This is a genomic window from Spirillospora sp. NPDC048911 (assembly GCF_043198015.1).
Classification (GTDB): domain Bacteria; phylum Actinomycetota; class Actinomycetes; order Streptosporangiales; family Streptosporangiaceae; genus Spirillospora.
The window spans coordinates 602,810-715,826 of record NZ_JBICUD010000002.1 but is presented as its reverse complement, the minus strand read 5'-3'; the positions used below and the strand labels follow the sequence as shown (position 1 = coordinate 715,826).

Annotated in this window: 108 protein-coding genes and 1 pseudogene (2 of these 109 cut by a window edge); 39 read left to right on the top strand and 70 right to left on the bottom strand. The window is 71.4% G+C overall.

All coding sequences use genetic code 11. From position 1 onward, the window contains the following. From ACGFNU_RS10575 to ACGFNU_RS10560, 4 genes are all read right to left on the bottom strand, one after another. A protein-coding gene (locus ACGFNU_RS10575; RefSeq protein ID WP_392592152.1) for a glycoside hydrolase family 3 protein crosses the window boundary here: on the bottom strand, nt 1-407 show its start. Its footprint begins 1,054 nt before the window's first position; only the first 407 of its 1,461 coding nucleotides appear in the window; the start codon lies at nt 405-407; its stop codon lies off the left edge, out of view. Next, nucleotides 404-1,258 (bottom strand): carbohydrate ABC transporter permease, encoded by an 855-nt coding sequence (locus ACGFNU_RS10570; protein WP_392592150.1) that lies wholly within the window; start codon nt 1,256-1,258, stop codon nt 404-406. Before ACGFNU_RS10570 ends, ACGFNU_RS10575 begins: the two co-directional genes overlap by 4 nt. After that, a complete protein-coding gene (locus ACGFNU_RS10565; RefSeq protein ID WP_392592148.1) occupies nt 1,255-2,226 on the bottom strand; it encodes a carbohydrate ABC transporter permease in 972 nt (323 codons plus the stop codon). Before ACGFNU_RS10565 ends, ACGFNU_RS10570 begins: the two co-directional genes overlap by 4 nt. Nucleotides 2,227-2,407: 181 nt before the next feature. Continuing rightward, complete coding sequence (locus ACGFNU_RS10560; protein WP_392592146.1) at nt 2,408-3,679, bottom strand: extracellular solute-binding protein; 1,272 nt, start codon at nt 3,677-3,679, stop codon at nt 2,408-2,410. Between the two features lie 260 nt (nt 3,680-3,939). Between ACGFNU_RS10560 and ACGFNU_RS10555 the strand changes: the two genes are divergently transcribed. Beyond that, nucleotides 3,940-5,160 carry an ROK family protein gene (locus tag ACGFNU_RS10555; protein ID WP_392592144.1) on the top strand — a complete coding sequence of 407 codons (1,221 nt, stop codon included), beginning with the start codon at nt 3,940-3,942 and terminating at the stop codon, nt 5,158-5,160. A gap of 90 nt (nt 5,161-5,250) precedes the next feature. Here the strand turns inward: ACGFNU_RS10555 and ACGFNU_RS10550 are convergent, their stop codons facing one another. Beyond that, a complete protein-coding gene (locus tag ACGFNU_RS10550; protein ID WP_392592142.1) occupies nt 5,251-5,400 on the bottom strand; it encodes a hypothetical protein in 150 nt (49 codons plus the stop codon). A gap of 251 nt (nt 5,401-5,651) precedes the next feature. Here ACGFNU_RS10550 and ACGFNU_RS10545 point away from each other — a divergent pair, with 251 nt between their 5' ends. From ACGFNU_RS10545 to ACGFNU_RS10515, 7 genes and pseudogenes are all read left to right on the top strand, one after another. After that, nucleotides 5,652-6,116, top strand: a complete 465-nt coding sequence (locus ACGFNU_RS10545; RefSeq protein ID WP_392592140.1) for an RrF2 family transcriptional regulator — start codon at nt 5,652-5,654, stop codon at nt 6,114-6,116. A 36-nt stretch (nt 6,117-6,152) separates the two neighbouring features. Further along, nucleotides 6,153-6,947 carry a DNA-formamidopyrimidine glycosylase family protein gene (locus ACGFNU_RS10540; protein WP_392592138.1) on the top strand — a complete coding sequence of 265 codons (795 nt, stop codon included), beginning with the start codon at nt 6,153-6,155 and terminating at the stop codon, nt 6,945-6,947. Continuing rightward, entirely contained in the window at nt 6,947-7,237 is a 291-nt protein-coding gene (locus ACGFNU_RS10535) for a hypothetical protein (protein WP_392592136.1), read from the top strand. The genes ACGFNU_RS10540 and ACGFNU_RS10535 overlap by 1 nt, the downstream gene beginning before the upstream one ends. A gap of 90 nt (nt 7,238-7,327) precedes the next feature. Beyond that, nucleotides 7,328-8,458 carry a sensor histidine kinase gene (locus ACGFNU_RS10530; RefSeq protein ID WP_392592134.1) on the top strand — a complete coding sequence of 377 codons (1,131 nt, stop codon included), beginning with the start codon at nt 7,328-7,330 and terminating at the stop codon, nt 8,456-8,458. Then, the gene (locus ACGFNU_RS10525) at nt 8,455-9,156 is read left to right on the top strand and encodes a response regulator (RefSeq protein ID WP_392592132.1); all 702 of its coding nucleotides are present in this window, start codon (nt 8,455-8,457) and stop codon (nt 9,154-9,156) included. Before ACGFNU_RS10530 ends, ACGFNU_RS10525 begins: the two co-directional genes overlap by 4 nt. An 82-nt stretch (nt 9,157-9,238) precedes the next feature. After that, a pseudogene (locus tag ACGFNU_RS10520) lies at nt 9,239-10,136 on the top strand (ABC transporter ATP-binding protein). Beyond that, nucleotides 10,133-10,900: an ABC transporter permease subunit gene (locus ACGFNU_RS10515; protein ID WP_392592130.1), complete on the top strand. Its 768-nt coding sequence runs from the start codon at nt 10,133-10,135 to the stop codon at nt 10,898-10,900. Before ACGFNU_RS10520 ends, ACGFNU_RS10515 begins: the two are co-directional and overlap by 4 nt. 233 nt (nt 10,901-11,133) lie before the next feature. Here the strand turns inward: ACGFNU_RS10515 and ACGFNU_RS10510 are convergent, their stop codons facing one another. Then, nucleotides 11,134-11,997 carry an arylamine N-acetyltransferase gene (locus ACGFNU_RS10510; RefSeq protein WP_392592128.1) on the bottom strand — a complete coding sequence of 288 codons (864 nt, stop codon included), beginning with the start codon at nt 11,995-11,997 and terminating at the stop codon, nt 11,134-11,136. A 212-nt stretch (nt 11,998-12,209) separates the two neighbouring features. On the opposite strand from ACGFNU_RS10510, the gene ACGFNU_RS10505 reads away from it, so the two are divergent. After that, a complete protein-coding gene (locus ACGFNU_RS10505; RefSeq protein WP_392592126.1) occupies nt 12,210-13,109 on the top strand; it encodes a LysR substrate-binding domain-containing protein in 900 nt (299 codons plus the stop codon). On the opposite strand, the gene ACGFNU_RS10500 is transcribed toward ACGFNU_RS10505, so the two are convergent. Further along, nucleotides 13,106-13,537 (bottom strand): RidA family protein, encoded by a 432-nt coding sequence (locus tag ACGFNU_RS10500; RefSeq protein WP_392592124.1) that lies wholly within the window; start codon nt 13,535-13,537, stop codon nt 13,106-13,108. The two genes, ACGFNU_RS10505 and ACGFNU_RS10500, sit on opposite strands and share 4 nt — an antisense overlap. Nucleotides 13,538-13,706: 169 nt before the next feature. On the opposite strand from ACGFNU_RS10500, the gene ACGFNU_RS10495 reads away from it, so the two are divergent. Beyond that, nucleotides 13,707-14,870 (top strand): protein-L-isoaspartate(D-aspartate) O-methyltransferase, encoded by a 1,164-nt coding sequence (locus tag ACGFNU_RS10495; RefSeq protein ID WP_392592122.1) that lies wholly within the window; start codon nt 13,707-13,709, stop codon nt 14,868-14,870. Between the two features lie 63 nt (nt 14,871-14,933). Next, nucleotides 14,934-15,506, top strand: a complete 573-nt coding sequence (locus ACGFNU_RS10490; RefSeq protein WP_392592120.1) for an NADAR family protein — start codon at nt 14,934-14,936, stop codon at nt 15,504-15,506. A 13-nt stretch (nt 15,507-15,519) separates the two neighbouring features. Here ACGFNU_RS10490 and ACGFNU_RS10485 read toward each other — a convergent pair whose 3' ends face one another. The 4 genes from ACGFNU_RS10485 to ACGFNU_RS10470 all read right to left on the bottom strand — a co-directional run bounded on the left by ACGFNU_RS10485 (nt 15,520) and on the right by ACGFNU_RS10470 (nt 18,574). Next, complete coding sequence (locus ACGFNU_RS10485; protein WP_392592118.1) at nt 15,520-16,029, bottom strand: hypothetical protein; 510 nt, start codon at nt 16,027-16,029, stop codon at nt 15,520-15,522. Between the two features lie 107 nt (nt 16,030-16,136). Continuing rightward, the gene (locus tag ACGFNU_RS10480) at nt 16,137-16,604 is read right to left on the bottom strand and encodes a DNA starvation/stationary phase protection protein (RefSeq protein WP_392592117.1); all 468 of its coding nucleotides are present in this window, start codon (nt 16,602-16,604) and stop codon (nt 16,137-16,139) included. A 182-nt stretch (nt 16,605-16,786) separates the two neighbouring features. Then, complete coding sequence (locus tag ACGFNU_RS10475; RefSeq protein ID WP_392592115.1) at nt 16,787-17,143, bottom strand: helix-turn-helix domain-containing protein; 357 nt, start codon at nt 17,141-17,143, stop codon at nt 16,787-16,789. Between the two features lie 111 nt (nt 17,144-17,254). Continuing rightward, the gene (locus ACGFNU_RS10470) at nt 17,255-18,574 is read right to left on the bottom strand and encodes a CinA family nicotinamide mononucleotide deamidase-related protein (protein WP_392592113.1); all 1,320 of its coding nucleotides are present in this window, start codon (nt 18,572-18,574) and stop codon (nt 17,255-17,257) included. Between the two features lie 332 nt (nt 18,575-18,906). On the opposite strand from ACGFNU_RS10470, the gene ACGFNU_RS10465 reads away from it, so the two are divergent. Next, a complete protein-coding gene (locus tag ACGFNU_RS10465) occupies nt 18,907-19,449 on the top strand; it encodes a hypothetical protein (RefSeq protein ID WP_392592111.1) in 543 nt (180 codons plus the stop codon). 212 nt (nt 19,450-19,661) lie between these two features. Here ACGFNU_RS10465 and ACGFNU_RS10460 read toward each other — a convergent pair whose 3' ends face one another. The 11 genes from ACGFNU_RS10460 to ACGFNU_RS10410 form a co-directional block, all read right to left on the bottom strand. Next, entirely contained in the window at nt 19,662-20,174 is a 513-nt protein-coding gene (locus ACGFNU_RS10460; RefSeq protein WP_392592109.1) for a DUF1990 family protein, read from the bottom strand. Further along, a complete protein-coding gene (locus tag ACGFNU_RS10455; RefSeq protein WP_392592107.1) occupies nt 20,171-20,965 on the bottom strand; it encodes a YndJ family protein in 795 nt (264 codons plus the stop codon). The genes ACGFNU_RS10460 and ACGFNU_RS10455 overlap by 4 nt, the downstream gene beginning before the upstream one ends. A 70-nt stretch (nt 20,966-21,035) precedes the next feature. After that, the gene (gene pgsA / locus ACGFNU_RS10450) at nt 21,036-21,623 is read right to left on the bottom strand and encodes a CDP-diacylglycerol--glycerol-3-phosphate 3-phosphatidyltransferase (RefSeq protein WP_392592105.1); all 588 of its coding nucleotides are present in this window, start codon (nt 21,621-21,623) and stop codon (nt 21,036-21,038) included. Further along, nucleotides 21,620-23,029, bottom strand: coding sequence for a 30S ribosomal protein S12 methylthiotransferase RimO (rimO, locus tag ACGFNU_RS10445; protein WP_392592103.1), 1,410 nt, complete (start codon nt 23,027-23,029; stop codon nt 21,620-21,622). The genes pgsA and rimO overlap by 4 nt, the downstream gene beginning before the upstream one ends. 90 nt (nt 23,030-23,119) lie before the next feature. Further along, nucleotides 23,120-23,884 carry a helix-turn-helix domain-containing protein gene (locus tag ACGFNU_RS10440; protein ID WP_392592101.1) on the bottom strand — a complete coding sequence of 255 codons (765 nt, stop codon included), beginning with the start codon at nt 23,882-23,884 and terminating at the stop codon, nt 23,120-23,122. A gap of 328 nt (nt 23,885-24,212) precedes the next feature. Further along, nucleotides 24,213-26,795: a DNA translocase FtsK 4TM domain-containing protein gene (locus ACGFNU_RS10435; RefSeq protein WP_392592099.1), complete on the bottom strand. Its 2,583-nt coding sequence runs from the start codon at nt 26,793-26,795 to the stop codon at nt 24,213-24,215. A gap of 69 nt (nt 26,796-26,864) precedes the next feature. Further along, nucleotides 26,865-28,790 carry a protein kinase gene (locus ACGFNU_RS10430; RefSeq protein ID WP_392592097.1) on the bottom strand — a complete coding sequence of 642 codons (1,926 nt, stop codon included), beginning with the start codon at nt 28,788-28,790 and terminating at the stop codon, nt 26,865-26,867. 71 nt (nt 28,791-28,861) lie between these two features. After that, nucleotides 28,862-30,547, bottom strand: coding sequence for a ribonuclease J (locus ACGFNU_RS10425; protein WP_392592095.1), 1,686 nt, complete (start codon nt 30,545-30,547; stop codon nt 28,862-28,864). A 67-nt stretch (nt 30,548-30,614) separates the two neighbouring features. Then, a complete protein-coding gene (gene dapA / locus ACGFNU_RS10420; RefSeq protein ID WP_392592093.1) occupies nt 30,615-31,559 on the bottom strand; it encodes a 4-hydroxy-tetrahydrodipicolinate synthase in 945 nt (314 codons plus the stop codon). 348 nt (nt 31,560-31,907) lie between these two features. Beyond that, complete coding sequence (locus ACGFNU_RS10415) at nt 31,908-32,105, bottom strand: hypothetical protein (RefSeq protein ID WP_392592091.1); 198 nt, start codon at nt 32,103-32,105, stop codon at nt 31,908-31,910. 139 nt (nt 32,106-32,244) lie between these two features. Then, on the bottom strand, nt 32,245-33,282 hold the full coding sequence (locus ACGFNU_RS10410) for a hypothetical protein (RefSeq protein WP_392592090.1): 1,038 nt from the start codon (nt 33,280-33,282) through the stop codon (nt 32,245-32,247). 169 nt (nt 33,283-33,451) lie between these two features. Here ACGFNU_RS10410 and ACGFNU_RS10405 point away from each other — a divergent pair, with 169 nt between their 5' ends. Then, on the top strand, nt 33,452-34,396 hold the full coding sequence (locus ACGFNU_RS10405) for a hypothetical protein (RefSeq protein ID WP_392592088.1): 945 nt from the start codon (nt 33,452-33,454) through the stop codon (nt 34,394-34,396). Nucleotides 34,397-34,454: 58 nt separating this feature from the next. Here the strand turns inward: ACGFNU_RS10405 and ACGFNU_RS10400 are convergent, their stop codons facing one another. Together ACGFNU_RS10400 and ACGFNU_RS10395 are read right to left on the bottom strand one after the other, a co-directional pair. After that, nucleotides 34,455-35,480: a hypothetical protein gene (locus ACGFNU_RS10400; protein WP_392592087.1), complete on the bottom strand. Its 1,026-nt coding sequence runs from the start codon at nt 35,478-35,480 to the stop codon at nt 34,455-34,457. A 26-nt stretch (nt 35,481-35,506) separates the two neighbouring features. Beyond that, nucleotides 35,507-36,475, bottom strand: coding sequence for a DMT family transporter (locus ACGFNU_RS10395; protein ID WP_392592085.1), 969 nt, complete (start codon nt 36,473-36,475; stop codon nt 35,507-35,509). Here ACGFNU_RS10395 and ACGFNU_RS10390 point away from each other — a divergent pair. After that, nucleotides 36,474-37,865 (top strand): PLP-dependent aminotransferase family protein, encoded by a 1,392-nt coding sequence (locus ACGFNU_RS10390; RefSeq protein WP_392592083.1) that lies wholly within the window; start codon nt 36,474-36,476, stop codon nt 37,863-37,865. The two genes, ACGFNU_RS10395 and ACGFNU_RS10390, sit on opposite strands and share 2 nt — an antisense overlap. On the opposite strand, the gene ACGFNU_RS10385 is transcribed toward ACGFNU_RS10390, so the two are convergent. Next, nucleotides 37,847-38,140 (bottom strand): antibiotic biosynthesis monooxygenase, encoded by a 294-nt coding sequence (locus ACGFNU_RS10385; RefSeq protein ID WP_392592081.1) that lies wholly within the window; start codon nt 38,138-38,140, stop codon nt 37,847-37,849. The genes ACGFNU_RS10390 and ACGFNU_RS10385 overlap by 19 nt on opposite strands. Nucleotides 38,141-38,253: 113 nt before the next feature. On the opposite strand from ACGFNU_RS10385, the gene ACGFNU_RS10380 reads away from it, so the two are divergent. From ACGFNU_RS10380 to ACGFNU_RS10365, 4 genes are all read left to right on the top strand, one after another. Further along, the gene (locus ACGFNU_RS10380) at nt 38,254-38,796 is read left to right on the top strand and encodes a CGNR zinc finger domain-containing protein (protein ID WP_392592079.1); all 543 of its coding nucleotides are present in this window, start codon (nt 38,254-38,256) and stop codon (nt 38,794-38,796) included. Nucleotides 38,797-38,887: 91 nt separating this feature from the next. Continuing rightward, complete coding sequence (locus ACGFNU_RS10375; protein WP_392592077.1) at nt 38,888-39,430, top strand: GNAT family N-acetyltransferase; 543 nt, start codon at nt 38,888-38,890, stop codon at nt 39,428-39,430. A gap of 290 nt (nt 39,431-39,720) precedes the next feature. Next, entirely contained in the window at nt 39,721-41,346 is a 1,626-nt protein-coding gene (locus ACGFNU_RS10370) for an MFS transporter (RefSeq protein WP_392592076.1), read from the top strand. A 2-nt stretch (nt 41,347-41,348) separates the two neighbouring features. Beyond that, the gene (locus ACGFNU_RS10365; protein ID WP_392593492.1) at nt 41,349-42,215 is read left to right on the top strand and encodes a 1,4-dihydroxy-2-naphthoate polyprenyltransferase; all 867 of its coding nucleotides are present in this window, start codon (nt 41,349-41,351) and stop codon (nt 42,213-42,215) included. 1 nt (nt 42,216) lies between these two features. Here the strand turns inward: ACGFNU_RS10365 and ACGFNU_RS10360 are convergent, their stop codons facing one another. Further along, entirely contained in the window at nt 42,217-42,906 is a 690-nt protein-coding gene (locus ACGFNU_RS10360) for a uracil-DNA glycosylase (protein WP_392592074.1), read from the bottom strand. 112 nt (nt 42,907-43,018) lie between these two features. On the opposite strand from ACGFNU_RS10360, the gene modA reads away from it, so the two are divergent. Beyond that, on the top strand, nt 43,019-43,813 hold the full coding sequence (gene modA, locus ACGFNU_RS10355; protein ID WP_392592072.1) for a molybdate ABC transporter substrate-binding protein: 795 nt from the start codon (nt 43,019-43,021) through the stop codon (nt 43,811-43,813). Between the two features lie 48 nt (nt 43,814-43,861). Here the strand turns inward: modA and ACGFNU_RS10350 are convergent, their stop codons facing one another. The 21 genes from ACGFNU_RS10350 to rimP all read right to left on the bottom strand — a co-directional run bounded on the left by ACGFNU_RS10350 (nt 43,862) and on the right by rimP (nt 66,696). Further along, the gene (locus ACGFNU_RS10350) at nt 43,862-44,374 is read right to left on the bottom strand and encodes an SRPBCC family protein (RefSeq protein ID WP_392592070.1); all 513 of its coding nucleotides are present in this window, start codon (nt 44,372-44,374) and stop codon (nt 43,862-43,864) included. 130 nt (nt 44,375-44,504) lie between these two features. Then, nucleotides 44,505-45,566: an endolytic transglycosylase MltG gene (gene mltG / locus ACGFNU_RS10345; protein WP_392592068.1), complete on the bottom strand. Its 1,062-nt coding sequence runs from the start codon at nt 45,564-45,566 to the stop codon at nt 44,505-44,507. A 130-nt stretch (nt 45,567-45,696) separates the two neighbouring features. After that, nucleotides 45,697-45,912 (bottom strand): hypothetical protein, encoded by a 216-nt coding sequence (locus tag ACGFNU_RS10340; RefSeq protein ID WP_392592066.1) that lies wholly within the window; start codon nt 45,910-45,912, stop codon nt 45,697-45,699. 115 nt (nt 45,913-46,027) lie between these two features. Beyond that, complete coding sequence (locus ACGFNU_RS10335) at nt 46,028-49,153, bottom strand: S41 family peptidase (protein ID WP_392592064.1); 3,126 nt, start codon at nt 49,151-49,153, stop codon at nt 46,028-46,030. 103 nt (nt 49,154-49,256) lie between these two features. Continuing rightward, the gene (locus ACGFNU_RS10330; RefSeq protein ID WP_392592063.1) at nt 49,257-49,796 is read right to left on the bottom strand and encodes a transglutaminase family protein; all 540 of its coding nucleotides are present in this window, start codon (nt 49,794-49,796) and stop codon (nt 49,257-49,259) included. Then, on the bottom strand, nt 49,793-50,533 hold the full coding sequence (dapB, locus tag ACGFNU_RS10325) for a 4-hydroxy-tetrahydrodipicolinate reductase (RefSeq protein ID WP_392592061.1): 741 nt from the start codon (nt 50,531-50,533) through the stop codon (nt 49,793-49,795). The genes ACGFNU_RS10330 and dapB overlap by 4 nt, the downstream gene beginning before the upstream one ends. A gap of 99 nt (nt 50,534-50,632) precedes the next feature. Beyond that, nucleotides 50,633-51,259 carry an FMN-dependent NADH-azoreductase gene (locus ACGFNU_RS10320; RefSeq protein WP_392592059.1) on the bottom strand — a complete coding sequence of 209 codons (627 nt, stop codon included), beginning with the start codon at nt 51,257-51,259 and terminating at the stop codon, nt 50,633-50,635. Between the two features lie 75 nt (nt 51,260-51,334). Further along, a complete protein-coding gene (locus tag ACGFNU_RS10315; protein ID WP_392592057.1) occupies nt 51,335-51,718 on the bottom strand; it encodes a phage holin family protein in 384 nt (127 codons plus the stop codon). Nucleotides 51,719-51,772: 54 nt separating this feature from the next. Beyond that, on the bottom strand, nt 51,773-53,098 hold the full coding sequence (locus ACGFNU_RS10310) for a M16 family metallopeptidase (protein WP_392592055.1): 1,326 nt from the start codon (nt 53,096-53,098) through the stop codon (nt 51,773-51,775). A 100-nt stretch (nt 53,099-53,198) separates the two neighbouring features. Further along, nucleotides 53,199-55,559, bottom strand: coding sequence for a polyribonucleotide nucleotidyltransferase (locus tag ACGFNU_RS10305; RefSeq protein ID WP_392593490.1), 2,361 nt, complete (start codon nt 55,557-55,559; stop codon nt 53,199-53,201). A gap of 420 nt (nt 55,560-55,979) precedes the next feature. Continuing rightward, nucleotides 55,980-56,249: a 30S ribosomal protein S15 gene (gene rpsO / locus ACGFNU_RS10300; protein ID WP_151564710.1), complete on the bottom strand. Its 270-nt coding sequence runs from the start codon at nt 56,247-56,249 to the stop codon at nt 55,980-55,982. 215 nt (nt 56,250-56,464) lie between these two features. After that, a complete protein-coding gene (locus ACGFNU_RS10295) occupies nt 56,465-57,418 on the bottom strand; it encodes a bifunctional riboflavin kinase/FAD synthetase (protein ID WP_392593488.1) in 954 nt (317 codons plus the stop codon). A gap of 200 nt (nt 57,419-57,618) precedes the next feature. Then, nucleotides 57,619-58,290 (bottom strand): hemolysin III family protein, encoded by a 672-nt coding sequence (locus ACGFNU_RS10290; RefSeq protein WP_392592052.1) that lies wholly within the window; start codon nt 58,288-58,290, stop codon nt 57,619-57,621. 102 nt (nt 58,291-58,392) lie between these two features. Further along, a complete protein-coding gene (truB, locus tag ACGFNU_RS10285) occupies nt 58,393-59,259 on the bottom strand; it encodes a tRNA pseudouridine(55) synthase TruB (protein WP_392592051.1) in 867 nt (288 codons plus the stop codon). After that, on the bottom strand, nt 59,256-60,281 hold the full coding sequence (locus ACGFNU_RS10280) for a bifunctional oligoribonuclease/PAP phosphatase NrnA (protein WP_392592049.1): 1,026 nt from the start codon (nt 60,279-60,281) through the stop codon (nt 59,256-59,258). The genes truB and ACGFNU_RS10280 overlap by 4 nt, the downstream gene beginning before the upstream one ends. Beyond that, complete coding sequence (gene rbfA, locus ACGFNU_RS10275; protein WP_392592047.1) at nt 60,278-60,769, bottom strand: 30S ribosome-binding factor RbfA; 492 nt, start codon at nt 60,767-60,769, stop codon at nt 60,278-60,280. Before rbfA ends, ACGFNU_RS10280 begins: the two co-directional genes overlap by 4 nt. A gap of 53 nt (nt 60,770-60,822) precedes the next feature. Continuing rightward, nucleotides 60,823-61,119 carry a DUF503 domain-containing protein gene (locus ACGFNU_RS10270; RefSeq protein ID WP_392592045.1) on the bottom strand — a complete coding sequence of 99 codons (297 nt, stop codon included), beginning with the start codon at nt 61,117-61,119 and terminating at the stop codon, nt 60,823-60,825. A 236-nt stretch (nt 61,120-61,355) separates the two neighbouring features. After that, nucleotides 61,356-64,493, bottom strand: a complete 3,138-nt coding sequence (infB, locus tag ACGFNU_RS10265) for a translation initiation factor IF-2 (RefSeq protein ID WP_392592043.1) — start codon at nt 64,491-64,493, stop codon at nt 61,356-61,358. A gap of 110 nt (nt 64,494-64,603) precedes the next feature. Continuing rightward, nucleotides 64,604-64,876, bottom strand: a complete 273-nt coding sequence (locus ACGFNU_RS10260) for a YlxR family protein (RefSeq protein WP_392592041.1) — start codon at nt 64,874-64,876, stop codon at nt 64,604-64,606. Nucleotides 64,877-64,910: 34 nt separating this feature from the next. Next, the gene (nusA, locus tag ACGFNU_RS10255; RefSeq protein WP_392592039.1) at nt 64,911-66,011 is read right to left on the bottom strand and encodes a transcription termination factor NusA; all 1,101 of its coding nucleotides are present in this window, start codon (nt 66,009-66,011) and stop codon (nt 64,911-64,913) included. A gap of 13 nt (nt 66,012-66,024) precedes the next feature. Further along, complete coding sequence (gene rimP / locus ACGFNU_RS10250) at nt 66,025-66,696, bottom strand: ribosome maturation factor RimP (RefSeq protein ID WP_392592037.1); 672 nt, start codon at nt 66,694-66,696, stop codon at nt 66,025-66,027. A 169-nt stretch (nt 66,697-66,865) separates the two neighbouring features. On the opposite strand from rimP, the gene ACGFNU_RS10245 reads away from it, so the two are divergent. Together ACGFNU_RS10245 and ACGFNU_RS10240 are read left to right on the top strand one after the other, a co-directional pair. Continuing rightward, nucleotides 66,866-67,894 (top strand): ferritin-like domain-containing protein, encoded by a 1,029-nt coding sequence (locus ACGFNU_RS10245; protein ID WP_392592035.1) that lies wholly within the window; start codon nt 66,866-66,868, stop codon nt 67,892-67,894. A 42-nt stretch (nt 67,895-67,936) separates the two neighbouring features. After that, nucleotides 67,937-68,818, top strand: a complete 882-nt coding sequence (locus ACGFNU_RS10240; protein ID WP_392592034.1) for a hypothetical protein — start codon at nt 67,937-67,939, stop codon at nt 68,816-68,818. Between the two features lie 27 nt (nt 68,819-68,845). On the opposite strand, the gene ACGFNU_RS10235 is transcribed toward ACGFNU_RS10240, so the two are convergent. Beyond that, nucleotides 68,846-69,535 carry an HAD family hydrolase gene (locus ACGFNU_RS10235; protein WP_392592032.1) on the bottom strand — a complete coding sequence of 230 codons (690 nt, stop codon included), beginning with the start codon at nt 69,533-69,535 and terminating at the stop codon, nt 68,846-68,848. 284 nt (nt 69,536-69,819) lie between these two features. Between ACGFNU_RS10235 and ACGFNU_RS10230 the strand changes: the two genes are divergently transcribed. From ACGFNU_RS10230 to ACGFNU_RS10205, 6 genes are all read left to right on the top strand, one after another. Further along, on the top strand, nt 69,820-71,169 hold the full coding sequence (locus ACGFNU_RS10230; protein ID WP_392592030.1) for a hypothetical protein: 1,350 nt from the start codon (nt 69,820-69,822) through the stop codon (nt 71,167-71,169). Between the two features lie 113 nt (nt 71,170-71,282). Continuing rightward, nucleotides 71,283-71,543, top strand: a complete 261-nt coding sequence (locus tag ACGFNU_RS10225; protein ID WP_392592029.1) for a hypothetical protein — start codon at nt 71,283-71,285, stop codon at nt 71,541-71,543. Nucleotides 71,544-71,639: 96 nt separating this feature from the next. Next, nucleotides 71,640-72,782: a YbhN family protein gene (locus tag ACGFNU_RS10220; protein WP_392592027.1), complete on the top strand. Its 1,143-nt coding sequence runs from the start codon at nt 71,640-71,642 to the stop codon at nt 72,780-72,782. Between the two features lie 142 nt (nt 72,783-72,924). Continuing rightward, a complete protein-coding gene (locus ACGFNU_RS10215) occupies nt 72,925-73,992 on the top strand; it encodes an LLM class flavin-dependent oxidoreductase (RefSeq protein ID WP_392592026.1) in 1,068 nt (355 codons plus the stop codon). Further along, a complete protein-coding gene (locus ACGFNU_RS10210) occupies nt 73,989-75,068 on the top strand; it encodes a hypothetical protein (protein ID WP_392592024.1) in 1,080 nt (359 codons plus the stop codon). The genes ACGFNU_RS10215 and ACGFNU_RS10210 overlap by 4 nt, the downstream gene beginning before the upstream one ends. Before the next feature lie 15 nt (nt 75,069-75,083). Beyond that, nucleotides 75,084-76,703, top strand: coding sequence for an AMP-binding protein (locus tag ACGFNU_RS10205; RefSeq protein ID WP_392592023.1), 1,620 nt, complete (start codon nt 75,084-75,086; stop codon nt 76,701-76,703). Here the strand turns inward: ACGFNU_RS10205 and ACGFNU_RS10200 are convergent. Together ACGFNU_RS10200 and ACGFNU_RS10195 are read right to left on the bottom strand one after the other, a co-directional pair. Next, nucleotides 76,700-77,125: a Zn-ribbon domain-containing OB-fold protein gene (locus tag ACGFNU_RS10200; protein ID WP_392592021.1), complete on the bottom strand. Its 426-nt coding sequence runs from the start codon at nt 77,123-77,125 to the stop codon at nt 76,700-76,702. The two genes, ACGFNU_RS10205 and ACGFNU_RS10200, sit on opposite strands and share 4 nt — an antisense overlap. Next, nucleotides 77,122-78,297 carry an acetyl-CoA acetyltransferase gene (locus ACGFNU_RS10195; protein WP_392592019.1) on the bottom strand — a complete coding sequence of 392 codons (1,176 nt, stop codon included), beginning with the start codon at nt 78,295-78,297 and terminating at the stop codon, nt 77,122-77,124. Before ACGFNU_RS10195 ends, ACGFNU_RS10200 begins: the two co-directional genes overlap by 4 nt. 326 nt (nt 78,298-78,623) lie before the next feature. On the opposite strand from ACGFNU_RS10195, the gene ACGFNU_RS10190 reads away from it, so the two are divergent. Next, nucleotides 78,624-79,142 carry a flavin reductase family protein gene (locus ACGFNU_RS10190; protein ID WP_392593486.1) on the top strand — a complete coding sequence of 173 codons (519 nt, stop codon included), beginning with the start codon at nt 78,624-78,626 and terminating at the stop codon, nt 79,140-79,142. Between the two features lie 161 nt (nt 79,143-79,303). On the opposite strand, the gene ACGFNU_RS10185 is transcribed toward ACGFNU_RS10190, so the two are convergent. The 6 genes from ACGFNU_RS10185 to ACGFNU_RS10160 form a co-directional block, all read right to left on the bottom strand. After that, complete coding sequence (locus ACGFNU_RS10185; RefSeq protein WP_392593484.1) at nt 79,304-80,533, bottom strand: ROK family protein; 1,230 nt, start codon at nt 80,531-80,533, stop codon at nt 79,304-79,306. Further along, nucleotides 80,533-81,291, bottom strand: coding sequence for an ATP-binding cassette domain-containing protein (locus ACGFNU_RS10180; RefSeq protein ID WP_392592017.1), 759 nt, complete (start codon nt 81,289-81,291; stop codon nt 80,533-80,535). Before ACGFNU_RS10180 ends, ACGFNU_RS10185 begins: the two co-directional genes overlap by 1 nt. A gap of 154 nt (nt 81,292-81,445) precedes the next feature. Continuing rightward, entirely contained in the window at nt 81,446-82,693 is a 1,248-nt protein-coding gene (locus ACGFNU_RS10175) for a sugar ABC transporter permease (protein ID WP_392592015.1), read from the bottom strand. 68 nt (nt 82,694-82,761) lie between these two features. Beyond that, nucleotides 82,762-83,517: an ATP-binding cassette domain-containing protein gene (locus tag ACGFNU_RS10170; RefSeq protein WP_392593482.1), complete on the bottom strand. Its 756-nt coding sequence runs from the start codon at nt 83,515-83,517 to the stop codon at nt 82,762-82,764. A gap of 225 nt (nt 83,518-83,742) precedes the next feature. After that, the gene (locus tag ACGFNU_RS10165; protein WP_392592013.1) at nt 83,743-84,822 is read right to left on the bottom strand and encodes a substrate-binding domain-containing protein; all 1,080 of its coding nucleotides are present in this window, start codon (nt 84,820-84,822) and stop codon (nt 83,743-83,745) included. Between the two features lie 389 nt (nt 84,823-85,211). Continuing rightward, entirely contained in the window at nt 85,212-85,508 is a 297-nt protein-coding gene (locus ACGFNU_RS10160) for a hypothetical protein (protein ID WP_392592011.1), read from the bottom strand. Between the two features lie 203 nt (nt 85,509-85,711). Here ACGFNU_RS10160 and ACGFNU_RS10155 point away from each other — a divergent pair, with 203 nt between their 5' ends. After that, nucleotides 85,712-86,614 (top strand): hypothetical protein, encoded by a 903-nt coding sequence (locus ACGFNU_RS10155; protein WP_392592009.1) that lies wholly within the window; start codon nt 85,712-85,714, stop codon nt 86,612-86,614. Nucleotides 86,615-86,629: 15 nt separating this feature from the next. On the opposite strand, the gene ACGFNU_RS10150 is transcribed toward ACGFNU_RS10155, so the two are convergent. After that, a complete protein-coding gene (locus ACGFNU_RS10150) occupies nt 86,630-87,697 on the bottom strand; it encodes a zinc-binding dehydrogenase (RefSeq protein WP_392592007.1) in 1,068 nt (355 codons plus the stop codon). 138 nt (nt 87,698-87,835) lie between these two features. On the opposite strand from ACGFNU_RS10150, the gene ACGFNU_RS10145 reads away from it, so the two are divergent. Continuing rightward, complete coding sequence (locus ACGFNU_RS10145) at nt 87,836-90,370, top strand: M14 family zinc carboxypeptidase (RefSeq protein ID WP_392592005.1); 2,535 nt, start codon at nt 87,836-87,838, stop codon at nt 90,368-90,370. Between the two features lie 54 nt (nt 90,371-90,424). Here the strand turns inward: ACGFNU_RS10145 and ACGFNU_RS10140 are convergent, their stop codons facing one another. Next, nucleotides 90,425-91,096, bottom strand: coding sequence for a hypothetical protein (locus ACGFNU_RS10140; protein ID WP_392592003.1), 672 nt, complete (start codon nt 91,094-91,096; stop codon nt 90,425-90,427). A 186-nt stretch (nt 91,097-91,282) separates the two neighbouring features. On the opposite strand from ACGFNU_RS10140, the gene ACGFNU_RS10135 reads away from it, so the two are divergent. Next, a complete protein-coding gene (locus ACGFNU_RS10135; RefSeq protein WP_392592001.1) occupies nt 91,283-92,380 on the top strand; it encodes a hypothetical protein in 1,098 nt (365 codons plus the stop codon). Between the two features lie 227 nt (nt 92,381-92,607). Beyond that, nucleotides 92,608-94,068, top strand: a complete 1,461-nt coding sequence (locus tag ACGFNU_RS10130; protein WP_392591999.1) for a M14 family metallopeptidase — start codon at nt 92,608-92,610, stop codon at nt 94,066-94,068. A gap of 19 nt (nt 94,069-94,087) precedes the next feature. On the opposite strand, the gene ACGFNU_RS10125 is transcribed toward ACGFNU_RS10130, so the two are convergent. Both ACGFNU_RS10125 and glyA read right to left on the bottom strand, forming a co-directional pair. Next, nucleotides 94,088-94,687, bottom strand: a complete 600-nt coding sequence (locus ACGFNU_RS10125) for an HAD family hydrolase (protein ID WP_392591997.1) — start codon at nt 94,685-94,687, stop codon at nt 94,088-94,090. Between the two features lie 37 nt (nt 94,688-94,724). Then, a complete protein-coding gene (gene glyA / locus ACGFNU_RS10120; protein ID WP_392591995.1) occupies nt 94,725-96,008 on the bottom strand; it encodes a serine hydroxymethyltransferase in 1,284 nt (427 codons plus the stop codon). 184 nt (nt 96,009-96,192) lie between these two features. Between glyA and ACGFNU_RS10115 the strand changes: the two genes are divergently transcribed. After that, nucleotides 96,193-96,861, top strand: a complete 669-nt coding sequence (locus tag ACGFNU_RS10115) for a TetR/AcrR family transcriptional regulator (RefSeq protein ID WP_392591993.1) — start codon at nt 96,193-96,195, stop codon at nt 96,859-96,861. Here ACGFNU_RS10115 and ACGFNU_RS10110 read toward each other — a convergent pair. Both ACGFNU_RS10110 and ACGFNU_RS10105 read right to left on the bottom strand, forming a co-directional pair. Beyond that, nucleotides 96,858-97,877: a hypothetical protein gene (locus ACGFNU_RS10110; RefSeq protein WP_392591991.1), complete on the bottom strand. Its 1,020-nt coding sequence runs from the start codon at nt 97,875-97,877 to the stop codon at nt 96,858-96,860. The two genes, ACGFNU_RS10115 and ACGFNU_RS10110, sit on opposite strands and share 4 nt — an antisense overlap. Nucleotides 97,878-97,984: 107 nt before the next feature. Beyond that, the gene (locus ACGFNU_RS10105) at nt 97,985-100,108 is read right to left on the bottom strand and encodes an MMPL family transporter (protein WP_392591989.1); all 2,124 of its coding nucleotides are present in this window, start codon (nt 100,106-100,108) and stop codon (nt 97,985-97,987) included. 260 nt (nt 100,109-100,368) lie between these two features. Here ACGFNU_RS10105 and ACGFNU_RS10100 point away from each other — a divergent pair, with 260 nt between their 5' ends. Further along, on the top strand, nt 100,369-100,602 hold the full coding sequence (locus ACGFNU_RS10100; protein ID WP_392591987.1) for a hypothetical protein: 234 nt from the start codon (nt 100,369-100,371) through the stop codon (nt 100,600-100,602). Nucleotides 100,603-100,624: 22 nt separating this feature from the next. Here ACGFNU_RS10100 and ACGFNU_RS10095 read toward each other — a convergent pair whose 3' ends face one another. From ACGFNU_RS10095 to ACGFNU_RS10075, 5 genes are all read right to left on the bottom strand, one after another. Then, entirely contained in the window at nt 100,625-101,305 is a 681-nt protein-coding gene (locus ACGFNU_RS10095) for a response regulator (RefSeq protein ID WP_392593481.1), read from the bottom strand. 14 nt (nt 101,306-101,319) lie between these two features. Further along, nucleotides 101,320-102,462: a sensor histidine kinase gene (locus ACGFNU_RS10090; protein ID WP_392591985.1), complete on the bottom strand. Its 1,143-nt coding sequence runs from the start codon at nt 102,460-102,462 to the stop codon at nt 101,320-101,322. Nucleotides 102,463-102,488: 26 nt separating this feature from the next. Further along, nucleotides 102,489-103,595: an acetyl-CoA acetyltransferase gene (locus ACGFNU_RS10085; RefSeq protein WP_392593479.1), complete on the bottom strand. Its 1,107-nt coding sequence runs from the start codon at nt 103,593-103,595 to the stop codon at nt 102,489-102,491. Nucleotides 103,596-103,805: 210 nt separating this feature from the next. Then, nucleotides 103,806-104,105: a Dabb family protein gene (locus tag ACGFNU_RS10080; RefSeq protein WP_392591983.1), complete on the bottom strand. Its 300-nt coding sequence runs from the start codon at nt 104,103-104,105 to the stop codon at nt 103,806-103,808. A 20-nt stretch (nt 104,106-104,125) separates the two neighbouring features. Continuing rightward, a complete protein-coding gene (locus tag ACGFNU_RS10075; RefSeq protein WP_392591981.1) occupies nt 104,126-104,581 on the bottom strand; it encodes a flavodoxin family protein in 456 nt (151 codons plus the stop codon). Nucleotides 104,582-104,811: 230 nt separating this feature from the next. Between ACGFNU_RS10075 and ACGFNU_RS10070 the strand changes: the two genes are divergently transcribed. The 3 genes from ACGFNU_RS10070 to ACGFNU_RS10060 all read left to right on the top strand — a co-directional run bounded on the left by ACGFNU_RS10070 (nt 104,812) and on the right by ACGFNU_RS10060 (nt 109,181). Next, nucleotides 104,812-106,443: a bifunctional lysylphosphatidylglycerol flippase/synthetase MprF gene (locus ACGFNU_RS10070; protein ID WP_392591979.1), complete on the top strand. Its 1,632-nt coding sequence runs from the start codon at nt 104,812-104,814 to the stop codon at nt 106,441-106,443. 161 nt (nt 106,444-106,604) lie between these two features. Beyond that, the gene (locus ACGFNU_RS10065; RefSeq protein ID WP_392593477.1) at nt 106,605-107,663 is read left to right on the top strand and encodes an LLM class flavin-dependent oxidoreductase; all 1,059 of its coding nucleotides are present in this window, start codon (nt 106,605-106,607) and stop codon (nt 107,661-107,663) included. A 9-nt stretch (nt 107,664-107,672) separates the two neighbouring features. Next, nucleotides 107,673-109,181, top strand: coding sequence for an AMP-binding protein (locus ACGFNU_RS10060; protein WP_392591977.1), 1,509 nt, complete (start codon nt 107,673-107,675; stop codon nt 109,179-109,181). 5 nt (nt 109,182-109,186) lie between these two features. Here the strand turns inward: ACGFNU_RS10060 and ACGFNU_RS10055 are convergent, their stop codons facing one another. After that, nucleotides 109,187-110,098, bottom strand: coding sequence for a cyclase family protein (locus ACGFNU_RS10055; RefSeq protein WP_392591975.1), 912 nt, complete (start codon nt 110,096-110,098; stop codon nt 109,187-109,189). Between the two features lie 34 nt (nt 110,099-110,132). Between ACGFNU_RS10055 and ACGFNU_RS10050 the strand changes: the two genes are divergently transcribed. Next, nucleotides 110,133-111,305: a serine hydrolase domain-containing protein gene (locus ACGFNU_RS10050; RefSeq protein WP_392591973.1), complete on the top strand. Its 1,173-nt coding sequence runs from the start codon at nt 110,133-110,135 to the stop codon at nt 111,303-111,305. Nucleotides 111,306-111,307: 2 nt separating this feature from the next. Here the strand turns inward: ACGFNU_RS10050 and ACGFNU_RS10045 are convergent, their stop codons facing one another. Next, nucleotides 111,308-112,042, bottom strand: a complete 735-nt coding sequence (locus ACGFNU_RS10045) for an SDR family NAD(P)-dependent oxidoreductase (protein WP_392591971.1) — start codon at nt 112,040-112,042, stop codon at nt 111,308-111,310. A 17-nt stretch (nt 112,043-112,059) separates the two neighbouring features. Further along, a complete protein-coding gene (locus tag ACGFNU_RS10040) occupies nt 112,060-112,680 on the bottom strand; it encodes an isochorismatase family protein (RefSeq protein WP_392591969.1) in 621 nt (206 codons plus the stop codon). A gap of 60 nt (nt 112,681-112,740) precedes the next feature. On the opposite strand from ACGFNU_RS10040, the gene nfi reads away from it, so the two are divergent. Continuing rightward, nucleotides 112,741-113,017 carry the 5' end (the start) of a deoxyribonuclease V gene (gene nfi, locus ACGFNU_RS10035; protein WP_392591967.1) on the top strand. It continues 401 nt past the right edge of the window, so only the first 277 of its 678 coding nucleotides appear in the window; the start codon lies at nt 112,741-112,743; its stop codon lies beyond the right edge, outside the window.

The window sequence follows — 113,017 nt, the reverse complement described above, 5'->3', positions numbered from 1 at the left end:
GTGTTGACGTCCACGGAGGGCGCGAAGTTGAGGTTCACGCCGACCTCGGCGAGTTCGGCGCCCAGTGAGCGGTAGACCCGCCGGGTGAGCTCGGGGTCGTCGACCGCGCCGAGCGCCGCGTTGCCCGGGTACGGGGAGCCGGTCAGGTGCCCGCCGAGGCGGGTGACGTCGCCGCCTTCCTCGTCGATCGTGATGATCGGGTCGGCGGCCTTGCGCATCCGCGCGGTGAGCGCGGTGAGCGCCTCGGGGCTGGGCACGTTGCCGATCAGTGCGAAGAGGGTGACGCCGCCGAGACCCTTCTCCAGCTCGTCCAGCAGCCAGCGCGGCGCGCTCGCCCCCGGGAACGACGGGAGGAGGGTCCCGCGGGCCAGCCGCTCGATCGAGTCGTCGGTGGAGGCGGCGCTCATCCCTTCACCGCCCCGGCGGTCAGGCCGGACACCATGCGGCGCTGGACGGCGAGGAAGAAGATGATCACGGGAATGGTGAGCAGCGTGGACGCTGCCATGATGGGCCCCCAGGCGTTGCCGCTGCGGCCGAAGAAGAACTGCAGCATGATCGGCAAGGTGTACTTGTCTTGGTCGTCCAGGAACGTGAACGCGAAGATGAACTCGTTCCAGGCGGTGATGAAGGAGAAGATGCTGGTGGCCACCAGGCCCGGCGCGACCAGCGGCAGCAGCACCGTGAAGAACGTGCGGATCGGGCTCGCGCCGTCGATGGCGGCGGCCTCCTCCAGTTCCCTCGGCACGGCGGCGACGAAGCCGCGGAGCATCCAGATCGCGAACGGCACGGCGAAGCCGACGTAGACGATCACGAGTCCGGGCAGGCTGTTGAGCAGATCGAGCTTCTTGAGGTCCAGGAAGAGCGGGATGACCAGCGCCTCGCAGGGGACCATCTGCACGACCAGCAGCATGATCAGGAACGTGGTGCGGAACCGGAACCGGAAGCGCGCCACGGCGACGGCCGCCAGCAGCGCCAGCAGGCCGGAGATCACCACCGTGACGAGGGCCAGGATCGCGCTGTTGCGGAAGTAGACCCAGAAGGAGGTCTCGGCGATGCCGCCGTTCAGCACCAGGTCGAAGTGGTCGAGCGTCGGATGCGACGGCAGCGGCTTGGGCGTGCTGCTGAAGATCTCGTTGTTGGGCTTGAACGCGGTGGACGCCATCCAGAAGACGGGGAACACCGCCAGCACGAAGACGAGGATCCCGGCGGTGTTGAGCGCGCCCTTGCGCAGGATCCGGGCACGGCGCGGCTTGCTCATCTCGTCTCTCCCTGTCGGACCATGACCCGCACGTACAGGGCCGTGACGATGAGCAGGATCACCGTGAGCACCATCGCGATCGCCGAGCCCATGCCGAGCTTCGGGTTGAGCGAGCCGAACGCCTCGGAGTAGGCGTACAGCGAGAGGTTGAAGGAGTCACGGTTGGCCATCCCGGCCATCACGAACAGCTGGGTGAAGACCTTGAAGTCCCAGATGATCGACATCACCAGCAGGACCATGAAGATCGGCTTGAGGAGGGGGAAGGTGATGCTCCAGAACGAGCGCCACGGCCCCGACCCGTCCACCCGGGCCGCCTCGTACAGCTCGCCCGGCACGCTCTTCAGCCCCGCGAGCACCGACACCGCGATGAACGGGCAGGCCTGCCACACCACGCAGATCGTCAGCACGGTGTAGGTCGACAGCGGCGTGCTGAACCAGTTGTAGTCGTTCCAGCCGCCGCCGACGAGCCAGTCCGGCAGCAGGTCGAGGGTCCAGTTCACCAGGCCGCCGGTCGTGCCGAACAGCCAGGAGAAGATGATCGCCGCGGTCACCGGCGGGGTCGCCCACGCGACCATCACGCCGCCCGCGACGAAGCTCGACATGCGCTTGCCGAGCTGGTGCAGCAGCAGCCCGATCAGGGTGCCGACGACCAGCGTCAGCGACACGGCGACGACGGCGAACAGCACGGTGTGCTTCAGGGTCTGCCAGAAGAACGGATCGTCGAAGATCTTGTCGTAGTTCTCGGTGCCGACCTGTTCGGCGGGCTCGCCGCGGAGCTGGCGGTTGCCGACCTTCTGGAACGACATGATCCCGATCTGGATCATCGGCCAGAACATCAGGACGGCGATGACGGCCAGCGTCGGGGCGATCAGCAGGTACGGCCCGACGCGGGGCCGGCGGCGGCGGCCCGCCGTGCCGGAGACCTTGCGATCCGGGGTCTTCCGCACCGCTGGGGCGGTGTCGAGCATGGAGTTGGTCCGATCAGCCGGAGTTGGGCGGTTCAGCCGGGAAGCTGGGCTCGCCGGCCGGAGCCGGGAGCCCGGGGATCTGCGGGGTGCGGTCCCGCAGACCCCCGGAGGCGGCGCGACGGCGCGTCGAGCCCTACGGCACGTTGAGCCCTGTGACACGTCCTACGACGCGCGTTGAGCCCTACGACGCGTTGAGCAGGGTGTTGGCCTGCTCGTTGGCCTTCTTCAGCTCGCCGTCGGAGGACTTACCCTGCATGATGGCCTTGATCGCGTTCGGCAGGACCTTCTTGGCCTGCTCGAACTCGCCCCAGCCGGCGCTGATCGGCGGGAACTTGGTGTTGCCCGCGATGTCGGTGAAGATCGCCAGCTTCGGGTCGGTGAACTTCACGTCCGAGCGCATCGACGAGAAGCCGCTGTAGTCCGCCCAGCCCTGCGCGTTCTTGGCGTTGTTGAGCACGGTGATGTAGTCGAACGCCGCGTCCTTGGCCTTGCTGTCCTTCCAGACGGCCAGGTCCGAGCCGCCGGCCATGACGGGCGCGTTGCCACCGGTCTTGCTCGGAATCGGGAACACGGCCCACTTGCCGGCGTCCTTGTCGGAGATCTTCTTCATCTCCTTGAACGCCCAGCTGCCGTCGAAGTACATGCCGAGCTTGCCGAGCGCGAAGTCGCGCTGCGGGCCCTCGAGCTCGTTCTTGCCGACGTACTTGGCGGAGGCGACCTTGTCCTTGGTCAGCAGGCCGGTGTAGTAGTCGACGGCCTCCTTGACCTGCGGCTGGTCGAGCTTGCCGACGAACTTGTCGCCGTCCTTGACCGCCACGTCGCCGCCGTTGCCCCAGATGAAGCTGAGCAGCGCGTTGGTCTGGTCGCTCGCCACGCCGATGCCCGGGACCTTCTTCGAGTCCTGGATCTTCTTGGCGGCGGCGCTCAGGTCGGCCCACGTCTTGGGCTGCTGGATGCCCAGCTCGTCGAACCAGTCCTTGCGGAACCACACGCCGCGGACGCCGCCGTACCACGGCACGGCGTAGGTCTTGCCGTCGGCCGTGTCGTTCTCCAGCGCGGTCTTGTTGAGGGTCTTGCCGTCGGCCCACTTGCCGTACAGGTCGGTGATGTCGGCGAGGCTGCCCTGCGCGACGTGCGACTGGACGTCGGTGTTGCCGAGCTCGGTGACGTCGGGGCCCTCACCGCCGGCCGCGGCCTTCTGGAAGGTGGTGGCTACCTGCGGCCACGGCACGTACTTGATCACGACGTCCGTGCCCGGGTGCTTGGCCTTGAACTCGGTCTCGACGCCGTCGAGGAACTTGGTCTGCTCGGGGGTGCCGTCACCCATCATCCAGACCTTGAGCTGCGCCGGGTCCTTGGCCGCCCCGCCGTCGGCCTTGTCATCGCCGCCGCCGCAGGCCGTGGCGGCCAGGGCGATCGCGGCCGCTACGGCCGCAACCTTGGTGTACTTCACTGGGAATTTTCCTTTCCAGCATGGCATCGCCGTGAGTGCATCCCCGACGGTCGGGGCTATGAGACGGGCCCGGACCCTTTAGGGTCCAGCCATGCCCGTCTCTTCCTCGCACCGGCCGCGGGACGCCCTGCTCGCCAGTCGGCGCTCGATGTGCGCCCCATCACCCGGTCTGGGCGGCCGAGGCGCTTGCGCGTAAACTAACAAGAAACTTTCCTAAACAAAACCGCTTGTTAGCGGATTGAGACGTTGAGGGGTCCAGCATGCCCAGACGACCGGGGACGCCGCGGCTACTGCGGGAACTGAACGACCGCGCCGCGCTGGACCTGCTGGTCGGGCAGGGGCCGTTGACCCGCGCCCAGATCGGCGAGCACACCGGGCTCTCCAAGGTCACCGCCTCCCAGCTGCTCTCCCGGCTCGAGGAGCGCGGCCTCGTCGAGGTCGTCGGGGAGCAGGCGGGCGGCCGGGGACCCAACGCCGCGCTCTACGCGGTGGTGCCGTCCAGCGCGTACGTGGCGGGCCTGGAGGTGGGGCCGGACGGGGTCACCGCGGGCGTCGCCGACATCGCGGGGAACATCGCGGCCCAGGTCACCGTCGACCCGAACGGAGCCGACGACCCCGTCAAGACCGTCCACAACGCCGTCGCGAAGGCCTGCCGGTCGGCCAAGGTCGCCCTCTCCCGGCTGACCGCCTTCGTCATCGGCACCCCCGGCGTCGTCGACCCGCGCACCGGCGACGTGCAGTTCTCGTTCGACCTGCCGTCCTGGCACGAGGGGGTCCTCGCCGGGCTGAAGACCGACCTCCGGCGCCCGGTGGTCATCGAGAACGACGTGAACCTCGCGGCCATCGCCGAACGCGCGTACGGTGCCGCCCAGGGCGCCGAGGACTTCGCCCTCATGTGGCTCGACCGCGGCATGGGCCTGTCGGTGATGCTCGGCGGCCGGCTGCACCGCGGCCGGTCCGGGGGCGCGGGCGAGATCGGCTACCTGCCCGTGCCCGGCGCGCCCCTCCCGTCCGGCGACGTCCGCCGCGACCCGGCCGACGAGGGCTTCACCGAGTCGACCAGCTGGGGCATCCCGGCCCTCGCCGGCGGTTACGGCTCGCTGGTCGGCGCCGACGCCGTCCGCGGCCTGGCGCACGCGCACGGCTTCACCGAGCCCACCGCCGTCGAGTGCGTCCGGGCCGCCGCCCTCAACGAGGGACGCGGCGGATCCTTCCTGGACGAACTCGCCCACCGCATCTCCTACGGCGTCACCTCGGTCAACATCGTCCTCGATCCCGGCCTGGTCGTCCTGGCGGGCCAGCTCGGCCGCGCCGGCGGGCAGCCCCTGGCCACGCGCATCGCGCATGCCGTCAGCCGCATCAGCCCGACCACGCCCACCATCGCCGTGACCGGCGTCGAGGGCAACGCCGTCCTCCGGGGCGCCCTCCACGCCGCCCTGGAGCAGGCCCGCGACGAGGTCTTCTCCTCTCCCGAATCCTGAGAGATCCGGGAACGCGAAACGCCTCCGCGCTGTCGGCGCGGAGGCGTTGATGGTGCAGGTCAGGCGCTGGTACGGCGGACGGATCAGATGTCAGGCGGCCATGGAGCGGTCGCCGGCCTTGGCGGGCGTGTGGCGGCGCGCCTGGCGCCGAGGGTCCTGCAGGGCACGGTCCCGGACGGTCTGGCTGATGATCTGGCGCTTGCGCCGCTGCGCGGCCGCCGCTCGTGCCGTCGGTGTCATCGTCACTTCCCCGTTCCGCGGTGTGATCACCGCATCCCCGTGGCCCCCATTGACTCAATGGTCCTCAAAAAACAGGCGTCCCACCATCCACCACAGGGATGATTCGCGGTCAGACCTCATGGGGAGACGCATCCGTCCCAGGGGCCCGGGTGCTTGCGAAATCGGGCCGAAAGCGGTTCGGTGTGCATACCGGAGCGCCGGGAGGCCCCGGATAAGCCCAACCAGTCCGATCGGCAAGGGATAATACGTTCATGCGATTGTCCGCCCGGGTCGACTACGCGCTGCGTGCCGCCGCCGAGCTGGCGGTGGCCGGAAGTCATCCGGTGACCGCCGTCCAGCTCGCCGAGGCGCAGCAGATCCCGCCCAAGTTCCTCGAGAACATCCTCGGCCAGCTCCGCAGGTCCGGGCTCGTCCGGAGCCAGCGCGGCCCCGAGGGGGGCTACTGGCTGGCCAGGCCGGCCGAACAGATCTCCATGGCCGACATCATCCGCGCCATCGACGGCCCGCTGCTGGGCGTCCGTGGCGAACGCCCCGAGCACGTCGGGTACGAGGGGCCCGCGCGCTCGCTCCAGGAGGTGTGGATCGCGTTGCGCGCCAGCGAACGCGCCATCCTCGAACAGGTGTCGCTCGCGCACATCGCGACGGGCGAGCTCCCCGCACCCGTGAAGAAGCTCACCGAGGACCCCTCGGCCTGGGAAAGCCCCTCCTTGATCTGACAGTTTTCACAGGTTTGACAGGACGGGACAGTTGACGTGCCGGAAGGCGATGTCGTCTGGCTCACCGCCCGGCGCCTGGACGAGGCGCTCACCGGGCGGCCGCTGACGCGCTCCGACTTCCGGGTCCCCAAGCTCGCCACCACCGACCTGCGCGGCCGGCCCGTCATGGAGGTCCTCGCCCGCGGCAAGCATCTGCTCATCCGTGTCGGCGGCGGCCTGACCGTGCACAGCCACCTGCTCATGGAGGGCTCGTGGCGGATCCGCCGGCCGGGCGCCCCGCCGTCCGACCACCGCATCCGGGTCATCCTCGCCAACGCCGAATGGCAGGCGCTCGGCTACTCCCTCGGCGTCCTGGAGCTGCTCCGCACGTCCGACGAGGGACGGGCGGTGGGGCATCTCGGCCCCGACCTGCTCGGCCCGGACTGGAACCCTTCCGAGGCCGTGCGCCGCCTGGCCGAGGAGCCCGACCGGGCCATCGGCGAGGCGCTTCTCGACCAGACGCGGCTGGCCGGCATCGGCAACGTCTACAAGGCCGAGATCCTGTTCCTGCGCGGCGTCCACCCCTGGACCCCGATCCGCGACGTCACCGACCTGGCCGCGATGGCCGAGCTGGCGCACCGCCTCCTGGTCGCCAACAAGGAGCGGTACGGCCACATCACCACGGGCGACCTGCGGCGCGGCCACGAGCACTGGGTCTACGGCCGCGCGGGACGCCCCTGCCGCCGCTGCCGCACCCGGATCCAGCGGGCCGACCAGGCCTCCGACGTCGGCAACCGGGTCACCTACTGGTGTCCCCGCTGCCAGCCGGCCCCCGCCGCCCCGGAGGCCTGATGGACGACGACGAGACGTGGGCGTTGCTGGTCGAGGAGCGGAAGGGCTCCAACGGCGAGTGGCATGTCTCGCTGGTGATGCCCGCCGGAGACGATCTGGCCCGGGCGCGCGAGGCCGGGGAGGATCTGGCGTTCACCCATCGCCCGCAACTGGCCGGTCTGCGGATGCGGCGCGACGTCTATCAGGTGGGCGAGGACGTCTGGATCGTGTCCCACCGCGCCAAGCTCGGAGGCGGGCCGACCTACTTCAAGGTGAGCGTCGTCCGGCACCTCGGCACGGCCCAGGACTGAGCGCCCCGGGCCAGCCCTGACGCGGTCCTCCTCAAGGATGATCCACGCTGGTCGGATGTGCTCCGGCCTGCTCCCCGATAACGTGCGCACGTGAAGATCGCCCGCACCCGCCTGCTGCTCACCGCGGACGTCCTGGCAGCGGTCCTGCTGGGATTCGTCCAGATCCAGATCGCGGGCAACCTGCTCAAGGACCGGCCAGGTTTCGCGTTCGCCTTCGTGGCGGCCTGCCTCACCGCCACCGTGCTCGCGGCCACGGTCGTGGTCCGCCGGCGGTGGCCCTTCCCGGCGCTCCTCGCCGCGCTGGCCGTCTGGATCATCGCGTACGTCACCGGCGCGTTGTGGGGCGCGTACGTCGCGGTGGCCCTCGCGCTCTACACCGTCGCCGTCGCGGAGCCGCCACGGCGGTCCCTGCGGGCCCTGGCGATCTGCCTGGCGGGCGCGCCGGTGGCGGTCGCCGCCGACCCGTTCCACGGCTGGATCGCGACGCTCTGGGGCACCGCCGCGGCCTGGCTGCTGTTCGGCGCCACCTGGCTGGCCGGCCACGCGGTGCGCGATCGCAGGCTCGCGGCCCGCCAGGCCGAAATCGACCGCGCCCACCAGATTCTCGTGGACGAACGGCTCCGGATCGCGCGCGAGCTGCACGACGTCGTCACCCACGGGATGGGGTTGATCGCGGTGAAGGCCTCGATCGCCAACCACATCGCCGACGACCGTCCAGAGGAGGCGCGCGAGGCGCTGCGCGTCATCGAGGCCACCAGCAAGGGCGCGCTCACCGAGATGCGCCGGCTGCTGGGCGTGCTGCGCGAGCCGGAGGAGGGCGGCCTGGCACCGTCGCCCGGCGTCGCCGCGCTGCCCGAGCTGGCCGGACGCGTGGCGGACGCGGGAGTCCAGGTCGAGCTCACGGTCGGCGATGTCCATGACCTGCCCGAGGCCGTCCAGCTCACGGCGTACCGGATCGTCCAGGAGGCGGTGACCAACGTGGTCAAGCACGCGGCCCCGGCCCGTTGCCGGGTGTCGGTCGTGAAGACCACGGCCGAGGTGCGGATCGAGGTGACCAATGACGGCGCGCCGGTGCCGCCCGTCCGCCCGGGCGAGGGCGGCCACGGGCTCGTCGGCATGCGCGAGCGGGTCGCGATGTACGGCGGGGACTTCAGCGCCGCTCCGCGACCCGGCGGCGGCTTCGCCGTGAGCGCCACCCTCCCCCATCGGGACGCCGCGTGAACGAGGCGCCTCATCAGGGAGGCCGCGAGGCCTGCACGCCGATTCGCGTGCTGGTCGCCGACGACCAGGCGCTCCTGCGCGGCAGCTTCCGCGCTCTCATCGAAACGTCTCCCGGCTTGTCGGTCGTCGGTGAGGCGGCGGACGGCGCGGAGACCGTCGAGCTGGCACGCGCGCTGCTGCCCGACGTGGTGCTCATGGACGTGCGGATGCCGGGGATGGACGGCATCGAGGCCACCCGGCGGATACGCGAGGCGCCCGAGACCGCTTCCGTCCGGGTCCTCATGCTGACGATGTTCGACCTCGACGCGTACGTCTTCTCGGCGCTGCGAGCGGGGGCCAGCGGCTTCCTGCTCAAGGACACCCCGCCCGGAGATCTGCTGGACGCCGTCCGCGTCATCGCGGCCGGTGAGGCGCTGCTGGCACCCACCGTCACCCGGCGCCTCATCGAGGAGTTCGCCGCGCGCCCGGAACCCGCCCGGCCGCTCCCCCGCACGCTCGACGGCGTGACCGAGCGCGAACGCGAGGTCCTGACGCTGATCGCCCGCGGTCTGTCCAACGCCGAGATGGCCGAGCACCTGCATCTCAGCCTGGCGACGGTCAAGACCTATGTGGGCCGCCTGCTCGCCAAGCTCGGCGCCCGCGACCGCGCGCAGCTCGTGATCATCGCCTACGAGTCCGGCCTGGCCTCCACCCGCTGAGCGTGTCATCCCAGGGAGGACCGCGCGAATGTCCATCGTGGGCTGATGTGGCGGGCGCAGGGCGGCGGCCATCGTGGTCGGCATGATCGAAGTACGTGAGCTGACCAAACGGTACGGCCGGGTGACAGCGGTGGACGGATTGTCGTTCGTCGTCCGGCCCGGGCGGGTGACGGGCTTCCTCGGCCCGAACGGCGCGGGCAAATCGACCACGATGCGCGCGGTCATGGGCCTGGACCTGCCGACGTCCGGCGAGACGCTGGTGAACGGGCGCCGCTACCAGGACATCGAGCGCCCGCTCCACGAGGTGGGCGCGCTGCTGGACGCGGGCGCGGTGCACGGCGGGCGGACCGCGTTCGACCACCTCGACTGGCTGGCCCGCAGCAACGGCATCGGCCGCGCCAGGGTCACCGAGGTGCTGGAACGGGTCGGGCTGGGCGAGGTGGCACGGCGCCGGATCGGCGGATTCTCGCTGGGAATGCGGCAACGGCTCGGAGTCGCCGCGGCGCTCCTCGGCGACCCGGCCGTGCTGCTCTTCGACGAGCCGGTCAACGGCCTCGACCCCGAGGGCATCCGCTGGATCCGCGAGCTCATGCGGGCGCTCGCGGCCGAGGGCCGGACCGTCCTGGTGTCCAGCCACCTCATGAGCGAGATGGCGCTGACCGCCGACCATGTCCTCGTCGTCGGGCGGGGCCGGCTGATCGCCGAGACGTCGATGACCGACCTCTCGGCGCGACGTGCTCGTGCGCACGCCTCGTCCGACCGCGCTCGCCGCCGCACTGGCCACCGCCGGCGCGACGGTGGTCGAGACGGACGGCGAACTGGTCGTCGCCGGGCTCGACGTGACCGAGATCGGCGACCTCGCCTTCACCCACGGCATCCCGATCCACGAACTGACGCCGCGCAGCGCCTCTCTCGAAGAGGCGTTCCTGCACCTCACCGGGGAGAGCGTCGACTACCGAGCCGAAGGGGCCGTCCGATGAACACCGCTGTCTCCGCCGAGTGGCGCAAGCTGTGCACGGTCCGTTCGACGCGCTACATCCTCGGCTCCCCGCTCGTGGCGCTCGCCGCCGGCGGCCTGGTGGCGGCGCTGATGACGGCCGACTGGGACGGCTCGGCACCGGCCGGGCGCGCCACCTTCCCCGCCGCCGATCCCGCCGTCCTGGCCGTGCCGTTCACCCAGTTCTGCCTGGCGGCGCTCGGCGCGCTCGTGATCACCTCGGAGTACGCCACCGGCATGATCCGCACCAGCCTGGCGGCGGTCCCGAGGCGCCGCACGCTGCTCGCGGCCAAGGCGGCCGTGGTCGCCGCCGTCGCGTTCCTCGCCGGCCTGACGATCGCGATCGCCGCGTTCCTCCTCGGCGGGCTCATCACCGGCGACCGGCCGGCACCGATCGCGGCCTGGGAGTCGCCGTCCGAGGGCCTCGCCGCCGCGTTCGCCAACGGTCTGTCGATCGCGGTCATCGGCCTCCTGGGGCTCGCGATCGGGGCCGTCCTGCGCTCGACCGCCGGGGCCTTCGTCACCGCGGGCGCGGTGCTGTTCGTGCTGCCGGCGGTGGTGCGCATGGTGTTCCCGTCCTGGGGCGAGGACATCGCGTCGCTGCTGCCCGCCGGCCTGGCACCCCAGCTGGCGGGCACAGCGGACGACCCCATGCTCCCGCCGCTCGCCGCCCTCGCCGTGATGGTGGCGTACGTAGCAATCACGCTGCCCGCCGCCGCGTTCGCGCTGGCCCGGCGGGACGCCTGAGCCTGCGACACTCGTGCCCATGACGAACCCCCTGATCACCACCGGGACGGACGTCGCCGAGGAAACACTGGCGGGCAGCGGGCAACGACACCCGGTTGGAGGTCATCGCCGAGGCGATCCATGGGTTCGGCCTCTTCCCCATCACCATTGCCGAGCGCGAGTTCGCCCGGCAGGTGGAGTTCCTCAGGGAAGCCGTGGGCGCGTCTGAGTGACCTGTCTCGACCGTGGCGCCCTCAAGCGGAACGTGAGCGCAGCCATTCCTCATGAGTGGCGCGCACGCGGGCCCAGAGGGCGTCGCGGTCGGCGGGGCCGATGTCGGTGGGGCGTACGTCGAAGACCTCCGCGAGTACCTCGTACCACTCGTCCTGGTCGTCGATCGTGCGGGGCGGCTCCAGGTCGCCGCTGCGGCGCAGCACGCAGCCGGTGAGCGAGTCCACCCCGCGCGCGTCCCGGCGGAGCAGGACGCAGGTACGCACGAAGCCGGACTCCGGCGAGGTCGACAGGTGGACGTGGCGTTCGGCGAAGTCCTCCGGCGTGGCGGCGCCCGGCGCGAAGTCCATTCCGGCGAAGGAGCCCCTCGGATCGTGCTCCAGCCGCCAGCCGCCGGGATCGGTCTTCGAACGCAGCAGCCGGAACGCGAGCGGGCCCTGCTCGTAGGCGCCCTCATGGAGGGGCAGCGGACCGTGCAGGGCGTCCCCGAGGCCGGCGTCGACCAGCCAGTCTCCCGACGGGGAGTCGCCGTCCGGAAGGCCGTGCACGGTGAGGGCGAGGTGGTTGGCCCTGACCGAGCCCGGTGGCGGCTCGCCGTGGTTCTGGACCCCGGCGCGATGCCACACGACGTCGAAGCCGAGCTCGCGCAGGAGCAGGGAGAGCGCGCCGTTGAGGTGGTAGCAGTAGCCGCCCCGGCCCCGCGCCGTGATCCGTTCGGCGGAGTCGTACGGATCGATCGAGGTCACCCGGCCGAGCTGGATGTCCAGCGCCTCGTAGGTGACCCGTTCGACATGGGCCGCGTGCAGGGCCTTGAGCGCGGCCACGCTGGGCCGGCCGGGCCGGGGAACGCCGAGCCGCCGCAGATAACCGTCAACGTCGATCGCCATCCAGGGAGCCTGCCCCAGAGATCGCCGCCCCCGCAAGGGCCAGCGGTCGACGCCCGTCCGGGATGCTCGTACGTCCCGGGCCGTCGTCCCCGAACGGGTCGCCGCCACTCGGGTCACCGGATCCAGTGCCCGCTAGGACGATCCTGCGACGCGCAAATACCCAAGTCAATTCTCAGGTTTACTTGGCAATCCCTAAGACCTAGCTTTGGCCCATGACGTTGGACGACCTGCGCGTGTTCATCGCGGTCTGCAAGGCCCGCAATCTCAGCGCCGTCGCGAGAAACCTGTCGTGCAGCCAGTCGGCGGTCAGCCAGCACGTCAAGCGACTCGAACGGGAGACCGGGCTGACGCTGCTCGAACGCCGCCCGCGCGGCGTCGAGCCGACCAGGGCCGGGCAGGTCCTGCGGCGCGCGGCGGCCGAGGGCATCGCGGGGCTGGACGACGCGCTGCGGCAACTGGACGATCTCCGCCGGGGCGTCGCCGGCACGATCCGGATCGCGACCGGGGCCACCACGGTCCGCCATTTCATGGCCGCCGGGGTGACCGCGTTCCGGGCCCGCCATCCCGAGGTCACCCTGCAGTTCGTGACGGCCGATTCCAGCCGCCGCTGCCTGGAGGCGGTGCGATCACACGACGCGGACCTGGCCTGGGTGACCATCGGCCCGTCGCTGGACGGGGTGGAGCAGCGTTCCTCCTGCGACCTGCCGTGGGTGCTCGCGGTCCACATGAGCGACGCGCTGAGCCACCGGCAGACGATCGCGCCTGCCGAGCTCGCGGGCATCCGCCATATCGAACTGCCCGAGCACTCCACGTCCCGCGTCCATCTGGAAATGCATCTCGAACGCCACGGGGTGCGGCTCACCTCGACCACGAGCGTGGCCGACTGGGACACCGCGCTGCTGCTGGCCGAGCTGGGGCTGGGCCACGCGATCCTCCCCGCGCTGCCGGGCTGGGGACGGGGGCCGGGCGGCGTCGTGCGGCTCATCCCGATCCCGGACCTCCCGCCGCTCGGCGCGGGCTGGGCGGCGCGCCAGTGGGACGCGCTCAGCCCGCTGGCCCTGGAGTTCGCCGACACCGTCATCGCCGAGCTGACCGGCCAGAGCGCGTCCTAGGCGGACTCGTGCTGTTCGATGATCACGGCGGTCGCCTCCACCTCCACCAGCTGGCCGGTGTAGCCGAGGACGGCCACGCCCAGCAGCGTGCTCGGGGCGTCGTGGTCGCCCATGTGCTCGCGGACGACGTCCCAGGCCTCGACGAGGTCCTGCCGACGGGAGGACGCCACGTACACCGTGGTCTTCACAATGTCGGCCAGAGAGGCGCCCGCGCTGCCGAGGGCGGCCGTGAGGTTGGCCATCACCTGCCTGGCCTGCCCGGCGAAGTCCCCCGGGGCGACGGTGTCGCCGTTCGCGTCGAGCGGGCACGCGCCCGCGGTCCAGATCGCCCGTAGCGGCGCCTCGGCCACCGCGGCGTAGGCGTAGTCGACGGTCTGAGCGAGATCCTCGTTGCGGATCAATCTGACGGAGGGCCCCTGATCGATCATGGTCCCAGTCTCGCAGACCAGGGCGAACGGTCGGGCGCGACGGGGTCGGGCGCGGTGGGCGGCCGTCATCGCCGGAGCGGGGGGTGACAGGTGGTTCCGCGTCGTCAGGTAACCCGGACATCGCCGTGGTGTGGTTGATCCGTGGCGCGGACGCTTGCAGGGTGGATGGATGACCACGGAAGAACGAGTCGAGGGCCTGGCCGATCTGCTCGTCACGACCGGACGGCTCACCGAGCCGCTCTGGCGCGAGGGGCTGCGGGCCGTACCGCGGCATCTGTTCGCGCCGGAAGCGGCCTGGGCGGTACCGGACCGGCCGCGGTACGAGGGGTTCGCGATCGACCGGAGCGCCGATCCCCCGACGTGGTGGAACGCCGTCTACTCCGACACCGCCATCGCGATCCAGCTGGACGACGGCGCGGGCGATCCGCTGAGCGGCGCCGGGACGTGGACCAGTTCCTGTTCGGCGCCGGGAATCGTGATCACCTTCCTGCAGGAGCTCCGGCCGCTCGACCACCACCGGGTCCTCGAGATCGGCACCGGCACGGGCTGGACGGCGGGGCTGCTGACGTGGCGGCTCGGCCCGGGCTGCGTGACGTCGGTCGAGATCGACGGGAGCCTCTCCGCGCACGCCGCCGGCAACCTCGCGGGCGCGGGCCTGGATCCGCACCTGGTCGTCGGGGACGGCGCCGCGGGCTTCGCCGCGGGCGCCCCCTACGACCGGGTGCACGTGACCTGCGGGGTCGATCGGGTCCCGCGGCCATGGGTCGAACAGTGCAGGCCGGGCGCGGGCATCGTCCTGCCGTGGTCGCCGGGATGGGGCATCGGCCACCTCGCCCATCTGACGGTCGCCGGTGACGGCACGGCCCTCGGCCGCCTGACGGGCCCGGCCGGATTCATGATGCTGCGCTCGCAGCGGCGCCGGTTCGGCGGTCCGGAACACGCCGCCGAGCAACGCGGGCAGGCCGCCGTGTCGGCCACCCGGCTGGACCCGCGGTCGGTGATCGCCCAGTCGCCCGGCGCCGAGGTGGCGATCGCGGCGCTCGTCCCGGACGTGCGGTCGCATCTGGAGGCCGCGCCGGACGGCTCCTACCGCATCTGGGCGATCGAGAACCGGGCCGACGAGCCGTCGTGGGCGGCCGCGAACTTCGAGCCCGGCCGCGCGGATCACACCGTCCGGCAGTACGGGCCGCGGCGCCTGTGGGACGAGGTCGAGAACGCCTACCTGCAGTGGGTCACGTGGGGCGCTCCCGCGCGCGAACGCTTCGGCCTGACCGTCGGGGCGGCCTCCCAGAAGGTCTGGCTCGACCGTCCCGACCACGTCCTCGCGGCCTGAATCCGCGTTCTCGCAGCCTCAATGCGGTTGCGCGGGCCGATCACGTTCGGCCAAAGTCGGCGCATGCCCATCACCGCCCGCGATGTCCGTAGCGTCGCCGACGTCTGCCGCCTGCACGACCAGGGAGAACGGCTGAAGTACCTGTACTTCTGGGGTCACCAGCCGGGCAAGCTCGGTGAGGTGGGTTCCGGCTGCCTGAGCCAGTGGTGGCCAGAGCATCCGTTCACCGTTGACGGCGTTGACTACCGTTCCGCCGAGCACTGGATGATGGCGGGCAAGGCGCGGCTCTTCGGGGACGACGCCATCCTTGCCCGGATCCTCGAAACCAACAGTCCGGCAGAGGCGAAAGCATTGGGCGGCAAGGTACGGGACTTCGACGAAGAGGCCTGGACCGCGCACCGCTTCGAGATCGTGACCGACGGAAACGTCGCCAAGTTCGGCCAGCACTCCGACCTGAAGAGCTACCTGCTCGGCACCGGCGCCCGCGTTCTGGTCGAGGCGAGCCCTCGTGACCGCATCTGGGGCATCGGCCTGGCCGCGGCGGACGACCGCGTGGCCGACCCGCACAAGTGGCGCGGGCTCAACCTGCTCGGCTTCGCCCTCATGGAGGCCAGGGCCCGTCTCCTCGACACCTGAGGGAGACGCTTGATCAGCGACGTTCGGTGACGCCGGCGTCGGCCGCGACGACGATGCCGGTCTGCGGGCGGCCTTCGCCGCACTCCGGGCCGTTGGGGAACGTCGCGCGCGGGGTGACGTCCAGCCGTTTGCTGAGCAGGCGCTCACCGGACGCGTCGCGCAGGTCCACGGTCACCTGGACGGGAGACTTCGGTATCCCCGTGACCTCGGCGAACCCGTTCTTGTCACCGGTGGGTGAGGCGACGGCGCCGCAACTGTCGTCGGGGGCGTCGCCGGTGCACCCCTGGGGGACGGTGGTGCTGGAGCCCATGAGCTCGACCGTGGACGTCCGGCACGTCCCGTTCCAGCAGATCCGCATCGAGGCGCTGGCGACCTTCGCCGCGTACGGGGCCTTGATGTCCAGGCTCACGCCCTCGCGCGAGCCGATCGCGGTGCAGGGCCGGTCTTCGGCGGCGAGGCCCGTCCCGCAGGCCGTCACGGCTGCGAGGGACGAGAACGCCACGAGCTTCGCAAGTGTCGCCATGACTTCTCGACGCGGGCGGCGGTTCCCCGGTTCCCCTCGAACACGAAAAAGCCGGGCGAACACGAAAAAGCCCCGATCCAGGGGATCGGGGCCTCCTCTGCGCCAGGTCAGTTCTGGACGGAGAACATCCAGTGCTGCTTCTCGAGCTCGGCGGTGAGGCCGATGAAAAGGTCCTGCGTCACCGGGTCGGCGTCCTCGGTCGCGGCGATGCGCTCGCGAAACCGCGTGATGATCTGCGCCAGCGTGTCGGTGATCGCCGCGACGACCTTGTCGTCGGTGATGGAGCCGGCGTCCAGCTGCGGGAGCGCCGTGCGGTCGGCCAGGGTACGGGCGCGGCCGTCGGGGTTGACGCCGATGGCCACGGCGCGCTCGGCCACGGTGTCGGCGTACTCACGGGCCAGGTTCACGACCTCGTCGAGGTGCTCGTGCACCTGCTTGAAGTGGCGGCCGGTGATGTTCCAGTGGGCCTGCTTGCCCACGAGGGAAAGGTCGAGCAGGTCGACGAGGGCGCCCTGCAGTGCTTCCCCGGTGGTCTTCTGGGCGGTCTCGCCGAGCGTGCTCTTGACCGTCGCCATGAGAGGGCTCCTTCCGCGTCGTTCCGGTATGTCCGTTACAACGACAGAGGATCCCCGGCTATGCCTTGATCAACCCGTGAGCCCGCCCACACCCGGTGGGCCCGCCCACGGGCCATGGGCCCGCCCGCACCTGGCCCCGCGCGAGCTGGGCTCAGGTGAGAGCTGGGCTCAGGCGGCCACGCTCAGGCGGCCACCATGTCGGCCCGGAACTCGCCGGTGATCTCTTCCGGCGTCTCCGGAATCCGCTCGGACGAGATGCGCTCGTGCTCGGGCGGCGCGCCGGCCATGACGGGCTCGTGCTGCAGCTCGGCAAGCGCCAGTTGATCCGCGACCTCTCTCAACACGTGTGAGAGCGGAACCCCCAGTGCCTTGCAGATCGACGCGAGCAACTCCGACGAGGCCTCTTTCTGACCCCGTTCGACCTCGGAGAGATACCCGAGGGAAACGCGCGCCGCCGCGGACACCTCGCGGAGGGTGCGTCCCTGGCGCAGCCGCAGCTGCCGGAGTACGTCACCGAGCAGCTGGCGAAGCAGGACCATCGTCTCGCTCCCTCCCTCAGTTCGGACCATCTGACAGTTCCACCGTACCCGGCTTGAAGGCAGCCGTGGCAGACCGTGGATTTCGTGTTCGCTTGGAACGTAACGCTGTAATCAGCCCCGATCTTCCCGATCTTCTTCAGAGTCACCGGCGTCGTGCTCCGCGTCAAGCCCCAAAATGTCCCGTCGTAGCAGCTCAAGCGCGTGGACCACGGTGAGCCTGCGGATCACCGCGCGGACCTCGGCACCGGTACCGGGTACGGGGAGTCGCGGGCTGATCACGGTCGGCTCGCTGCCGGGTCCGGCCACGGAGATGTAGACCGTTCCGACGGGGTGCCCGTCCTGCGGTTCGGGACCGGCCACCCCGGTCACCGCGACGCCGTAGGACGCCCCGAGCCGGTCGCGGACGCCCGCCGCCATCGCCGCCGCCACGTCCGGGTGGACGGCGCCGTGCTCGCGGAGCAGCTCTTCCGGAACGCCGAGGAGGCGGTGCTTCATCTCGGTGGCGTAGGTGATCATTCCGCCGGCATAGGTCTCGGACGCCCCGGGCGCGGCGGTGAGCTCCGCGCCGATCAGGCCGCCGGTGAGCGACTCGGCCGCCGCGATGGTCTGCCCGCGCTCGATCAGGAGCCGGTGCACCACGGCGGCCAGCGTGTCGTCGTCCGCCCCGTACACGACCGTGCCGAGAAGGTCCCGGGTCAGCTCCTCCGCGCCGCCCAGCCGCTGCACGGCGTCCGGCCCGGTCGCCGTGATGCGGATCTTCACCTCGCCCGGCGACGGCAGGTAGGCCAGCTTGACGCCGTCCAGCGCCTCGACCTCGGCGAGCCTGGTGGCGATCATCGACTCCCACACCCCGGCCGTCCGCAGCGTGCGCCGCGCGACCTGCGACCGCCCGGCCCGCTCGGCCAGCTCCGGGATCACCACCTCGGTCATGATCGTGCGCATCTCGAAGGGGACGCCCGGCAGCGCGTACGCCACTCCCCCGGGCAGCTCGACCCGCAGCCCGGGGGCGCTCCCGGCCGAGTTGCCGAGCAGGCCCGCGCCCTCCGGCACCTCGGCCATGCGCAGCGCCATGGGGGCCAGCGGCCGGTCGGCCGCCGCGACCCGCGCCCGCAGCCGCTCCTCCAGCCCCGGATCGCGGACGAGCGCCACGCCCGCCGCCTTGGCCAGCGCGTCCCGCGTCACATCGTCGTAGGTGGGCCCGAGGCCGCCGGTCGTGATCACAGCGTCCGCCCGGCCGAGCGCCTCGTCGACCGCCGCGATGATCACATCGAGCTCGTCCCCCACGACCACGCTGCGGGTGACACCGATGCCGTGCTCGGCGAGCTTCGCCCCCATCCAGGCCGCGTTGCCGTTGATCGTGTCGCCCAGCAACAACTCGTCCCCGATGGTGAGCAACTCGACCCGCATGGCGACCCTCCCGTTGGCGATCATGACGTCCGCCCTCGAATCTACCGCCGCGGTCCGACACCACGTCGCGCCGGCTGCGGCACGTCCTTCCCCCGCCGCCGCCTCTCACACACGGCGAAATTCACCGAGCGATCCGCCAAAGCCAATCAATGCAGCCGCCAAAACTCGGAATCAGTCTCCCCGCGCACGGCAAAGAAAAGGCGACTCTCAAGGTCATCCGCCTCTGACCTTGGCATTCGTCACACCGCACAGTTGATGTTTGGCGGCGCGCTGCCTGGATAACCCGAACTATTAAGTGGAACATCGCTCCCGTGACAGGAGCACATCACAGGCTTTTCCAGCGGGCAGGAGCACCCATGGCGCACCTCGGCAAGGGGAATTCCCGGCGCCAATTCGCGCCGGTCCGCGCGGCGGCGAGCCTCCTGGTCTCGGCGTCGGCGGCCCTCTACCTCACAGTCGCGGCGAAAGGCCTCCTGCGCCTGACCACCCCGCCCACCCAGATGGTGGTGATGACGGCGACCGGGCCACAGCCGGTCGGGCCGGCGGAGACCGCCTCGCCCACCCTGTACGGTCCGCTCGCCATCGTGGGCGCCCTGCTCGCCGGGCTGCTGCTGGTATGGGCGGGAGCATCGGGACTCCGCACCGCACGTGACCAGCGCGCGTGGCGGCGGCACCAGAGCCTGGCCCTGATCGCCTATGCCCTGGGAACCATCGCCTTCGGCTTCGCCCACCTGGGCGTCACAGGCACCCAGGTGATCTGGGACGGCCCGAACCCACTCATCCCGAGCACGCTCCTGGCCCTCCTGGTAGCGGCCGCCACGATAGCCCTGCCCACCGCCCCCACGTCCCCGGACGCCGACCCCCGGCACCCAGTCCCCGCACAGGCCTCAGCCCTCTAACCCACACCCGGCCCGCAGTAGCCCGACCACGTCCGAGCACGGACGCTCTGCCACGATCGACCAGACACAGCCCACCCAGGGCCGCGCAGGCGCAGACACTCGCAAGCGGGGACACAACGCGGCCGAGCGCAAGCGTGCACCACACGGCAGGCGCGAACCCGGGCAGGCAGGCTCGCCAGAAGCAGGCAGGCGCGGACGCGGGTGGGCGTGGGTTAATGGGGGCGGGAGAGTTTGCGTAGGACTGCGCCGCATCTGCGTGCGTAGGCGCGTTGCATGAAGGGCACCAGGGGGCCGGCTCTGCGCGCCAGCCGGCTTGCTGGGCGGCTGAAGGCGGTGACGGTCAGCCAGACGTCGCCCGAGTCGTCCATGTGCACCACGAAGGCTTCCTCGCCTGCTTCAGGGTGGCCGGGCAGGGTTCCGTAAGCCCAGCCCACGCGTCGTTCCTCGTCCTCCACCCAGACCACCCGGCACGGCGCCTTGATCCGGAACGGGCCGACGCCCAGGCCCACGGTCACGCCGACGCCGGGGGCCACCCGGCGTGCCGACGCGTCGATCCGGACCGGGATGGCCCGGTGCATCCAGAACTCCATGAGCGCGTCCGCCGCGTTCCGCATCGCGACCGGCCCCTCGCCGACCAGCGTGCGCACGCGCAGGTGGCTGTAGCCGTCCGGCAGGTCCAGGGTCTGGGTCGCCCCCACCTCGGCGTACGTGAAATCCCGCGTCACAATGCCTCCCTCAGCAACCGCCAGCCCAGCATGCCGCAGAGCCCGAAGCCGAACGCGTTCCCCACCCCGTGCGTGGCCGCCATCCAGCCCAGCGACAGATGCGGGAGCCCCGACGCCTCCCCCAGCGCCCAGCTCAGCGCGAGCACCATCGTGGCCACCAGGACTCCCGCCGAGACCAGCAACAAGGTCCGGACGACCCGGTCGTCCACCCGCATGTCACGCCAGATCAGCCAGCCGACGAGCCACATCCCTGCTGTGAGCACCACTGCCCCGGCGAACTCGACCCATTCGCTGGTGAAGTAGCCGGCCAGCACCAGCAACGTCCCTGCGGGGACGCTCAACGCCGCTACCGCCGCCAAGCGTCCGCGCACCGCCTGGCACATCAGCCCGGCCACCAGCGCCGCCGCGAATCCCGCGAAGTGGAAGTGTGCCACCGTCAGGGAGAGGATCTCCAGCGAGAACCCGAAGAGTTCGGCGCCTCCGCGCTCCGCCACCAGCGCCGTCCCGGCCACCAGCGGCATTCCCAATGCCGTTCCCACCGCCGCGTTGACGGGGGTCAGGCGCACCATCCGGCGCAGGCCTTCTGCGGCCAGGGGCAGTGTGGCCAGGGCATAGGGCGTGGCGAGGGCAACGGCCGCGCCGCCTCGGGGCAGCCAGAGGGAGATCGCTCCCGCGACGGCGCCCGCCAGCCACATGTGGCGGTAGACGCCGGGGAGATCGATCAAGCGGAGGCCCAGCGGGACCACAAGGAGCATGCCGATCATCACGATGACGTTCACCAGTGCGGTCATGACCGCCTCCCAGGGTTGAACGTGTTCAAGTAGGGTCGACGCTAGACGATTTTGAACGTGTTCAACAGATTCAGGACGGTGATGTGTGCCGCAGGCGCCAGGCCTGGACGAGGTAGTCGAGGCCGGTCACGACGGTGACGATCAGCGCGGCGGCCATGAAGCCCCAGCGCAGCGGGTCGAGCGGGCCCGGCAGGATGTAGAGGCCGATCGCGAGGACCTGCAGCATCGTCTTGAGCTTGCCGCCCTTGCTGGCGGGGATCACGCTGGTCTTGATCATCGCGAAGCGCATCACCGTGATGCCGATCTCGCGGACGAGGATCGCGATGGTCACCCACCACCACAGCTCACCCAGGGCCGACAGGGTCACCAGCGCGGCCCCGGTCAGGGCCTTGTCGGCGATCGGGTCGGCGATCTTGCCGAAATCCGTGACCAGCCCGCGGGCGCGGGCGAGATCGCCGTCGATCTTGTCGGTGATCGAGGCGACCGCGAAGACGGCGAACGCGGCGAGGCGCCACGCGGTGCCCTCCTGGACGAGCAGCCAGACGAACACCGGCACCAGCAGGATGCGCAGCAGCGTGAGGTAGTTGGCGATGTTGTAGACGCTCGCCTGCGGGGGCGTCGAAGCCGGGTCGTCCCGATCCGACGGACCGGCGATCATGGCACGTCCGCCACGAGGTCCACGCCGTCACTGTCGACGACGGTGGCGGTGACGATGTCGCCGAGGGACAGGCCCGAGCCGCGGACGAGGACGGTTCCGTCGACCTCCGGCGCCTGGTGCTCGGCGCGTCCCTCGAACGCGCCGTCCTCGGTCTTGTCCTCCAGGAGCACGCGGACCTGCGAGCCGACGCGGTCTTCGGCGCGCTGGGCGGTGAGCTCCTCGGCGAGGGCGGAGACCTCCTCGACGCGCCGCGCCACCTCGTCGTGGTCGAGCTTACCGTCGAGGGTGGCGGCCTCGGTGCCGTCCTCGTCGGAGTAGCCGAAGACGCCGATCGCGTCGAGCCGGGCCGCGCTCAGGAACTCGATCAGCTCGTCCAGGTCGGCCTCGGACTCGCCGGGGAAGCCCACGATGAAGTTGGACCGCACGCCCGCCTCGGGGGCGAGGGCGCGGACCGAGCCGAGCAGTTCCAGGAACCGCTCGCGGTCGCCGAAGCGCCGCATGGAGCGCAGCACCGAGCCGCTGGCGTGCTGGAACGACAGGTCGAAGTAGGGCGCGATGCCCGGGGTCGAGGCGATCACCTCGATCAGGCCGGGCCGGGTCTCGGCGGGCTGCAGGTAGCTGACCCGGACCCGCTCGATGCCCTCGACCGCCGCCAGCTGCGGCAGGAGCTTCTCCAGGGCGCGCAGGTCACCGAGATCCTTGCCGTACGAGGTGGAGTTCTCGCTGACGAGGACCAGCTCGCGGACGTCGTGGCCGGCCAGCCAGCGCGCCTCCTCCAGCACCTCCGCCGGCGGGCGGCTGACGTAGGCGCCGCGGAACGCGGGAATGGCGCAGAACGTGCAGCGCCGGTCGCAGCCGGAGGCCAGCTTGAGCGGGGCCACCGGGCCACCGCCCAGCCGCCGCCGGAGGACCCGCGGGCCGGTCGCCGGGGCGAGGCCCTCGGGAAGATCACCGTGGCCGGGGATGGAGACCTGGGGCGCCGCGGCGGTGCGGTCGACCGGGCTGATCGGCAGCAGGGTGCGCCGGTCACGGGGCGTGTGCGCCTCGCGGTGCCGGCCCGCGAGGACGTCGTCCAGCCGCTCGCCGATCGTGGCGTAGTCGTCGAAGCTGATCACGGCGTTCGCCTCGGGCAGCGCCTCGGCCAGCTCCGCCCCGTACCGCTCGGCCATGCACCCGGCCGCGATCACCTTGGCGCCGGAGTCGTGCGCGGCCAGCAGGGTGTCGATCGAGTCCTTCTTCGCCGCGTCGATGAAGCCGCAGGTGTTGACGACCACCACGTCGGCGCCGTCGGCCGACTCGGTCAGGTCCCAGCCCGCGTCCTCCATCCGGGCGGCGAGCTCTTCGGAGTCGACCTCGTTGCGGGCGCATCCGAGCGTGACGAGTGAGACCGTGCGGCGTGTGGACATGCCCCTAACGGTAATGGGCGCGGGCCCCTCCACCGACCAGAGACCGCCCAATCGAAAGGTCAAGCCCCGCCCGCCGGCCGGAGCGGGAGGTCAGGCGCCGTCGGGGTCGTCGGGCGTGAAGCTCAGCCGGACCACGCCGCCGCCGTCCTGGTCGGGGGTGCCGAGATCCTTGCCGTTCACGGTCAGCTTGACCCCGTCGCCATTGCCGATCAGGATGCTGATCTTCTTCTTGGCGGTCCACTCGCGCACCTCGTCGGCGCGGAGCATGCCGCTGAACAGCGTCTTGCCCTTGTCGCCGCGGACGTTGATCCAGGTGGTCCGGCGCGCCTTGACCCGCAGCTCGACCTTCTTGCGGGGCGCCATCGCGACCGGGTCCTTGCGGGTCGCCGTCGGTGACGGGGTCGGCGTCACGGCGGGAGCCGCGGCCCCCGGCCCGCCCGCGACCTGACGGGCCTGGCGCTTCTCCGCGCCGGAGTCGTCGCCCACGACCTGGACGATGCCGTAGATGACCACGAGCACCAGCGCGAGCGCCATGGCGGCGCTCCAGTTGGGCGCGCGGCGTTCGCGGAACGCCACCGGCGTCTCCGGCTCGAACGCGGTGACCGCCGACACCGGCTGCGGCGCGCCGCCGTGCATCTCGTCGTACTCGCGGACGAGCGGTTCCGGATCGATGCCGATGACGCGCGAGATGCTGCGGATGTGGCCGCGCGCGTAGAAGTTGCCGCCGCACGCGGTGAAGTCGTTGCGCTCGATGGCGCGGATCACGGTCTCCCGGATCCGCGTCTGCAAGCTCACCTGGGTGACGGTAAGACCTGCCTGCTGACGCTCTTGAGTCAAGGTCTCACCGATGCTCACGCCGAGCCTCCCTTAGAGCGCACCACGACCAACCCCACGTACTCCAGCAATCACCATCCTAGGAACGGCCATGCCCGTTGGGCGACAGCCAACACGTTCGAAACAGGGCAAGATTTCGCATCATTCGCGGACGCCCCGTCCCAAGATCGTTCCTATTAACGGCGAGTTCGCCCTCAGGTCAACGACAGATCACCCGCGCGAACACGCTACCGGGTCGTGAAGCAAGCCGGAGGCGAAGCTTCACGAGAGATCGCGAAGCGATGTCGGGTTCGCCGCTTTTGCGGTTCGGGTCCGAGCCGCCAGGGGAGGACCCGAGGCCGCGAAAGCCTTAAGTACCGCGAAGTTCGGCGAGGACGCCGGGGAGGTCGTCGGGTTTGGTGAGCACGTCGCGCGCCTTGGAGCCCTCGCTCGGGCCAACGATGTCGCGGCTCTCCATCAGGTCCATCAGCCGGCCGGCCTTGGCGAAACCGACGCGGAGCTTGCGCTGCAACATCGACGTGGAGCCGAACTGCGTGCTGACGACCAGCTCGATCGCCTGCACCAGCAGGTCCATGTCGTCGCCGATGTCCTCGTCGATCTCCTTCTTCGGCCCGGCCTGCTCGGCGACGTCCTCGCGGTAGACCGCCTCCATCTGACCCTTGCAGTGCTCGACGATGCCGTGGATCTCTTTTTCGGCGACGTAGGCGTTCTGGATGCGCATGGGCTTGCTGGCGCCCATCGGCAGGAACAGCGCGTCACCCTGGCCGACGAGCTTCTCGGCGCCGGGCTGGTCGAGGATGACGCGGCTGTCGGCCAGCGAGGAGGTGGCGAACGCCAGCCGGGACGGCACGTTCGCCTTGATGAGGCCGGTCACGACGTCGACCGACGGGCGCTGGGTGGCCAGCACCAGGTGGATGCCGGCGGCGCGCGCCAGCTGGGTGATGCGGACGACCGAGTCCTCGACGTCGCGCGGCGCGACCATCATGAGGTCGGCCAGCTCGTCGACGATGACCAGCATGTACGGGTAGGTCGTGTAGACGCGCTCGCTGCCGGGCGGCGGCTTGAGCTTGCCCGCGGTCACGGCCTTGTTGAAGTCGTCGATGTGCCGGAACCCCGAGGCGGCCAGGTCGTCGTAGCGGCGGTCCATCTCGCCGACGACCCAGTCGAGGGCCTCGGCGGCCTTCTTCGGGTTGGTGATGATCGGCGTGATCAGGTGCGGGATGCCCTGGTACATGGTGAGCTCGACCCGCTTGGGGTCGACGAGGATCATCCGCACCTCGTCCGGCGTGGCCCGCATCAGGATCGACGTGATCAGGCCGTTGATGCAGGTCGACTTGCCGGCGCCGGTCGCGCCCGCGATGAGGATGTGCGGCATCTTCGCGAGGTTGGCCACCACCGTGCGGCCCTCGACGTCCTTGCCCAGGCCGACGATCATCGGGTGGTGCTCGTTGGTCGCGGCGGGTGAGCGCAGCACGTCGCCGAGGCTCACGATGTCCTTGTCGACGTTGGGGATCTCGACGCCGATCGCCGACTTGCCGGGGATCGGGGAGATGATCCGTACTTCGGCGCTCTTCACCGCGTACGCGATGTTCTTCGTCAGCGCGGTGACCTTCTCGACCTTGACCGCCGGGCCCAGCTCGATCTCGTACCGCGTGATCGTCGGCCCCCGGGTGAACCCGGTGACCTGCGCGTCGATGTCGAACTGCTCCAGCACGCCGGTGAGCGCGTTGACCACCGTGTCGTTGGCCTTGGTGCGCGGCTTGGCGATGCTGCCGGGCCGCAGCATCGCCGGCTGGGGCAGCTCGTAGATCTCGCCGGACGACGACAGCGGCAGCTGCTCGGACCGGCCCGGCGAGGGGGTCGGGTCGCGCACGTCCGGCGCCGCCGAGCCGACCGGCTCGTCCAGCGGCTCGTCCAGCGGCGCGGCGGGCAGCGGCACCTCGGGCTCGAACGGCTCCGGGTCGAAGATCTCGTCGGCGAGGTCGCGCTGCTTCGCCGGCTTCTTCGGCTTGTCGTCGAGGACGGGGGTGTCGTACGGCTTGGAGTGCTCGCCGACCTCCAGCTCGGGGTCGTCGCCGTCGCTCTTGCTCTTGCGGCGGCGCTTCGGCTTGGTCTCGGCCTTGTCGCTCTCGTTCCGCCGTGCGGGACGTCCCTGCAGCGTGGCGACCGACCACAGCTCGGTGAGGCGTTCGGGCACGCGGTTGATCGGGGTCGCGGTGACGACCAGCAGGCCGAACGCGGAGAGCAGGAGCAGCAGCGGCACCGCCACCCAGCCGCTCAGGGCCGCCTCCAACGGCGCGGACGCGACCCAGCCGATCACGCCGCCCGCATGACGTACGCCGGGCATGTCCTTGGCCGGTGCCGGCACGCCCGCGGCGATGTGCAGAACGCCCAGCACGCCGACGCCGAGCGCCGTCATGCCGATGATGATGCGGCCCGTCTCGTCGTTGTGCTCGGGGTGACGCAACGTGCGCCACGCCAGCACGGCCAGCAGGACGGGCAGCGCCATGGCGAACACGCCGATGCCGCCGCGCACGACCTTCTCCAGCGCGATCGTCACCACACCGTCGGGCGTCCACCAGGTCACCGACGCCAGCACGATCGAGGACCCGAGCAGCGCCAGGCCGAGCCCGTCACGGCGGTGCTCCTCGCCGAGGTCGCGCGCGCCCTGCCCGTACGCCCGGAACACCGAGCCGACGGCGACCGCCGCGAGGCTGTAGAGCTTGGCGACCAGCTGGAACAGGCCGCGGATCAGCTGGAGGATCGGGTCGTTGTTCTTCTGGGGCGGGCGCCCGCGAGACGAGCCCCCGCCCTTGGCGCCCTTCGCTCCGCCGCTCGGGCGTTTGCGCGGGGCCGAACCGGACGACTTGCCGCGGGCCGCACTGGCCCGGGTACGCGAGTTCTTCGTACCTCCGGACGCACGTGTGGCCATGCTGATGAGACTAACCAAACGCGCCGCGGGTTCCCCAGACCCGGCGCGGCGTGTTGCCACCCCCGCGCATCAGAGACGCAGCTCACCCAATGCATCACGCAGCTCGCCCGCCGTCCGGTACCGCGCATCCGGCTCGGCCCGCAGCGCCCGCCGGAGCACGGCCATCAACGCCTCCGGAACGCCCTCGACCGCCGCGATCGGCTCGTCCCGCGAACGCATCAGGTGGCCGATCAGCGCGTTGGAGCTCATCGGCCGATCGGGGGCGCGCGGCGCCCGTCCCGCCAGCAGCGCGTACAGCGTGGCGCCGAGCGAGTAGATGTCGGCGGCCGGCGCGGGATCGACGTCGTCGAACACCTCGGGCGCCGCGTACACCGGCGTCATGGCCAGCGTGACCGAGAGCTCCTGCCCCGGGACGGGCAGCGCCGCGATGCCGAAGTCCGCCAGCGCGACCCGCCGGAACCTCGTCACCAGCAGATTGGCGGGCTTGATGTCACGGTGCAGCACCCCGTGCTCGTGCGCCGCCGCGACCGCGTCCGCGATCTGGACCCCCACCTCGCGCACGAACCCGGGCGTCATCGGCCCCACCCGCCGCAGCTGATCGGCGAGCGACCCGCCCAAGCACAGCTCCATCACCAGATACGGCCGGCCATCGTCCAGCGTGTCGGCGTCGTACAGCGTCACCACGTTCGGGTGCTCCGACAACCGGACGGCCGCGTCGACCTCCCGCCGGAACCGCCGCCGGTCCCGGTCGTCGGCGATCCGCCGGCCGACCACCTTGATCGCCACGTCCCGCTCCAACGCGATCCGCCGCGCCTTGTAGACCGTGGCGTTCCCACCCTCCCCCAGCGCCTCGAAAACGGTATAGCCGGACAACGAAAAGTCCGGCCGCCGCCCTGGTGAGGCGGGCATCGACTGCGCTGGCCCAGGTGGCGCGGGCGACGGCCGTCGCGGAACGCCCCCGCCATGGTGCTCACCAGGGGCCGCCCCGGGGACGGGCGTGGGCGCGGACGGTCCGGGCACGGGCACGGATGGCGCGTGCTGAGGCGGGGCTCCCCAGCCCTGCCGGACGGCCCCGCGAGGTGGCGGGTTCACCGGCCCGGAAGCGGGCCCCGCGCCTTGCGGCAGGGGCAGGGTGTTCCCGGCCGACGGTCGCGGCTGACGGTGAGAAGCGGAGCCGACCGTCACGCCGAGCGACCGCCGAGCGCCGGCCGGTGCGAGAACGGTGTCAATGACGGCGCACGTGATGTTGTCAGGTCCCCCACCGCGGTTGGCAAGGTCGATCAGGTGCCTGACCGCCCGCTCGGGGTCGTCGTCGCCGGCGAGCGCTTGGAATATCGTTTCCGCGCTGAGCACTCTCCATAGTCCGTCGGTGCACAGCAGATACCGGTCGCCGACCTTCGCCTCCCGGATCTGCAGATCCAGTTCGGGCCCAGCCCGGCCGTCGAGAGCGCGCAGCAGGAGCAACCGCTGGGGGTGCCCGGGCGCCTCGTCAGCACTGATTTCGCCCTCGTCGACCAAGGACTGCGTCAACGTGTGGTCGTGAGTTATCTGGAACAGGGTCTCGTCACGGAGTAGATAGGCTCGCGAGTCGCCGCTGTGCACCAGGGCGAACTGATTGCCCGACCACAACATCGCGGTGAGCGTCGTGCCCAACCCCTCCCAGTCCTGGCGGCTCTCCACGGCTTTGCGGATGTCATCGTTGGCCTGCATCGCGGCGTGTTCGAGTCCGGCCAGCAACTGGTTCGGCGGACCCTCACGGTCGAGTCGCCGGAGCCTGTCGATGACGATGGTGCTCGCGATCTCGGCGCGCGCGTCCACGAAGTCGTCGGGGTCCAGGTCGCCATAGTAGGTATGCGAGCGACGGCCTGCGCTGCCGTCGGCCACCACCACCAGGAAGGGTCCGGCGTAGCCCGAGTCGCCGTTGCCTTCGGCGAGCATGCCGACATCCGAACGAGCGGCGTAGCTAAGCCCGAACTGCTGCCGACCCGCTGCCACGCGGCCTCCCCGCAACGGACGAATCCCCCGGCCCCTTTCAAATTAGCGGAAAGGGACCGGGGGCGCGGTGGTCAGACTTCGACGATGACCGGGATGATCATCGGGCGGCGGCGGTAGTTGTCGCTGACCCATTTGCCCATGGTGCGGCGGATCAGCTGGTTGAGCTGGTGCAGGTCGTTGACGCCGTCGGAGGCGGCGTCCTGGAGGGCGGCTTCGAGCCGGGCGATGATCTCGTCGAAGTCCTGGTTGACGATGCCGGCGCCGCGGGCGTGGATCTCCGGGCCGGCGACGAGCTTGCCGGACGTGGAGTCGATGCCGACGACGATGGAGACGAAGCCCTCCTCGCCGAGGATCCGCCGGTCCTTGAGCGAGGTCTCGGTGATCTCGCCCACCGAGAGGCCGTCCACGTAGACGTAACCGGCCGGGACCGCACCGACGATCTTGGCCTGGCCCTCGACGAGGTCGACGACGACGCCGTCCTCGGCGATGACGATGTTGTCGTCGGGCACGCCGGTGAGCGCGGCCAGCTTGGCGTGGGCGCGCAGGTGCCGCCACTCGCCGTGGATGGGCATGAAGTTGCCCGGCTTGGTCACGTTGAGCACGTACAGCAGCTCGCCGGCCGAGGCGTGCCCGGAGACGTGCACGAGCGCGTTGCCCTTGTGCACGATGCGGGCGCCCCAGCGGGTGAGGCCGTTGATCACGCGGTTGACCGCGTTCTCGTTGCCCGGAATCAGCGACGACGCGAGCATGACGGTGTCGCGCTCGGTGATGCGGATCGAGTGGTCGCGGTTGGCCATCCGCGACAGCGCCGACATCGGCTCGCCCTGCGAACCGGTGCAGACCAGGACGAGGCGGTGGCCCGGGATGTCGTCGAGGTCCTTGGGGTCGACCATGATGTCGTCGGGCACGTTGAGGTAGCCCAGCTCGCGCGCGACGCCCATGTTGCGCACCATCGACCGGCCGACGAAGCACACCTTGCGGTTGTTGGCGACGGCGGCGTCGAGCACCTGCTGCACCCGGTGGATGTGCGAGGCGAAGCAGGCGACGATGATGCGTTCCTTGGAGATGCGGAAGACCTCGTCGACCACCGGGCCGATGTTGCGCTCGCTGGTGACGAAGCCGGGCACCTCGGCGTTGGTCGAGTCGGACATCAGCAGGTCGATGCCCTCGGCACCGAGCCGGGCGAAGCCGGGCAGGTCGGTGAGCCGGCCGTCGAGCGGCAGCTGGTCCATCTTGAAGTCGCCGGTCGCGAGCACCAGGCCCGCGGGGGTGCGGATGGCCACCGCCAGCGCGTCCGGGATGGAGTGGTTGACCGCGAGGAACTCGCAGTCGAACGGCCCGAAGCTCCGCCGCCCGCCCTCGGCCACCTGCACCGTGACCGGCTTGATCCGGTGCTCGGTGAGCTTGGCCTCCAGCAGCGCCAGCGTGAGGCGCGAGCCGACCAGCGGGATGTCGCGGCGCTCCCGCAGCAGGTACGGGACGGCGCCGATGTGGTCCTCGTGGCCGTGGGTCAGGACGACCGCCTCGATGTCGTCGAGGCGATCACGGATGTACTCGAAGTCGGGCAGGATCAGGTCGATGCCCGGTTGCTCGGTCTCGGGGAACAGCACGCCGCAGTCGACGACGAGCAGGCGGCCGCCGTACTCGTAGACCGTCATGTTGCGGCCGATCTCCCCGAGCCCGCCCAGCGCGACGATGCGCAGGCCGTTCTCCGGCAGGGCGGGCGGGGTGGACAACTCTGGATGCGGATGACTCACGCGCGCCTCGCCTGACGGCTCGGCGCCGCGTGAGTCTCGGGCTGTTGTGCTATTTCGTTCGCTCCGCTCACGTATTAACCTCCGGAATCTTGACTCCCCCGTGCAGTAGGTCTTCACGCAGGCGCGCCGCGAACTCTGGCGAGGCCTCGCAGAGCGGGGGCCGCAGGGGGCCGCCCGGGAGGCCTTGCAGGTTCAGCGCTGCCTTGACGGCGATGGCGCCCTGCGTACGGGTCATGATGGCGGTGATGACGGGCAGCAGCCGGCGGTGGATCGCCAGCGCCCGGCCCGTGTCACCGGCGTGGTACGCGTCGATCATCTCATGGAGATCGGCGCCCACGACATGGCCGACCACGCTGACGAACCCGGCGGCGCCCATCGACAGCCAGGCCAGGTTGAGCGCGTCGTCGCCCGAGTAGAAGACCAGGTCGGTCGCCGCGAGCACCTGGGAGCCGGCGAAGAGGTCGCCCTTGGCGTCCTTGACGGCCACGATCCGGGGGTGCTCGGCGAGCCTGATCAGGGTCTCGGTGTGGATCGGCACCCCGGTGCGGCCCGGGATGTCGTACAGCATGTTGGGCAGCCCGGTGGCGTCGGCCACCGCCGTGAAGTGCCGCAGCAGCCCCTCCTGCGGGGGCTTGTTGTAGTACGGCGTGACGACCAGCAGGGCGTGGGCGCCGGCGGCCTCGGCCGCCTTGGCGAGCCGCAGCGTGTGCTCGGTGTCGTTGGTGCCGGCACCGGCGACGACGCGGGCGCGGTCACCGACCGCGTCGACCACCGTGCGGAGCAGCTGCTCTTTCTCCGCGTCGCTCGTCGTCGGCGACTCGCCCGTCGTCCCGCTGACGACGAGGCCGTCGTTGCGCTGCACGTCGACCAGATGGGTCGCCAGGCGCGCGGCTCCGTCGTAGTCGACGGCGCCGTCAGGGGTGAACGGGGTGACCATGGCGGTCAACATCCGGCCGAACGGCGAGGTCCGATCGGCCGCGGACGCCGCGTCACTCGTTGTGCTGGGTGCCATGCACCGAAGGGTACTGTTCCCGCCGGTCGGCGTGGACCCGCAGGGCCCTTCCAGTGTGTCACCAGGCCGACGTCGGACGGCCGGGGCGCGGGCCGGGGTGGCGGAACGAGAAGCGTTCCGGGTGACGGATTGTCGCCGGAGCGGGCGCGGAGGTTCCGGAAAGAAGGAAGAAGCCGCCGCCACACGCTCGGGGGTACGCGCGGCGACGGCTTCTACATCCACATCGTGGCACGCAAATGCCGCGTTACGGGGTCAGTCCGGCCAGTTTCCGGACTCGGTTGGATAACGTGCGCGCGGTCTCCGCGGAGAGCCGGGTGGTGCGGCGGTCCGGGCCGCCGTACCGGCAGGTCAGGCGCTCTGTCTCAGGGTGGTGATCTCGTGGAGCCGGGCGCGCAGCTCCTCGACGCTGAGGGTCCGGACGAGTTCGTTGCCCCGCACGGCCCACCAGTGTCCGGAACCTCCTCGGCCGAGCCGCCAGCCGGCGAACTCGGCCGACAGCTCCAGGAGCCGGTCGGCATCGTGCCACGCGGTTCGCTCAATGCTCATCGGCCTCGAGCCCCACTTCCCTTTTCCGTCCGCCAGGAGGGTGCTGGTACCCACCGAGCCTTACCCTCGGTTCGCGCCTGTGCAACAAACGCCCTGACCTGGGGAAACTCGGGAAAAGGAACGTGACAAGCAGGCTTGCCTAACCGCCAACTTTTGCTGGCCCGGGCGGCAGCCAGGTTGCCCGGTAACGGGCCCAGTCCGCCGGGCTGGTCGTCCAGTCGGCGTACACGCCCACCCCGTAGGGGCGCGCGGGCGGCCTGTCCAGCGCGTCCAGGCCCCGCCGGACGCCCCGCAGGGCCCCGGGAAGGTCCTCCGCCCACTCCATCATGGGCCGGTACGTGGGCACGCCGATGAAGACGGTCGTGCGGTCGCCGATGAGCCTGAGGGTCTGCTCGGTGTGCCGGGCGAAGTGCAGGCCGACCAGCGAGCGGGTGGGCAGCGACACGTCGTACGTCATGATCGCGACTTGGTCCGACCGGTCCGCGATCTTGACGAGGAAGTCCCGGGTGGGCCGCGGCGGGTAGTGGGTCCGGCCCCAGCCGCGCGGCAGCAGCGCCTCGTACACCGGCTGGAGCGCGTCGACCGTGGTGAGCTGCTCGATGGCGACCGACAGCAGCCGGCCGCGGGCCCGGGTGAGCGCGCGGGTCTGGTCGAGCAGCGTCAGGAAGCCCTGATCGTCGGGATAGATCGGCTCGAAGTCGTAGTGGATCCCGGTGAAGCCCAGATCGAGGAGGATCGCGTCGGTCTTCAGCACGCGCTCGCGTACGGCCGGATCGTCCAGGTCCACCAGCCCGTGCCCGTCCACCTTACGAATCTGCCCCAGGTAGGCCTGGGTGCGGACGGCCGGCGCGTACTTGCGCATGGCCTCGATCAGCTTCCCGGCGTTGCGGTACTTGGCCGGCGGGACGCTCCCGTCGGGCTCGAACGGCCCGGCGTGGAAGTAGACGTCGGTGATCCGGTTCTCGCGGAGGAGCCCCGCGAACGCCCGGTACTCGTCCTCGGTGTGCGCCTCCCCCACCCACTGGTGCCGCGCCCAGAGCGCGTTCACCTCGGTGCCGCGCGCCGCCGGCTCCGGCTCCGGCTGCCACCACACCCAGGCCCCCGCGATCACCAGGGCCGCCAGCCCCAGCACGTACGCGGCCAGCCAGGCGATCTTCTTGAGTACCCCGCAGATCATGCTCATCACCTGGACAGACGCTCCGGAACCCGGTCAAGTTCACGCGGAGCCGATCGAGGACCGGCCGGGGCCCATCGGGAGCCGTCACCGCATCGGTGATCTTGGCCGCATCCGGCCAAGATCACCAATTGGGGCGTCCCGCGCGCGGGGCCCCGGTTCACTGCGGACCATGATCAACATCACCCGCCGGCAGGCGTTCGGGCTGCTCGGCGCGACCGCGCTGGCCCCCGCGCTGCCCCCCGCGCTCGGGCCGGTGCGGCCCGCCGGCGCGGCCTCCCGCCGCGAGCCAACCTGGGAGACGCTCGTCCCGGCGAGCTCGTTCACCGACTACGCCGCGTTCCACAAAGCCTGGAACTACCTGTACCCCTGGGGCGACACCCACAACGGCGCGGCCAAGATGCACGGGAGCGCGACGGACCACAGCCAGGTCTCGCTCTCCGGCGGCGTCCTGACCCTGAAGGCGACACGCCTCGCCAAGGCGGACGGCCAGAGCACCAGCGACCCGAAGGCGCCGCTCTGGTACCGCTCGGGCGCCGTGCACGCCAAGGAACTGATCGTCATCGACGACCGCTTCCCCGAGTACGAGATCCACGGCGAGTTCCGGGCCCAGACGGGACGGGGGATCTGGCCGGCCTTCTGGATCGCCGGCGCCGACTCCGTCTGGCCGCCCGAGAGCGACATCCTCGAATACGTCGGCAACGGCATCAACCTCTTCAACACCTTCAGCGACCACGACCGCGATCCGGAGACCGAGGAGACGCTGGAGCGGACGCAGGTCGATCTCACTTTGCCGGCCGACCCGGCGGACCCCGGAAGGCCCAGGAATCCCGACGCCTGGCACTCCTACCGGGTGAACATCGTGAAGACCAGCGCCACCGACGTGGCCCTGAACTACTACCTCGACGACGTCTTCTACGGCAGCCCCGGCCACCATGTCGGCCGCAACTGGGTGGGCGTGCCGATGAACTTGATCATCAACCTGCAGATGGGGTCTTGGTCGTCGTTCACCGAGGACGAGCCCTGGAACAGCCCCGAGTGGCCCGCGCAGCCAGGGCCCTCCGGCGACACGTTCTTCCGCGCCCGGAACGTCTCGGTCAGCCGCGGCCGCGCCTGATCACCATCACCGTGAGCCCCTGGCCCTCGGGCCTCACCGGGACCAGGGGCCGCTGGGATCAGAAGACCGGGATGATGTCCTCGGGGTCGATGACCTCGACCGTGACGCCGTCGATGTCGAGCTCGGGGATCGCGGGGAACTCGATGCCCCAGCGCTCCACGATGGCCCGGACGCGGGCGATGGCGAGCTTCCAGTTCTCCGCCTGCTCGTCGAACGAGAGCACGCCGAGACCGGCCTCGCGGGCGTGGTTCATCAGCACGCGGTGGTTGCCGAGGAAGTACGGGGGCAGGTCCCAGAAACCCTCCGGCGGCTCCCAGAGGATCATCGAAAGGAAGACGAACCCGGCCCGCAGCTGCTTGGTGATCTGGCCCTTGACGTCGTCGTTGAGGCCGGGCCACTCGTTCTCCAGGATCGTCATGCAGATCTGCAGGTGCCGGGACTCGTCGCGGCCGATGTGCTGGAACATCTCGCTGAACAGCGGATGCGACGTGCCCGACGCCATGCCGCGGAAGAGCGTGGACGCGGCCATCTCGCCCATCATGAAGCTGGTGAACAGCACGGCGAGCGAGTACTTGCCCACGGCGCCGCTGTAGCCCTGCCAGTAGCGGCCGCCGTTGTGGTAGAGCCAGCCGATGTTGTTGTGCGCGGCCTTCTCCAGGTCGGTCTGCGGCGTCCAGTCGAGCGGGCCGCCCGGCCACAGCGCGGCGATCGCCCGCTGGCAGCACTCCTCGTGGTTCATCTCGTCGCGGGTGATCGAGAAGAAGCACTTGCGGACCGGGTCCTCCTCGTGCTGCTCGAACGCGTGGATGGTCGCCCGGGCGAACACCGCGGGCCCGGAGGCGTCGAAGTTGGCCAGCACCGCGAACCAGTACATGATCCCGAGCCGCTGTTCCGGCGTGAAGTCCCCGGCGCGCAGGCCGTCCCAGGGCAGGTCGGACGGGTTCCAGACCACGCGCTTGGACTTCTCGTAGATGGCGGCGAGCTTGGCCGTCTCGACGCGCCACTCCATCGGGTAGATGTTGGGCTGCGGGATCTCGGGGGCGGGCCAGAACCCGCCCTCGGGAACGGTCAGCTTGTCGGCCATGCGCGGCTCCTGACGTCTGGCAGGCATCACGGCTTTGTGACGCTGACCCTCTCATCGTGCGTGACCACGTCATACCCCGCAAGGGGCCCGGATGCCCGGCGCACGCGGGTGCGCTGGGTGAGGGCGACGCAGACCAGTACGCCCAGCGCCGCCAAGCCGGTGGTGGCGTCGACGAGCTCGTCCAGGACGAGGCCCGACCAGAGCAGCGTCAGGATCGGCTGGGTGAGCTGTACCTGGCTCGCCTGCGCGATCCCGATCCTGGCCATGCCCGCGTACCAGGCGAAGAAACCGAGGTACATCGAGCTCAGCGCCACGTAGGAGAACCCGGCGACGGCGCGTCCGGTCCACTGCGGCCCGGTCGTCGCCAGCAGCCAGAACGTCACGGGGACGGTGATGGGCGCGACGAGCACCAGGGCCCACGAGATGACCCGCCAGCCCGCCATCTCGCGCGCCAGCCGCCCGCCCTCGGCGTATCCGACGGCGCAGACGGCGAGCGCGCCGAACAGCAGCAGGTCCGCCGTCGTGAAGCGGCCCGCCCCGCGGACGAACGCGAAGCACGTGATCCACCCGGCACCGGCGCCGCTCGCCAGCCAGAAGGCCCGGGACGGCCGTTCGCCCGCCCGCAGCACCGCCATGACGGCGGTCGCGGCGGGCAGCAGGCCGACGATCACCGCGGCGTGGGCGGACGAGGAGCCGCGGTCCAGCGCGAGCGTCGAGAGCACGGGGAAGCCGAAGACGACCCCGCCCGCGACCGCCGCGAGCCCGGCCCACTGGCGGCCCCTCGGGAGGGGCGCGCGGACGGCCAGCAGCGCGAGCGCGGCGAGGGCCGCGGCGACCGCGGCGCGCCCGATGCCGATGAGGTAGGGGTCGAGCCCGCCGAGTGCGAAGACCGTCGCGGGCATCGTGAAGGAGAAGGCCAGCACCCCGAGAGCGGCCAGCCCCAGGCCACCGAGCGCTATCGACGAGGGAGCAGTAGCGCTATCGTTGTTTCTCATGCAACAGGATAGCAGTGTGGCCACGCTCGCCGATCGTCTGCGCACCGACCTGGGCCGGATGCGCGCCGGCGAGCGGCTGCCGTCCAGCCGGACGCTCGTCGAACGGCACCGGGTCAGCCCGGTCACGGTGTCGCGGGCGCTCGGCATGCTGGCCGCCGAGGGCCTCGTGGTGACCCGGCCCGGCAGCGGCACCTTCGCCGCCGACCGGCCCGCGCCCGCCGCCGGACCGGCCGATCTGAGCTGGCAGTCGGTCGCGCTCGGCGATCGCTCCGTCGACGCGAGCGGCGTGTCCTGGCTGCTCACACAGCCACCTGAGGGCACGATCCCGCTCAGCGGCGGTTACCTGCACCCCTCGCTGCAACCGCTCCGGGCGATGGCCGCGGCGGGGGCGCGGGCGGCACGGCGGCCGGACGCGTGGGAGCCGCCGCCGTTGAACGGGATCGCCGGGCTGCGCTCGTGGTTCGCCCGCTCGGCCGGAGGGGATCTCACCGCGGCCGACGTGCTCATCACGGCGGGCGGCCAGCAGGCGCTCACGTCCACGTTGCGAGCGCTACTCCCTCCGGGAGCCTCGCTGCTCGTCGAATCCCCGACCTATCTGGGCGTGCTGGCCATCGCCCGCGCGAACGGCCTGCAGCCGGTACCGGTGCCCATGGACGCCGATGGTGTCCGGCCCGATCTGCTCGCCGAGGCGTTCGCCATGACGGGGGCGCGGGTCTTCTACTGCCAGCCCACGTTCAACAACCCGAGCGGCGCGCGCCTCACGGCCGGGCGCCGCGCGCACGTCCTGGCGGTCGCCCGGGCCGCGGGCGCCTTCGTGATCGAGGACGACTTCGCGCGCCATCTGGCGATCGAGCCCGCGCCCGCTCCGATGATCACGCACGATCCCGACGGCCGCGTCGTCCACATCGCCTCCATGACCAAGGCCACGTCCGCCAGCATGCGGATCGCCGCGGTGATCGCCCGCGGTCCCGTGGCCGAGCGCGTCCGGGCGATCCAGATGGTCGAGGGCTTCTTTCCGGCCCGCCCGCTCCAGGAGGCCCTCCTCGACCTGGTGAGCTCCCCCGGCTGGCCACGCCACCTGCGGGCGGTCCGCACCGCCCTGAAATCCCGGCGGGACGCGCTCCTGACCGCTCTCGTCCGGGAACTCCCCCAGCTGCGCGTCGACCGCCCGGCCGGCGGACCGCATCTGTGGGCGCGGCTGCCGGACGGCATCGACGACGTCGCGCTCGCCGAAGCCGCGCTGCGGGCCGGAGTCCTGGTCAGCGCCGGCCGTCCGTTCTTCCCCGCCGAGCCGCCGGGCCCGCACCTGCGGATCAGCTTCGGGGCGGCGACGTCGGAGGCCGAACTCGCCGAGGGCGTCCGCCGCCTCGCTCAGGTGACCACGTCGTAGTGGGTGACGGCCCAGTCGCGGTCGACCAGATAGCGGTCGTCGTCGGGGTAGTAGACGGCGCGCTCGGGATCGTCGCCCGCGAAGGCGCGCACGGCGTCCCACGACTCCCAGAACGTGACGAAGCAGAACTCGGTGTTGTCGCCGACGTCCCGCCGGGTCAGATGGACGCCGCGGTTGCCCTCGGTCTCCCGGTAGCCCACCAGGCCGGTGCGCCTGAGATATCCCTCGTACTCGTCGGCGTCGGAACGCCGGGTCCAGCCCTTCCAGACGCGCATCAGCACACGCGACACTCCCCTCGCTCGAACACCATCCACAACGTTATGACGGTGTTCCCCTCGATGCAACCACTCAAAACCGAATACCGGTGTCGCCTTGGTAGACTGAGCGGGTGACCGAGACATTCCGCGCCGCCCTGCTGCTGCGGGACTTCGTCAACACCCTCGACGTCGAATGCGACGCCGACGAGCTCGCCACGCCCGCCAAGCTGGCCGAATGGCTCATCGGTCACCACCTCCTCGCACCCGGTTCCGCCGCGGACGAGCGCGTCCTCGCGACGGCGATCGATCTCCGCAAGGGCCTCCGCGAGGCCATGCACGATCACCACGCCCCGTCCATCGCGCCCCTCCCGCCCGAGCTGGACGCGGCGTTCGCAAGGCTCCCGCTCCGGGTGACGCTCACTGGGCCAAGCCCCTCCCTGGCCCCCGTCGGTACCGGCGCCCCGGCCGCCCTCGCCCGCGTGGCCGCGGCGGTCATGGAGGCGTCGGCCGACGGAAGCTGGCCCCGCCTCAAGGTCTGCCTGGAGCGCACCTGCCGCTGGGCGTTCCTCGACACGTCCAAGAACCGCTCCCGCAACTGGTGCTCCATGCGAGTCTGCGGCAACCGCACCAAGACCCGCGCCTACCGAGCACGCTCAAAAGCCGCCCCGGCGTAATGGCCCGCAGGCCCGCGCGACCCGAGGACGTGGAGGAGGCTCGCTACGAGCTCGGCCTCTAGGCTGGGGCCTTTCGACGAGAGGACGACCCATGGCCGATGTGGGCGTACGGCCCGCCAGGCGGGCGGACGCCGCCGCCGTCGCCGACATCCAGGTGCGCGCGTGGCGCCAGGGCTACCGGGACATCCTCCCCGCCGCCGCGCTCGCCGAGGTCACCAGCGCGGACGCGCAGAAGGCCTGGCGGGAACGCTGGGCGGAGGCCGCGAGCACGCCGCCGAGCCCCCGGCACCGGCTGCTCGTCGCGGTGTCGTCCGACCTGGTCGTCGGCTTCGCCGCACACGGCCCGGCCGAGGACCCCGACCACGACCCGGCTCAGACAGCGGAACTCCTCACCCTGCTGGTCGACCCCGTCCACGGACGCGCCGGTCACGGCAGCCGCCTGCTGGCCGCCACGGTGGACCTCCTCCGCGACGACGGCTTCGGCACGCTGATCAGCTGGGCCTTCGAGGACGACAAGGTGCTCCGCACGTTCCTCGGCTCCTCCGGCTGGGCCCCCGACGGCACCGCCCGCACCCTCGACATGGGCGAGCCCGTCCGCCAGATCCGCCTCCACACCGACATAGCCCCGGAGTGAACCCGCCCACGAGATCGGCCGTACCGCGAGTGTGACCAAGGACACCGACCGTCACGCGAGTGCGGACCTGAGCTGGAGCGAGCCGCCAGGCGAAGCTTCACGCGAAGATCGCGAAGCGATGCGCACTCGCACGCTTCGCGGTTCGGAGGGTGAGCCGCCAGGCGAGCCCTTCGAGGCCGGAAAGCCATAAGTGGAGGGTCCGTGAGAGGCATTGGTGAGCCGGGATTATGTTTGAAGCCGAGTGCTTCGGGATCGATTGATCGGCATCGGGACTTCCTTTGACTACCTCTGTGACGCCGCCGCGCGCGCCCGCGGCCGGGACGCCGCCCGACCGGCGGCGCTGGCTCGCGATGGTCGTCATCAGTTCGGGCGTCTCGCTGATCGTGGTGGACGCGACCATCGTCGGGGTGGTGCTGCCCCAGATGGTCGACGGGCTGGGGCTGACCACGTCCGACGCGGAGTGGGTCAACTCGGTCTACTCGCTGGTCTTCGCGGCGCTGCTGATCCCGTTCGGGCGGGCGGGTGACCTGTTCGGGCGGCGCCGGATGTTCGTGGCCGGTGTGGCGGTGTTCATGCTGGCCAGCGTGCTGGCGGCGGTGGCGCAGAGCGGGCCGCAGCTGATCGGCTCGCGTGCCCTGCAGGGCGTCGGCGCGTCGATGATCATGCCGGCGACGCTGTCCACGGTGAACGCGATGTTCACCGGCAAGGACCGGGCGGTCGCGTTCGGCATCTGGGGTTCGATGATCAGCGGCATGGCCGCGCTGGGGCCGCTGCTCGGCGGCGCGCTGGCGTCCGGCGGCGGCTGGCGCTGGGCGTTCGGCGTCAATCTGCCGCTGGGGGCGCTGCTGATCGCCGGGGCGCTGGCGCTGATGCCCGAGACCCGGCTGCCGGACGGGCCGCGCGGGATCGACTGGCTCGGCGGAGCGCTGGCGGTGCTGGGGCTCGGCGCGCTGGTCTGCGGGCTCATCGAGGGGCAGACGTACGGCTGGTGGACGGCGACCCGGCCGTTCGGCTGGCCGACCGGGGGGCTCTCGCCCGTGCCGATCGTGCTGGCGCTGGGCGTCGTGCTGCTGGCCGTGCTGGTGGTCGTCGAGCGGGCGCGGGCGGCGGCGGGGCGAGCGGTCATGCTCGATCTGGACCTCTTCCGGATCCCCAACTTCCGCCGCGGCAATCTGGCCGCCGCGCTGATCAACGTGGGCGAGCTCGGGCTGGTGTTCGTGCTGCCGCTCTTCCTGCTCGGCGTGCACGGCACGGCGCCGTTGCAGATCAGCCTGGCGATCCTGCCGCTGGCGCTCGGCGCCTTCGTGTCGGGCGGGTACGCGGGGCGGCTCGCCAACAAGCGCGGCGCGCATCGGGTCGTGCAGATCGGCATGGTGCTGGAGGTCGTGGCGGTCGTCGCGCTGGCTCTGACGATCAGCGCGTCCACCGGCGGGCTTGGCCTGGCGCCGTGGATGCTGCTGTACGGGCTGGGCCTCGGCCTGACGTCGGCCCAGCTCACCAACGTGTCGCTCGCCGACGTGCCGCCCGCGCAGGCCGGCCAGGCGTCGGGCACGCAGTCGACGGTCCGCCAGGTCGGCGCCGCGCTGGGCATCGCGGTGATCGGGACGGTGTTCGCCACCAGCCTCGGCCACGCGATGAGCGACCGGCTGGAGGAGTCGGGCCTGCCCGCGGAACGACGGGCGGCGATCGCCGGGGAGCTGCGGGAGAGCGCCGGCACGTACGCCCGCGAGCTGCACGGCACACCGGCGCTCGCGGCCGCCGCGGATGAGAGCCTCGCCACAGCGGCCCGGCGGGGAGCCCTGACCACGGCGGTGATCCTGGCGCTGGGCCTCGGATTGTCGTTGCGGCTGCGCCCGAGCAGTGATCAACATCGGCGAGAATCGGAACCCCTGTCGTCCCACGAAAACGAACGGTGACTGTGGCCACGCTCTCGCAATGGGTCGCCGGCTCCCGGCCCCGCACCCTCCCCACCTCCCTCGTCCCCGTCGTCGTCGGCACCGGCGTCGCGATCGGCGCGGGGCACGCGGTGTGGTGGCGTGCCGCGCTCGCCGCGTTCGTCGCGCTGATCCTGCAGATCGGCGTCAACTACTCCAACGACTACAGCGACGGCGTGCGCGGCACCGACGAGGAACGCGTCGGCCCGCTGCGCCTCGTCGGCGCCAAGGTCGCCAAGCCGAAGCAGGTGCTGGCCGCGGCGCTGGGCTGCTTCGCGGCGGCGGCGGTCGCCGGGCTCGCGCTGGCCGCGGTGACGACCTGGTGGCTGCTGCTGGTGGGGGCGTTCGCCATCCTCGCGGCGTGGTTCTACACCGGGGGCAAGAACCCGTACGGCTACCGGGCGCTCGGCGAGATCTCGGTGTTCGTCTTCTTCGGCCTGGTCGCCGTGGTCGGCACGGTGTACGTGCAGGTGGAGGACGTCCCGTGGGAGGCATGGGCGGCGGCGGTGCCGATCGGGCTGCTCGCGTGCGCGCTGCTGGTCGCCAACAACCTGCGCGACATTCCCACCGACAAGGTCTCTGGCAAGCGCACCCTCGCGGTCGTGCTCGGCGACCGGTGGACCCGCGTGCTGTACGCGGCGTGCACGGCGCTGCCGTTCATGATGGTGCTGGCCCTGGCCGCGCCGCACCCGTGGGTGTTGATCGCGCTGGTCGCGGCGCCGCTGTCGGTCCCGCCCACCCAGAAGGTACTGAACGGGGCGAACGGCCCCGCCCTGATCCCCGTGCTGGGCGAGACCGGTCGCCTGCAGATCGCCTACGGCGTGCTGCTCGCCGTGGGCCTCGCGCTCTGACTCATCGCGGGGTGCCGAGGTCCCAGACGATCTCGGGTGAGCCGGCGTCGGCGAGCGCCTTGTTGACGGCGCTGAACGGCCGGGTGCCGAAGAACTTCTTGGCGCTGAGCGGGCTCGGATGCGCCGACTCGATCACGGTGTGGTGCACGCCGGTGATGAGGCGGGCCTTCTTGCGGGCGTAGGCGCCCCACAGGACGAAGACGACGCGTTCGGGCTTGTCGTTGAGCGCCCGGATGGCGGCGTCGGTGAACTCCTCCCAGCCCTTGCCCGCGTGCGCCCCCGCCTCGCCGCCGCGGACGGTCAGCACCGCGTTGAGCAGCAGCACGCCCTGGTCGGCCCAGGGCGTCAGGTCGCCGGTCTTGGCGACCGGCACCTCCAGGTCGGACGCGAGCTCCTTGTAGATGTTGCGCAGCGACGGTGGCAGCCGCACTCCGTCGCGCACGCTGAAGCTCATGCCGTGGGCCTGCCCCGGGCCGTGGTAGGGGTCCTGGCCGAGGATGAGGACCCGCGCCTTGTCGTACGAGCAGTGCCGGAACGCGGTGAACAGGTCTTCCTGGGGCGGGTAGACCGTCTGCGTCGCGTACTCCTGCGCCACGTACGCGCTCAGCGCCGCCGTCGCGATCGGGTCGAGCAGCGGGTCGAGCCGCTCACGCCAGTCGTCGGACAGCAGTTCCATCAGGTCGAAGGACATTCGGGCCTCTCCGGGGAAGTGGTCTTCGGCTACGCACGAGCCTATTGCGGAGGTCTGACACGCCAGGGCGAATCACCGGCGGGAAGCCCGACCAACTCTAGGATGAAGGCATATGCCCGACTCCCCCCGCAGGTGGCATGTCACCGTCTTCGCCACGCTGCTCCCCACTCTCGCCCTGGGCGCCGCCGGGTGCGGCGGGTCCTCCGGGCACACGACGCTGACGGTGCTGGCGGGTTCGTCGCTGACCGACGTCGCGGCCGAGCTCGGTGCCGCCTACCAGCACGAACACCGGGACGTGACGGTGCGGTTCATGTTCGGCGGCTCGCAGGAGATGGCCGGCCGGGTCGCCGACCGCGATCCCGGCGACGTGCTGATGACGGCCGACGAGGCGAGCATGGACGCGGTGGGGCGCTATCTGACGGGCCGCCGCCGGATCGTCGCGCTCGGCTCGCTCACCATCGCGGTCGCGCCCGGCAACCCCAAGCGCATCCGCGGGCTGCGGGATCTCGGCCGCCGTGGCCTGCGCGTCGCGGTCGGCGCCTCGACGGTCCCGGCGGGACGGTACGCGCGGGAGGTCTTCTCGCGGGCGGGGCTCACCGTCCGCTGGACGTCGGAGGAGATCAGCTCGCGGGCCGTGCTGGACCGGGTGCGGGGCGGCGAGGCGGACGCGGGGCTGGTCTACATCACCGACCTGCGTTCCGCCGGGGCGGCCGCGAGCAGCGTCCCCATCCCGGCGAACGAGAACGTCACGGCGACCTATCCGGCGATGGCCGTGAAGGACACCGACAACGAGGAACGCGCGCTGCCCTTCGTCACCTGGCTGACTTCGCCGACCGCCCGCAAGCTCTTCAACAAGCACGGCTTCGCCACTCCCGCCACGTCCAGCGCGCCTCCGTCCGGAGAGTGAGCGTCAGGCTCGCTCGGCGCGGGGCAGGGCTCTCCGCCGGAGCGTGCGTCAGGCGCGCTCGGCGCGGGCCTTGAGCGCGGCGTTCATGGCCGCGAACTCGTCCTCCATCCGCAGCTGACCGGCGGCGACCGGGACGAGCGCGCCGGTGAAGCGCTCGCCTTGGGTCAGCCGGACCTTGCCGTCGCCGGCGGGCTCGATGAGAAAGTAGTGCTCGCCGTCGACGATGCCGGGGACCCACATCCGGCCGATCCAGCGCAGCTCCCGGCCGGCGTCGGCCTTGAGGATCTCGGGCTTGAACGTCATCACGCCGCCGTCGTTGTCGCGCAGCTTGTTGTCGAGCTTCGTCCCCTTCCGCGCGGTGCCCTTGACGCTGACCATGAACGGATTCCACTCGGGATAGCGCTGGAAGTCGGTCAGCACCTGCCAGACGGTGCCGGCGGGCGCCGCGATCTCGACGGTGGTGCGGACCTCGTGCGGCTTCAGCTCGCCCCAGGCGAAGAGCGTGCCGGCGACGGCGACCGGGAGAGCGGCGGCGACGAGAGCGATGCGACGGATCTGCACGGGTACGTCCCTCCTGGAAACTAGGACTAGTTTCCAAATGGCTAATCTCATTAGCCAGTAGGCTAGCTAAAACGATTAGCCAACGCAAGAGGCAGTCGAGGGCTCCGGGAGCCGAGGCCTCGCTGGGCTGCTAGTCGGCGGCCTTCAGGGCACGGTTGAGCTCGCCGCGGAAGCGGAGGAACTCGGCCTCGGACGCGGTGAACCTGGTGATCCGGCGCTCCGGGTCGGTGGTCACGAAGTAGCGCCAGTCGCCCCGGGCCGGACTGAGCACGCCCTTCAGGGCCGCCTCGCCGGGGCTGGAGATCGGCCCGGGAGGCAGCCCGCCACGGACGTAGGTGTTGTACGGCGAGCGCACCTGAGTGTCTTTCACCGAGACTCGCAGGTCGTGGCGCTTCTGCGCGTACAGCACCGTCGTGTCGAGCTGGAGCCGCCCGCCGGCCCGGAGCCGGTTGTAGATCACACGCGCGATCTTCGGATAGTCGGCGGGACCGCCGCCCTCGGCTTGGACGATGCTGGCCGCGGTGACGGCCTGGAGCGGCGTCAGCCGCACGGCGGCCGCCCGGCCTTCCAGCTCGACGTCGGCGGCGGCCTGGCGGAAGCGCTGGATCATCGCGGCCAGCATCGACCTGGCGTCCGTGCCCGGCTCGACGGGATAGGTGGCCGGAAAGAGAAAACCCTCCAGCCGGCCGCGCGCGTACGAGGGGAGGCCGAGCCCGGCAGGGTGCGCGGCGGCCGCCGCGAACTCGGCGCGCGGAATGCCCGACCCCTTGGCGAGGATCGCGAGCGTCTCGTCCAGGCGCAGCCCCTCCCGGACGGTGACCGTCCGCTGGACGCGCGCCGCCGGGTCGAAGAGCAGGCCAACCGCGGCGGAGGCCTTCATCCGCTGGCGCAGGCGATAGAGGCCCGGACGCAGCTCGGCGGCCTTGGCTGAGCCCTCGACGGCCTGGACGAACGCGTCGTCGCTCGCGACGACGCCCGCCGCCTCCAGGGACGCGGCGACCGCGCGGGCCGACTGGCCCGGCTGGATCCGGATCATCGCCACGCCCTCGCCGCGCCCCGCGAAGTCGTCCGGGGCGAGGGCGGAGGTGACCCATCCGCCGAAGGCGACCGCTCCGGCGGCCAGGAGGACGAGGAGTGCCGCGCCCACGACGAGCGGCACCTTGAGGCTGCTGCGATCCAGGCCGTCGCTCACTCATCCCCCGTTGATCCGGAGACTGATTACCCAGAGCAATCAGTATCACACTTAACGCTACGAAGGGGGCGCACAGGTGACCCCGTGCGCCCCCGTTCGACCTCAGTGACCGCGGCCAGACGGGCAATCCTCAGGGCTGGTGGTAGTCGTCCCCGGTGTCGCGGGCCCGGTCCCGCATGTTGTCGCCCTGCTCGCGGGCCTGGTCCTGCAGGTTCTCCCGGTCGCGAAGGTTGTCCATGGAGTCGCCACCGGACTCGCGAGCCCGGTCGCCGGCCTTCTCGGCGTTCTCCTTGGCCTTGTCCTTGGCGCCCGAGGTCTTGTTCCTGGCGTCATCGAAGATACCCATGAGGCATTCCCCCCAGTTTTTACAGAGGTGCACGACCTGCACCACTACGACCAGTACCCGGAGGGATGTAACGAGACGGTCTAGCAGGTGGAGATCTGCCCTTAACGTGCCGAGATCACCGGCGTGGTGGGAGCCGCGGCGCCTCGAAGCGGGGGCGGACGGCGGGATCGGGCCGGTGCGGCGGGCGGCTCTCCAGCTGTTCGAGCGCCACGGCAATGGCCCGTTCAAGCTGGGTGTCGCGTCCTTCGGCGTGGTCCTCGGGCGTGATGTCGACGTCGATGTCCGGCGCGGTGCCGTAGTTCTCCAACTGCCAGCCGACGTCATCGAAGGCGAACGAGAACTCCGGCTGCGTCGTGACCGTGCGGTCGGCGAGCCGGTGCCGGGGCTGGATGCCGACCACCCCGCCCCAGGTGCGCTTGCCGATCAGCGGGCCGAGCCCGAGCACCTTGAACGCGTGCGCGAAGACGTCGCCGTCCGAGCCGGTGCGCTCGTTGATGAGCCCGACGAGCGGCCCGGCCACCGACTCCCTCAGGTAGGGCTCCGGAACGCCCCAGCGCGGGAAGTCGAAACCCAGGCGGGGCCGGGCCAGCCGCTGCAGCAGCAGACCCCCCACGTACCCGCCGCCGTTGAAGCGCACATCGACTATCAGCGCGTCGCGGTCGTACTCCCTGAGGAAGCCACGGTGGAACTCGGCGAAGCCGGCCGCCTTCATGTCCGGCACATGCACGTAGCCGACACGTCCATCCGTCCGTTCGTTCACCAGGCTCCGGTTGGCCCGCACCCAGTCGCGGTAGCGGCCGGGCCGTTCGTCCCTGAGCGTCGGCACCTCGATCGTGGTGGGCGGCTCCTCGCCCCGCTGGAGGGTGAGCTGTACCTCCTGGCCGACCTGGCTGACCAGTTGTTCCTGCGGACCGCCGCAGCCCAGGCCCACCGCCTGCCCGTTCACCGCCAGCAGGGCGTCGCCGACCCGTACGTCGACACCGGGCCTGTTGAGCGGCGAGGTCGCCTCGGGGTCCCAGGGATCGCCGCGCACGATGCCCGCGATCACATAGAGGCCGGTCTCGACCGCCCAGTCCACTCCCAGGTAGGCCAGCGGATACGCGGGCTGCGGGCGGTAGGCGCCGCCCCGCTCGTACGCATGGGACGTTCCGAGCTCGCCCTGCATCTCCCAGAGCAGATCGGAGAACTCGCTACGGGTGTTCACACGGTCGACCAGCGGCTTGTAACGGTCGTACACGCCGTACCAGTCCAGGCCTGCCATGTCCCTGGCCCAGAAGTGCTCCAACTGCAAGCGCCAGGCCTCCCGGAACATCTGGCACCACTCGCCCTCTGGCCAGATCGACACCTTCACCCTGGACAGGTCGATCCAGCCCGTCGAAGGCCCCGGCGCGTCACCGTCGGGCACGTCGTCGCCCGCGGGCACCACACGCAGCCGCTGCCCGACCCGGTAGAGCAGGGTGCCGCCGTCCCGGCTCACCCAGAAACCGCTGATCTTCGACGCCAGATGCCGCCGCCGGCCTTCGGCGAGGTCGTACAGCAGCAGCGCGCTGTCCACCAGAACGTCGCGGATGCCTTCGATCGGGTGGTACGAGAGGAGCACCTTGCCCTCGATCCCCGCCACCCGCGCGTATCGCGCCTCGGGCACCTCCAGCGGCACCACCCGCCGTTCGATGCCGTCGAAGTCGATGTCGACCCGCTCGACCGGCCCCGCCTCGTCCTTGCCCGGCGGGGCCACATCAGCGCGCAACGCGATCGCGTACGGCAGCGTCCCCAGCGGAAACCCCATGCCGAACTGCAGCGCGTCCTCGATCGGATTGAAGACCCGCGCGCCGATGAAGTACAGATACCGGCCGCAAGGATCGAACGAAGGCGCCCGATCCCGCAGCACAGGTTCAAGAACGACCCTCGTCTCCCGCGTGTCCACCCGGCAGACCTTGATCGCCGTGCTCTGGGCGCTGTCGGGATAGGTGTACGCCAGCCAGCGCCCGTCAGGCGACCACGCCGGATCCTCGATGGCGCCATAGGGGCTCACATCGAGCCGCACCGCCGGCCCTTTTGGATCGCCCGCGTCCACCAAAAGAAGCTCATTACGGTGATTGGTGATCGCGACCCGGTCATCCACGGGCGAAACCGCCAGTTCCGCCATCCGCCCGGTGTCGGCGTCGAACCGCACGGACGTCCCGTCCAGCAGCACAAGCGCCTCATGGTCACCCTGGTCACTCACAGCCGCGACCAGCCGCTCCTGGTCGTTCAACCAGCTCAACAAGCGATAGCGAACCCCGTTGCGCACGCCCAACTGGCGTACCGCACCGGTCCAACACTCAAAAGTGAACGCCTTGCCCCGCGTGGTCACCGCAAGCCTGGACCCGTCAGGACTCAGCGTGGCACCGTCCAAATATTGCGCCGCATCCACGAACTTCCGATCCCGCTGCGACCTCGACGTGCCCAACCGCACATCGATCCGCCGCGACTCCTCACCGGGATCCAGCAGATACAGATCCGCTCCCGCGTGGTAGACGAGCCGCCGCCCATCACTGGCGAGATTGCGCGCGTAGAAGTCCTCGTGATCGGTATGGCGCCTGAGGTCCCCGCCGTCCTCCAGACACGAGTAGACATTCCCGATGCCCTCGTGGTCCGACAGAAAGTAGACCCGCTCCCCCACCCAGCAAGGCGCCGCGAGGTTCCCGTCCAACTCCAGGAGCCGCCGGAACGGACCACCCCCCGAAATCCACAGGCTCCCCGCCGTCCCGCCCCGGTACCGCTTCCACCTCGCCGGATCAGCCGTATTGCGCCCGAGCACCACACCCCCGCCCGGCCCGAACGAAATGGACCCCGCAGGCCCGAACGGCAACCGCCGCGGCAATCCCCCGTCCGTTTTAACCCGATGCAACCACCGCTGCCCCGCGAACGGCTGCCCCACATCACTCGCGTAGACGACATCGCCCCCCTCCCACCCGCTCACGGTGCACTGAGCCCCCTGATAGGTGAGCCGCCGCGCATTGCCCCCGTCCAACGCGAGCAGGTAGACCTCCTTGGGCCCCTCGCCCTCCCCCACGAACGCGACCTGCGTCCCATCAGGAGAGATCCGCGGAAACCCGACCTCGGCCACACCCGCCGTCAACCGCCAGGCCCGCCCGCCCTCCGTGGACACCAGCCACAGGTCATCGTCCGCGACGAAGACCACGACCTCATCACGCACATCGGGAAAGCGGAAATAACCCAGCACGGAAGCCCTCGACACGCCGCAGCACCACTACGCCCTCAACCGTGCCGCCAAACACCCCAACCCAAAGACACCCGAGGGCAAAACTTCACCCGCCCAGTCGAGGCGCGCCCTAGGAGCGTCAGAGGACGTCGGGGGTGGGGAGGCCGTTCTCGGCGAGGGTTTGGGCGTTGGTGTGGGTTTTTAGGGCTTCCAGGACGGCTGGGTGGGGGGCGGCGTAGACCTTGGGGTGGACCGGGGTTTCTGGGTAGGCCAGGCGGTCTTCTGTGGCGGAGAACTGTGTGTGTTTGGCGCGGGGGTCCAGGTGTATCCAGCGGTCGTCGATGAGGGTGGCTACCAGGCCGTGCAGGACGTCGAAGGGCTGGTAGCAGAAGCCTGCTTGGATGCCGCCGGCGCGTAGGAGGGCTACCAGGGCGTGGGACTGGGCGTAGCAGAGGCCTACGTTTTGGGCTAGGACGTCGGAAGCGCGCCAGGTTACGCGGGGGTCGCCGGTGTCTAGGGGGTGTTCTATCTCGTCGCGGACGTACTCGAAGGCCGCTCGGGCGTAGGCGATGTCGTCGCCCACGCGGAGGGTCGCGGCGGTGGATTGGACCAGGGGGTGTTCTAGGTCGACTGCCTCGTCGGCGGCTAGGTAGTCCCAGGGTGCGGCGTCGAAGATCACAGACCGAGGAGGGACTCGATGCCGACGGTGAGGGGGTCGGGGAGGTCCTGGGCGGCGCGGACGCCCAGCAGGACGCCGGGCATGAACGACTCGCGGTTCATCGAGTCGTGGCGGATCGTGAAGACCTCGCCGTGGCCGCCCAGCAGGACCTCCTGGTGGGCGATGAGGCCCGAGAGGCGGATCGAGTGGACGTGCACGCCCTCGACGTCGGTGCCGCGGGCGCCGTGGAGCTCGGAGGTGGTGGCGTCGGGCGAGGGGCGAGTGCCCGCCTCGGCGCGGGCGGCGGAGACCAGCTCGGCGGTGCGGTAGGCGGTGCCGGAGGGGGCGTCGGCCTTGTTGGGGTGGTGCAGCTCGATGATCTCGACGGACTCGAAGAACGGGGCCGCCTTCTGCGCGAAGTGCATCATCAGGACGGCGCCGATGCCGAAGTTGGGCGCGATGAGGACGTTGGCCCCGGGCTTGGCCGTCTGCCAGCCGCGAACGGTGTCGAGGCGGCCCGGGTCGAAGCCGCTGGTGCCGACGACCGCGTGCAGGCCGTGCTCGACGCACCAGCGGAGGTTGTCCATGACCACGCCCGGGTGGGTGAAGTCGACCACGACCTCGGCGGGGGTGAGGGACTCCAGCTCGTCGTCCTGGTCGACGGCGGCGACCAGCTCCATGTCGTCGGCGCCCTCGACGGCCCGGCACACCTCGGCCCCCATCCGGCCCCGCGCGCCCAGCACCCCAACCTTGATCACGTTCGCCTCCCGGCTTGACTGCAGGTCGAAGCCTATCGCCCACGGGTGTGACTCTCGAGGTCGCCGCCCGCGGCAGGGCAGCCGACCTCGAGACGCACCCTAGAAGCGTTTGCCCTCTTCGCGGGCTTGCGCGTGTGCCTGGCGGCGGGAGGTTTCCGGGTCTGAGGTCGCGAGGTTGGGGCGGAATTCGATGGCGGTGCTTTCCGTGATTCCGGCCCAGCTCAGCCAGTCGTTGAAGAAGGTGCTCTGGAAGTCGGCGCCGAAGGAGGGGGCCCGGCCGGGGCCGTAGACGGCGCTGGTGTAGACGACGGCGGCCTTCTTGCCCTGGAGCAGCCCGGTGTACCCCTGCTCGGGGTCGAAGCCGAACACCCAGCCGGGCTGGCTGATCACGTCGATGAACTGCTTGAGGACGTACGGGACTCCGGCGTTCCACATCGGCACGCTGAACAGGTAGCGGTCGTAGGAGTCGAAGCGGTCGAAGACGGCCCTGGCGGCGGCCCAGGCGTGGTGCTGGGCTCCTTCGGGGGACGCTCCGCCGAAGACCGTCATCTTGGCTCCGGCGCCGGCCGGGCCGAACTCCGGCAGCGTGCCGTCCCACAGGTCGTAGTGATCGACGGTGTCGCCGGGATGCGCCTCCCGGTAGGCGTCCAGGAACGTGGTCGCGATCGCCAGCGACTCGGAGGCGGTCCCGCGCGGGGAGGCGGAGATGTGCAGCAGTCGGGTCATGGTCGCACCTCTCAATAAGCGGACCTTAGTCCGGTTGCTTGAGAGATTATCGGACCGTGGTCCGGTTAGCAAGGGTCAGTCATCGGACTCTCCGTCGGGGATCAGGACGCCGAGCAGCCAGCACACGACGCCGACGATGATCGCGCCCCAGAACGCGGGCCAGAACCACTCGACGTGGAACGGCAGATCCAGCTTCCCGGCCAGCCAGCTGGTCAGCATGAGCAGCGCCGCGTTCACCACCAGCGCGATCAGGCCCAGCGTCAGCACGTAGAACGCGCAGCCCAGCACCTTGATCACGGGTTTGATGAACGCGTTGACCAGGCCGAAGATCACCGCGACCGCCAGCAGGGTCAGCCACCGTTTGACCGCGGTCTCGTCGGTCACGGTGATCCCGCCGACCAGCGCCGTGGCCACCCACAGCGCGACCGCGGTGATGAGCACCCGGATGAGGATCTGCATGGGGCACCTCCCTCGCCCCGGAGGCCTACCCGAGCAACGTGACGATCAAAGCTCTCAGAGGGTGAAGTCGCGGTCGCCGAAGGGGCCGATCACGGTAAGGGCCTGCGGCGCGGCGAGCACGTCGGCCGCCACGGCGCGGATGTCGTCGAGGGTGACGGCGTCGATGCGGCTGAGGACCTCGTCGACGGCGAGCAGCGACTCGTACACCAGCTCGCTCTTGCCGATGCGGCTCATCCGGGAGCCGGTGTCCTCCAGGCCGAGCACCATCGCGCCGCGCAGCTGCCCCTTGCCGCGTTCGAGCTCCTCGTCGGTGATGCCCTTCGCTGCGGCCTTGGCCACCTCGTCGCGGCAGATCGACAGGACCTCGTCGACCTTGGCGGTCTGGCAGCCCGCGTAGACGCCGAAGACGCCGGTGTCGGCGTACTGCGAGGTGTAGCTGTAGACGGAGTAGGCGAGGCCGCGCTTCTCGCGCACCTCTTGGAAGAGGCGCGAGGACATGCCGCCGCCGAGCGCGGCGTTGAGGACGCCAAGCGCGAAGCGGCGGTCGTCGGTGCGGGAGACGCCGACGCCGCCGAGCACCACGTGGGCCTGCTCGGTGTCCTTGTCGACGACCCGCACGGTCGGGACGGCGGGCTGCGGAGTGCCGTCCAGGCGGGGCGGCCGGGGACGGGCGGGGCCCTCGAGATGGCCCTCGAAGGCCTGGGCGACCAGCCGGACGACCTCGTCGTGGTCGATGTTGCCGGCGGCCGAGACGACCAGGTTGTCCGGGACGTAGTGCTCGCGGTAGTAGGCGTGGATGCGGTCCCGGCCCAGCGCGTTGATCGACTCGACCGTGCCGAGGATGGGCCGGCCGAGCGGCGCGTCCCCGTAGAGCGCCGTGGAGAACTCGTCGTGGATGAGGTCGCCGGGGTCGTCGTCACGCATGTGGATCTCTTCGAGGATCACACCGCGTTCGGACTCGACGTCCTCGGGCCGGTTGACCGACGAGGCCACCATGTCGGAGACGACGTCGACCGCCAGCGGCAGGTCGGCGTCGAGGACCCGCGCGTAGTAGCAGGTGTACTCCTTGGCGGTGAACGCGTTGAGGTCGCCGCCGACCGCGTCGATCGCCGCGGAGATCTCCAGCGCGGACCGCCGCCGCGTGCCCTTGAACAGCACGTGCTCCAGGTAGTGGCTGGCGCCCGCGTCGGCGGGGGCCTCGTCGCGGGAGCCGACACCGGCCCAGATGCCGAACGCGGCGGACCGCACGGTCGGCATGGTCTCGGTGATGACGCGCAGGCCGCCCGGCAGCACCGAGCGCCGGACGGTGCCGGCACCGTCCGCGCCGGGGTGCACGACGTGGGTGGTGCCGGGTTCCTGGGCATTGGCCAGAATCGTCACGGGGTTCACGATCCCTCGGTGAGAAAGTCCGACCGGCCTGCCCGGAGACGGGCAGGCCGGTCGGTCAGCGTGTTCGGTCAGTCGCGATCAAGGCGATCGGTCAGGAGTTGCGGTCGCCGCCGCCCTCGCCGCCGCGGCGGGTGCGGCGACGGCGCGGGGCGCGGTCGCCCCCGCCCTCGGACCGGCGCTCGCCACGGTCACCGCGGTCTCCGTCACGGTCGCCGCCGGCCGCCTCTGCCGCGGGCGCGCCACCGTCGGCGCTCTCGCCGCCGTCGGCCTTGTCGGCCTGCTCGCGCTCGACGACCTCGACCGGGACCAGCGACAGCTTGCCGCGCTGGTCGATCTCGGTGACCTCGACCTGGATCTTCTCGCCGACGTTGATGACGTCCTCGACGTTCTCGATCCGGGCGCCGCCGTGCAGCTTGCGGATCTGCGAGACATGCAGCAGGCCGTCCTTGCCGGGCAGCAGCGACACGAACGCCCCGAACGTGGTGGTCTTGACGACCGTGCCGAGGTACCGCTCGCCGACCTCGGGCATGTGCGGGTTGGCGATCGCGTTGATCGCCTGCCGCGCGGCCTCGGCCGACGGGCCGTCGGTGGCGCCGACGTAGATGGTGCCGTCGTCCTCGATCGTGATGTCGGCGCCGGTGTCGTCCTGGATCGAGTTGATCATCTTGCCCTTGGGGCCGATGACCTCGCCGATCTTGTCGACCGGGACCTTGATCGTGATGATCCGCGGCGCGTTCGGGCTCATCTCGGCGGGCGCCTCGATGGCCTCCTGCATGACGTCGAGGATCGCCAGGCGAGCGCCCTTGGCCTGCTTGAGCGCGGCGGCCAGCACCGAGGCCGGGATGCCGTCGAGCTTGGTGTCGAGCTGCAGGGCCGTGATGACGTCCCGGGTGCCGGCGACCTTGAAGTCCATGTCGCCGAAGGCGTCCTCGGCGCCGAGGATGTCGGTCAGCGTGACGTACTCGCCGCCCTCGTGGATGAGGCCCATGGCGATGCCGGCCACCATCTGCTTGAGCGGCACGCCCGCGTCGAGCAGCGACATGGTGGACGCGCAGACCGAGCCCATCGAGGTGGAGCCGTTGGACCCGAGGGCCTCCGACACCTGGCGGATCGCGTAGGGGAACTCCTCGCGCGTCGGCAGCACCGGCAGCAGCGCCCGCTCGGCGAGCGCGCCGTGGCCGATCTCGCGGCGCTTGGGCGAGCCCACGCGGCCGGTCTCACCGGTGGAGTACGGCGGGAAGTTGTAGTTGTGCATGTAGCGCTTGGTGCGCTCGGGGTTGAGCGTGTCGATCATCTGCTCCATGCGGAGCATGTTGAGCGTGGTCACGCCCATGATCTGGGTCTCGCCGCGCTCGAACAGCGCCGAGCCGTGCACCCGCGGGATCACGTGCGCCTCGGCGTTGAGCTGGCGGATGTCCTTGACTCCGCGGCCGTCGATGCGCAGGCCGTCGCTGACGACCCGCGCCCGGACGAGCTTCTTGGTCAGCGCGCGGAAGGCGGCGGAGATCTCCTTCTCGCGGCCCTCGAAGTCGGCGCCGAGCTTCTCGGCGACGCCGGCCTTGAGCTCGTCGAGCTTGGACTCGCGCTCCTGCTTGGCGCCGATGGTCAGCGCCTCGGCGAGCTCACTGCTCACGGCGTTGCTGACGGCCTCGAACACGTCGTCCTGATAGTCCAGGAAGATCGGGTACTCGGCGGTCGGCTTGGCGGCCACGGCCGCCAGGTCGCTCTGCGCCTTGCACAGGACCTTGATGAACGGCTTGGCCGCCTCGAGGCCCGCGGCGATGGTCTCCTCGGTGGGCGCGGTGGCGCCGTCACCGACGAGCCGCAGCGTGCCCGGGGTGGACTCGGCCTCGACCATCATGATCGCGACGTCGCCGTCGTCCAGGACGCGACCGGCGACCACCATGTCGAACGTGGCGTTCTCCAGCTCGGGGTGCGTCGGGAAACCGACCCACTGGCCCTCGATCAGCGCGACGCGGACGCCGCCGATCGGGCCGGAGAAGGGCAGGCCCGCCAGCTGGGTGGACATCGAGGCGGCGTTGATCGCCACGACGTCGTACAGGTGGTCGGGGTGCAACGCCATGATCGTCTCGACGACCTGGATCTCGTTGCGCAGGCCCTTGGTGAACGAGGGGCGCAGCGGCCGGTCGATCAGGCGGCAGGTGAGGATGGCGTCCTCGGAGGGACGGCCCTCACGGCGGAAGAACGAGCCGGGGATGCGCCCGGCCGCGTACATGCGCTCCTCGACGTCGACCGTCAGGGGGAAGAAGTCGAGGTTGTCCTTCGGCTTCTTGGAGGCGGTGGTGGCGGAGAGCACCATCGTCTCGTCGTCGAGGTAGGCGACGGCCGAACCGGCCGCCTGACGGGCCAGCCGGCCCGTCTCGAAACGGATGGTACGAGTGCCGAAGGAACCGTTGTCGATCACGGCTTCGGTGCTCTGCGCCCCATCGATGCGCACAGCTTCTGTCACGGGAAACCTCCTAGGTTTCGGACGTTCCCGCGGCCCGCTTCCCGTGGTTTATTACGCAATGCCGGTCTTCGATCGAAGCTCCCGGATCTTCGGGTCCCCGCCGCCGATCGGGCGGGGAGCGGGCTCCGAAAGCCACTACCGAGGACCGGCCGCACCAGGGCGCTGTCCGCGGGTGTTGGTCGTTCAGTTGTCGGACGGACGGATCCTTCCCGGATCCGGCCCGGCCTACGTCCGCGGGCTCGGGCCCGCGGACGAATCTTGCCTGTTCATGAACCTTGGCCGGTCATGAAGAAAGGGGAGCGGCCCCGGGCGCCCCGGAGATCTCCCCCGCGGCACCTCGGGCAGTGGTGAACCGGCTCCGGACACGGAGCCGTTCTCCACCAGCCACTCCCCTTCACCGTACTAGCGGCGCAGACCCAGACGCTCGATCAGCTGCCGGTAACGGTTGATGTCCTTGTTCTGCAGGTACTTGAGGAGCCGGCGACGGCGGCCGACCAGCAGCAGCAGCCCGCGGCGGCTGTGGTGGTCGTGCTTGTGCTCCTTGAGGTGCTCCGTCAGATCGTTGATCCGGCGGGTCAGCAGCGCAACCTGGACTTCCGGGGATCCGGTGTCACCCTCAGCGGTCGCGTACTCAGCAATGATCTTGTTCTTGGTGGCGGTGTCGAGCGACACGTGGCTCCTTCTGAAAGCTCGTCACCCGCAGATCCCCTGCCCGCAGGCGCGCGGGTCCGCATGGTGCGTATGGAAGTGGCCGGCCACATGAGGGTGCAGCCGACCGAGCCGGGGCCTATCCCGGCGACTATTCACCGTACCACGTCCCAAAGGCGACCCGTGACGGAGCGGAACGGACCGTGATCGGCGGCCGGATCAGGCCGCGATCGGCCGGATCAGGCCCGCCCCGGCGCGGTGATCTCTCTGGCGCGGTCCACGTCCCGGTGCATCTCCTCGATCAGGGCCTCGATCGACTCGAACTTGAGCGTGTCGCGGATGCGGGCCTCGAAGTCCACCGCCATGTGCTCGCCGTAGAGGTCGAGATCGTCCCGGTCCAGCGCGTAGGCCTCGACGGTCCGCTCGCCCGCGCCCTCGAACGTCGGGTTGGTGCCGATGGAGATCGCCGCGGGCCAGCGGAAACCGGGATACCGGTCGGAGTCGCAGACCAGCCAGCCGGCGTAGACGCCGTCGGCGGGGATCGCGGTGTGCGGCAGGGTCTCCAGGTTGGCGGTCGGGAAGCCCAACTGGCGCCCCCGCTGATGGCCGCGGACGACGATGCCCTCGACGCGGTGCGGGCGGCCCAGCGCGTGGCTCGCCTCCTCGACCGCGCCGCTCTCGAGCAGCGTCCGGATGCCGGTGGAGGAGATCTTGTCGCCGTTCGCCACGAGCGGCACGCCCTCGGCGGTGAAGTCGTACTTCTCGCCGAGCTCCTTCAGCAGCGCGACGTCGCCCTTGGCCTTGTGGCCGAAGCGGAAGTCCTCGCCGACGATGACGTGCGCCGCGTGGAGCCGGTCGACGAGCACCGACTGGACGAACTCGTCCGGCCCCACCTTCGACAGCTCCAGCGTGAACGGGACGACCACGACCGCGTCGGTGCCGAGCCCCTCCAGCAGCTCGATGCGGCGCTTGGTGGAGCTCAGCAGCGGCGGGTGGGTGCCCGGCCGGACGACCTCGTCGGGATGCGGGTCGAAGGTGATCACAACGGACTTGAGCCCCCGCTCGCGGGCCTGCTCGGCGGCGCGGCCCACGATCCGCTGGTGGCCGCGGTGCACCCCGTCGAAGACGCCGATGGTGATCACCGATCTGCCCCAGTCGGCGGGAACCTCGTCGAGGCCGTGCCAGCGCCGCACCATGATCTCCCTGCGTTGGACGTTCTGTCGCCTCACAGACTGCCATGCGCCGCGTGGCGTCACGACCGAGGGGGGTTGCCGTGCGCGCCTGTCCCCCGGAGCGGTCGCCACCTGGCGTCGGCCCTCCGAAGTCTACTCGCCGGTAGCGGATCCCCCTACGGATCGCCCCCATTCCGGCCCGGATGAATTCGGAGAAATCGTCAGGCCGACTGATAGACGACCAGGGAGACCGCGATGTACTGCATGACGTACGCGGCGAGCGTGCAGGCGTGGAAGACCTCGTGGAAACCGAACCAGCGCGGCGAGGGGTTGGGGCGCCGCAGCCCGTAGACGACACCGCCCACGCTGTACGCGACGCCACCGACGGCCACGAGCACGCAGGCCGCGATCCCGGCCCCGGACAGGAACTGCGGCAGGAAGAACACCGCGACCCAGCCGAGCACGATGTAGAGCGAGACGTACAACCAGCGCGGCGCGCCGACCCAGGTGGTGCGGAAGACCACACCCGCGATCGCGCCCGTCCACACCACCGCCAGCACGCCGAGCCGGGCCGCCCCGTCCAGCGCGAGCACCGCGAACGGCGTGTACGTCCCGGCGATGATCAGATAGATGTTGGCGTGGTCGAACCGCCGCAGCACCTCGATCATCCGGTTCGAGCTCTGCCGGTGGTACGTCCCGGAGATCCCGAACAGCAGCCCGGACATCGCCACGTACACCGCCGACGACAGCCGCGCCTGAAGCGTCGGCCCCAGCGCGACCAGGACGAGACCGGCGGCGAGCACGGCGGGGAAAGCGCCGATGTGCAGCCAGCCCCGCAGGCGCGGCTTGGTCGGCGACGGAACCTGCTGGGGCTGATGGGACAGGGCGGTCATGGACACCTCCTCCTCCGCAAAACGTAACCTACGTTCCCGTAGGTTACGCAACCGTAAGTTGGACCGCACCCATTCCCTCAGGTGACTCCGATCACGCTCGCATCAGGGGACGAAGACGGCCAGGGGCTTGGCGGCCTTGCCTTGTTCCTCTACGAGGGCCAGGAGGGTGCCGTCGGGGGCGAAGACGCCGATGGGGCCCGGGCCGAGGCCTGCGGCGGGCAGTTTGCCGCCATGCATGACCTTGCGGGCGTCGTCCTCGGAGACCTCGCGCCGGGGGAAGGCGGCGCCGACGGCGTCGGCCATCGGGAGGATGCGCAGTTCTTTGGTGAGCTCGTCGATCGTGCGGGCCATGCTCAGGTCGTACGGGCCCACCCGGGTGCGGCGCAGGGCGGTCAGGTGGCCGCCGGTGCCGAGCATGGCGCCGAGGTCGCGGGCCAGGGCACGGATGTAGGTGCCGGACGAGCAGGTGATCGAGACGTCGAGGTCGATCAGGCCGTCGTGGCGCCGGATCTCCAGGACGCCGAAGTCGTGGATCGTGACGGGCCGCGCCTTGAGCTCGACCTCCTCGCCCTTGCGGGCCATCTTGTAGGCGCGCTCGCCGTTCACCTTGATGGCACTGACCTGCGGCGGGATCTGCTGGATCACCCCGGTCAGGGTGCCGATGCCGGATTGGATCGCGGCGTCGTCCACGTCGGCGTAGGCGGTGGAGGTGATCTCGCCCTCGGCGTCGTCGGTGTTGGTGGACTGGCCGAGCCGGATCGTGCCGTCGTAGCCCTTCTCGGTCAGCGCGAGGTGACCGAGGAGGCGGGTCGCCTTGTCGACACCGATGACCAGCACGCCGGTCGCCATCGGGTCGAGGGTGCCGGCGTGGCCGACCCGGCGGGTCTTGGCCAGCCGGCGCAGCTTGCCGACGACGTCGTGCGACGTCCAGCCGGCCGGCTTGTCGACGATGACGAGTCCTGAGTTCACGCGCTGATCTCCGCGTCGTCGAGGGGACCGCGCAGGGCGGCGCGCAGCCGGTCGATCGTGACGGCGGGGCCGGCCGTCGTGGTGAAGGCCGCGGCGAGGCGGTGCCCGCCGCCGCCCAGCTCCACGCAGGCACGCCCCACGTCGACCCGCCCCTTGGAACGGGTCGAGACGTACCAGCGGCCCTCGTCGGTCTCCTTGAGCACCACCGCGACCTCGGCCTCGTCGGCCCGGCGCAGCTGATCGATCACGCCTTCGAGCTGGTCGTACGGCACGCCCTGGGCGTCCCGGTCGGCGCGGGCGATCGTCGTCCAGACCAGGCCGAGGCCGCCGGCCGCGTCACGTTCGAGCCGGGCCCGGCCCAGCGCGCCCGCCAGCACCTGCAGGTAGCCGAACGGCGCGCGATCCCACAGCTCGTGGCCGACCGCGTCGGGACGCACCCCGGCGTCGATCAGCCGGGCCGCCAGCTCGTGCACCTGCGGGGTCGTGCAGGGGTACTTGAACGAGCCGGTGTCGCTGGCCAGCCCGGCGTAGAGGCCGAGCGCGATGTCGCTGGTGAGCCGGACGCCCAGCCGCCGGATCAGCTCGTCCACGAGGACGGAGGTGGCGGCCGCCTCCGGATCGACCAGGCGCACGCCGCCGAAGCCGGTGTTGGACGCGTGGTGGTCGATGACGATCAGTTCGCCGGCCCGCTCGGCGTGCTGGGCCAGTGGCCCGAGCCGCGCCGCCGCCGCCGCGTCCAGAGTGATCATCAGTGCTGGCGCCGCGGGCATCCCCCCGGGCTCGACCAGCAGGTCCTGGCCGGGCAGGAAGCGCAGGCTCGCCGGCACCGCGAACGGCTGGCCGAACGAGGCGTAGCAGCGCTTGCCCAGGTCGCGCAGGGCCTGGGCGAGCGCGAGCATCGAGCCGAGCGCGTCGCCGTCCGGGGCGATATGGCAGGCCAGGCAGACCTCGTCCGCCGCCTCGATCAGCCGCAGCGCCCGATCCCAGTCGAGCCCACGCTCCAGGCGCTCACCATCACTCACAGTGACGATTGTCCCGCTTCGCCGCGCCGGTCATCGCCGGTTTCGTCAAGCTCGCCGGACTCGGCGTCGTCCTCGTCGGTGCGGTAGGGGTTGGCCTCGCCGGCCGGAGCCGCGCCCTGGGCCGCCTTGGCGACCTCCTCGTCCTTGGCGCGCGCCTTGGCGAGCAGGTCGTCGATGTGCGCGACGTTCTCCATGACGTTGTCCGGGACGAAGGTGAGGCTGGGCGTGTGCCGGACGCCGGTCTGCCTGCCCACCTCCGACCGGATGACCCCCTTGGCGCTCTCCAGCGCCGCCGCGGTCTCCGCGCGCTCGCCGTCCGAGCCGTAGACCGTGTAGTAGACGGTCGCGTCACGCAGGTCGTTGGTGATCCGGGTGTCGGTCACGGTCACGAAGCCGAGCCGCGGGTCCTTGATCCGCCGCTCCAGCATCTCGGCCACGATCTGCTGGATGCGGTCCGCGAGCTTACGGGCCCGAGCTGCGTCCACCATGATCGCTCTCCTTTTCTATGGTCCTGGCGAGGCGGCGCCGCCACCTCACCGGATCAGTCTTCGTCGTTGAAGAGCCGCTGCCGCGCCGACAGCAGTTCGATCTCCGGGCGGCCGGCCACCAGCCGCTCGCACTGGTCGAGCACCCGCCGGGCGTTGGCCACGGTCGCGGCGACGACCGCCACCCCGAGCTCGGCCCGCCGGTGCAGGTCGTTGTTCCCGGTCTCGGCGACCGCGACCCCCGGGAAGCGCTTGTGCACCTCGGCGATGATCGGCCGGATGACCGCGCGTTTGTGCTTGAGCGAATGGACGTCGCCCAGCAGCAGGTCGAGTGTCAGCGCACCCACGTACACCTAGGTGGTCACCTCGGGTCGTCTCGATGATGGAACGAAGGCGGCGGGCTCGCGTGTTCCCCGGGCCCGGATCTTCCGCGCTCGGCGAACCGCCGTCAGCCCCCCGGCATGACATGACGCCAGGTTAGTGGTTCGACCTGGCGCCATGACATGTCATTTTTTCCAAGATCCGCGCTCGCGGTCACAAGATCCGCGGGCGCGGGCCGGAGGGCCCGCGTCCGCGGATCAGGGTGCGACTAGGCGCGGGGCTTCTCCCGCATCTCGAAGCACTCGACGACGTCGCCGATCTTGATGTCGTTGTAGCCGACACCGATACCGCACTCGAAGCCCTCGCGGACCTCGGTGGCGTCGTCCTTGAAGCGGCGCAGCGACGACACCGTGAGGTTGTCGGACACCACGACACCGTCGCGGACGAGGCGGGCCTTGGCGTTGCGCTGGATCAGGCCCGAGGTGACCATGGAGCCACCGATGTTGCCGATCCGCGGCACCTTGAAGATCTCGCGGATCTCCGCCGTGCCGAGCTGGGCCTCTTCGAACTCGGGCTTGAGCATGCCCTTGAGGGCCGCCTCGATCTCCTCGATCGCCTGGTAGATGACCGAGTAGTAGCGGATGTCGACGCCCTCGCGGTCGGCCAGCTCCTGCGCGTTGCGCTCGGGCCGCACGTTGAAGCCGATGATGACCGCGCCCTCGGACGCCAGCGACAGGTTGACGTCGTCCTGCGTGATCGCGCCGACGCCGCGGCGGATGACGCGCAGGCTGACCTCGTCGCCCACGTCGATCTTGAGCAGCGAGTCTTCCAGCGCCTCGACCGAACCGGACACGTCGCCCTTGAGGATGAGCAGCAGCTCGTCCCGCTCGCCGCGCTCCAGGTCCTTGAACAGCTCTTCGAGGGAGCTGCTCTTGCGGCTGCGCAGCAGCTCGGCGTTGCGCTTGCGCGCGGTCCGCTTGTCGGCGATCTGGCGGGCCACCCGGTCGTCGTCGACGACCAGGAAGTTGTCGCCGGCGCCGGGCACCGCGGTCAGTCCGAGCACCTCGACCGGACGGGACGGCAGCGCCTCTTCGAGGTTGTTGCCGTTCTCGTCGAGCATCGCCCGGACGCGGCCGTGGGCCACGCCGCAGACGATCGAGTCGCCGACCCGCAGCGTGCCGCGCTGGACCAGCACGGTCGCCACGGCACCCCGGCCCTTGTCGAGGTGGGCCTCGATGGCCGAGCCCTGGGCGGGCATGTCGGGGTTGGCCTTGAGGTCGAGCTCGGCGTCGGCGGTCAGCACGACCGCCTCCAGCAGCCCGTCGATGTTGAGGCCCTCACGGGCGGAGACGTCGACGAACTGGGTCTGGCCACCGAACTCCTCGGCCACCAGGCCGTACTCGGTGAGCTGGGCGCGCACCCGGTTGGGGTCGGCGCCCTCCTTGTCGATCTTGTTGACCGCGACCACGATCGGCACGCCGGCCGCCGTGGCGTGGTCGATCGCCTCGGTCGTCTGCGGCTTGACGCCGTCGTCGGCCGCGACCACCAGCACCACCAGGTCGGTGGTGTCGGCACCACGGGCACGCATGGCGGTGAACGCCTCGTGACCCGGGGTGTCGATGAAGGTGATCTTGCGCTCCTGGCCGTCGACCTCGGTCTGCACCTGGTAGGCACCGATGTGCTGGGTGATGCCGCCGGCCTCGCCGGCCACGACGTTGGCGTTGCGGATCGCGTCGAGCAGGCGGGTCTTACCGTGGTCGACGTGACCCATGACGGTCACGACCGGCGGGCGCACCTGGAGGTGCTCCTCGTCGCCCTCGTCCTCGCCGTACTCGATGTCGAACGACTCGAGCAGCGCGCGGTCCTCGTCCTCGGGACTGACGACCTGCACGTCGAAGTCGAGCTCGACGCCGAGCAGCTTGAGGGTGTCCTCGGTGACCGACTGCGTCGCGGTGACCATCTCGCCGAGGTGCATCATGATCGCCACGAGCGACGCCGGGTTGGCGCCGATCTTCTCGGCGAAGTCGGTGAGGGTGGCACCCTGCGGCAGCCGGATGACCTTGCCGTTGCCGCGCGGCGCGGAGACGCCACCGGCAGCGGGAGCCTGCATGTTCTCGAACTCTTGACGGCGCGCCCGCTTGGACTTGCGGCCACGGGCCGGCCGGCCGCCGGGACGCCCGAAGGCGCCCTGCGTGCCACCACGGCCACGGCCGCCGCCGCCCGGACGGGGGCCGAAGCCGCCGCCACCACCGGGACGACCGCCGGGACCGCCGCCCGTGCCGGTGCGCGGGCCGCCGAAGCCGCCACCACCACCGGGACGACCACCGGGCCCACCGCGACCGCCACCGCCGCCGCCACCACCGGGACGACCGCCGGGGCCGCCACGGCCACCGCCGGGCCCGCCACGGCCACCGCCGCCGGGGCCGCCACCAGGGCTGCCCGCGGGACGCGAGGACGGCATGCTCATCGGGCTCGGCCGCGGGCCACCGGGACGCGGGGGCATGTTGCCGCCGCCGCCCGGACGCGGGCCGCCGGGGCCGCCAGGGCCACCGGGACCACGGCCGCCGCCCGCGGGACGCGGGCCGCCGGGACGGTCGCCACGGGGGCGCTCGTCGCGCGGCGGACGGTCGTCACGCTGCGGGCGGTCGTCGCCCGGACGCGGACCGGGACGCGGGCCCGGCTTGGGCGACTTGCCCATGCCGGTGTTGGTCGAGCTGAACGGGTTGTTGCCCGGACGCGGGGCACCGGGACGGCCACCGCCGCCACCGCCGCCGGCCGGACGGGGGCCGGGACGCGGGCCCGGCCTCGGGCCGCGGGCATCCTGGCCGCCCTGACGCTCCTGACCGCCCTGACGCTCCTGACCGCCCTGACGCTCCTGACCGCCCTGACGCTCGTGGCCGCCCTGGCGCTGGCCGGGCGCGCCGCCTGCGGGCGGGGCGCTCGGGCCCTTGGCCGCGACGGGCGGCTGCACCGGCGTGCTCGGGGCGGGCGGAACGGGACCCGGCGCGGGACGCGGACCCGGCTTGGGGCCGCCGGCCGCGGGGGTCACCGGGCTCGGGGGAACCGCGGGCGCGGCGGGCGCCGCCGGACCCGGCTTGGGCGCGGGCGGACGCGGCCCCGGAGCCGCGGGCCTGGGCGCCGCGGAACCGGCGCCACCGCTGCTCGCGGGCGCCGGCTTGGGGGCGGCGGGACGCGGCGGCGAAGGCTTCTTCGACGCGACGCGCTTGTCCGCCGGCTTGGCGGACCCTGAATTCTGAAAAGCTTCGGTGAGCCTGCGAACGACGGGCGCCTCTATCGTCGAGGACGCCGACCGTACGAACTCGCCCATCTCTTGGAGCTTGGCCATGACGACCTTGCTCTCAACACCGAACTCTTTGGCGAGTTCGTAAACCCGGACCTTGGCCACTGCACTCCCTAACTCGGTCCGGGGGTGCGGCCTCCGGACCGTCGCTAACTTGCCGTACTCATCGCGGCGTGCTCATCGAGCGCTCATAGCAATCTCGACCTGCTCTCCGACTAGACGTCGCTTACCGTTCGGCCATCCTGCTGCTGCGCGGCGGGTGCCGCAAGCCGGCCTCGTAGCACGCTCGTGTCGAGCGGCCCCGCCAGGCGGAAGGCCCGGGGGAACACCCGACGACGCTCTGCGAGCTCAAGACACCCCAGGTCAGGGTGCACATAGGCACCTCGACCCGGCCGCCGCCCGCGAGGATCGGGGACGAGGACGCCCTCGATCGCCACAAGGCGCAGCAAGTCGGACTTGGCCGTGCTAACCCGGCAGCCCACGCACATGCGTCGTGGAACCGCCCGGCCATATGACATGAGTCTACCGCGCCGAGGCGTCGGCAGGACCTGTCGCATGGTCTCCTGATGTAGTTGATCCTGTTTCGCCGGACTCCGCAACCTTCGCGGTGGACGGCGCGGCCGCCTGTTCGGCGGCCGGCGCGGCCGGTTCGGCCGGTTGCTCCATGTCGGACCGGATGTCGATGCGCCAGCCGGTCAGGCGGGCGGCCAGGCGGGCGTTCTGCCCCTCCTTGCCGATCGCCAGCGACAGCTGGTAGTCCGGCACGATCACGCGGGCCACGCGGGCGTCGGCGTCGACGACCTCGACGCTGCTGACGCGGGCCGGGGACAGCGCGTTGCCGACGAAGTCGGCCGGCTCGTCCGACCAGTCGACGATGTCGATCTTCTCGCCGTGCAGCTCGTGCATCACGTTGCGGACGCGGCTGCCCAGCGGCCCGATGCAGGCGCCCTTGGCGTTGACGCCCTGCTTGCGCGACCGGACCGCGATCTTGGTGCGGTGCCCGGCCTCGCGCGCGATGGCCGCGATCTCCACGGTGCCGTCGGCGATCTCCGGCACCTCGAGCGCGAACAGCTTGCGCACGAGGTTGGGGTGGGTCCGGGAGAGCTGCACCGAGGGGCCGCGGTGGCCCTTGCGGACCTGCACCACGTACGCCCGCAGCCGGTCGCCGTGCTCGTAGGACTCGCCCGGGACCTGCTCCTGCGGCGGCAGGATCGCCTCGATCTTGCCGAGGTCGACCAGCACGTTCCGCGGATCCTTGCCCTGCTGGATGATCCCCGAGACGATGTCGCCCTCCCGCCCGGCGTACTCGCCGAACGTGAGCTCGTCCTCGGCGTCCCGCAGCTTCTGCAGGATCACCTGCTTGGCCGTGGTCGCCGCGATACGGCTGAAACCCTCCGGGGTGTCGTCGTATTCCCGGACCGCGGCGCCCTCGTCGTCGGTCTCGGTCGCCCACACCGTCACGTGGCCGCTGGCGCGGTCGAGCTCGACCCTCGCCTTGGGAGCGGCCCCCTCCGTCCGGTGGTAGGCGATCAGCAGCGCGTCTTCGATCGCCTTGACGGCGACCTCGAGCGAGATGTCCTTCTCGCTTTCGAGGCTGCGCAGGGCGGTCATGTCGATGTCCACGAGGTTCCCCCCTCTAGTCCGGCTCAGCCGGAGAACGCGTTTCTTCGGCCTCGCCGGCGGGCTCGTCGGAATCGCCCGCGTCATCCGCGCCGGCCGAGTCGGCCATGTCGGCCGTGTCACCGGGACGCCGGAACTCCACCTGCACGCGGCCGCGGCCCAGCTCGTCGAGGCCGAACCGGCGTCTGGTCGTCTTCGGGCCCTTGGGGCCGCCCGGGCCTTTGCCCTTGCCGGTGCCGCCCTTGGCGACGACGTCCAGCAGGACCGACGTCTCGTCGGCCTCCACCACGCGGCCCTCGATCTGGCCGCCGGCGGTGAGCGGGGCGACGATCAGCCGGCCGGCGGCGCGGCGCCAGTGCCGCGGCTCGGTGAGCGGCCGGTCGACGCCGGGCGAGGTCACCTCGAGCACGTAGGCCGCCGTGCCCATGACGTCGGAGCCGTCGAGGAGCTCGGAGGCCGTCTGGCTGAGCGTGGCGACGTCGTCGAGGCTCACGCCGCCGTCGCCGTCCACAACGATCTTGACCAGCCGGCGCCGCCCGGCGGGCCGGACGTCGATCTCTTCCAGATCGAAGCCGGCCTCGGCCACCGCGGGCTCCAGCAGCGCGGTGAGCGCGCTGACGGCCTGATCGCGGGACGGCCGGCCGGCGGAGCTCCGCTGAGCGCTGCCCTCACCTGACTGGACGCTCATGGGACCTCCTCATGTAGTTCTGAAACCGTCGTGTGTCCGTTGTCTCCTCAAGACTATCGACAGCCGGACACCTCAGCGGTCTTTCGGACAGCTCACCGGCGCGCCGGATATGGAATGCTTGAGCTGGCCTGATGGGCGGACGACTCGCCGCGGGCCGTGAGGAGACACCTTGCCAGCAGGTCCCGGGCCGTCGCGGCGGACCGTCCTGGGCGCGGCAGCCCTGACAGCCGTGATCGCCCTGCCGGCGCTGTGCGGCTGCTCCGGCGACGACCCGGTGCGCGCCGCCGCGCCCGGGCTCGACGTCGTCGTCCTGTCCGGCGCCATCGCGGCCGAGCAGGACCTCATCGCGCGGTACGAGGCCGCCCGGGCCGCCCACACCTCCCTGGCGAAACGGATCGATCCCGCCATCGCCCACCACCGGGAGCACCTGGGGGTGCTGCGACGGCACTACGTTCCCGGGTCCGGACGGCAGGCGACCGACGCCCCCGCCACGTCCACCTCCCCCAGTCCCCAGCGGGTGCCGGACGTTCAGGCCAAGGCCCTCGCGAGCCTGCGCACCGCCGAGATCCAGACCGCGGCCAGGTACGCGGCGGACGCGGGCAAGTCAGCCCCGGGCCTGGCCCAGTTACTGGCCTCCATCGGCGCCTGCGCGGCAGGGCATGGCGCGTCCAGTACATCTGGCGTCGCCAAGAAACCGATGACTCAGCCCTCCACCGCGTCCCTGCCACCCGCACGCGGATTCACGCTGGAGGCACTGCAGGCCGCTCTGGCCTCTGAGCACGCGGCGGTCTATGGCTACGGGGTCCTGGGGTCCCGGCTCTCCGGCGGCCAATACGAGGTCGCCCAGACGTACTGGAACGCCCACCGAGTTCAGCGCGACAGCCTGATGGCGCTTCTCACCGCTCGCCAGGCCAAGCCCGTGGCGGCCGCCGCCGCCTACCGGCTGCCGGTGCGGGTGACCTCCACCCGCACCGCGGCCCAGCTCGCCACCAGGCTCGAAGACGATCTCACCGTCGCCTATGTGGGCCTCGCCGGGGCCCAGGACGCCCAGCTCCGCGAACAGGCCGCCCGCGCGGCGCAGGAGTCGATGACCAGCGCGGTCCGGTGGCGGACGACCGGCGACCTGCCCCTGACCCACCCGGCCTTCCCCGGCCTCCCCGCCTCGGCTCTTTCTCCCAGGCCCCGGCCCGGCCACTGATGGGCCCGCGGTGAGGCGGCCCCCCGAATCAAGGAGCGGACGATGACTCAGGATCCCGGTTTCGCCCGGCACATGTGGCACCAGCTGGAGCCGGTGCACGCGCTCTTCTGGTACGCGCCGGAGGTGTTCGACGAGGCCAAGGCGCTCGGCTTCGGCATCGAGGTCCGCTGGCCGAGCTACTTCGCGTGGCGTTCGGCCCCTCTCGGCGCCGCCGGCTCCGCGCAGGTCGCCGCCGCGTTCTACAGCTTCAGCCCGCGCATGGTCGCCGAGCACGTCCCCGCCGCCTGGTCGATCGCCGCGCCCGACCGGATCCTGGCCGCCCGGACGCGCGCCGTGGACCGCATGTACCGCGCCCTGCCGGGGCTCAAGATCGACGGCCCGGAGATCGCCGAGGCGGCCGGGCTGGCGCGCGCGGCGGCCGAGGCGGCGGGCACCGCGGGCCGCCCGATCGCCGCCGCCAACGCCGATCTGCCCTGGCCGGACGAGCCGCACCTCGTGCTCTGGCATGCGATCAACATCCTCCGCGAGCACCGCGGCGACGGCCATGTGGCCGCGCTGCTCACCGCCGGGCTCGATCCCGCCGAGGCTCTCGTCTCATTCGCCGCGATCGGGGCGGCCCCGGTCGAGACGTTCGCCAGCCGCGGCTGGACCGCCGGGGAATGGCGGGCCGCGCAAGATCGGCTCGCCTCGCGCGGCCTGGTCGACGCCACCGGCCAGGCGACCGGCAAGGGCCGCGAACTGCGCGATTCCGTCGAACGCCTGACCGATGACCTCGCCATCGCCCCGTGGGAGGCGGTCGGCAAGGAGAAGGCCGACCGCCTCGCCGAGCTCACCCTGCCGATCCTCATCGCCAATCTGGAGACGGGCCTGCTCCCCGCGAGCAACACGCTCGGCATCGGCAAGGTCCAGGCCCCCGAACGCTGAGCCCGCTGAGCCCGAAGGAACGCGGCGTCAGCGGGTCCAGGCGTCGATGTGCGTGATCAGGTCGGCGAGACCTCCGATGGTGGCGTCCGGCACGGCTCCGTCCCAGGCGGGGACGGTGGAGTTGGGGATGAGGACGGCGCGCATGCCCGTGGACTTCGCGCCGTGGATGTCGTCGTACGGCCGGTCGCCGACGAAGACGCACCGGGCCGGGTCGGTGGCGCCGACGGCGTCCATGGCGGCGCGGAAGGCCTTGGCGTGCGGCTTGGTCCAGGGGATCTCGCTGGAGTAGACGGCGCCGTCGAGAAGGCCGAGCACTCCGTCGCGTTCGAAGATGCGCTCGTGCCAGTCGCGCGTCCACATCGTGTTGGACAGGACGCCCACCTTGATGCCGCGGGCCCGGAGCTCGCGCAGCAGCGGCGGGGCCGCCGGGTCGATCACGGTGTGCGGCGTCCACGTCTCGTACTGGGTGGCGAGGATGGCCTCCGTGGCCTCGACGCCCGCCAGCGCGTACAGCTCGGCGACGGTCGCGCTGCGATGTTCGTCCTTGCCGCGCCGCCAGAGTTCGAGCTCGGCCTCCAGCAGCGCGGTGGCGGCCCGTTCGACCTGGTCGGCGTCCAGGTGCGCGGCACAGATCCGGCGCCAGATGCCGGGCAGCTCGACGTCGTGCCAGGGGGTCAGCGTGCCGCCCCAATCGAAGATCACAGCCTCAACGGTCATGCCGGGAGCGTAACCCTCGGATACGACGTCTCGATTGTCCCTATATGTCGCCGACGACGCGTACGACCCGGAGGTGCGCCGCGGGCGCTCTCGCCATCCTCGCGCTCGGCACCGCCTTCTCTGTCCCTGGCGCCGCCCGCCCCGCGCACGCCGCCGCCCCTATCCCTGACGGGCCTGGCAGAGGGTTCCTGCCCGCCTATATCGGCGGGCCCGCCACACCGAGGGCGTTGCCCGGACGCCCGATCCCCGCGAATCCCCACCAAGGGCCCGTAGGCCTGTCGTCGATGCACGCCGACAGCTACGCGTCCGACACCTACCCGTTCAAGGGCCCCCTTGGCCGTGCCCCTCAAGTGGTGTCCGAGGCCAAGGGCGGCGGGCTCCTGCCAGGGTTGTGCTCGACCGTGACGTTCGCCAAGCGGACCGGCCTGATCGTCGCCCAGTGCACGCGCGCCCAGACGTTCACGCTGCGGCTGATCGATCCCGGGACGCTCCAGGATCTGGCGACGTACGAGCTGCCCCAGCGGCCGTCCACCGTGCAGGCGGTCTTCTCGGGCGACTTCGACAAGGTCCTCACCGACACCTCTGGCGGCGCCTACTACTACCTCGACCCGCAGGATCGCGCGGTGCTCGCCGACTCCGCCTTCCACGTACGGCGGTTCGCCCATGAGAAGGGCCCGGACGGCAAGTGGCGTTTCAAGGTGACCGACGACTGGGGTCTCAGCGGGCACCTGCCGCACGACTGCGCCACGTGGACCAATCCTTGGCCCAAGGGCGAATGCGACCCGATCACAGCGGTCGGCCCGGACTGGACGGGGCTGATCTGGTGGATCACCCGCAACGGACGGGTGGGGACGGTCAACCCTGCGACCGGGGCTGTAAGGAAGGTGCAGCTCAAGGGCGAGGGAATCCAGAACTCCTTCGCCGCCGCCGAAGACGGGGTGTCGGTGGTGTCCGACCACGCGCTCTACCGGATGCGGGCCGCCAAGGACGGCACGCCCACGGTGCTCTGGCGCAGGGCCTATGACCGCGGCAGCGGACGCAAGCCCGGCCAGATCGACCAGGGCTCGGGGACCACGCCGACCTTCTTCGGCGACCGGTATGTGGCGATCACCGACAACGCCGACGATCGCATGAACGTCATCGTGCTGCGCCGCGCCGACGGCGGGCTCGTCTGCCGGATCCCGGTGTTCCGCCGCGGGGCGAGCGCGACCGACAACTCGCTGATCGGGTACGGGAACAGCCTGTTCGTCGAGAACAACTACGGTTACCGCAACTTCTTCGAGCTGCCGCCCGGCGGATCCAACGCCGGCGGGGTGAGCCGCGTGGACGTCGCCCCCGGTGGCAAGGGCTGCCGGACCGTCTGGGAGAGCCGGGAACACTCGCCCTCGACCGTCGCCAAGGCCTCGGTGCCGAACGGGCTGATCTACCTGTACGTGAAGGAGCCTCGCAAGGACCTCATCGACGCCTGGTACCTGACGGCGGCCGACGCGCACACCGGCCGGACCGTCTTCAAGGTGCTGGCCGGAACCGGCAAGTGGTTCGACAACAACTGGGCGCCGATCACCCTGGGCCCGGACGGCACCGCGTACGTCGGCGTCGTCGGCGGCCTGGTCGCCGTCCGGGACCGCGCGTGACGGATCGCGCGTGACGGATCGGGCGCGACCGATCGCGCGGGACGGGATCGCGCGTAAGGCGCCGGACTTCGGGAAGGGGCCTTTCCACCACCGAGATGACCATGGAGGGGGCCATGACCGACTACCTGCCCGAACGCGATCCGGAAGACAACATCGACGACATGGGCGACGACGAGCAGGCCGACGACGTCGCGCTGGCCGAGGAGTACGTGGAGAGCCCGCCGCCCACGATCGCCGACGACGGGAACGAGGGCTCGATCGGCATCACCGAGTACGAGCGCGAGGTGAGCCCGCGCGGCTCGGGGCCGTTCCCGCCGCCCGTGGAGCCCGCGGAGGAGGCGGCCCTGCACGAGGAGGACGACCGGACGACGTGACGGCGATCACTTTCCGGTTCTGATCGCTTCGAGAGGGAATGCCTTTACCGGTACGGGGGTTGCCCTGAGCGAGCGAGCTTGCGAGGTGACCGGGACATGGCTGAGACGATCGTGTCGTCCGAACACGGCCCCGCCCAGCGCAAGCGCCGCCGGGGGCTGCTGATCCAGCTCGCGATGCTCGCGCTCGCCGCCGGCTTCCTCGTCGCGCTGCGCGACAGCCTGCCCGACCTCGGCGCCATGTGGACCGCGGCCCGCAAGGCCGAGCCCGCCTGGCTGGTGCTGGTCGTGCTCGCCGAGGCCGGTTCCATGGGCGCGTTCGCGAGGTTGCAGCGCCGCCTGCTGAGGATCGGCGGGGTCCGCATGACGTTGCGCCGCGCGTTCGCCGTGACGTACGCGGGCAACGCCCTGTCGACCACACTTCCGGCCGGGCCCGCGGTGAGCGTCGTCTACACGTTCCGCCAGTTCCGGCGCACCGGCGCCTCGCCGCAGCTCTCGACGGCGGTGATCCTGGTCGGGGGCATCATCACCACTGGCGCGTACACCGTCATCGGCCTGCTCGCCCTGCTCGCCGCTCCCGGCGCTCGCGGCCCGGCGCTGATCGCCCTGTCCGTGCCGGCCGCCCTCGCCCTCGTGCTCACGGCGGCCCTCCGCCGTCCCGCGCTGCGCGCCCGCCTCGCCGGGCCGCTCGGCCGGGCCGGCGGCGCGATCCTGGCGCACCGCCGGATCGCCCCGTACGCCGACAAGCTGCGGGAAGGCCGGGACGCGCTGCGCCCGTCCCGCCGCGACTGGGCGGCTCTGATCATGCTGGCGACGCTCAACTGGGCGTTCGACATCCTGGCCCTGATCGCGGCGGCCCGCGCGGTGGGCATCGACGTCGCCCCGCACTGGGTGACGCTGGCCTACTTCGCCGCGCAGGCGGCGGGCAGCCTGCTGCCGCTGCTCCCGGGCGGCATCGGCGCGATCGAGAGCAGCATGGCCGCCTCCCTGGTCGCCTTCGGCGCGACCCTTGCCCCGGCGGGCGCCGCGGTCGGCCTCTACCGGCTCGTCTCGTACTGGGCCGTGGTGGCGGTCGGCTGGCTGGCCTGGGCGGCCCTCCAGGAGGGCCCGCGGCTGTCCGAGCGGTCGCGGCGGCGGCTCGCCGCGACCGGACGCGCCGCGCTGGCGGGCCTCACGTCCGTCGCGTTCACCACGCCTTACACCGTGTCGCCCGCTCCCGGGCCACAGCCGCGCAACACCTGACACCCCTCCTTCAGGCCGGTCGGTGACTTGTTGCGGTGGTCCCCTGCTGCTAATCTCCCAAGCGAGCGCTTGGTCACAGAATCAGGGGCCCGGCGGCAGGTAAGAGCACGGCAGCGGAGCATCACCACTAACCGGAGGCGCGATGACGTCCCTACGGGTCAGCCTTGGCTACGAACTCGAGGTGCGCGGGCGGTCCCGCGACGTGGAGCGGCGGGCTTTCGAGAACGTCATGGACCAGGTCGTCCTGGCCGACGAGCTCGGCTTCGACACCGCGTGGTTCGTGGAACACCACTTCACCCGGGGCTTCTCGCACTCCTCCGCACCCGACCTGGTGCTGGCGGGCATCTCGCAGCGCACCGAGCGGATCCACCTGGGGCTCGGCGTGGTGCTGCTGCCGTTCCAGTCCCCGATCCGGACCGCCGAACGGGTCGCCACGCTGGACGTGATCAGCGGCGGCCGGGTCGAGTTCGGCACCGGGCGCGGCGCGTCCCCCCTGGAGTACCAGGCCTTCCAGAAGCCCTTCGAGCAGTCGCGCCGGTTGTGGGAGGAGTCGCTGGAGGCGGTGCTGGCGATCTGGACCGCCGACGGCGAGCCGATCACCCGGTCCAGCGACCATTTCGAGATCCCCAACGTCGCGGTCTACCCGCGTCCGGTCCAGGAGCCGCATCCGCCGGTCTGGGTCGCCTCCACCTCGGTCGAGGGTTATCTGGCGGCGGCCAAGCAGGGCTACAACCTGCTCGGCATGACGATGCTCAAGGGGCTCGACGACGTCGCCGAGGACATCGCCAAGTACAAGCAGTGCCTCGCCGACAACGGCTTCGACCCCGAGTCGCGGCGGATCGCCCTGATGATCCCCTGGTACGTGGCGCCGACGCAGCAGGAGGCCGTGGACATCGCCGCCGACCCGGTGCTCTGGTACCTGCGCCGCCAGATCAACCTGGTCGCGCCGCCGGACTACACCGACGCCCGGCACGCCACCCACCGCGTCCTCGGGCAGCAGGCCGTCGGCATGCCGCCGGAGGAGGCCATGCAGATCCTGCGCGACCAGCACATGGTCGTGATCGACGACGTCGAGGGCTCCCGCAAGGCCGTGGAGCGCATCCAGGCCGCGGGCGCGACCGACCTCATCCTCCAGGCCCAGGTCGGCGGGCTCGCCCACGAGCACGTCTGCGGCTCGATGAAGCTCTTCATGCAGGAGGTCATGAAGTGACCTCCTGGATCACTCGGGAGACCTTCCCCGCAGGGCGTACAGCCGCGGGCCTCCTGCACGTCTCGCCCGAGGGCGACCTGGTCGCCCCGCTCGCCGCCGCCGACCGCGCGGCCGCGCTGGAACTGGCCGCCGCGACCCTGCGCGCGGCGGGGATCGGCGAGTCCGACCGCGTCGTCGTCGCGCTCAACAACGACGGCGAGCCCGCCGGATCGCTGATCGCGGCGGCGGCCGCCGAGGTCGCCCAGGCCGCGGCGTCGGTCGGCGCACGCGGGCGGATGCGCCTGCACACCGCGCTGGAGAAGGTGCGCGCCACCACGCTGATCATCACCCCGACCGGGGCGATGGACTTCCTGGCCCGGCTGCACCTGGAGTTCCTGCTCGACCCGCTCGACCTGGAGCTGCGGCACATCCTGCTCGTCGGCGAGATTCCCTCCCCCAACACCGCCGCCCAGCTGGCCTCCGAGTTCGAGGCGTCGGTCCGGGAGCTCTACGCCGACCCGTTCCTCGGCGTCCCGATCGCGCAGCGCGCCGCCTCCGACGCCGCGTACACCGCGGTCCGCGAGGGGCTCCTCGGGCTCGCGCCGCTGGACAAGGACGCCGTGCTGGACGCCCCGTACGCCGAAGGGCCGGCCGAGCTGGTCGTCACGCCGGTCTGGCACTCCACCCTCGGCGACGCCACCCTGCGCACCGGCCAGGCCGTCCGGCTCGCGGGCGGCGAGGAGGGCGTGCCCGCACCGGCCTGCACCGTCGGCGAGCACGTTCTGGTCCGGGGCCGCTGGCTGTCGATCCCCAAGGTGGGGGCGGCGCTCACCCGCATCGACGGCGTCACCCACTGGGACCTGCGGCTCACCCGCGAGGGCACGCTGGACGCCGCCGCGCTGCACATCACGTTCGGCCGGGACTCCCTGGTCAAGAACCCGATGTGGAAGTCGCGGATCGTCCAGGCCCTCTACGCGCTCACGCCGATCTCCATCGAGGTCGTCATCGAGCCCGAGGTGTCCGAGGAACGGCGGCCCGGCACCGTCACCGACGAGCGCGGCCACCATCTCGGCCGCGACCGCGCACACCTGTCCTAGACCCGGAGGACGTTGATGGATCTGCAGCCGGTGCCCGGCTGGGGGACGATCCCGCGGATGCTGCGGGATCAGGCGGCGAACCACGGGGACGCCGAGGTCGTCGTCGCGGGCGACACCCGGCTCACGCTGGCCGGGCTCGCGCACGCGGCGAGCGAGGTCGCGCGCGGCCTGATGGCGCTCGGCGTCGCCCCGGGCGACCGGGTCGCGGTCTGGGCGCCCAACACGCCCGAATGGGTGGTGTCCGCGTACGGAATCTGGGACGCGGGCGCGATCATCACGCCGCTGTCCACACGGTTCAAGGGCATCGAGGCGGCCGACCTGCTCCGCAAGGTCGGCGCCACGGTGCTGCTGGTCGCCGAGGGCTTCATGGACACCTCCTACCTCGGCATGCTCGCGGACACCTGCGGCTCCCCCGCAGGCGACCGTCCGTTCGGTGGGCTTCCCGACCTCAAGCATGTCGTCGTGCTGGGGAACGGGTCGTCCGCCGGGCGGGCGGCCGTTCACTCCTGGCAGGAGTTCCTCGACGGCGGCTCGGCGGTCTCACCCGAGGACGCCGAGGAACGGGCGCTCTCGGTCGGCCCGGACGACCTCGCCGAGATCATGGCGACGTCGGGCACCACCGGGACGCCCAAGGGGGTGATGCTCCACCACGTCCAGCTGCTGCGCGGCTACTGGGACTGGGCGGAGCTCGTCACCCTGCGGGAGGGCGACCACTATCCGATCATCGCGCCGTTCTCGCACGGCTTCGGGATCAACGCCGGGCTGCTGGCGTGCGTGCTGCGCCGCGCCACGATGATGCCGATCGCGCTGTTCCAGCCGGGCGAGCTGATGGACCTCATCGAACGCAACCGGATCAGCGTCCTGGCCGGGGCGCCGCCGATGTTCTTCAAGATCCTGGACGAGCTGGACGGCCGGGACGTGTCGTCGCTGCGGGTGCTCATCTGCGGCGCGGCGGCGGTCCCGCCCGAGCTGATCCGGCGCCTGGTCGACCGGGTCGGCATCGAGCGCATGATCAACGCGTACGGCCTCATGGAGGGCACCGTCGTGTCGATGACCCGGCCGGAGGATCCGGTCGAGGTGATCGCCGGGTCGACGGGCCGCGCCGTGCCCGGCGTGAGCGTGCGGATCGTGGACGACGAGGGCAAGGACCTTCCGGTCGGCGAGGCGGGCGAGATCCTCGTCGGCGGGTACGGCGTCATGCGCGGCTACTGGCAGGACCCCGAGCGGACGGCCGAGGCGGTCGACGCCGAGGGCTGGCTGCACACCGGCGACATCGGCACGCTGGACGACACGGGCAACGTCGCCATCGTGGACCGCAAGAAGGAGATGTTCATCGTCTCCGGCTTCAACGCCTACCCGGCCGAGATCGAGGGGCTCCTGCTGCGCTGCCCCGGCGTCGCGCAGGCCGCCGTGATCGGCGTGCCGGACGAACGGCTGGGCGAGGTGGGCTGGGCGTACGTCGTCGCTCAGCCCGGCACGGGCCTCTCCGCCGACGATGTCATCGCCTGGGCCAAGGACAACATGTCCAACTACAAGGTGCCCCGGAAGGTGATCCTCGTCGACGCCCTGCCGGTGAACGTGAACGGCAAGATCGACAAGCTCGCCCTGCACGCGAAGGCCGCCGAACGGTCCTAGCGCGGTCGCCAGTGGACGACGGTCGTCTCGTCGTCCACGTCCACGAAGACGGCCTCGACCGGAAGGCCGGCCCGCAGGACCTCGGCGTCGCCGTCCGCGAGGTTGCCGTACATCAGCAGGTCGTCGCCCTGGCCGAGCCCCGCGTCCAGGCGCACGAGGACGATGGGGAACGGGACCTCGTCGGCCATCGACCGCATGAAGACCTGATGGTTGATGATCCAGCTGTACACGCGGGCCGTTCCCTCGACGGGCTCCCACGCGTACGACCGCGACCGGCAGCGGTTGCAGATCGCGCGCGCGGGAAAGCGGAGCGCCCCGCAGCCTTCGCACCGCTGCACGGTCAGCTCGTGCCGCCGCACGGCCGCCCACCACGGCGCCGAGTCCCGGTCGGCCTCGGGCCGCGGACGCTGGGCGAGGGTCATGTGTCGCTCCTGAGGATCAGCGCCGACGTACCGGCGAGGACGTATCCGGGCTGGGCGGTCGACAGGGCCACCTCGGCGCCCTCCACCTGGCGGTCACCGGCGTCGCCGCGCAGCTGGGAGACTGCCTCGGCGACGTGGTTGATGCCGTGCACATACCCCTCGGACAGAAACCCGCCGTGGGTGTTGACGGGCAGCGAGCCGTCCCGTGCGGTGGCTCCCGACTCCACGAACGGGCCGCCCTCGCCCTTGGCGCAGAAGCCGTAGTCCTCCAGCTGCACGAGGACGGAGTAGGTGAAGCAGTCATAGAGCTCGGCGACGTCGATGTCGGCTGGGCCCACACCGGCCATCGCGTACAGCCTCGGGGCCATCCGGGCGGCCTCGGTGACCGTCAGATCGGTCCCCTTCGGCCCGCTCCCGGCCCCGGAGAAGAAGGAGTCTCCCCCGCCCCATACGGCGCCCGAGATGAGCACGGGCGGCCGCCTGAGGTCGCGGGCGCGCTCGCGCGAGGTGACGACGACGGCGCAGGCGCCGTCGGTCTCCAGGCAGCAGTCGAGCAGCCGCAGCGGCTCGGCGATCCAGCGGGACGCGAGGTAGTCGTCGAGCGTGATCGGGTCGCGTTTCAGGGCCCGCGCGTTCTTCACCGCGTTGGCCCGCTGCTGGACCGCGATCCGGCCGAACTGCTCGTGCGTGGTGCCGTAGGCGTTCATGTGCGCCCGCGCGGCCATCGCGAACTGCTGCGGCGGCGCGAAGTACCCGTACGGCGCCTGGTACTGCACGTCGAAGAGCGGCGCCGGCGCGCGTCCCGTGCCGCCCATGCGGAACTCCGAGCGCGCGTTGATGGCCCGGTAGCAGACCACGGTCTCGGCGGCCCCCGCCGCGACCGCCATCGCCGCCTGCCCGATCACCGAGTGCGAGACGCTGCCGCCGCCGAACTGGTCGAGGTACCAGGACACCTCCGGCACGCCGAGAGCGGGCGCCACCACCCAGGGCGGCGTCGAGTCGCCCACCCGGTGCGTGGCGAGCGCGTCCACGTCGTCCACGGTGAGGCCCGCGTCGTCCAGCGCCGCGAGGATCGCGTCGGCCGCCAGCGTCAGCGTCGAGACGCCGGAGTCCTTGCTGAACGGGGTGTAGCCGACTCCGGCGATCGCCGTCCGGTCGCGAAAGCTCCCCACGCGTCCCTCCTCTAGCCGAGCAAGCGCTTGGCCGTCATGTCGACTCTACTCAACGGCGGCGAGATCGGTCCAGGGACCTAGGCCGGACAGGACTTTGGACCGATATGGGCCTGGATCGGAATCAACCGGCCGACCTGTGCCTTTGAATGGCCGTGGACGACGGAAGGCCCGGTTCGGCTTGACACCCCGAACCGTGCCGCCCTATCGTCCAAGCAAGCGCTTGGCTAAGAGAAGGGTTGGATCACATGGCCGACGGAGCGACCGCAGCCGCCGCGTTCGTGCGTGATTCCGCCCACCGCCCCTCGGGCCAGGGAGTGGAAGGCCGCATGCAGGGATACCCCAACGGCTCCACCGGTGCCCCGGTGACCGACATCGACGGCGCCCGGTTCCGCTCGGTGCTGGGCCGGTTCGCGACCGGCGTGGTCGCCATCACGGCGATCGAACCCGAATCCGGCCGCCCGACCGGGCTGGCCGCGAACTCGTTCACCTCGGTCTCGCTGGACCCGCCGCTGGTGGCCTTCTGCGTGGCGCACACCAGCACGACCTGGCCGCTGCTGCGCGGCGCCGGCCGGCTGTGCATCAACATCCTCAGCGAGCCGCAGATGGAGGTCTGCAAGCAGCTCGCGATCAAGGGCGGCGACAAGTTCGCCAACATCGACTGGACCGAGTCGCCCAACGGCAGCCCGGTCATCGAGGGCGCCCTGGCCTGGATCGAGTGCGCGGTCGAGAGCGAGTACATGGCCGGCGACCACGTCATCGTCGTCGCCCGGGTGCACCACCTCGACAAGCACCACGACGGCGACCCCCTGCTCTTCTACAAAGGCGGATACGGCCGCTTTGTTTAAGGCTTCCACGGCCTCGGGCCCTCGCCTGGCGGCTCGGACCCGAACCGCGAAAGCGGCGAGCGCGACCTCGCTTCGCGATCTTCGCGCGAAGCTTCGCCTGGCGGCTCGCTCCGGCTCAGGTAGCGCACTCGCGGTACAGATGCGGCTGCGCGCAAGGGTCCTTAAACAGGAGACTCCTCTGGGGAACGCAGGCGGGTCAGGACTTCTACGGGGTCTGCTAGGACGTCGGCGAAGGCGAATTCGGCGGCGCCTACCAGGGTCGCGTCGTCGCCCAGGTCGGCTGTGCGCAGCTTCACGTTCTCCCTCGGGGCGCTCAGCGCGTTGGTCGCGAGGGCGCTGCGGACCTGGGCGGCCGAGCCGAGGTAGATGTCGCGCAGGGTGCCGCCGAAGACGACCATGCCCGGGTTGAAGATGTTGACCAGGTTGGCGACGCCCTTGCCCAGCCAGTCGCCCACGCGGTGCAGCGCGTCGCGGGCCTGGACGTCGCCGCGGTCGGCGGCGTCGACCACCGCGCGGATCGCGTCGCGGCCGGGCACGTCGGACGACTCGGCGCGGCCCGCGTGGGCGAGCAGGGTCCGTTCGCCCACCTCGGCCTCCAGGCAGCCGCGCGCGCCGCAGCCGCACAGCCGGCCGCCGGGGTTGACCACCATGTGGCCGATCTCGCCGCCGTAGCCGTCCTGGCCGCCCAGCAGCCGCCCGCCGACGACGATCCCGCCGCCGAAGCCCACGTCGCCGTGCAGGTAGATCAGGTCGTCGCAGCCGATGCCGACGCCGCGCACGTGCTCGGCGAGCGCACCCAGGTTGGCGTCGTTGCAGACGGCGACGGGCAGGCCGAGGCCGAGCCTGCGGGAGAGCGCGTCGCCCAGGGACACGTCGCCCACCTCGAGGTTGGGCGCGAACCTGATGACGTCGTCGGAGCGCCGCACCGTGCCCGGGAAGGCCATCGCCGCGCCGACGCAGACCGCGTCGCGGCCAGCCTTGCGGGTCAGGGCGCGGGCCGCCCCGGCCAGCGCGCCGACCGTCTCGTTGGGGTCGAACTCGCCGCGCGTGCGGGACGCCTCGCGGCGGTCGAGGATCGTGCCGCCGAGGCCGACCCGGGCGACCGCGAGCCGGTCGACCCCGAGGTCGAACGCCAGCACGTACACGCGGGTGCCCTCGGGCCGCACCACGAGGGAGGGCCGGCCGGCCCGGCGGCCAGGACCGCGCGGCAGCTCCTCGCGGACCAGCCCGGCCGCGGTCAGGTCCGCGGTGAGCGCCATGATCGTGCTGCGGTTGAGGCCCATGGCCTCGGCCAGCGTCGCGCGCGAGGACGGCCCGCGCAGGTGCACGAACCGCAGCAGCGTACCGAGATTGTGCCGCCGGATCTCCTCCGGCGACGGGCCCGCCTTCATCATCGCGCCAGCCCCAGCTCACCGCTGCGCCCCGTGGTGATCAGCTCGACCACCTGGGCGTGGGTCACCGAGGCCGTCCGCATCTGGGCGACCATGCGGCCGAGATAGAGCACCGCGATGCGGTCGGAGACGGCGAAGACGTCGTTCATGTTGTGCGAGATCAGCACGACGGCCAGCCCCTTGTCGGCGAGACGCCTGACCAGCTCCAGCACCTGCTGGGTCTGCGCGACGCCGAGAGCCGCCGCGGGCTCGTCCAGCACGATGAGGCGGCTGTCCCACAGCACCGCGCGGGCGATCGCCACCGTCTGCCGCTGGCCGCCCGACAACGACCCGACCGGCGCCCGCACGGACTTGACCGTACGGACCGACAGCCCGGCCAGCGTCGTCGTCGCCAGCTCCTCCATGGCGGCGTCGTCGACCGCGAGGCCGCGCCGCCGTTCCCTGCCGAGGAACATGTTCTGGACGATGCTGAGGTTCTCGCAGAGCGCCAGATCCTGGTGGACGATGTCGATGCCGAGGTCGGCGGCCTCGCGGGGGCTGCTCAGCCGGACGGGCGCGCCCTCGAAGAGGTAGTCGCCCGCGTCCCACGAGTGCACCCCGCCGATGCAGTTGACCAGCGTCGTCTTGCCCGCGCCGTTGTCGCCCACGAGCGCGGTGACCTCACCCGGGTACGCGCTGAACGCCACGTCGTGCAGGACCTTGACGGGACCGAAGCTCTTGTCGATTCCACGCAGGTCCAAGAGAGGTGTCGCTGGCATTCCCGGGGGCTCCCACCGTGACGCGACTCCGGCCGGGGAGAAGCGGTCGTGGTCGCTGAGCGTACCAGCCCTGTTCTCCCTGCCCGGAGTCGCGAACGGCATGTTCAACCCCTTCGTGCCTGGCCGGAGCGGCCCCTGCCGCCTGGCGCGCGTCTCAGCGCCCGGACGCCGAGCGCTGGCGGCGGGCCAGCGCGTCGATGCTCGCCGCGAGCAGCAGCACGCCGCCGGTGATGAGCATGTTGAGGTAGGCCTTGGCGCCGAGCAGGCCGAGGCCGTTGGCGATGATCGACACGACCAGGCCGCCGAGGATGGCGTCGCGCGCCTTGCCCTTGCCGCCGAAGAGGCTCGTCCCGCCGATGACCGCGGCGCCGACCGCGAACAGCAGCTCGTTGCCGCCGCCGGAGGCCGTCGCGACCGAGTTGAGCCGGGACGCCGCCACGATGCCGCTGACCGCCGCCAGGGTGGAGGCGATCATGAAGACGGAGATCCGGAGGCGGGTCACGTTGATGCCCGCGCGGCGCGCGGCCTCGGCGTTGCCGCCCACCGCGTACAGGTGCCGGCCGTACGGCGTCCGGGACAGCACGAAGCTCGCGATGATGAACAGCACGGCGACCAGCAGCACGCCCCACGGCACGCCCGCCACGACGATCAGCGGGCTCGGCGCGCGGTCCCGGCTCAGCAGGAAGGTGCCGAACAGCAGCGCGACGCCGACCACGGCGACCTGCGCGACGACCAGCTGGATCGGCCGGGCGGACAGGTTGCGCTGGCGCTGCCGCCGCCAGCGGCCCAGCTGCACGGCCGCGTAACCGGCGGTGCAGGCCACGGCCAGGAGCCAGCCCGCCCAGAGGGGCATGTTCTTGTTGGCGAGCGCCACCACGACCTCGTCGCGGACCGGAACGGTGCCGCCCTGGCCGATGAGCCGCAGCGTGATGCCCTGCAGGCCGAGGAAGAGCGCCAGCGTGACGACGAACGACGGGATGCGGATCACCGACACGAGCCAGCCGATCGCCCCGCCGATCACCAGGCCGGTGGCCAGCGCGGCCAGGATCGCGACGTACCAGGGCTGCTCGGCGTCGACCATCAGCTTGGCCATGACCGCCGCGCAGACACCACCGGTCACGCCGGCGGACAGGTCGATCTCACCGAGCAGCAGGACGAAGATCAGCCCCATCGCCAGGATGGTCACCGGCAGCGCCTGGGTGAACAGGTTGGCGATGTTCTGCGAGCTGAGGAAGGTCTCCGGGCGGAGGATCCAGAACAGCAGGATGAGCCCGCCCATGCCGAGCAGCGCGGGCAGCGCGCCGAGCTCGCCGCCGCGCAGGCGGGTCAGGTAGTCGCGTACGGCCGACCCCACGTCGTGCGTGCGGGTGTCGGCGGCGAAGTCCGAGTCCGCCAGCTTCACGGCGGCCCCCTTCGTACCGTTGGGAGTTGCGGTGGATCGTGATGATTCCATGGACATGGGGGCCCCGATCAGAGGTTCTCGGCCGCGGTCACGGGCGCCAGTCCGAGCTCACCGGAACGTCCGGCGGTGATCAGCTCGACCACCTGGCCGTGGGTGACGTCGGCGCGCGCCACGTCGGCCGCGACACGGCCGAGGTAGAGCGCGGTGATCCGGTCGGCCACCTCGAAGACGTCGTTCATGTTGTGCGAGATCAGCACCACCGAGTGGCCGGTGTCGGCGAGCCGGCGGACGAGGTCGAGCACCTGGCGGGTCTGCGCGACGCCGAGCGCGGCGGTGGGCTCGTCCAGGATGACCACCTTGGACTCCCACAGCGCGGCCTTGGCGATGGCGACGGTCTGCCGCTGCCCGCCGGACAGGCTGGCGACCTGCTGCCGCACGGACTTGACGGTGCGGACCGACAGGCGGGCGAGCGTCTCGCGGGCCGCCTGCTCCATCGAGTCCTCGTCCAGGACGACGCCCTTGGTGCGCTCGCGGCCGAGGAACATGTTCTGCACGATGTCGAGGTTGTCGGCCAGCGCGAGGTCCTGGTAGACCACCTCGATGCCGAGCGCCGAGGCGTCCCGCGGGCTGCCGATCGCCACCGGGCGGCCCTCGAACTCGATGGTCCCGGAGTCGATCGGGTGGATGCCCGCGACGCACTTGATCAGGGTCGACTTGCCCGCGCCGTTGTCGCCGACCAGGGCGGTCACCTGGCCGGGGCGCAGGGAGAAGTCCACGTCGTGCAGGACGTGGACGGCGCCGAAGCTCTTGTTGAGCCTGGTGATGCGGAGGACGGGGGTGCCGCCGTCCGCCGGGGCGCCGGGGCGGGCGGGGTCGCCACCCGCCGGGGTGCCGCTGTCCGCGGGGATGTCGTCGGCGGGGACGCCGCCGTCGACGGGGCCGTGGTCTGCCACGCGATTCCCTCCTGGGGATTCGCCGGCCCGCGGCCGGGTCAGCCGGGTCGCGTTCGGACGCGCCCGGCGGACCCGCCACGGGTCAGCGAAGGGTCGTCACTGGATGCCGGCGGCCTTGCACTTGGCGGCGTACGCGCCCTTGCAAAGCTCTTCCTTCTTGACGAAGCCGTCCGTGACGACCTGCTTGATGTTCTCCTTGGTGACACCGATGGGGGTCAGCAGCACGGACGGGACGTCGCGCTTGCCGGTGGTGTCCTTGGCGACGCCGTTGGTCTCGCCCTTCTGGCCGTTGAGCAGCGCGATGGCGAGCTTGGCGGCGGCGTCGGTCTCCTGCTTGATCGGCTTGTAGACCGTCATGCACTGGTTGCCGTCGAGGATGTTCTGCAGTCCCTCGACCGTGGCGTCCTGGCCGGTGACCGGCACCTTGCCGGCCTGGCCGTTCTTCTTGAGGATCGAGATGGCGGCGTTGCCCACGCCGTCGTTGGCGGCCAGGACGCCGTCGATCTTGCCGCCCTTGTCGGTCCACATCTGCTCGAAGATGGTCGCGGCCTGCTGGTTGTCCCAGTCCGGCACGGCCTGCTCGGCGACCTTCTTGTAGGTGGTCACCTTGTCGAGCACGGAGTGGGCGCCCTGCGCGAAGAGCGTGGCGTTGTTGTCGGTCGGTGCGCCGTTCAGGTACACGATGTTGGCGGCCTTGGAGCCCAGGCACTTCTGGAGGCCCTTGCCGAGCTCCTCGCCGACCTTCGTGTTGTCGAACGAGACGTAGTAGTCGGCGACGCCGCCCAGGGCGAGCCGGTCGTAGTCGATGGTCTGGACGCCCTGCGCCTTGGCCTTGCGCTGGACGGCGGCGGCCGAGTTGGAGTCCAGGCCGTCGGTGATCAGCACGGTGACGCCGCTGGTCAGCATCTGGTCGGCGATCGTCTGGAAGCGCTGCGTGGAGCCTTCGGCGTTCTGGATGTCGTACTGGACGCCGGCGGCCTTGAAGGACTGCTCCAGGAAGGGCCGGTCGAAGCTCTCGTAGCGGGCGGAGGACTTGGTGTCCGGCAGGATCACGCCGATCTTGCCCTTGGCTCCGGACTTCGCCGAGCCCTTGTCGTCGGAGTCGTCCCCGCAGGCGGTCAGCGTGAGTGCGGCCGCCACGGACACCGCGGTGAGGCAGAGGATCCCCTTGCGCATCTGCAAGGTCCTTTCTCGGTACGGCCACCCGCTGGTGACCGTGGAAGTTGACGGGGTGGGACATTCGGACGCGCGCGCCGCCGGTGAGCAGGTCGGGCACTCAACGGCGAGAATGTTGTGACCCGCAACATATGTCGGCGTCCACCGTGCCGCCAAGCCCTCCTGACGGCTAATTTGTTGTTGGCAGTAACAATCCCGTAACAGGGGCTTCACCTGCGGACGAGTTTTGACCGGAGACATACGCCCAGATGGGGCAGCGCTCGGCGGGACGGCGGGGACGGCACGCCACAGCGGGCACCTGGAGTGACAAATGTTCCTCACGCCAACATTCGGACGTGATCATGCAGCACCGCCGGAGTGCGCCGGCCCACCCGCATGACCACGCCGTCTCAGTCGGCGGACAGCACCCGCGCGATCCGGTCGGCCGCGCCGGGCACCTCGCCTGCGGCCGCGATGCGTTCCGCCCACGACCACCAGTACCACCAGCCGTCCGCCCCCCGCTCCGCGAGGATGTTCTCCGTGAGCACGGAGGCGTCCGGGTTCATCACATGCAAGCTGGGCGCCTGGCCGCGGGGCACGTCGATGCGCACCCGGAATCCGCGTCCGGCCAGTTCCTCGCCCAGCTCTTCCAGATATTCGAGCCGCGTCTTCACCGGCGCGGCGGTTCCCGTATCGTCAGGCGTCATCCTCGACTCCCTGTGGATGCCGCATGGCCCGACGGGAATTCACCCTTCCGCGTCGCCGGCCCATCTGCAAGCACTGCGCGAGGTATGCGTCACGGCGCGTCACGGCACGTCACGGTGACGCGGCCCGGGTCGCGACGACCGGAATACGGCCGCACATCCGGGATATCTTTCGCGTAGCAGCCAGACGGGGGAGGACGGGGTACATGACGGTGAGCGCCGGGTCGAACAACGAGTGGACCCGCCCTGACACGCCGCTGCCGCGGAAGCCGGGCACGCCGCCCGCGCCGGGCGGCGAGCCGGACGCCGGGGCGAACGCCGCGTCCGGTGCCGCGCCCGGTGCCGCGCCGGGTGCGGGGCCTGCCGCTGCTGAGCCCGCCGCGGGGCCGAATCCGACTCCCGCCCTGCCGATGCCGCTGCCCTCCCCCGCCGAAGAGGTGCGCCCGACGATCCCGTCCGGGTCCTCCGGGCAGAACTGGCACCGCTTCCACTACCCCGTCGGCGCCTTCCTCGTCGCGTACGGCATCACAGGTCTGGCGGGCGCCGCGCTGGGCTGGGCCGAACGGCGCGACGAGGTGGCCGGATACCTGGGCGCGGGCGCCGCGACACCGGTGCTGGCCACGGTCAAGGTGATCGAGGCGCTGCTCCTGATCATCGCCGCGGCCGGGCTGCTGCGGCGCCGGGACGTGTGGTTCCTGCCCGCGATCACCGGCTGGATCGTGGGCTTCGGCGTCTTCTGCGTACTGGACGTGGTCAAGGGCAAGTGGACCGGGCTCGTCGAACACGGCGCCTACCTGCTGCTCTTCGCGGTCCTCCTCGTCCTCACGTACGGGCTGAGCGTCAAGGCGCGCGTCGGCGACCGGCCGCAGCCGGCCGACGCGGCGGCGGTCCCGCCGCCGCCCGGCGGCCCGATGGGGAGCGTTCCCGCGCCCCGGGAGGGCGGCCTGACGCGCACCCAGGAGCTCGCGCTCGCCGCGATCAATCGCTGGCAGCGCGGCGCCCAGCCCCAGGCCGCGCCGCCGCCTGCGGCCTCGCCCCCGCCGCCCGGCGCTCCGCAGCCGCCGGCCCCGAACGCCCCGCAGCCTCCGCCGCCGAGCGCCCCGCAATAAGCCCGGCCCGTCCGGTCAGGGCACGACCACGATCTTGGCGTGCTCCTCCGGGCGGCTCAGATCCTCGAACGCGGCGGCCACGCCGTCGAGCCCGACCGTTCCGGTGATGATCGAGCCCGCGTCGATCCGGCCCTCGGCGATGTCGTGCAGCGTCACCCCGTACTCGGCCGGGTAGGCGCCGAAGCTGCCGCGGATGTCGAGCTCCTTGCTGACGGCGACGCCGGGCTCGATGCGGTCGGACTGCATGCAGACGCCGACCACCATGATCGTCGAGCCCGCCGGGGCGCCGTCGATCACCTGCTGGAGGACGCCGGGCACGCCGACGCACTCGAAGATGACGGCGCCGCGGGTGTCGGCGCCGAACAGCTCGGCGGCGATGCGCTCCACCGTGCTGGTGGGCACGCCGAGGTCGGCCCACCGGTCGTACGGCGACGCCGTGGCGGGGTCGATGAGCTCGTCGGCGCCGAGCCCCTCCGCGAGCGCCCGGCGCTTGGCCGAGAAGTCCACGGCCAGTACCGGCCCGTGCCCCCTGGCCTTCAGCTGCGCGACCACGCCGAGACCGATCGGGCCGAGCCCGAGCACCACGGCCACGTCATCGAGCCCGATGCCGCTGCGGTTCACGGCACGCGCCGCCACCGAGAACGGCTCGGTGAGCGCGGCGACCTTGGGGTCCAGCCCGGCCGGCACCGCCATGGTGAGTCCCTCGTTCAGGATCATGTACTCGCCGTAGCCGCCGGGGTACATCGGCGCGTACCCGACGATGCCCGCGCCCTGCGGCCCGATCCCGATCGGCGGCCCGCAGACGATGGTGCCCATGGGCAGCGCGCGCTGCGTGCCAGGCCCGTACCCGACGAGCTCTCCCGCGTACTCGTGGCCGAAGACCAGCCCGTCGCGCGGGTCGTACGGCGTGCCGCCCGAACGCCGCGCGGTCTCCATGAACGCGTCCGGGTCGGCCAGCGCGTGCAGGTCGGAGCCGCAGATGCCGCAGGCCAGCGTGCGCACGAGCAGCTGCCCCTCCTGCGGGACGGGATCGGCGACCTCGGTCACGATCATCGACTTGCCCTTGGTCAGCGCGGCGCGCATGGCGGCCTCCCACCCTTGACGACTCCCCCACGATGCCACCGGTCACTGGCGATCGGACACCGCGGGCAAATCGCGCCAATCGATCTTGGCAGAAGTTGCCATTGGGAACCGAAATACCCGATGTCAGCTTTGGGGCTCATGAGAGCCCCGAAGCTTGCGTGGTCGGCCATTCTGGCCACGTCACTCGCGGTGCCGGCGTCCCTGGCGACGACGGCCACCGCACAGACCTCCCCCACCGCGGCACCCGCCTGCGATCCGACCCAGACCGCCCCGGTCTACCGGGGCAAGGTCCCCTCCCCCAAGCAGGTGCTCGGCATCGACCTCGGCGACCGCCAGGTCACCGCCGCGGAGTCCGACCGGTATCTGGAGACCGTCGCCGCCAAGAGCGAGCGCGTCGTCTCCGGGACGCTCGCCAGGACCGCCCAGGGCCGCCCGCTGAAGTACGCGATCGTGGGCCGGCCCGAACTGCTGACCAAATCCGGCCTCGCCAAGGTACGGCTGGACGCCGCGCTGCTACGCGACCCGCGCACCCCCGGCAAGGTCGCCGAGCACATCGCCGCGAACGGCGTGCCGATCCTGTGGGTGAGCGGCAACGTGCACGGCGACGAGCCGAGCGGCACCGACGCGGCGCTGCGGGTGCTGCGCGACCTCGGCGACCGCTCCGACTGCGCGGCCACGCGCATCCTCGACAAGTCGCTGGTCATCGTGCTGCCGACGCAGAACCCCGACGGCCGCGAGCTGGAGACCCGGCAGAACGCCTACGGCTTCGACATGAACCGCGACTGGTTCGCGCGGACGCAGCCGGAGACCGACGGCAAGCTGACGATGCTCAACAAGTACCCGCCGGTGGTCTACATCGACGTGCACGAGATGGGCGGGACGTCGTACTTCTTCCCGCCCAACGCCGACCCGATCTACCACGAGACGCCCGAAGAGGCGATCGGCTGGATCAACGACATCTACGGCGCCTCGATGGCGAAGGAGTTCACCCGGCAGGGCATCGACTTCTTCAACCGCGACACCTACGACCTCTTCTACCAGGGGTACGGCGACACGGTCCCGACGACCGCGTTCCACGCCGCGGGCATGACGTACGAGAAGGGCGGCGACAGCCCGTACCCCGAGCGCGTGAAGGAGCAGTACCTCACGCAGTGGGTCACGCTGTCGGCGGGCGTCGCCAACCGCCAGAAGATCCTCAACCAGTGGCACAAGATGGCGGTGGACGCCTACCAGCAGGGCGTGGCGGGCAAGCTGGAGCCCAACAAGGTCTACAACCCGCCGAACACGATCGACCGCCCGGTGCCCGACCGTAAGGTGCGGCACTGGTTCCTGCGGGCCGACGACCCGAACAAGCGCGCCGAGGTGCGGACCGTCGTGCGCCGCCTGCAGCGCATGGGCGTCAAGGTCCAGCGCCTCACCCGGCCGCTGAGCGTGCCCGACTACAAGGCGTACGGACGTCCCGAGGCGAAGGCCACGCTGCCCGCCGGCACCTACTGGATCTCGATGGCCCAGAGCCAGAAGCACTGGGTCCAGGCGATGCTGAACGAGGACTCCTACACCCCGTTCCCCTACTTCTACGACGTGACGGCGTGGAGCATGCCGCTGCTCGGCAACGTGTCCGGCGGCTCGTCGGGCGCCGCGCTGCGTCCGAAGGCGTCGGCCGTGAAGGAGCTGCCCGCCGCGAGCACGCCGCGTCCCGGCAAGGCTCCGAAGACCGCGATCCTGCAGCTGTCGGCGACCTCGTCGGCGGCACGCCAGTCGGCCGGCTGGCTGCGCCACCGGCTCGACCGCGAGTGGAAGATCAAGCACACGGTGCTCACCCCGGCCGACGTGGCCGCGGGCAGGCTCGCGGGCGTCAAGGTGCTGCTGGTGCCGAACGGCCCGGCGGCCGCCGGATACACGGCCCTCGGCGACGCGGGACGCGCGGCGCTGCAGCGGTGGACCGCCGACGGCGGCCGGTTCGTCGGCTGGCAGGGCGGCACGCAGCTCGCCGCCCGGCTCGGCCTGACCACCACCACGGTGACCGACCCGACCTCGGACGTGCCCGGCTCGCTGTTCCGCGTCAAGGTGAACGGGCGCAGCCCGCTCGGCAGGGGCGTCGGCGCCACGGCCTGGCAGTTCTACTCCTACGACGTCGTGATGAAGCAGTCCGACCCGGCGAAGGTCGCGGTGTCCTACCCGGCCGTGAACTCGCCCGACTGGTTCGTCTCCGGCTTCGAGAAGGGCTCGGCCGAGCTCGGCGGCACGGCCGCCGCCGTCGACGAGAAGGTGGGCAAGGGCAGGTCGGTGCTGTTCGGCGGCGAGCCCAACTTCCGGGCGTTCTCCGACGGCACGGCCAAGCTGCTGCGCAACGCCATCCTCGGCGGCGACCCGGCGGCCGTCCGGACGCTGGCCGCGCCGGCTCCGTGGTCGCCCCCGGCCCGGCAGGCCGCCGGTCTGATCCAGGCCGAGTCGCCGATCCGCGTCTCGGTGAAGGCGGCCGACGCCGCGAAGGCCGCGGCGGCGCTCCGCTCGTTCGGCGCGACCTGGTCCGAGCGCCGCGCGGGCGGCGTCGTCCACTACGTGGTCGACAACCCGCGGGGCTTCGACCTCGGCCACCACCCGTGGGCGCGCCGGCTCCCGGCCGCGATCCGCGGCGCGGGCATCACGCCCGTCGCGGTCGTCCTCCCGTAGTCACGCACCACCGGCTACCGGCCGCCATCGCCTGGAACGTCAGCGCACGAGCAGTCAGCGCACGATCCAGGCGATGGCGGTCATCGTCCCGGGTGGTACCTCGGTGAAACCGCCGTCCCGGACCGCGACCGCGGCGTGCTGGACGCAGTCGTGCCAGGGGACGTCACGGGTCAGGTGGAACCGCAGGCCCCCCGGCAACCAGGCCTCGATGCCGGGCTGTGCCGCCTGGCGCAGGAGAAGCTGGGCCGCGTGGCCACACTGGGCGGCGGCCTTCCCGGTCGTGATCGTGATGTCCGGGTTGAGGGCGAGGGCGGCGTAGGGCGGCTCCGGCGGGGGCTTGGGGTCCTCGTCCGGAGTCAGGTCGAGGCCGGCGACCTGCAGTTTGGCGATCTGTGGCGGCACCTCCGCCACCGGAGCCGGGACGAACGCGCGGACCTCGGCGCCGTTGACGTCGACGGTGACGCCGGGAAGGGCCTGGACCTCGGGCCAGCGCACTCCGCGTGCCCGCCGCGCGACCTTGCGGATCCGGCGGGCCTCCCACTCGCGGACTGCCTCGTGCCACTCGCCCTCCGGATCCGCCGCGCGCGGGTCGGTGAGCAGCTCCACGACCGCGGTGGCGGCGGCCTCGCACACGGCCTCGTGCGAGGGCGGATCGGCCTTCTCGGCCCGCACCACCAGCTGCATCGCCCAGGGCGGGTCGTCTCTCGGGTCATAGTCAGGTCGCACGCCAGGAGTATTCCATCCGGATATTCCGTTCCAATCCGTCGCCCCGGCCGTGACTTTCCGAACCCGGAACTGGGTACGGCAACTCGTGCCGTCCTCCGGACGTTCTGCCCTCATAAGGGGCGCGGCCCGCGGGGACGGGCCTCGTCATGGGGTGCGAGGGAAAGCGGCGAGAGACGGAGGTCGCCGGTGACCAGTGGTGCCAGTGCCTGGGGCAATTCCATCCCGGGGATCGGGACGTTCTTCGTCGGCATCGACGTGGCGCCGGGGCGGTACCGGTGCGAGGAGGGCAAGGGCGGCTGGTGGGTGCGCTTCACCGGCCCGGGCGGGGGCCAGCCGGTGGGCTCCTGGCCGCTGCCCGCCGGCCCGACCGAGATCGAGATCGCGCCGACGGACTTCGCGTTCGAGACGCACATCGGCACGTACTGGCACCTCATCGGCCCCGCGCCGGAGCCGGGCCACGGCGGCCCGGCCACCGAGCTGCGGCCGGTGGCCGACCCGTCGCTGCGCGCCGAGCTGGACGTGATCGTCGAACGGCGGCGGCCGCTGGCCTGGATGGCCCCGGTGACCGTGCTGGTGCTCGGCGTCATCGGCTCGCCCGTGCTCGGCGAGATGTGGCTGCTGGCGCTGGCGATGCTGGCCATCATGGTGGCGCTCGGCACCCCGTCGCTCTCGCTGGACATGCGGCGCGCCCGCGAGCTGGAGCGCCGCCGCGACCGCTTCCTCATGCCCGAGGATCTCGACGACGAGGGCCGCGCGCTGCTGGGCCGGGTGCAGACGGCGATCACCACCGTCCAGGAGTCGGAGGTCAACCGCGAGGGGCTGCTCGACACGGTCGACAACGCCGTGACGCTGCCCCGCCAGGAGTGGGAGATCGCGCAGGTGCTGGCCAGGCAGGCCAGGCTGCGCACCGAGCAGGCCGAGTTCAGCGAGACCGCCGCGCTGCCGGAGATCGAGGCGGCGTTGCGGCCCCTGCGCGACAAGCTGGCGCTGTCGGTCAAGGCGGTGACGCACCGGATCGAGGCGCTGGAGCGGTACGCGGAACGGACGCGGGCGGCCGACGAGGCGCTCCGGGCGCAGCGTCACCTGGAGACGCTGGCCGCGCGGGCCCACGAGTACGACGAGCTGCTCGCCGACACCGTCCGCGACGAGCTGGCGGTGCCCTCGATCGAGCGGCTCACCGAGCAGAGCGACGAGCTCGTCGCGACGCTGCGCGCCCGGCTGGCCGAGGCCGCCGAGGCGGGCGACCTGGCCGAGGGCGGCGACGAGCTGCCGCCGGCGGGCTGAGCGGGCCCTGCCGCGGCTGAGGGGCCTGCCCGTCCGACCCCCTCGTCCGAACGGACAGTCTCCCCTCCGCGGCGGCCCTGCCCTTGGCTCGGCACGCCGCGCTCGTCCCCTCTGACCTCATGACGCCGGGTTGCGCCAGAAAGTTCAGAACCCGGCTGTACAGCGATATGTCATGCCACGGCGCCATGCGATCATGAACCGCCCGGTTTCCCCCTGAAAGGCATGTCATGCGGTTCTTTCCCGGATCCCGCCGGCGCCCGATCGCCGCGGGCGGCATCGCCCTCGCGCTCACCGGCGGCCTCGTCGCGCCCGCGATTCCCGCGACCGCGCGGACCACACCCTCCGCCGGCGCGCAGACCGCGCTTCCGAGCGGCCGCACCGCCTACCGCACCCTCGGCGACTACGAGTCGGAACTCGCCCGGCTCGCCCGCCGGTACCCGGGCAAGGTCCGCCGCATCACGCTCCCGCACCGCACCCTCGAAGGCCGCACCGTCCGCGGCATCGAGATCGGGCACCGGGTCCACGCCCGCGACGGCCGCCCGGTCTTCCTGATGCTCGGCCTGCACCACTCCCGCGAGTGGCCCTCCGGCGAGCTGACCATGGAGTTCGGCTACGACCTGCTCAACAACGACGGCCGCGACCGCCGGATCACGCGCCTGCTCGACACCACCCGCGTCATCCTCGTCCCGGTCGTGAACCCCGACGGGTTCAACCAGTCCCGCCTCGGCGGCGTGATGGAGAACAAGCGCAAGAACTGCCGGATCGTGGACGGCGAGCCCGCGCCCCCGCCGCTCTGCGCCCAGCCGGAGAACGTGCGGCTCGGGGTGGACATCAACCGCAACTACGGCTTCGGCTGGGGCGGCACCGGATCGAGCGCCGACAAGACGGCCAGCGACTACCACGGCGCGGCGCCGTTCTCCGAGCCCGAGGTCCGCAACGTCCGCGACCTCGTCTCCGGCCGCCAGGTCACCACGCTGATCACCAACCACACCTACGGCGGCACGATGCTGCGGCCGTACTTCACCAAGAACTCCGGCGACGCCCCCGACGAGGCCGCGTACAAGGCGCTCAGCGACAGGTTCGAGACGCAGAACGGCTACACCGGCATGAAGTCGGGCGACGACTACGAGACCACCGGCGAGACGAACGACTGGTCCTACTACGCGACCCGCGGCCTGGGCTTCACCTTCGAGTTCGGGCGCGAGACGTACCACCCGGCGTTCGAGACCCTCGCCGCCGAGTACCACGGCAGCGGCCAGTACGCCGGCAAGGGCAACCGGGGCGCGTTCCTGCTGGCCCTGGAGAACGCGGCGGACCGCCGCGCCCACTCGGTCATCGCCGGCCGCGCGCCCGCCGGGGCGACGCTGAAGATCAGCAAGAAGTTCACCCTGTGGACCTCACCCTGGTCCAAGGCCGACGGCGGCACCGGTGCGCCGCTGCCCGTCCCGACCGCCCTCTCCTCGACGATGGTCGTGGGCGCGGGAGGCCGCTTCAGCTGGGACGTCAATCCCTCCGTCCGCCCGCAGTCCCCGTTCACGGCGACGGGTCAGTCCCCGGTCACCGGTCTCGTCCGTGAGGCCTGGACGCTGACCTGCACCCCACGCCACGACCACGGCCACGGCAAGAACTTCAAGATCACTGTGGACCGCGGGCAGACCGCCAAGGTCGATCTCGGCCGCTGCCGCTGACCGGCATGAGGTTCAGCGATCATGCCTCCTGAGCCGCGACGAGACCGCGGATCTGCGCGGGGCCGGTGAAGACCTCGGCGGTCATGCCGGCCTCGCGGGCGGCGACGACATTGCGTTCGGAGTCGTCGAAGAAGATGACGTCGGCGGGGGCCACGCCCATGCGCTCGGCGCAGATCTCGTACGCGCGCGGGTCGGGCTTGGCGACGCCGATGTCGCACGAGTAGGTCAGCACGTCGAAACGGCTCAGCCAGGCGTCGTGGCGGGCCTCGAAGCGCGGGACGAGGTCGGCGATGATGTTGGAGAGCAGCCCGAGGGTGCGGCCCTGGTCGGCGAGGCCGACGACGAGGTCCACCATCTCAGCGTCGACCTCCGTCCAGCTCTCCAGATCGGCCTCGATCAGCGCGGGGACGTCGGCGAAGGTCGCGCCCAGGCGCCCGGCGACCGTCGCCCAGTACGCGGCGCTCTCCTGCCCGGCGTCGTAGTCCGGGCGGCAGGCCCAATAGGCGTCCCAGAAGGGCTCGCCGGAGATCCCGGCGAGCCCCTCCAGTCGCCGCCTGGCCGCCTCGGTCTGGGTGCGGGCGATCACTCCGTACAGGTCGAACACGATCACTTTGGACATGTCACCGAGACTAAGGGCGGCCCGCGACCGTTTCGGATCAGACGGATCCGCGGAGGCGGGCGGCCGCCTTGCGGACGGCGGCGGGGTCGGCGTCGCGCAGGAGCACGTCGGCCATCAGCGTCGCGGTCTGGCGGAGCTCCTTCTCGCCGAAGCCGCGCCGGGTGATCTCCTGGGTGCCGATGCGCAGTCCCCTGTCGGCCTCTCCGGGGACCTGCCAGGGCAGCCCGATGGCGCTCAGGTAGATCCCGGCGTCGGCGAGGCAGGCCATGGCGGCGCGGCCGTCCCCGACGTCCACGGCGACGTGGTGGGACTCGGTGAAGCCGCGCGCGGAGCCGGCGACGGTGAAGCCCTCGTCGTGGAGAGCGGCGGCGAGGAGCCGGGCGTTGGCGATGCAGCGGTCGGCGTAGGCGCCCTCGTCGGCCATGATCTCGGCGGCCGTGACGGCGAGCGGGGCCAGCCGGCCGGCGTCGTAGTTGGCGGTCAGGCCCGGGAAGACGGCGTTGGAGAGCCGCTCGGCGAGGGCCTCGTCGTCGGTGGCGATCACTCCGCCGGGTGGGCCGCCGAACGACTTGTACGTGGAGAACGTCAGGATGCCGGCCCCCTCCGCGAGGGGCCGCTGGAACCGGCCCGCGGCCACGAGACCGGCCATGTGGGACGCGTCGTACAGCAGCGGCGTGGCCCCCACGATCCCGGCGATCGCCGCGACCTTGTGCGGGAAGAGCAGCAGGCTCGCGCCGATGACGACGAGCCGCGGCCGTTCGCGTTCGAGGAACCCGGGCAGCGCGTCGAGGTCCACGTCGAACGCGTCGGCGTCATACGGCAGGTCCACCACGCGCAGCCCGCGTATGCCGGGCGCGCCGACGGCGTGGTGGCTCGTGTGCCCACCGGCACGCTCGGGCAGCACCGCGATCGTGTCACCGGGCTCGGTGAGCGCGGTGTAGACGGCGAGGTTGGCCATGGTCGCGCTGTGGCTTCGCACCTCGGCGAAGCGTGCCCCCAGCAGGCGCGCGACGAGCGTCGGGGCGAGAACCTCCAGCGTGTCCAGATGGTCGAGCCCCGCCTGGTACTTCTCCCCTGGCCAGCCCATGCTGGGGCGGCTGCTGACGAGCGTGTCGGCGACCTCCCGCGCGGCCGGGCTCATCACGTTGGTGCCCGCGTAGAGCACGATCCCCTCGGTGTCGAAGGCCCTCGCGTGATCACGCAGAGCACCGCGCACGGTTTCGGACACGCCCTCGGGCGACAGATCGGTGAGCCCCGCCGCCACCTCGGCGATGCGGGACCGTGCGACCGACGACGCCCAGGGCGCCACTTCCTGCCTCAATTCACCCTCCTCAGCACCTCTCTAGGTCAAAACGTAGAGAATGGGACGGGATGGGCGCCAGAGGAGATCTTGCCAATGACCAGGCGGGTCACCGACCTGTTAGCAAGCGCTTGCTACGACGCGTAACCTGATGTCAACACGCCAAACTGAGCAAGCGGTTGGGCGAACACGGCATAATGATGGGGTGACGACCACGAGCTCCGATTCCGGCCGACCCAAAGCCCGCACCACCGGTGAGGGCGGGCCCCGCCGCCGCGGCAAGGGCTCGCCCGCCCTCGCCTCCGAGCGGCGCGAACACCTGGTGAAGCTCGCGGCCGAACTCTTCGCCGAGAAGGGCTTCCAGGCCACGACGGTGCGCAACATCGCCGAAGAGGCCGGGATCCTCTCAGGCAGCCTCTACCACCACTTCGACTCCAAGGAGTCGATCGTCGACGAGATCCTCTCGGGCTTCTTCCGGGAGATCATGTCGGCCTACCGGGGGGTCCTCGACCAGGGCCTCGACCCGCGCCAGACCATCGACGGGCTCGTCCGCATCGCCTTCGGCACGCTGGAGCCGCACCGGGCCGCCATCACGGTGATGCAGAACGACTGGAACTACCTCAAGGGCATGGAGCGGTTCGCCTACCTCACCAAGTCCGAGGACGAGGTCGAGAAGATGTGGGTCGACACGATCAAGGACGGCCAGAAGGAGGGCCTGTTCCGCGACGACATCGACCCCAAGCTCACCTACCGGATGATCCGCGACACCGTCTGGGTGGCGGTGCGCTGGTTCAAGCCGGGCGGCCGCCTCAACGCCAAGGGCCTCGCCGAGCACTACCTCAAGGTGATGTTCGACGGCATCAACACCCACTAGTCGCCACTAGGGGGCTCGGCTCCCGCGTAGAAGGCGGGTGACGCGCCCTGCGGCCCCGGCTGCGTCGCGGGCAGGCCCGGGTGGGCCGGCCCGCCGAGCGGCTCGGATCTCGCGGCGGGTTCCAGGTCCGGGCGGCGGATCACGACGAGGACGACGGCGGCGAGCAGCGCGACGAGCACCGCGACGAGGAGCGGGAGACGATGGACCTCGTCGATGTTCGCGATGTTCATCGACGAGTCGCCGCCGAGGTCGCGCGCCTTGCCGAGGAGAAGCAGCAGGGCGGCGAAATGGACGCCCAGCCACTGGCACATCTCCTGAAGGCCGCCCGCGAAGCCGGTCAGCCCGCCCGGAGGATCCCCGACGATGGCCACCGCCAGCCCCACTGTCAGAGCTCCCAAGGCGGCGCCTTCCACCAGCAGGAGGACGGCCACGGCGGCGTAGGGCGTGTGGGCGTCCAGCATCACCATGGCGCCCAGCGCGCCGAGCGCCAGCATGATCGGGGCCGTCGCCGGCGGCCAGCGGACGCCCGCCTTCGAGATCAGCAGCCCGGTGAGCGGTGCGGCGACCAGGGCGCCCACCATGGTGGGGAGCAGCCGCAGGCCCAGCCACTGTCCCGTCCCGTCGCCGAGCAGCGAGGCCACCACCGAACCGAGCACGGCGGGCATTCCGGCCACCGCGCCCCAGATGCCGATCGGGACGGCGAAACCCCGCCCGGGGAAGGCCTCGCGCACCAGCGCGACGCCGGTGGCCGACATGGCCGCGGCGGACAGTCCCATCGCGGCCCTCGGCACGACGTTGAGCCAGCCGACCCGTTCGGCCGCCTCCAGCTCGCGCACGAACCGCGCGCGGGCCGTGGGGTCGCCGCTCAGCTGCGCCCGCAGCAGCTTGACGGCGACCCGCTCGTCCTCGGGACCGCGGCCCTCGAACACCACGCCCTGGCCGCCCTCCCCCAGGCGGCCGACGAGTTCGTAGGCGCCCAGGCGTTCGGGATCGCCCGGCTTGAGCGGTTCGGCCATGGGTCCCCCGGTGAGCGCAGTAGCTGATCTCGGGTAAGCGGTGACCATTTGACCACACCGCCCACCGCCGGGTTCCGATCAATTCTCCTTAGTTCTCCATGTGCGCCCTAGTTCTCCATGTGCGCCAGCCTGGCCGGGAGCAGCCGCGCCAGCGGCCGGGGCAGCCACCAGTTGGCCTTGCCGCAGATCTCCATCAGCGAGGGCACCAGGACGAGCCGGACGATCGTGGCGTCGATCAGTACCGCGACGCCGAGCCCGAGCCCCATCTGCTTGACCGCGATGTCGGCGCCGAGCAGCACCGACAGGAAGACCATGACCATGATGGCCGCGGCGGCGGTGATGACCCGGGCGGTCCTGGCGAGCCCCTGCGCGACGGCCTCGCGCGTCTCCACGCCGTGCTCGTAGTACTCGCGGATCCGGGAGACCAGGAACACCTCGTAGTCCATCGACAGGCCGAACAGGATCGGGAACATCATCAGCGGCACCCACGTCGCGACCGGCATCTCGGTCGGGAACCCGAGCAGTTCCCCGCCCCAGCCCCACTGGACGACGGCGGTCAGCACCCCGTAGGCCGCGCCGATCGACAGCAGGTTCATGAGCGCGGCCTGCAGGGCCACGGTGACCGACCGGACCAGCACGACCAGGAGCAGCAGCGACAGGCTGACGACGACCGCGATGAGCCACGGCAGCCGCGACCGCACGCTGTCGGCGAAGTCGATCGAGGCGGCGTTCGGCCCGCCGACGTGCACCTGCGTGCCCGTTCCGGCGACGGCGCCCGGCACGACCTCGTCGCGCAGCTTGTGGACGAGCTTCGGGGTCTCCTCGTCCTGCGCGCCGGTCTTGGGGAACGCGACGAAGACCGACGCCGCGCCGTCCTTGCTGGTCATCGGGGGCTGCACGGCGGCGACGCCGGGCGTGCCGCGGACCGCGTCGGCGATCTTCTTCGCGTCGCCGCCCTCGGCCACGACCACGAGCGGCGCGGCCGTCCCGGCGCCGAAGCCCTCGGTCAGGATGCGGTGCGAGGCGTACCCGCTGGTGCCGTGCGGCTGCGTGCTGGAGTCCGGCAGGCTGAGGCGCATCGACAGCGCCGGGGCCGCCAGCACCAGCAGCACCACGGACGCGGCCACGCCGGCCACGATCGGGCGGGCCTGGACCGTGCGCGCCCACCGCTCGGCGAGCGGGCGGCGGGCCCGGCCGAGGCCCGGCACGCGCAGCCGGTCGATGTTGCGGCCGGTGAAGCCGAGCAGCGCGGGCAGCAGCGTCACGGCGGTCAGCATCGTCATCAGCACGGTGACGCCGGCGGCCACCGCCACCCCGTTCAGCAGCTTCTGCTGCATGACGAACAGACCCATCAGCGCGATCACCACGGTGACCCCGGCGAACAGCACGGCGCGTCCGGCGGTGGCGATCGCGGTGACCGTCGCCTCCTCCGGCTCCCGGCCCTCGGCGAGGCCCTCGCGGTAGCGGGTCACGATGAAGAGCGCGTAGTCGATGCCGACGCCGAGCCCGATGAGCGCGGCCACGATCGGGCTGAAGGCGGGTGCGGGCAGCAGATGCCCCAGCAGGGAGATGAGCGCCAGGCCGCCGCCGATCCCGAAGAGCGCGGTGACGATGGGCAGCCCCATCGCCAGCAGCGAGCCGAACGCGATCAGCAGGATGACGATCGCCGCGAGCAGGCCCACGCCCTCCGAGCCCCCGCCGCCGGGAGTCTCGGCGATGTCGACCGACGCGCCGCCCAGCTCGATGCGGACGGACCCGGAGCTCTTCCGCACGTCGTCCAGCAGCTTGACGACCTCGGCCTTGGGCATGTCGTCGGACGCGATGTCGAGGTTGGCCGTCGCGAAGGCGGTCTTGCCGTCCCGGGAGATCTGCCCGAAGCCCTTGTACGGCGAGGACACCGACGCGACGTGGGGGGTCTTGGCGAGCCGGTCCACGGCCCGGTCGACCTCCGCCCGCACGGCGGGACTCCGCACCCCGCCCTCGGCGCGGACCGCCAGCGTGATGCTCTCGCCGCTCATCTCCGGGAAGTGCTCGTCGAGCAGTTCGGTCGCCCTCGCCGACTCCGAGTCGCCGCCCGAGAAGTCGTTCAGCGGATCGGCCGCGAAGCCGAAGCCCACGAACAGCACGATGACCGTGCCGACGATCCAGCCGAGCACGGTCAGCCGGCGGCGCCGGTAACAGAGGCGCGCGAGCCGGGCCAGCGCGCCTTCGGGGGGTGGGGGGGTCGGCACAGGAATCACCTTCGAGGTCGTCGATACTTGCCATGCGTGTCTCCTTGACGAGCCTCGCGTCCGGCGCTCCGCGGCACATCCGGCCCGCGATGACACTCGTTAATCGGCGTACTCCCGCCGGAGTACGCCCCGCGCTGTACGCGGATCCGACACACTGCTGGTGCACATGGTGTGTTTCATCACATGTGGCCCAGATGCGGTGACGTTTCTTGTCATGGGAACGCTGTTACCGATGAGGTCTACGGGGGGAAGGGGCGCGGATGTCGTCTCAACGGGGCGCTGCCGCCGGGCGGGAGGAACCGCCGCCGGCGGAGCTTCGTGCCGCGCTGACGCGGGGACTGCAGGAGCAGTTCCCGGGGGTGCGGGTCTGGTACGGCGACTCGACCGGGTCCTGGTGGGCCCTGGTGCCCACCTCCGGCGGCCCACGGCTGGTCGAGGCGCCCACGCCGCAGCAGTTGCGCGACGTCATCATGAGCACGCGGGCCCGGGGGTGATCGGCGATCAGGTGACGGCCGGTCAGGAGTGCGCGGTGCCGGGGGTGACGAGCCCGGACTCGTAGGCCAGCACGACGAGCTGGGCGCGATCGCGCGCGCCCAGCTTGCTCATCGCCCGGCTGACGTGCGTCTTGGCGGTGAGCGGGCTGACGACGAGCGCGCCGGCGATCTCGTCGTTCGACAGCCCGCGGCCGACCAGCCGGACCACCTCCCGCTCCCGCGCGGTGAGCAGCGTCACCGGTCCCGCGCCCGCGGCCGCCGCGCGCGCCTCGGGGCCGTGCCGGACGAACGCCTCGATCACCGCGCGCGTCACCGCGGGGGCCAGCAGCGACTCGCCGCCCGCGACCACCCGGACGGCCTGCTGGAGGTCCTCCGGCTCGATGTCCTTGACGAGGAAGCCGCTGGCCCCCGCGTGCAGCGCCCGGAAGACGTTCTCGTCCTCGGCGTAGGTGGTGAGCACGACGACCCGCACGGCGGCCAGCGCCGGGTCGGACGTGATGCGCCTGGTGGCGGTGAGCCCGTCGATCTCGGGCATCCGCAGGTCCATGAGGACGATGTCGGGCAGGTGCCGGCGGGCCATGGCGACGGCGATGCCGCCGTTCTCGGCCTCGCCGACCACCTCGATGTCGGCGGCCGACTCCAGCAGCACCCGGAAGCCGGCGCGCACGAGCGACTGGTCGTCGGCGAGCACGACCCGGATCACCCCTGCGTCTCCGGTCACGCGGCGTCCCCGGGCAGCCGCGCGCTGACGACGAACCCGCCGCCGTCGCCGGGCCCGGCGGTCAGCGTCCCGCCCAGCCCCTCCGCGCGCTCGCGCATGCCGTTCAGCCCGTGGCCGCTCTCCTCCGACGTCCCGACCCCGTCGTCGGCGATCTCCAGGGCGACCCCATCCGGTCCGTAGGTCACGTTCACCCGCGCGTTCACCTCGGGCCCGGCGTGCCGCAGCACGTTGGTCAGCGACTCCTGGAGGATGCGGTACGCGGCGTGGTCCACGGCGGGCGCGAGCGCGGCCGCGGTGCCCGTGACCGCCAGCTCGACGGGCACCCCGGCCGCCCGGACCGCCTCGACAAGCGCCGGCAGCCGTTCCAGGCCGACCCCGTCGCCGTCCTCCCTCGGCTCCGCCCGCAGCACTCCCAAGGTGTCCCCCATCTCCCGCAGAGCGCGCTTGCTGGTCTCGCGGATCGCGCTGAGCGCCGTGCGGACGTCCTCGGACGCGGGATCCTCATCGTGCACGTGCAAAGCCGTACGCGCCTGCACCGTGATCGTGGCCATGCTGTGCGCCACGGTGTCGTGCAGTTCGCGGGCGATCCGGACCCGGTCCTCGGCGACCCGCCGCGCCGCCGCGATCTCCCGCTCCTCGGCGGCGATCCGCAGCCGCTCCCGCGTCTCCGCCGCGAGCTGACGGCGGTTCCGCACCACCTCGGCGAGCAGGATCACGGTCACCGCCAGCCCGCCGTTCGTCAGGAACTCCGACAGGGCCCGCAGGGCCTCGACCTTCTCGTTGAAGACGACGATGATGTAGCCGCCGACGTAGAACGCGGAGATCACCCCGACGGCCCAGCGCAGGTGGCCCGCGACGACCGCCGAGTAGAGCGGCACGGCCAGCACCGTGATCGGTGATATCCCCGGATAGTCCGACGAGTAGTAGGCGAACAGCAGCACGCTCGACGCCAGCAGCGCGGCGACGGGCCGCCGCCGATGCAGGAGGACCGGCAGCGTCATGAGCACGCCCAGCGTGTAGGCGAACGCGTCGGGCGCCCGTGAGTGCGGCTCCAGCGCCTCATGGATCATGATCGCGTTGATCACGCCGGCCACCGTCGCGATCCCGGCATCGATCGCCATCCGCCGCGGCCCCGTCATGAGGTCACCGTAACGCGAGACAGATCCTAGGGGCGCGTGAGAACGGCGGCGCTGCCGTAGCTGCCGCCGAAGCCGGTGCAGAGGGCGACCTCCGCGTCGCGCACCTGGGCGGTGCCGCCGCCGCGCAACTGGCGTACCGCCTCGGCCACGTTGTTGAGGCCGTGGACGTACCCCTCGGAGAGGAGCCCGCCGTGCGGGTTGACCGGGACGCGGCCGTTCCATGCGATCTCTCGCGAGTGCAGGACGTGGCCGAGCTCATCACGCCGCACGAGCCCGAAGTCCTCCAGCTGCCGCGGCACCAGCCAGCTGTACGCGTCGTAAAGAAGGGACACGTCGATGTCGCCGGGCTTCATGCCGGCCGCCTCGTAGAGGGGCCCGGCGACGTACGACGAGAAGATCCTGGTGACGTCGTCGGCCTTGTCCATGGTGGAGGCGCCAGGGCCGCCACCACGTACCACCGCGTGGATCCGCGGCGCCGCCGGAGCGAGATCGGCCCTCGTGACGACCAGCGCGCAGGCCCCGTCGGTCTCCTGGCAGCAATCAAGCCGCCGCAGCGGCGAGGCGACCACGGGACTCTCCCGGTAAGCGGCCAGATCAAGGGCCTCCCGGCGCAGGGCCCGAGGATTGCCCGCCGCATGCGCCCTGGACTGCGCCACTACACCAAAGGTGTGTTCGTCAGTCAGCCCGGCGTCGTGGAGGTACCGCTGCCCGGCCAGGGCGAACTGGTGGACGGGCCCCGCCATGCCGTACGGATGGGTGAACTGCTCCTCGGTGCCCTCCCCCAGCTTGAGGCCGAGGGTGTTCATGCGGCGGCCGGAACGCCCGTTGAGCGCGCGGTAGACGAGCACGCTGTCGGCGATCCCCGCGGTGACGAGCATCGCGGCGTCGGCGAGGATCGACGCGCTCTGCGTGCCCCCGCCGTAGATCTCGTTGTGCCAGCCGACCTCGGGGAGCCGCAGTTCGCGGGCCAGGTAGAGCACGGGCGCGGAGTCGTTCAGGTGATAGCTGAGGATCGCGCCGGGCCGCTCGACCGCCCCGCCGGTGACCTCGGCCGCCTCCGCGAGCGCCGCACGCGCCGCCTCGGCCGCCAATTGAAGCTCGGTCCGCCCGGACGCCCGCGACAGCGCGGTCATCCCGACCCCCGCCACCGCCGCGCGTCCCGCGAAACCCTGCACCGCACTCCTTGGGCCGCGCGCATGGAGGACCGCCTGCCGGGACGGGGCGCGATCCATCCCGACAGGCTCTCGCCGAAAGTAGCCGCAAAAGGCGTATTAGACAAGCGCTTGCTCGGTAGATTTGCCCAGCCGTTGCCTGAGCGCACTCACCGGGTTTTGAAAAAGCCGCTACAGCTCGTACTGAAGGGCGGCGCGTTCGGCGAGGATCGGCTTGATGTACTCGTCGACGACGGCGCGGTGGGCGGGGTGGTCGCGGTAGACGAGGTAGGCGTCCTGGTCGGCGAAGTCGGCGACCACCACGAAGTCGTGGTTGCCCTCGTTGACGCCCGCGTCGCCGCCGACGCTGAACGCGCCGATCTCGGGGATCACGCCGGTCAGCCCGGTGAGGCGCGCGGCGACCTCGTCCTGCTGGCCCGTGGTCGTGCCCGCGGCCCACTTGAACATCACGACATGCCGAAAACCGCTCATGCGGCACACCGTAGCGCGTGTCAGACCGACCCGAGCTCGGCGGCCACCGTGGCGCCCAGCTCCCAGCATGCCTCCAGGTCGGCGCGGGCGGGCTCGCCGGTCACGACCTGCGGCGGGCGGACGCTCCGCCACTTCAGGCCGGTCGTGATCGACTCCAGGGCCCGGAGGGCGCCGGTGGCGTCGTTGCCGGCGTGCAGGTACGCGCCGAACGGCCGCCGGGCGGTCTCTTCCAGGCAGGGGTAGTAGATCTGGTCGAAGAAGTGCTTGAGGGCGCCGGACAGGTAGCCGAGATTGACCGGGGTGCCGAGCAGGTAGCCGTCCGCCTCCAGGACGTCCACGGGCGACGCGGTCAGCGCGGGCCGGGAGACGACCTCCACGCCCTCGATCTCGCCGGTCGTCGCGCCCGAGCGCACCGCCTCGTACATCGCCTGGAGGTTCGGCGACGGGGTGTGGTGGACGATCAGCAGCCTCTTCATCGGTCTCGACCCTAGGGCGTGTCTTGATCGTTAGGGGTTGCTTACCGCGGGGCTAGCCCGACGGAACGAGGCATACCGGCCGGTACGTCCTAGTCTGTGGGGGTGTCGCCGATCGGCCGAGATTGAACGATCGTGTCCGGGAATGAGTTCCAGCAGATCTTGGTTCACCATCCCGCGGCCTCCGCCCGCCGCGCAGTGAGGGGCAGGGGCCGCCGCATCGGAGGTGTGCTGTGGAGGACGCGAAGCCGGCCTGGCCTTTCGCGCCGGCGACCGCCCTGGTCGCGGCGCTCGTCGCGGTACCGGTCACCGAGGACGCGCCGGGATGGCTGGCCCGGCTGTCGCTGCTGACCACGGGCCGTCCGCTCGCGCCCGCGCACGCCCTGGTGCTCGGCCTCGCGCTGGCGCTCGTCGCCCGCGGGGTGCTGCTGCGCCGCCGCGCCGCCTGGTACGGCCTGGTCACGGTGGTGACGATGGGCGTGCTCGCGGTGCTGGCCGGGGACGACGCGGCCTGGCGGCTGCCGCTGCTCGTCGCGGTGCTGGTGGCGCTGTGGCTGCGCCGGGACGGCTTCACGGTGCGGCCGCATCCCGAGCGGGTCCGGACGGCGGTGCGCACCGGCGCCGTCCTGGTGATCGCTTCGGTCGTGGGATCGGTGCTCGTCGGCGGGGTCTCCGTGCGCGCGGTCGCGGGCGACGTGGCCGGCGGTCTCGGCGCGACCGGCGGGCACATCGACGGCGCCGCGTGGCTGCCGGGCGTGCTGGCGCTGGCCGGGGCGGCCGGCTTCCTGGTGATCGTCGTCAGCCTGCTGGCCGCCGACCCCGCACCGCCGCCGGGGGACGAGGACGAACGGCGCCGCGTCGCCGGCCTGGTCGCGCATCCCGGCTCCGACACGCTCGCCCCGTTCGCGCTGCGCCGTGACAAGTCGTACGTCTTCAGCTCCGACGGCCGCGCCGCCATCGGCTACCGGGTGCTCTTCGGCATCGCGGTGGCGGGCGGCGATCCGGTGGGCGACCCGCGCTCGCACGACGCGGCGATCGAGGCGTTCCTGGCGCTGACCCGGCGGACCGGGTGGCGGCCGGCGGTCCTCGGCGCGAGCGCCGGCCTGCTGCCCTCGTGGGGGCGGCTGCGCTCGTTCGGCTTCGGTGACGAGGTGATCGTGCGGCCGGAGGAGTTCAGCCTGGCGGGACGCCAGATGCGCAACGTCCGGCAGGCGGTGAAGCGCACCCGCAACGTCGGTGTGACGTCGGAGATCCTCCGGGAGGACGAGCTGGCGCCCGGCCTGCGGGAGCGGCTGCTGGACGTGGCGTCGCGGTCGCTCGGGGGCGCGGCCGAACGCGGTTTCTCGATGAACCTGGACGAGCTCCTGACCGGCTACCACCGCGGCGCCGTCGTGGCGGTGGCCTACGACGGGCAGGGCGAGCCGATCGCGTTCCAGCGGTACGTCACGGCGGGCGAGGGGATCAGCCTGGACGCGATGCGGCGGGCGCCCGGCGGGCCCAACGGCGTCAACGAGCGGCTGATCGTCGAGATGATCGAGTACGCCCGGGAGCGCGGCCTGCGCGTGGTCTCGCTCAACTTCGCCGCGTTCCGCGAGCTGCTGGACTCCGGCGAGCGCGGCGTGCTGGAGAAGGCCGGGTACCAGGCGCTCCATCTGCTCGATCCGTGGATCGCGGTGGAGTCGCTGTACCTGTTCGACAAGAAGTTCCGGCCCGGCTACCGGCCGCGCTGCGTCGTCTTCCGGTCGTGGTTCGACATCGGGTGGCTGGCCGCCGCCCTGCTGACGCTGGAGTTCGGGCGCGCCCGCCCGGCCGCGGCCGCCGGCGACGCGCTCGCCGAGCCCGCCGGCCAGCTCGAACGTCCCTGATCGAGGTCGCTTCCTTCTTCGCGCCCGGCACACCTGTTAGGCTTCCCAAGCGAGCGCTTGGTACGTAATGATGGGTCAGGCGTCGAACGTCGCGGCGGCGGTACCGCGTGCCACCCGCCGGGCCCGCTGAAGAAGGAGCCGTACACGTGGCTGACCGCCCGATGAAGTTCTCGACCTTCCACCTCTTCCATCAGAACGCGGGGCAGACCGCGCGGGAGGTGTACGACTACCAGATCGAGATCGTCGAGCTCCTGGAAGAGCTCGGCTTCGACGGGGTGTGGGTCGCCGAGCACCACTTCCGGGACTACGGCGTCGTCCCCAACATCTTCAACCTGCTGTCCAACCTCGCGGCGCGCACGGAGAAGCTGCGGCTGGGCACCGGGATCGTGGTCCTCCCCCTGCACAACCCCATCCACGTGGCCGAGGAGGCCGCGATGGTGGACCTGTTGTCGGGCGGACGGCTGGAGGTGGGGATCGGCCGCGGCTACCAGAGCATCGAGTTCGAGAACTTCGGGCTCGACCTGAGCGAGGCCCGGGACCGCTTCAACGAGTGCCTCGACATGATCCTCGGGCTGTGGACGCAGAGCGACTTCGAGTACAAGGGCCGGTTCTACGAGACCACGCACCCGCTGACCCTGATGCCGGGGCCCGTCCAGCGCCCGCACCCGCCGCTGCACGTGGCGGCGGTCAGCCCCGAGACGGTCGAGCTGTACGCGGCGCGCGGCATCCCGATCCTGGCCGACCCCGCCGCCCCGTTCAAGAAGATCGCCAAGGCCGCCGACACCTGGCACGCGACCGCCGCCGCCAACAACGTCGACACCACCGGCATGGAGCTGGTGGCGAGCCGTTCGGTCTACGTCGCGCCGACCCTGGAGCAGGCCCGCGAGGACCAGGCCCGGTTCGAGGCGATGTTCGACCGGTCGCGCATCTTCAACGTGCAGAGCGCGCCCATCGACCCCAAGACGGGACAGGCGGCCAAGGGCTTCGAGTACTACCAGCACCGCTACCTCAAGGGCGGCTCGGTCGACAACGACTTCCGCTGGGAGCAGCTGGAGGTCATCGGCGACCCCGAGCGGGTCATCGGCCAGATCAAGACGATCCAGGAGATGGGGTTCACCAACCTCATGTGCGACTTCGGCTCGACGCGGCCGGTGCCGATCGACGAGATGAAGAAGGTCCTGAAGTTCTTCGCCGCAGAAGTCATGCCGGCGTTCCGTTAAGGAGGCGCGATGTCCGTCGTACAACGGTTCACTCTCGGGGACGTCCTCAGCGAGCATCGGCGCGGCCGGCCGCTCGACACCGCCGTCGTGGACGGCGACGTCCGGTTGACCTATCCCGAGCTCGACGACCGGGTGAACCGCCTGGCGCACGCCCTCGCGGCGGACGGCGTCACCGCGGGCGAGCGCGTGCTGTGGCTCGGGCAGAACTCCTTCCGCGTCCTGGAGCTGCTCGTCGCCTGCAATCGGCTCGGGGCGATCTTCTGCCCGGCGAACTGGCGGCAGAGCGCCGACGAGCTGGCCTACGTCCTGAACGACCTCACGCCCAAGGTCGTCGTCTGGGAGGAATCCGAGGCCGTCGAGAAGGCACGCGGCCAGGTCACGCTCGACGCGCGCTGGGTGAAGTCGGGTGACGAGTACGAGTCGTACCTCTCCGACGACACGAGCGAGCCGTCCGGCGCCGAGGTGCTCTCCGGCACGCCCGCGCTGGCGCTCTACACCGCCGCGTTCGACGGACGTCCCCATGCCGCGCTGCTCAACAGCACGGCGCTGATCTCCCACAGCATGTCGCTGCTGCACATCAGGCAGATGGAGAACGGCTTCACGTTCCTGGCCTGCGGCCCGCTGTTCCACGTCGGCACGATGATGTTCACGCTCGCCACGTTCCAGATCGGCGGCAAGCTCGTCTTCACCCCGGCGTACGAGCCGGCGGAGGTCTGCCGGCTCATCGACGCCGAGAAGTGCACGCAGGCGTTCCTGTTCGGCCCGATGATCGACGGCCTGGTGGAGGCCAACAAGGACGGCGCGCACGACCTGTCCTCCCTGCACTTCGTCTCGCACTCCCCCGAGTGGGACAAGATGATCACGGTCGACGACAGTCCGTGGTGCGCGTCCAAGATGGGCGGCTACGGGCAGACCGAGGTCGGCGGCATGCTCACGTTCCTCGGCCTCGGCATGGGCGGCAAGGGCTACGCGGGACGCACGTCGCCCCTCGTCCACGTCCGCATCCTCAACGCCGACGGCACCGAGGCGGCCCCGGGCGAGGTCGGCGAGATCTGCGCGCGCGGCCTCAGCGTCTTCTCCGGCTACTGGAACCGGCCCGAGCTGAACGACGCCAAAGCCTCGGGCGGCTGGCACCACACCGGCGACCTGGGCCGGCGCGAAGAGGACGGCACGATCACCTTCATCGGCCCCCGGCTCCGCATGATCAAGTCGGCGAACGAGAACATCTACCCCGCCGAGGTCGAACGGGCCCTCAAGTCGCACCCGGCCATCGCCGACGCCGCCGTCATCGGCGTGCCCGACGACCGCTTCGGCCAGTCGCCGAAGGCGATCGTCGTGCTCAAGGAGAACGAGACCGCCACCGCCGAGCAGATCATCGAGCACGTGCGGTCGGAGATCGCCTCGTACAAGAAGCCGCGCGACGTGGCGTTCGTCGACGAGATCCCCAAGCGCGGCTACACCCCCGACTACGACGCGCTGGACGAGCAGCACGGCGGCGGCGCCTACCCGGGGAACTAGCGGAACTAGAGCACGGCCACCGGGTTGACCGGGCTCGCGGTGCCCCCCTCGATCCTGAGGGGGGCCACCACGAGCAGGAAGTCGGTGCGGCCCGTCGCGGCGAGCTCCTCCAGCCAGAGCATCTCGACGAGATGGATGCCGTGCCGCCACAGGAGGATCATGTGCAGGTCGTCGGCGAGTCCCTCGTCGGCGAGCTGGCGATCGTTGAGGCCCCCGATCGCCGCGTTGTCGCTGGCCACCATGGAGACGTCGCGTTCGGCCAGCCAGCGCCCGCCGTCCGCCGAGAGGCCCGGCTGACCGGCCCAGTAGGCGTCCGGCCCGTCCTGCCAGGTGAGCGGCCAGCCCGTGCGCACCACGGCGACGTCACCGGGCCGCACCTCCACGCCACAAGCCTCCAGTTCGTCCGGCCCGATCCGATCCTCAGCCGCCAAGCGCTCGACCCCCCGCAAGCGCGGAACATCGAAAAGAACACCACGCGCCACGACAGGCCCCGCCTTGTCGATACCGCAGCGCCCAGCGCCATAGGAGCGCACGCGGTCGGCCGGGTGCCCGTTGTAGAGCTCGTTCCCCGACCACATGTGGCACAGCGCGTCCATATGCGTCGTGGTCCCGTGCGGCGTCACGACCAAGGCGTCATCCGCCATCTTCAACCCGGCGCCGATGGCCCGCGTGCCGGCCGCGTAGTCGCCGCCGTCGACCGACATGAAGTGCTGCGGCAACGGCCTCCCCCGCAAGTGCGGGACGGTGGTCGGCGCGGGCGACGAGGTGGCCCCCCTGATCGGCAGCGACAGGCTCAGCGCCCGCCCCTCCCGCACGCAGCCGGCCGCCGCGACCAGGACCTCCGGGGTAAGGAGGTTGAGGGCGCCGCGTTCGTCATCGGCACCCCAGCGTCCCCAGTTGTTCGACTCGTCGAGCATGATTCGGTTAAGCCTTCCTCTGAAAGGACCGCCCATGACCACGGTGCAGGGCCATTGCGATCCGGCGTTCTCGGCTGTCCGCGACGTCTTCGACCAGAACTTCGCCGACGGACGCGAGCTCGGGGCGGCGGTGGCGGTCTATGCCGGGGACCGCAAGGTCGTGGACCTCTGGGGCGGCGTCGCCGACCGCCGGACCGGCCGTGAGTGGCTCGCCGAGACCCCGTGCTTCGCGTTCTCCTGCACGAAGGCGGTGACGGCGACGGCCGCGCTGCTGCTCGCCGAGCGCGGCGCGTACGAGCTCGACGGGCCGGTGACCGCCTGGTGGCCGGAGTACGGCGTGCAGGGCAAGGAGGGCACGACCGCCGCCCACCTGCTCTCGCACCAGGCCGGCCTGCCCGCGTTCGCCCGCCCGGTCAGCGCGGAGGAGGCGGCCGACGCTCCCGGGCGGGCCGCCGAGTTGGCCGCCCAGGCGCCGGAGTGGGAGCCGGGAACGGCCCACGGCTACCACGCGCTCACCTTCGGCTGGCTGGCGGGCGAGATCGTACGGCGCCACTCGGGCCGATCGGTCGGCGAGTTCGTCCGGGACGAGTTCGCGGGCGACCGCGACCTGTGGATCGGCGCCCCGGACGAGGTCATCGACCGTGCCGCCAAGCTCACCGCCGGGCGCCGGGCCCCACAGAGCGGCGCGGACGCGCCCAAGGCGGTCGAGGACGGCAACGTCCTGGAACGCCTGGCCAACGCCTACGTCGACCCCGACAGCGCCCTCAACCGCTCGCTCAACAACCCGCATCCAGGCAAGGGCGGCTACAACAACCCGGTCGTGCTCCGGGCCGGCTGGCCCGCCGCCGGAATGATCGCGACCGCCCCCGCCCTCGCGGGCTTCTACCGCGACCTCATCGCGGGCAGGATCCTGCGGCCGGAGACCCTCGCGGACGCCCTCAAGCCCCGGGTCAGCGGCGCGGACCGCACGATGCTGGTGCAGAGCTCGTTCGGCCTCGGCTACATGCGTCCCGCCATGACGTTCTTCACGCCGCCAGCAGGCCGGCAGTCCGCGTTCGGCCACACCGGCGCGGGCGGCTCGATCGGCCTCGGCGACGCCGACGCGGGCCTCGCCGTCGCCTACCTGCCGAACAGCATGGGCGATCAGCTCTCCGGCGACCTGCGCGCCTACCGCCTCACCGAAGCGGCCTACGCGTCCCTGAGCTGACCTCACTGCATGGTGATTCCGCCGCTGACCGACAGGGTCTGGCCGGTGATGTACCCGGCGCGGTCGGTGCAGAGGAAGGCGACGATGCCCGCGATGTCGTCCGGGCGGCCGATGCGGCGCAGCGGGATCTGCTTGGCGAGCTTGTCGAGCAGTCCCGGGTGCTGGTCGGACACCGCCCGGACCATGGGGGTGTCGGTCGGGCCGGGGCACACCACGTTGCTGGTCACGCCGCCACGCGCGGCCTCCCGGGCGAGGGTCTTGGCGAGCCCGAAGAGCCCCGACTTGGTGGCCGCGTAGGCGCCCTCGCCGCCGGACCCGGCCCGGGCGCCGTCGGACGAGATGAAGATCAGGCGTCCCCAGCCGCGCTCGGTCATGCCGGGCAGCAGTCCCCGGGTGAGCTGCATCGGCGCCCTCAGGTTGATCTTCCACATGAGGTCCCACGCGGCGGGGTCGCTGTCCACGAACGGCTCGACGACGCTGACCCCGGCGTTGTGCACGAGGATGTCGATCTCGCCCGCCTCGGCCATGAACCGGTCGATGTCGGCGGGGTCGGTGAGGTCGACGCGCAGGGCCGTGGCGTTCAGGTCCTTGGCGGCGGTCTCGGCGGCGGGCAGGTCGATGTCGGCGATGACGACCCGGGCGCCGAGCGCGGCCAGGTCGGCGCAGATCGCGCGGCCGATGCCGCCCGCCCCCCCGGTGACGACGGCGGTGCGGCCGGTCAGGTCGAGTCCGTCCATGTTCACTTTCACGGGGCTCACTCCCAGGCCTTGGCGAGCTCGACGCTCGTGGTGCGCGCGGCGAGCAGGCTGACGGTGTTGGCCATGACGGCGTCGCCGTACTCGACAGGCATACCCGCGACGGCGTCAGTGAGGACGACTACCCGGTAGCCGAGGTTGACCGCCTCCAGGCAGAGGCCCGGGATGCCCAGGTTGAGTGAGAGCCCGACGGCCACCACCGTGCGCACGCCAAGCGAACGCAGCGTCTGGTCCAGGGACGTGCCGGTGAACGGGGAGAAGCCGTGGTAGCGCCGTGATTCCAGGTCGGACGGGTCGTACAGCTCGGGCATGACCTCGATCGCCCCGGTGCCCTCCAGCATGTGGTCCGGGTCTTTCAGGAGGCCCTTGATGAACGGGCAGTTGTCGGTATGGCTGCCCGCCCGGTCGGCGCGGAACGCGGCCGTGCACTGCACGACCCGTACGCCCGCCGCCCGGGCGGCCGTGACGGCGCGGGCGGCGTTCGCCACCACGCCGCGCTCGTCGCAGGCCTTGACCAGGTCGGGGAACTTGGCGAGATCTCCGGCCACGCCCCGCTGCATCTCCATCACGAGCAGCGCGGTGTGCCGGGGACCGGCCAGCTCAGCAAGATCGATCGCCACGGCGTCCACGATACTGACCTAGCACTTGCTTGGGTAGCCCGGCCGGTAGCGTGACGGTCCATGGAGGTCCAGGAAGCGCACGCGTGGCCGTCGACGGCGGTGGAGGCCGAGGCGATCCAGGATCGGCTGCGGCCGTCGCTGGAGCTGGACGACCCGGGCCCGCGGCGGCCCGCGACGATCGCCGGGCTGGACGTGTCGTACGCGGAGGACGGCGATCGGTTGGTGGCGGCCGTGGTGGTGCTGGACGGCGGCACGCTGGAGACGGTCGAAGAGGCCGTGGTGCCGGGTGCCGCCGCGTTCCCCTACGTGCCGGGGCTCTTCGCGTTCCGCGAGCTGC

Excerpts from the sequence above, each read along its gene's own strand:
- ACGFNU_RS10290 (WP_392592052.1), bottom strand. The coding sequence starts at position 58,290 with ATGACCGCCCTGTCCCATCAGCCCCAGCAGGTTCCGTCGCCGACCAAG.
- ACGFNU_RS10435 (WP_392592099.1), bottom strand. The coding sequence starts at position 26,795 with ATGGCCACACGTGCGTCCGGAGGTACGAAGAACTCGCGTACCCGGGCC.
- ACGFNU_RS10130 (WP_392591999.1), top strand. The coding sequence starts at position 92,608 with ATGCGGTTCTTTCCCGGATCCCGCCGGCGCCCGATCGCCGCGGGCGGC.
- ACGFNU_RS10465 (WP_392592111.1), top strand. The coding sequence starts at position 18,907 with ATGGCGCACCTCGGCAAGGGGAATTCCCGGCGCCAATTCGCGCCGGTC.
- dapA (WP_392592093.1), bottom strand. The coding sequence starts at position 31,559 with ATGGCACCCAGCACAACGAGTGACGCGGCGTCCGCGGCCGATCGGACC.
- ACGFNU_RS10400 (WP_392592087.1), bottom strand. The coding sequence starts at position 35,480 with ATGGCCGACAAGCTGACCGTTCCCGAGGGCGGGTTCTGGCCCGCCCCC.
- ACGFNU_RS10485 (WP_392592118.1), bottom strand. The coding sequence starts at position 16,029 with ATGGCGACACTTGCGAAGCTCGTGGCGTTCTCGTCCCTCGCAGCCGTG.
- ACGFNU_RS10225 (WP_392592029.1), top strand. The coding sequence starts at position 71,283 with ATGACCGACTACCTGCCCGAACGCGATCCGGAAGACAACATCGACGAC.
- ACGFNU_RS10065 (WP_392593477.1), top strand. The coding sequence starts at position 106,605 with ATGAAGTTCTCGACCTTCCACCTCTTCCATCAGAACGCGGGGCAGACC.
- ACGFNU_RS10180 (WP_392592017.1), bottom strand. The coding sequence starts at position 81,291 with ATGCCAGCGACACCTCTCTTGGACCTGCGTGGAATCGACAAGAGCTTC.
- ACGFNU_RS10055 (WP_392591975.1), bottom strand. The coding sequence starts at position 110,098 with ATGCTCGACGAGTCGAACAACTGGGGACGCTGGGGTGCCGATGACGAA.
- ACGFNU_RS10215 (WP_392592026.1), top strand. The coding sequence starts at position 72,925 with ATGACGTCCCTACGGGTCAGCCTTGGCTACGAACTCGAGGTGCGCGGG.
- ACGFNU_RS10230 (WP_392592030.1), top strand. The coding sequence starts at position 69,820 with ATGCACGCCGACAGCTACGCGTCCGACACCTACCCGTTCAAGGGCCCC.
- ACGFNU_RS10200 (WP_392592021.1), bottom strand. The coding sequence starts at position 77,125 with ATGACCCTCGCCCAGCGTCCGCGGCCCGAGGCCGACCGGGACTCGGCG.
- ACGFNU_RS10565 (WP_392592148.1), bottom strand. The coding sequence starts at position 2,226 with ATGCTCGACACCGCCCCAGCGGTGCGGAAGACCCCGGATCGCAAGGTC.
- ACGFNU_RS10550 (WP_392592142.1), bottom strand. The coding sequence starts at position 5,400 with ATGACACCGACGGCACGAGCGGCGGCCGCGCAGCGGCGCAAGCGCCAG.
- ACGFNU_RS10205 (WP_392592023.1), top strand. The coding sequence starts at position 75,084 with ATGGATCTGCAGCCGGTGCCCGGCTGGGGGACGATCCCGCGGATGCTG.
- ACGFNU_RS10045 (WP_392591971.1), bottom strand. The coding sequence starts at position 112,042 with ATGGACGGACTCGACCTGACCGGCCGCACCGCCGTCGTCACCGGGGGG.
- ACGFNU_RS10155 (WP_392592009.1), top strand. The coding sequence starts at position 85,712 with ATGACGGTGAGCGCCGGGTCGAACAACGAGTGGACCCGCCCTGACACG.
- ACGFNU_RS10455 (WP_392592107.1), bottom strand. The coding sequence starts at position 20,965 with ATGACCGCACTGGTGAACGTCATCGTGATGATCGGCATGCTCCTTGTG.
- ACGFNU_RS10360 (WP_392592074.1), bottom strand. The coding sequence starts at position 42,906 with ATGTCCTTCGACCTGATGGAACTGCTGTCCGACGACTGGCGTGAGCGG.
- ACGFNU_RS10475 (WP_392592115.1), bottom strand. The coding sequence starts at position 17,143 with ATGGTCCTGCTTCGCCAGCTGCTCGGTGACGTACTCCGGCAGCTGCGG.
- ACGFNU_RS10165 (WP_392592013.1), bottom strand. The coding sequence starts at position 84,822 with ATGCGCAAGGGGATCCTCTGCCTCACCGCGGTGTCCGTGGCGGCCGCA.
- rimP (WP_392592037.1), bottom strand. The coding sequence starts at position 66,696 with ATGAGCGTCCAGTCAGGTGAGGGCAGCGCTCAGCGGAGCTCCGCCGGC.
- ACGFNU_RS10395 (WP_392592085.1), bottom strand. The coding sequence starts at position 36,475 with ATGAGAAACAACGATAGCGCTACTGCTCCCTCGTCGATAGCGCTCGGT.
- ACGFNU_RS10080 (WP_392591983.1), bottom strand. The coding sequence starts at position 104,105 with ATGAGCGGTTTTCGGCATGTCGTGATGTTCAAGTGGGCCGCGGGCACG.
- ACGFNU_RS10110 (WP_392591991.1), bottom strand. The coding sequence starts at position 97,877 with ATGGCCGAACCGCTCAAGCCGGGCGATCCCGAACGCCTGGGCGCCTAC.
- ACGFNU_RS10220 (WP_392592027.1), top strand. The coding sequence starts at position 71,640 with ATGGCTGAGACGATCGTGTCGTCCGAACACGGCCCCGCCCAGCGCAAG.
- ACGFNU_RS10480 (WP_392592117.1), bottom strand. The coding sequence starts at position 16,604 with ATGGCGACGGTCAAGAGCACGCTCGGCGAGACCGCCCAGAAGACCACC.
- ACGFNU_RS10415 (WP_392592091.1), bottom strand. The coding sequence starts at position 32,105 with ATGAGCATTGAGCGAACCGCGTGGCACGATGCCGACCGGCTCCTGGAG.
- ACGFNU_RS10260 (WP_392592041.1), bottom strand. The coding sequence starts at position 64,876 with ATGTGCGTGGGCTGCCGGGTTAGCACGGCCAAGTCCGACTTGCTGCGC.
- ACGFNU_RS10410 (WP_392592090.1), bottom strand. The coding sequence starts at position 33,282 with ATGATCTGCGGGGTACTCAAGAAGATCGCCTGGCTGGCCGCGTACGTG.
- ACGFNU_RS10385 (WP_392592081.1), bottom strand. The coding sequence starts at position 38,140 with ATGCGCGTCTGGAAGGGCTGGACCCGGCGTTCCGACGCCGACGAGTAC.
- ACGFNU_RS10100 (WP_392591987.1), top strand. The coding sequence starts at position 100,369 with ATGTCGTCTCAACGGGGCGCTGCCGCCGGGCGGGAGGAACCGCCGCCG.
- ACGFNU_RS10505 (WP_392592126.1), top strand. The coding sequence starts at position 12,210 with ATGACGTTGGACGACCTGCGCGTGTTCATCGCGGTCTGCAAGGCCCGC.
- pgsA (WP_392592105.1), bottom strand. The coding sequence starts at position 21,623 with ATGATCGCCGGTCCGTCGGATCGGGACGACCCGGCTTCGACGCCCCCG.
- ACGFNU_RS10510 (WP_392592128.1), bottom strand. The coding sequence starts at position 11,997 with ATGGCGATCGACGTTGACGGTTATCTGCGGCGGCTCGGCGTTCCCCGG.
- ACGFNU_RS10320 (WP_392592059.1), bottom strand. The coding sequence starts at position 51,259 with ATGACCCGACTGCTGCACATCTCCGCCTCCCCGCGCGGGACCGCCTCC.
- ACGFNU_RS10515 (WP_392592130.1), top strand. The coding sequence starts at position 10,133 with ATGAACACCGCTGTCTCCGCCGAGTGGCGCAAGCTGTGCACGGTCCGT.
- ACGFNU_RS10240 (WP_392592034.1), top strand. The coding sequence starts at position 67,937 with ATGACTCAGGATCCCGGTTTCGCCCGGCACATGTGGCACCAGCTGGAG.
- modA (WP_392592072.1), top strand. The coding sequence starts at position 43,019 with ATGCCCGACTCCCCCCGCAGGTGGCATGTCACCGTCTTCGCCACGCTG.
- rbfA (WP_392592047.1), bottom strand. The coding sequence starts at position 60,769 with ATGGTGGACGCAGCTCGGGCCCGTAAGCTCGCGGACCGCATCCAGCAG.
- ACGFNU_RS10150 (WP_392592007.1), bottom strand. The coding sequence starts at position 87,697 with ATGCGCGCCGCGCTGACCAAGGGCAAGTCGATGATCGTGACCGAGGTC.
- rimO (WP_392592103.1), bottom strand. The coding sequence starts at position 23,029 with ATGTCCACACGCCGCACGGTCTCACTCGTCACGCTCGGATGCGCCCGC.
- ACGFNU_RS10495 (WP_392592122.1), top strand. The coding sequence starts at position 13,707 with ATGACCACGGAAGAACGAGTCGAGGGCCTGGCCGATCTGCTCGTCACG.
- ACGFNU_RS10090 (WP_392591985.1), bottom strand. The coding sequence starts at position 102,462 with ATGACGGGGCCGCGGCGGATGGCGATCGATGCCGGGATCGCGACGGTG.
- ACGFNU_RS10190 (WP_392593486.1), top strand. The coding sequence starts at position 78,624 with ATGCAGGGATACCCCAACGGCTCCACCGGTGCCCCGGTGACCGACATC.
- ACGFNU_RS10535 (WP_392592136.1), top strand. The coding sequence starts at position 6,947 with ATGGACGACGACGAGACGTGGGCGTTGCTGGTCGAGGAGCGGAAGGGC.
- ACGFNU_RS10545 (WP_392592140.1), top strand. The coding sequence starts at position 5,652 with ATGCGATTGTCCGCCCGGGTCGACTACGCGCTGCGTGCCGCCGCCGAG.
- ACGFNU_RS10390 (WP_392592083.1), top strand. The coding sequence starts at position 36,474 with ATGCAACAGGATAGCAGTGTGGCCACGCTCGCCGATCGTCTGCGCACC.
- ACGFNU_RS10050 (WP_392591973.1), top strand. The coding sequence starts at position 110,133 with ATGACCACGGTGCAGGGCCATTGCGATCCGGCGTTCTCGGCTGTCCGC.
- ACGFNU_RS10570 (WP_392592150.1), bottom strand. The coding sequence starts at position 1,258 with ATGAGCAAGCCGCGCCGTGCCCGGATCCTGCGCAAGGGCGCGCTCAAC.
- ACGFNU_RS10085 (WP_392593479.1), bottom strand. The coding sequence starts at position 103,595 with ATGACCGCGCTGTCGCGGGCGTCCGGGCGGACCGAGCTTCAATTGGCG.
- ACGFNU_RS10145 (WP_392592005.1), top strand. The coding sequence starts at position 87,836 with ATGAGAGCCCCGAAGCTTGCGTGGTCGGCCATTCTGGCCACGTCACTC.
- ACGFNU_RS10315 (WP_392592057.1), bottom strand. The coding sequence starts at position 51,718 with ATGCAGATCCTCATCCGGGTGCTCATCACCGCGGTCGCGCTGTGGGTG.
- ACGFNU_RS10125 (WP_392591997.1), bottom strand. The coding sequence starts at position 94,687 with ATGTCCAAAGTGATCGTGTTCGACCTGTACGGAGTGATCGCCCGCACC.
- ACGFNU_RS10185 (WP_392593484.1), bottom strand. The coding sequence starts at position 80,533 with ATGAAGGCGGGCCCGTCGCCGGAGGAGATCCGGCGGCACAATCTCGGT.
- ACGFNU_RS10500 (WP_392592124.1), bottom strand. The coding sequence starts at position 13,537 with ATGATCGATCAGGGGCCCTCCGTCAGATTGATCCGCAACGAGGATCTC.
- ACGFNU_RS10235 (WP_392592032.1), bottom strand. The coding sequence starts at position 69,535 with ATGACCGTTGAGGCTGTGATCTTCGATTGGGGCGGCACGCTGACCCCC.
- ACGFNU_RS10555 (WP_392592144.1), top strand. The coding sequence starts at position 3,940 with ATGCCCAGACGACCGGGGACGCCGCGGCTACTGCGGGAACTGAACGAC.
- ACGFNU_RS10160 (WP_392592011.1), bottom strand. The coding sequence starts at position 85,508 with ATGACGCCTGACGATACGGGAACCGCCGCGCCGGTGAAGACGCGGCTC.
- ACGFNU_RS10340 (WP_392592066.1), bottom strand. The coding sequence starts at position 45,912 with ATGGGTATCTTCGATGACGCCAGGAACAAGACCTCGGGCGCCAAGGAC.
- ACGFNU_RS10470 (WP_392592113.1), bottom strand. The coding sequence starts at position 18,574 with ATGATCGCCAACGGGAGGGTCGCCATGCGGGTCGAGTTGCTCACCATC.
- ACGFNU_RS10060 (WP_392591977.1), top strand. The coding sequence starts at position 107,673 with ATGTCCGTCGTACAACGGTTCACTCTCGGGGACGTCCTCAGCGAGCAT.
- ACGFNU_RS10405 (WP_392592088.1), top strand. The coding sequence starts at position 33,452 with ATGATCAACATCACCCGCCGGCAGGCGTTCGGGCTGCTCGGCGCGACC.
- ACGFNU_RS10490 (WP_392592120.1), top strand. The coding sequence starts at position 14,934 with ATGCCCATCACCGCCCGCGATGTCCGTAGCGTCGCCGACGTCTGCCGC.
- ACGFNU_RS10075 (WP_392591981.1), bottom strand. The coding sequence starts at position 104,581 with ATGAAGAGGCTGCTGATCGTCCACCACACCCCGTCGCCGAACCTCCAG.
- ACGFNU_RS10375 (WP_392592077.1), top strand. The coding sequence starts at position 38,888 with ATGGCCGATGTGGGCGTACGGCCCGCCAGGCGGGCGGACGCCGCCGCC.